The 115,343-nt window shown below is 35.4% G+C and carries 102 protein-coding genes, 3 tRNA genes and 2 pseudogenes (1 of these 107 running past the window's edge); 64 read left to right on the top strand and 43 right to left on the bottom strand.

What is annotated here, in order from left to right; all coding sequences use genetic code 11:
• The 7 genes and pseudogenes from OA86_RS08155 to rpoN all read left to right on the top strand — a co-directional run.
• A protein-coding gene (locus OA86_RS08155) for an APC family permease (protein WP_039351567.1) crosses the window boundary here: on the top strand, positions 1-149 show its end. Its footprint begins 1,228 nt before the window's first position; only the last 149 of its 1,377 coding nucleotides appear in the window; its start codon lies off the left edge, out of view; the stop codon is at positions 147-149.
• Between the two features lie 153 nt (positions 150-302).
• Entirely contained in the window at positions 303-2,540 is a 2,238-nt protein-coding gene (locus OA86_RS08150) for a TonB-dependent siderophore receptor (protein WP_039351565.1), read from the top strand.
• 96 nt (positions 2,541-2,636) lie between these two features.
• A complete protein-coding gene (locus OA86_RS08145) occupies positions 2,637-3,155 on the top strand; it encodes a membrane protein (RefSeq protein WP_039351563.1) in 519 nt (172 codons plus the stop codon).
• Positions 3,156-3,548: 393 nt separating this feature from the next.
• Positions 3,549-4,112: pseudogene (locus tag OA86_RS08140) on the top strand (30S ribosomal protein S16); the annotation flags it as partial.
• 278 nt (positions 4,113-4,390) lie between these two features.
• The gene (gene rimM, locus OA86_RS08135) at positions 4,391-4,933 is read left to right on the top strand and encodes a ribosome maturation factor RimM (RefSeq protein ID WP_039351559.1); all 543 of its coding nucleotides are present in this window, start codon (positions 4,391-4,393) and stop codon (positions 4,931-4,933) included.
• A 267-nt stretch (positions 4,934-5,200) separates the two neighbouring features.
• Positions 5,201-6,646 (top strand): asparagine--tRNA ligase, encoded by a 1,446-nt coding sequence (asnS, locus tag OA86_RS08130; RefSeq protein WP_039351557.1) that lies wholly within the window; start codon positions 5,201-5,203, stop codon positions 6,644-6,646.
• Between the two features lie 69 nt (positions 6,647-6,715).
• Positions 6,716-8,191 (top strand): RNA polymerase factor sigma-54, encoded by a 1,476-nt coding sequence (gene rpoN, locus OA86_RS08125; RefSeq protein WP_039351555.1) that lies wholly within the window; start codon positions 6,716-6,718, stop codon positions 8,189-8,191.
• 30 nt (positions 8,192-8,221) lie between these two features.
• Here the strand turns inward: rpoN and OA86_RS08120 are convergent, their stop codons facing one another.
• Both OA86_RS08120 and OA86_RS08115 read right to left on the bottom strand, forming a co-directional pair.
• Entirely contained in the window at positions 8,222-8,896 is a 675-nt protein-coding gene (locus OA86_RS08120) for a DUF8845 family protein (protein WP_039351553.1), read from the bottom strand.
• A complete protein-coding gene (locus OA86_RS08115) occupies positions 8,889-9,383 on the bottom strand; it encodes an RNA polymerase sigma factor (protein ID WP_039351552.1) in 495 nt (164 codons plus the stop codon). Before OA86_RS08115 ends, OA86_RS08120 begins: the two co-directional genes overlap by 8 nt.
• Before the next feature lie 130 nt (positions 9,384-9,513).
• Here OA86_RS08115 and lptB point away from each other — a divergent pair.
• The 5 genes and pseudogenes from lptB to OA86_RS08090 form a co-directional block, all read left to right on the top strand.
• Positions 9,514-10,239: pseudogene (gene lptB / locus OA86_RS08110) on the top strand (LPS export ABC transporter ATP-binding protein); the annotation flags it as partial.
• Between the two features lie 465 nt (positions 10,240-10,704).
• Positions 10,705-12,432: an ABC transporter ATP-binding protein gene (locus OA86_RS08105; protein WP_082017313.1), complete on the top strand. Its 1,728-nt coding sequence runs from the start codon at positions 10,705-10,707 to the stop codon at positions 12,430-12,432.
• Positions 12,433-12,468: 36 nt separating this feature from the next.
• Positions 12,469-13,044, top strand: coding sequence for a hypothetical protein (locus OA86_RS08100; RefSeq protein WP_039351550.1), 576 nt, complete (start codon positions 12,469-12,471; stop codon positions 13,042-13,044).
• A 63-nt stretch (positions 13,045-13,107) separates the two neighbouring features.
• Positions 13,108-13,755: an HD domain-containing protein gene (locus tag OA86_RS08095; RefSeq protein ID WP_039351548.1), complete on the top strand. Its 648-nt coding sequence runs from the start codon at positions 13,108-13,110 to the stop codon at positions 13,753-13,755.
• A gap of 212 nt (positions 13,756-13,967) precedes the next feature.
• Positions 13,968-14,471, top strand: a complete 504-nt coding sequence (locus tag OA86_RS08090; protein ID WP_052257460.1) for a hypothetical protein — start codon at positions 13,968-13,970, stop codon at positions 14,469-14,471.
• Between the two features lie 51 nt (positions 14,472-14,522).
• Here the strand turns inward: OA86_RS08090 and OA86_RS08085 are convergent, their stop codons facing one another.
• The 5 genes from OA86_RS08085 to OA86_RS08065 form a co-directional block, all read right to left on the bottom strand.
• Positions 14,523-15,719: an efflux RND transporter periplasmic adaptor subunit gene (locus tag OA86_RS08085; RefSeq protein ID WP_039351544.1), complete on the bottom strand. Its 1,197-nt coding sequence runs from the start codon at positions 15,717-15,719 to the stop codon at positions 14,523-14,525.
• Between the two features lie 117 nt (positions 15,720-15,836).
• Positions 15,837-17,108 carry an ABC transporter permease gene (locus OA86_RS08080; RefSeq protein WP_039351542.1) on the bottom strand — a complete coding sequence of 424 codons (1,272 nt, stop codon included), beginning with the start codon at positions 17,106-17,108 and terminating at the stop codon, positions 15,837-15,839.
• A 114-nt stretch (positions 17,109-17,222) separates the two neighbouring features.
• Positions 17,223-17,585, bottom strand: coding sequence for a four helix bundle protein (locus OA86_RS08075; RefSeq protein WP_039351539.1), 363 nt, complete (start codon positions 17,583-17,585; stop codon positions 17,223-17,225).
• 92 nt (positions 17,586-17,677) lie between these two features.
• Positions 17,678-18,907: an ABC transporter permease gene (locus OA86_RS08070; protein ID WP_039351537.1), complete on the bottom strand. Its 1,230-nt coding sequence runs from the start codon at positions 18,905-18,907 to the stop codon at positions 17,678-17,680.
• Positions 18,908-18,944: 37 nt separating this feature from the next.
• Positions 18,945-19,637: an ABC transporter ATP-binding protein gene (locus tag OA86_RS08065; RefSeq protein WP_039351535.1), complete on the bottom strand. Its 693-nt coding sequence runs from the start codon at positions 19,635-19,637 to the stop codon at positions 18,945-18,947.
• A gap of 423 nt (positions 19,638-20,060) precedes the next feature.
• Here OA86_RS08065 and OA86_RS08060 point away from each other — a divergent pair, with 423 nt between their 5' ends.
• The 4 genes from OA86_RS08060 (at position 20,061) to OA86_RS08045 (ending at position 24,298) form a co-directional block, all read left to right on the top strand.
• Positions 20,061-21,035 (top strand): ribonucleotide-diphosphate reductase subunit beta, encoded by a 975-nt coding sequence (locus OA86_RS08060; RefSeq protein WP_039351533.1) that lies wholly within the window; start codon positions 20,061-20,063, stop codon positions 21,033-21,035.
• 271 nt (positions 21,036-21,306) lie between these two features.
• Entirely contained in the window at positions 21,307-21,564 is a 258-nt protein-coding gene (locus OA86_RS08055; protein ID WP_039351530.1) for a hypothetical protein, read from the top strand.
• A 377-nt stretch (positions 21,565-21,941) separates the two neighbouring features.
• Entirely contained in the window at positions 21,942-23,597 is a 1,656-nt protein-coding gene (locus OA86_RS08050; protein WP_039351527.1) for a ribonucleoside-diphosphate reductase subunit alpha, read from the top strand.
• 92 nt (positions 23,598-23,689) lie between these two features.
• A complete protein-coding gene (locus OA86_RS08045; RefSeq protein ID WP_039351526.1) occupies positions 23,690-24,298 on the top strand; it encodes a hypothetical protein in 609 nt (202 codons plus the stop codon).
• 147 nt (positions 24,299-24,445) lie between these two features.
• Here the strand turns inward: OA86_RS08045 and OA86_RS08040 are convergent, their stop codons facing one another.
• The 7 genes from OA86_RS08040 to OA86_RS08010 form a co-directional block, all read right to left on the bottom strand.
• Positions 24,446-24,859 carry a hypothetical protein gene (locus tag OA86_RS08040; RefSeq protein ID WP_039351523.1) on the bottom strand — a complete coding sequence of 138 codons (414 nt, stop codon included), beginning with the start codon at positions 24,857-24,859 and terminating at the stop codon, positions 24,446-24,448.
• Positions 24,860-24,869: 10 nt separating this feature from the next.
• Positions 24,870-25,130 carry a hypothetical protein gene (locus OA86_RS08035; protein WP_039351521.1) on the bottom strand — a complete coding sequence of 87 codons (261 nt, stop codon included), beginning with the start codon at positions 25,128-25,130 and terminating at the stop codon, positions 24,870-24,872.
• A gap of 17 nt (positions 25,131-25,147) precedes the next feature.
• Positions 25,148-26,137, bottom strand: a complete 990-nt coding sequence (locus OA86_RS08030) for a cbb3-type cytochrome c oxidase subunit II (protein WP_039351518.1) — start codon at positions 26,135-26,137, stop codon at positions 25,148-25,150.
• A gap of 6 nt (positions 26,138-26,143) precedes the next feature.
• Complete coding sequence (locus tag OA86_RS08025) at positions 26,144-27,895, bottom strand: cbb3-type cytochrome c oxidase subunit I (RefSeq protein ID WP_039351515.1); 1,752 nt, start codon at positions 27,893-27,895, stop codon at positions 26,144-26,146.
• 50 nt (positions 27,896-27,945) lie between these two features.
• Positions 27,946-28,380 carry an RrF2 family transcriptional regulator gene (locus OA86_RS08020; protein WP_039351513.1) on the bottom strand — a complete coding sequence of 145 codons (435 nt, stop codon included), beginning with the start codon at positions 28,378-28,380 and terminating at the stop codon, positions 27,946-27,948.
• An 87-nt stretch (positions 28,381-28,467) separates the two neighbouring features.
• Entirely contained in the window at positions 28,468-29,352 is an 885-nt protein-coding gene (locus OA86_RS08015) for a DUF72 domain-containing protein (protein WP_039351511.1), read from the bottom strand.
• A gap of 91 nt (positions 29,353-29,443) precedes the next feature.
• Positions 29,444-29,740 (bottom strand): hypothetical protein, encoded by a 297-nt coding sequence (locus OA86_RS08010; RefSeq protein ID WP_039351507.1) that lies wholly within the window; start codon positions 29,738-29,740, stop codon positions 29,444-29,446.
• 126 nt (positions 29,741-29,866) lie between these two features.
• On the opposite strand from OA86_RS08010, the gene OA86_RS08005 reads away from it, so the two are divergent.
• The 3 genes from OA86_RS08005 to OA86_RS07995 all read left to right on the top strand — a co-directional run bounded on the left by OA86_RS08005 (position 29,867) and on the right by OA86_RS07995 (position 32,244).
• Entirely contained in the window at positions 29,867-30,424 is a 558-nt protein-coding gene (locus OA86_RS08005; protein ID WP_039351798.1) for an RNA polymerase sigma factor, read from the top strand.
• A gap of 45 nt (positions 30,425-30,469) precedes the next feature.
• Positions 30,470-31,336 carry a lipoyl synthase gene (gene lipA / locus OA86_RS08000; protein WP_039351503.1) on the top strand — a complete coding sequence of 289 codons (867 nt, stop codon included), beginning with the start codon at positions 30,470-30,472 and terminating at the stop codon, positions 31,334-31,336.
• 86 nt (positions 31,337-31,422) lie between these two features.
• Positions 31,423-32,244: a dienelactone hydrolase family protein gene (locus OA86_RS07995; protein ID WP_052257450.1), complete on the top strand. Its 822-nt coding sequence runs from the start codon at positions 31,423-31,425 to the stop codon at positions 32,242-32,244.
• Between the two features lie 92 nt (positions 32,245-32,336).
• Here the strand turns inward: OA86_RS07995 and OA86_RS07990 are convergent, their stop codons facing one another.
• Positions 32,337-32,816: a Dps family protein gene (locus OA86_RS07990; protein ID WP_039351497.1), complete on the bottom strand. Its 480-nt coding sequence runs from the start codon at positions 32,814-32,816 to the stop codon at positions 32,337-32,339.
• 54 nt (positions 32,817-32,870) lie between these two features.
• The gene (locus OA86_RS07985) at positions 32,871-33,251 is read right to left on the bottom strand and encodes a SpoIIAA family protein (RefSeq protein ID WP_039351494.1); all 381 of its coding nucleotides are present in this window, start codon (positions 33,249-33,251) and stop codon (positions 32,871-32,873) included.
• Between the two features lie 311 nt (positions 33,252-33,562).
• Here OA86_RS07985 and OA86_RS07980 point away from each other — a divergent pair, with 311 nt between their 5' ends.
• The 10 genes from OA86_RS07980 to OA86_RS07935 all read left to right on the top strand — a co-directional run bounded on the left by OA86_RS07980 (position 33,563) and on the right by OA86_RS07935 (position 45,213).
• A complete protein-coding gene (locus OA86_RS07980) occupies positions 33,563-34,816 on the top strand; it encodes a CinA family nicotinamide mononucleotide deamidase-related protein (protein WP_039351491.1) in 1,254 nt (417 codons plus the stop codon).
• A 1-nt stretch (position 34,817) separates the two neighbouring features.
• Positions 34,818-35,192 (top strand): YkvA family protein, encoded by a 375-nt coding sequence (locus tag OA86_RS07975; protein ID WP_039351488.1) that lies wholly within the window; start codon positions 34,818-34,820, stop codon positions 35,190-35,192.
• Positions 35,189-35,785: a DUF2238 domain-containing protein gene (locus OA86_RS07970; protein ID WP_039351486.1), complete on the top strand. Its 597-nt coding sequence runs from the start codon at positions 35,189-35,191 to the stop codon at positions 35,783-35,785. The genes OA86_RS07975 and OA86_RS07970 overlap by 4 nt, the downstream gene beginning before the upstream one ends.
• 152 nt (positions 35,786-35,937) lie before the next feature.
• A complete protein-coding gene (locus OA86_RS07965; RefSeq protein WP_039351483.1) occupies positions 35,938-36,600 on the top strand; it encodes a head GIN domain-containing protein in 663 nt (220 codons plus the stop codon).
• A 95-nt stretch (positions 36,601-36,695) separates the two neighbouring features.
• Complete coding sequence (locus OA86_RS07960) at positions 36,696-38,789, top strand: M13 family metallopeptidase (RefSeq protein WP_039351480.1); 2,094 nt, start codon at positions 36,696-36,698, stop codon at positions 38,787-38,789.
• 255 nt (positions 38,790-39,044) lie between these two features.
• Complete coding sequence (locus OA86_RS07955; RefSeq protein WP_039351476.1) at positions 39,045-41,123, top strand: M13 family metallopeptidase; 2,079 nt, start codon at positions 39,045-39,047, stop codon at positions 41,121-41,123.
• A gap of 148 nt (positions 41,124-41,271) precedes the next feature.
• Positions 41,272-41,841, top strand: a complete 570-nt coding sequence (locus tag OA86_RS07950; protein ID WP_039351474.1) for a hypothetical protein — start codon at positions 41,272-41,274, stop codon at positions 41,839-41,841.
• 18 nt (positions 41,842-41,859) lie between these two features.
• Complete coding sequence (locus tag OA86_RS07945) at positions 41,860-43,452, top strand: flotillin family protein (protein ID WP_082017307.1); 1,593 nt, start codon at positions 41,860-41,862, stop codon at positions 43,450-43,452.
• Positions 43,453-43,463: 11 nt separating this feature from the next.
• Complete coding sequence (locus tag OA86_RS07940) at positions 43,464-44,312, top strand: alpha/beta hydrolase family protein (RefSeq protein ID WP_052257448.1); 849 nt, start codon at positions 43,464-43,466, stop codon at positions 44,310-44,312.
• Positions 44,313-44,388: 76 nt separating this feature from the next.
• Positions 44,389-45,213, top strand: coding sequence for a TerC family protein (locus OA86_RS07935; protein ID WP_039351469.1), 825 nt, complete (start codon positions 44,389-44,391; stop codon positions 45,211-45,213).
• A 19-nt stretch (positions 45,214-45,232) separates the two neighbouring features.
• Here the strand turns inward: OA86_RS07935 and OA86_RS15310 are convergent, their stop codons facing one another.
• Positions 45,233-45,928 carry a TMEM175 family protein gene (locus OA86_RS15310; RefSeq protein WP_052257447.1) on the bottom strand — a complete coding sequence of 232 codons (696 nt, stop codon included), beginning with the start codon at positions 45,926-45,928 and terminating at the stop codon, positions 45,233-45,235.
• A gap of 207 nt (positions 45,929-46,135) precedes the next feature.
• Between OA86_RS15310 and OA86_RS07925 the strand changes: the two genes are divergently transcribed.
• The gene (locus tag OA86_RS07925) at positions 46,136-46,957 is read left to right on the top strand and encodes a T9SS-dependent choice-of-anchor J family protein (RefSeq protein WP_039351466.1); all 822 of its coding nucleotides are present in this window, start codon (positions 46,136-46,138) and stop codon (positions 46,955-46,957) included.
• Positions 46,958-47,030: 73 nt separating this feature from the next.
• On the opposite strand, the gene OA86_RS07920 is transcribed toward OA86_RS07925, so the two are convergent.
• From OA86_RS07920 to OA86_RS07860, 13 genes are all read right to left on the bottom strand, one after another.
• Positions 47,031-47,852 carry a flavin reductase family protein gene (locus OA86_RS07920; RefSeq protein ID WP_039351790.1) on the bottom strand — a complete coding sequence of 274 codons (822 nt, stop codon included), beginning with the start codon at positions 47,850-47,852 and terminating at the stop codon, positions 47,031-47,033.
• 52 nt (positions 47,853-47,904) lie between these two features.
• Positions 47,905-49,152, bottom strand: coding sequence for a fumarylacetoacetase (fahA, locus tag OA86_RS07915; RefSeq protein ID WP_039351788.1), 1,248 nt, complete (start codon positions 49,150-49,152; stop codon positions 47,905-47,907).
• A 78-nt stretch (positions 49,153-49,230) separates the two neighbouring features.
• Positions 49,231-49,692, bottom strand: a complete 462-nt coding sequence (locus OA86_RS07910) for a hypothetical protein (protein WP_039351462.1) — start codon at positions 49,690-49,692, stop codon at positions 49,231-49,233.
• A 69-nt stretch (positions 49,693-49,761) separates the two neighbouring features.
• Positions 49,762-50,892, bottom strand: a complete 1,131-nt coding sequence (gene hppD, locus OA86_RS07905) for a 4-hydroxyphenylpyruvate dioxygenase (RefSeq protein ID WP_039351458.1) — start codon at positions 50,890-50,892, stop codon at positions 49,762-49,764.
• A 210-nt stretch (positions 50,893-51,102) separates the two neighbouring features.
• The gene (locus OA86_RS07900) at positions 51,103-51,891 is read right to left on the bottom strand and encodes a hypothetical protein (protein ID WP_039351455.1); all 789 of its coding nucleotides are present in this window, start codon (positions 51,889-51,891) and stop codon (positions 51,103-51,105) included.
• 110 nt (positions 51,892-52,001) lie between these two features.
• Positions 52,002-53,285 carry an acetyl-CoA hydrolase/transferase family protein gene (locus OA86_RS07895; RefSeq protein ID WP_039351452.1) on the bottom strand — a complete coding sequence of 428 codons (1,284 nt, stop codon included), beginning with the start codon at positions 53,283-53,285 and terminating at the stop codon, positions 52,002-52,004.
• A gap of 691 nt (positions 53,286-53,976) precedes the next feature.
• The gene (locus tag OA86_RS07890; RefSeq protein WP_039351449.1) at positions 53,977-55,164 is read right to left on the bottom strand and encodes a homogentisate 1,2-dioxygenase; all 1,188 of its coding nucleotides are present in this window, start codon (positions 55,162-55,164) and stop codon (positions 53,977-53,979) included.
• A 100-nt stretch (positions 55,165-55,264) separates the two neighbouring features.
• Positions 55,265-55,810: a hypothetical protein gene (locus tag OA86_RS07885; RefSeq protein ID WP_039351446.1), complete on the bottom strand. Its 546-nt coding sequence runs from the start codon at positions 55,808-55,810 to the stop codon at positions 55,265-55,267.
• Positions 55,811-55,819: 9 nt separating this feature from the next.
• Positions 55,820-56,266 carry a hypothetical protein gene (locus OA86_RS07880; RefSeq protein ID WP_039351443.1) on the bottom strand — a complete coding sequence of 149 codons (447 nt, stop codon included), beginning with the start codon at positions 56,264-56,266 and terminating at the stop codon, positions 55,820-55,822.
• A gap of 17 nt (positions 56,267-56,283) precedes the next feature.
• Entirely contained in the window at positions 56,284-57,081 is a 798-nt protein-coding gene (locus tag OA86_RS07875; protein ID WP_039351440.1) for a lysophospholipid acyltransferase family protein, read from the bottom strand.
• A gap of 25 nt (positions 57,082-57,106) precedes the next feature.
• Entirely contained in the window at positions 57,107-57,736 is a 630-nt protein-coding gene (locus tag OA86_RS07870; RefSeq protein ID WP_039351437.1) for an NUDIX hydrolase, read from the bottom strand.
• Positions 57,737-57,926: 190 nt separating this feature from the next.
• A complete protein-coding gene (locus OA86_RS07865) occupies positions 57,927-59,486 on the bottom strand; it encodes an Rne/Rng family ribonuclease (protein ID WP_039351435.1) in 1,560 nt (519 codons plus the stop codon).
• Positions 59,487-59,863: 377 nt separating this feature from the next.
• Complete coding sequence (locus OA86_RS07860; RefSeq protein WP_039351432.1) at positions 59,864-60,154, bottom strand: HU family DNA-binding protein; 291 nt, start codon at positions 60,152-60,154, stop codon at positions 59,864-59,866.
• A 47-nt stretch (positions 60,155-60,201) separates the two neighbouring features.
• Between OA86_RS07860 and mutY the strand changes: the two genes are divergently transcribed.
• The 11 genes from mutY (at position 60,202) to OA86_RS07805 (ending at position 73,027) form a co-directional block, all read left to right on the top strand.
• Entirely contained in the window at positions 60,202-61,242 is a 1,041-nt protein-coding gene (gene mutY / locus OA86_RS07855; protein WP_039351429.1) for an A/G-specific adenine glycosylase, read from the top strand.
• 74 nt (positions 61,243-61,316) lie between these two features.
• The gene (gene gldD / locus OA86_RS07850) at positions 61,317-61,871 is read left to right on the top strand and encodes a gliding motility lipoprotein GldD (RefSeq protein WP_039351425.1); all 555 of its coding nucleotides are present in this window, start codon (positions 61,317-61,319) and stop codon (positions 61,869-61,871) included.
• Between the two features lie 52 nt (positions 61,872-61,923).
• The gene (locus tag OA86_RS07845) at positions 61,924-62,844 is read left to right on the top strand and encodes a PfkB family carbohydrate kinase (RefSeq protein WP_039351422.1); all 921 of its coding nucleotides are present in this window, start codon (positions 61,924-61,926) and stop codon (positions 62,842-62,844) included.
• 70 nt (positions 62,845-62,914) lie between these two features.
• On the top strand, positions 62,915-64,744 hold the full coding sequence (locus OA86_RS07840; protein ID WP_039351418.1) for a hypothetical protein: 1,830 nt from the start codon (positions 62,915-62,917) through the stop codon (positions 64,742-64,744).
• A 65-nt stretch (positions 64,745-64,809) separates the two neighbouring features.
• Entirely contained in the window at positions 64,810-66,177 is a 1,368-nt protein-coding gene (locus OA86_RS07835) for a peptidylprolyl isomerase (RefSeq protein WP_039351786.1), read from the top strand.
• A 299-nt stretch (positions 66,178-66,476) separates the two neighbouring features.
• The gene (locus tag OA86_RS07830; protein ID WP_039351415.1) at positions 66,477-67,190 is read left to right on the top strand and encodes a hypothetical protein; all 714 of its coding nucleotides are present in this window, start codon (positions 66,477-66,479) and stop codon (positions 67,188-67,190) included.
• 53 nt (positions 67,191-67,243) lie between these two features.
• On the top strand, positions 67,244-68,656 hold the full coding sequence (locus OA86_RS07825; protein ID WP_039351412.1) for an ankyrin repeat domain-containing protein: 1,413 nt from the start codon (positions 67,244-67,246) through the stop codon (positions 68,654-68,656).
• Between the two features lie 35 nt (positions 68,657-68,691).
• The gene (locus tag OA86_RS07820; protein ID WP_039351409.1) at positions 68,692-69,033 is read left to right on the top strand and encodes a hypothetical protein; all 342 of its coding nucleotides are present in this window, start codon (positions 68,692-68,694) and stop codon (positions 69,031-69,033) included.
• Positions 69,034-69,147: 114 nt separating this feature from the next.
• Positions 69,148-70,137: an NAD(P)H-dependent flavin oxidoreductase gene (locus tag OA86_RS07815; protein ID WP_246008043.1), complete on the top strand. Its 990-nt coding sequence runs from the start codon at positions 69,148-69,150 to the stop codon at positions 70,135-70,137.
• 287 nt (positions 70,138-70,424) lie between these two features.
• A complete protein-coding gene (locus OA86_RS07810) occupies positions 70,425-71,801 on the top strand; it encodes a DUF1800 domain-containing protein (protein ID WP_039351406.1) in 1,377 nt (458 codons plus the stop codon).
• 38 nt (positions 71,802-71,839) lie between these two features.
• A complete protein-coding gene (locus tag OA86_RS07805) occupies positions 71,840-73,027 on the top strand; it encodes a DUF1501 domain-containing protein (RefSeq protein ID WP_039351403.1) in 1,188 nt (395 codons plus the stop codon).
• Between the two features lie 340 nt (positions 73,028-73,367).
• On the opposite strand, the gene OA86_RS07795 is transcribed toward OA86_RS07805, so the two are convergent.
• From OA86_RS07795 to OA86_RS07785, 3 genes are all read right to left on the bottom strand, one after another.
• The gene (locus OA86_RS07795; protein WP_039351397.1) at positions 73,368-73,700 is read right to left on the bottom strand and encodes a HopJ type III effector protein; all 333 of its coding nucleotides are present in this window, start codon (positions 73,698-73,700) and stop codon (positions 73,368-73,370) included.
• Entirely contained in the window at positions 73,697-77,713 is a 4,017-nt protein-coding gene (locus OA86_RS07790; protein WP_039351394.1) for an AAA domain-containing protein, read from the bottom strand. The genes OA86_RS07795 and OA86_RS07790 overlap by 4 nt, the downstream gene beginning before the upstream one ends.
• A 125-nt stretch (positions 77,714-77,838) precedes the next feature.
• The gene (locus OA86_RS07785) at positions 77,839-79,176 is read right to left on the bottom strand and encodes a cytochrome P450 (protein WP_052257445.1); all 1,338 of its coding nucleotides are present in this window, start codon (positions 79,174-79,176) and stop codon (positions 77,839-77,841) included.
• Positions 79,177-79,521: 345 nt separating this feature from the next.
• Between OA86_RS07785 and OA86_RS07780 the strand changes: the two genes are divergently transcribed.
• Positions 79,522-82,260, top strand: coding sequence for a COR domain-containing protein (locus OA86_RS07780; RefSeq protein ID WP_039351391.1), 2,739 nt, complete (start codon positions 79,522-79,524; stop codon positions 82,258-82,260).
• A gap of 394 nt (positions 82,261-82,654) precedes the next feature.
• Here OA86_RS07780 and OA86_RS07775 read toward each other — a convergent pair whose 3' ends face one another.
• On the bottom strand, positions 82,655-83,134 hold the full coding sequence (locus OA86_RS07775; RefSeq protein ID WP_039351388.1) for a hypothetical protein: 480 nt from the start codon (positions 83,132-83,134) through the stop codon (positions 82,655-82,657).
• A gap of 182 nt (positions 83,135-83,316) precedes the next feature.
• Here OA86_RS07775 and OA86_RS07770 point away from each other — a divergent pair, with 182 nt between their 5' ends.
• Entirely contained in the window at positions 83,317-83,832 is a 516-nt protein-coding gene (locus tag OA86_RS07770; RefSeq protein ID WP_039351385.1) for a hypothetical protein, read from the top strand.
• 49 nt (positions 83,833-83,881) lie between these two features.
• Here the strand turns inward: OA86_RS07770 and OA86_RS07765 are convergent, their stop codons facing one another.
• Positions 83,882-86,176 (bottom strand): polyribonucleotide nucleotidyltransferase, encoded by a 2,295-nt coding sequence (locus OA86_RS07765; RefSeq protein WP_052257444.1) that lies wholly within the window; start codon positions 86,174-86,176, stop codon positions 83,882-83,884.
• A gap of 359 nt (positions 86,177-86,535) precedes the next feature.
• Between OA86_RS07765 and OA86_RS07760 the strand changes: the two genes are divergently transcribed.
• Complete coding sequence (locus tag OA86_RS07760; RefSeq protein ID WP_039351382.1) at positions 86,536-86,778, top strand: GlsB/YeaQ/YmgE family stress response membrane protein; 243 nt, start codon at positions 86,536-86,538, stop codon at positions 86,776-86,778.
• Between the two features lie 75 nt (positions 86,779-86,853).
• On the opposite strand, the gene rpsO is transcribed toward OA86_RS07760, so the two are convergent.
• A complete protein-coding gene (rpsO, locus tag OA86_RS07755) occupies positions 86,854-87,123 on the bottom strand; it encodes a 30S ribosomal protein S15 (protein ID WP_039351379.1) in 270 nt (89 codons plus the stop codon).
• 175 nt (positions 87,124-87,298) lie between these two features.
• On the opposite strand from rpsO, the gene OA86_RS07750 reads away from it, so the two are divergent.
• From OA86_RS07750 to OA86_RS07740, 3 genes are all read left to right on the top strand, one after another.
• A complete protein-coding gene (locus OA86_RS07750) occupies positions 87,299-87,856 on the top strand; it encodes a hypothetical protein (RefSeq protein WP_039351374.1) in 558 nt (185 codons plus the stop codon).
• A gap of 100 nt (positions 87,857-87,956) precedes the next feature.
• A complete protein-coding gene (mgtE, locus tag OA86_RS07745) occupies positions 87,957-89,276 on the top strand; it encodes a magnesium transporter (RefSeq protein WP_039351371.1) in 1,320 nt (439 codons plus the stop codon).
• Between the two features lie 45 nt (positions 89,277-89,321).
• Positions 89,322-90,047: an ABC transporter substrate-binding protein gene (locus tag OA86_RS07740; protein WP_039351367.1), complete on the top strand. Its 726-nt coding sequence runs from the start codon at positions 89,322-89,324 to the stop codon at positions 90,045-90,047.
• A gap of 54 nt (positions 90,048-90,101) precedes the next feature.
• Here OA86_RS07740 and dapA read toward each other — a convergent pair whose 3' ends face one another.
• On the bottom strand, positions 90,102-90,974 hold the full coding sequence (gene dapA / locus OA86_RS07735) for a 4-hydroxy-tetrahydrodipicolinate synthase (protein WP_039351364.1): 873 nt from the start codon (positions 90,972-90,974) through the stop codon (positions 90,102-90,104).
• Positions 90,975-91,083: 109 nt separating this feature from the next.
• Between dapA and OA86_RS07730 the strand changes: the two genes are divergently transcribed.
• Genes OA86_RS07730 through recO form a run of 4 tightly spaced genes read left to right on the top strand, consistent with a single transcriptional unit; the run spans position 91,084 to position 95,722 of the window.
• Positions 91,084-91,854: a 5'-nucleotidase C-terminal domain-containing protein gene (locus tag OA86_RS07730; protein WP_039351361.1), complete on the top strand. Its 771-nt coding sequence runs from the start codon at positions 91,084-91,086 to the stop codon at positions 91,852-91,854.
• Positions 91,847-92,797 (top strand): bifunctional metallophosphatase/5'-nucleotidase, encoded by a 951-nt coding sequence (locus OA86_RS07725; RefSeq protein WP_039351358.1) that lies wholly within the window; start codon positions 91,847-91,849, stop codon positions 92,795-92,797. The genes OA86_RS07730 and OA86_RS07725 overlap by 8 nt, the downstream gene beginning before the upstream one ends.
• A gap of 1 nt (position 92,798) precedes the next feature.
• On the top strand, positions 92,799-95,036 hold the full coding sequence (porZ, locus tag OA86_RS07720; RefSeq protein ID WP_039351355.1) for a type IX secretion system anionic LPS delivery protein PorZ: 2,238 nt from the start codon (positions 92,799-92,801) through the stop codon (positions 95,034-95,036).
• Positions 95,036-95,722 carry a DNA repair protein RecO gene (recO, locus tag OA86_RS07715; RefSeq protein WP_039351352.1) on the top strand — a complete coding sequence of 229 codons (687 nt, stop codon included), beginning with the start codon at positions 95,036-95,038 and terminating at the stop codon, positions 95,720-95,722. The genes porZ and recO overlap by 1 nt, the downstream gene beginning before the upstream one ends.
• A gap of 84 nt (positions 95,723-95,806) precedes the next feature.
• Here recO and OA86_RS07710 read toward each other — a convergent pair whose 3' ends face one another.
• A complete protein-coding gene (locus OA86_RS07710) occupies positions 95,807-96,505 on the bottom strand; it encodes a hypothetical protein (RefSeq protein WP_246008044.1) in 699 nt (232 codons plus the stop codon).
• Between the two features lie 74 nt (positions 96,506-96,579).
• On the opposite strand from OA86_RS07710, the gene OA86_RS07705 reads away from it, so the two are divergent.
• Entirely contained in the window at positions 96,580-97,005 is a 426-nt protein-coding gene (locus tag OA86_RS07705; RefSeq protein ID WP_039351344.1) for an Hsp15 family ribosome-associated heat shock protein, read from the top strand.
• An 8-nt stretch (positions 97,006-97,013) separates the two neighbouring features.
• Here the strand turns inward: OA86_RS07705 and OA86_RS07700 are convergent, their stop codons facing one another.
• Positions 97,014-97,523 carry a shikimate kinase gene (locus OA86_RS07700; protein WP_039351778.1) on the bottom strand — a complete coding sequence of 170 codons (510 nt, stop codon included), beginning with the start codon at positions 97,521-97,523 and terminating at the stop codon, positions 97,014-97,016.
• 107 nt (positions 97,524-97,630) lie between these two features.
• On the opposite strand from OA86_RS07700, the gene OA86_RS07695 reads away from it, so the two are divergent.
• The 3 genes from OA86_RS07695 (at position 97,631) to OA86_RS07685 (ending at position 97,988) form a co-directional block, all read left to right on the top strand.
• Positions 97,631-97,703: transfer RNA gene (locus OA86_RS07695), tRNA-Lys, on the top strand.
• 50 nt (positions 97,704-97,753) lie between these two features.
• Positions 97,754-97,836 (top strand) — tRNA-Leu (locus OA86_RS07690).
• Between the two features lie 79 nt (positions 97,837-97,915).
• Positions 97,916-97,988: transfer RNA gene (locus OA86_RS07685), tRNA-Lys, on the top strand.
• 217 nt (positions 97,989-98,205) lie between these two features.
• Here the strand turns inward: OA86_RS07685 and panC are convergent.
• Positions 98,206-99,054 carry a pantoate--beta-alanine ligase gene (gene panC, locus OA86_RS07680; RefSeq protein ID WP_039351342.1) on the bottom strand — a complete coding sequence of 283 codons (849 nt, stop codon included), beginning with the start codon at positions 99,052-99,054 and terminating at the stop codon, positions 98,206-98,208.
• Between the two features lie 194 nt (positions 99,055-99,248).
• On the opposite strand from panC, the gene OA86_RS07675 reads away from it, so the two are divergent.
• From OA86_RS07675 to OA86_RS07635, 9 genes are all read left to right on the top strand, one after another.
• The gene (locus OA86_RS07675; RefSeq protein ID WP_039351340.1) at positions 99,249-100,019 is read left to right on the top strand and encodes a glycogen/starch synthase; all 771 of its coding nucleotides are present in this window, start codon (positions 99,249-99,251) and stop codon (positions 100,017-100,019) included.
• A 14-nt stretch (positions 100,020-100,033) separates the two neighbouring features.
• Complete coding sequence (locus OA86_RS07670; RefSeq protein ID WP_039351337.1) at positions 100,034-101,611, top strand: DUF4270 family protein; 1,578 nt, start codon at positions 100,034-100,036, stop codon at positions 101,609-101,611.
• Positions 101,612-101,636: 25 nt separating this feature from the next.
• On the top strand, positions 101,637-103,487 hold the full coding sequence (glmS, locus tag OA86_RS07665; protein WP_039351334.1) for a glutamine--fructose-6-phosphate transaminase (isomerizing): 1,851 nt from the start codon (positions 101,637-101,639) through the stop codon (positions 103,485-103,487).
• 111 nt (positions 103,488-103,598) lie between these two features.
• On the top strand, positions 103,599-105,014 hold the full coding sequence (gene porK, locus OA86_RS07660; RefSeq protein ID WP_039351332.1) for a T9SS ring complex lipoprotein PorK/GldK: 1,416 nt from the start codon (positions 103,599-103,601) through the stop codon (positions 105,012-105,014).
• Between the two features lie 51 nt (positions 105,015-105,065).
• Entirely contained in the window at positions 105,066-105,749 is a 684-nt protein-coding gene (gene porL, locus OA86_RS07655; protein ID WP_039351329.1) for a type IX secretion system motor protein PorL/GldL, read from the top strand.
• A gap of 53 nt (positions 105,750-105,802) precedes the next feature.
• Entirely contained in the window at positions 105,803-107,365 is a 1,563-nt protein-coding gene (gene porM, locus OA86_RS07650) for a type IX secretion system motor protein PorM/GldM (RefSeq protein ID WP_039351326.1), read from the top strand.
• 250 nt (positions 107,366-107,615) lie between these two features.
• Positions 107,616-108,497 (top strand): type IX secretion system ring subunit PorN/GldN, encoded by an 882-nt coding sequence (porN, locus tag OA86_RS07645; RefSeq protein WP_052257459.1) that lies wholly within the window; start codon positions 107,616-107,618, stop codon positions 108,495-108,497.
• A gap of 75 nt (positions 108,498-108,572) precedes the next feature.
• Positions 108,573-109,607 (top strand): NAD(P)/FAD-dependent oxidoreductase, encoded by a 1,035-nt coding sequence (locus tag OA86_RS07640; protein WP_039351774.1) that lies wholly within the window; start codon positions 108,573-108,575, stop codon positions 109,605-109,607.
• 469 nt (positions 109,608-110,076) lie between these two features.
• The gene (locus tag OA86_RS07635) at positions 110,077-111,540 is read left to right on the top strand and encodes a glycoside hydrolase family 130 protein (protein ID WP_039351323.1); all 1,464 of its coding nucleotides are present in this window, start codon (positions 110,077-110,079) and stop codon (positions 111,538-111,540) included.
• 76 nt (positions 111,541-111,616) lie between these two features.
• On the opposite strand, the gene OA86_RS07630 is transcribed toward OA86_RS07635, so the two are convergent.
• From OA86_RS07630 to OA86_RS07620, 3 genes are all read right to left on the bottom strand, one after another.
• A complete protein-coding gene (locus OA86_RS07630; protein ID WP_039351320.1) occupies positions 111,617-113,881 on the bottom strand; it encodes a glycosyltransferase family 4 protein in 2,265 nt (754 codons plus the stop codon).
• A gap of 254 nt (positions 113,882-114,135) precedes the next feature.
• Entirely contained in the window at positions 114,136-114,786 is a 651-nt protein-coding gene (locus OA86_RS07625) for an SPFH domain-containing protein (RefSeq protein WP_052257443.1), read from the bottom strand.
• Between the two features lie 87 nt (positions 114,787-114,873).
• Entirely contained in the window at positions 114,874-115,158 is a 285-nt protein-coding gene (locus OA86_RS07620; protein ID WP_246008046.1) for a cupin domain-containing protein, read from the bottom strand.
• Positions 115,159-115,343 lie beyond the last annotated feature (185 nt).

The following is a 115,343-nucleotide window of genomic DNA, read 5'->3' as shown; positions in this document are numbered from 1 at the left end:
GGTTTTTCAAAGCGACAATGGCTACGATTGCCGTTTTAGGAAACTTGGTTGTTCTCTTCGGAACTGCGACTGCACCGAATGGAATTATTTATTTTGTGATCAATATTCTTTTTATCCTGGTTGGATTTCTACTGATGAAAAAAAACTGATAAAAATCAGTTTATATCAATTAATCTCATTATCAGCAATTTAGATATTTGTCACTAATTTTATTTAGAATAATTCAAAATAGGCTTGTCTGTTTGTAAAGTCTTTTTTACTTTTGCGCTGTTATTTTAATTCAGTCTAAATAAAAACGTCCTATGAAAAAACAGATCATTTCCCTTGGAACCTTATTAATCGTCTCGACAATTGGTGCACAGATGAAGTTTGAGCAGATAAGTGATACGCTTCGCGTGCAGCAAATTGAGGATATCAATATGCATAAAACAGGAAATCCCAATACAGCAAGACCACTTTCCTCAAAGTCGAATTTATCGATAATGGAAAATCCACAACCGATTGCAATTGTTACTCATGAGATTATTGAGCAGCAACAGGCAAAACAATTGAGTGATGTTTTACAAAATGTAAACGGACTTTATATCACTTCTTCCCGCGGAAATTCTCAAGACAGTTTTGGTGCAAGAGGATTTAATTTTGGGAATGATAATATTTTTAAAAACGGTGCAAGGGTAAATAGTGGTGTTTTCCCCGAAGTTTCCGGATTAGAGAGAGTAGAAGTTTTAAAAGGTGGAAACGCAATGTTATACGGAAATGTCTCTGCAGGTGGCGTTGTAAATTTAATTACAAAAAAACCCAGATTTAATTTCGGTGGAAGTGTAGGATTCAGCGCCGGAAGTTGGGATTCTTATAAACCAACGGTAGATTTTTACGGACCACTTTCGAAAAGTGTCGCTTTCCGGGTAAATGGTGCTTTTGAAACTGCTGACAGTTTTCGGGATGTTGTAAAATCTCAGAAATATTATTTCAACCCTTCCTTTATCTTTAATATTGGGGAACATTCTCAACTAATTGTTGAGGCAGATTACTTGAAAAATGATTTCACACCTGACTTTGGGATTGGATCGATCACCAATAATGATCAATCTTACAGTTTAAATAAATTCTTACCAAGAAACGCATTTGTAGGTACAGATTGGCAATATCAAAATGTGCAGCAAGCGACGACTGGTATAACTTTCAATCATCAGTTTAATGATTTCTGGACTTTGAATGCAGTCGCTTCTTATCAAAATTATACCAAAGATTATTTTTCTACAGAAAGAGTACAATGGAGTTACGACGCGGCAAACAGACTAAACTGGAAACGACCGCTCAATAAAACCTATGCAGAACAAAATTACACCTCTTTACAAATTAATGTAAACGGCGAATTTAAAACCGGAAATGTAAATCATAAAATTCTGATCGGAACCGATGGCGATTATGCGACCGATGCCTCTTTCACTTATTTTAATCCCACGAATAATAAAGCATTTGGCACTTCTTATTTTTATGGAACCAATGGCGCATCGAATGGCACTATATATTTACATGATGATTCTACTTGGGCTTCAGGGGCAATACCGGAATCATCGACGAGAAGTATTCTTCGAATTCCGACTCAAAGATTTGGAATTTATGCGCAGGATTTTATTGAACTTACAGACAAATTTAAAGTCTTGGCTGGCCTAAGATGGTCTTATATTGAAAATGTTGCAGCAGAGGGACAAATTTTCACAAATGATAAAGCTCCTTCTTCTGCAGGAACTTCTGATCAGGCACTTTCCCCAAAAGCAGGTTTGGTTTATATGCCGAATGATAATTTATCTATTTTCGGAACTTACACCAACTCTTTCTCTGCAAATACAGGAAGAGACGTTAACAATAATGCATTGAAACCTTCAGTAATCGATCAGTTTGAAGTAGGCTTAAAACATAATTTCTGGAATAAAGCAGTAGCTCTGAATTTATCAGTATATCAAATTGAAAATAGAAATTTTTATCAAACTGCAGATTTTAAAGCAGATGGAAGTGTAAATTCAGATTCTACCATCAAAGATTTCGCCGGTAAAATGCGAAGTCGGGGCGTAGAATTAGACATCACCGGAAATCCTTACCCGAACTTGTCGATCATTGCAGGAGCTTCTTATAATCATTCTGTTTATTTAGAGACTCCCGATAATTTTGGGTATGTCGAAAATCAAAGATTGGTGAGAACTCCCGCAACTACTGCAAATGCATCTGTTTTTTATACGTTCAATCAATATGTGAAAGGTTTGCAGTTGGGAGCAAGTATATATTATGTAGGCGACAGACTCGCTGGTTGGAATGATACCAAAGCAACTTTAAATACAAGAAATGGCGTTTCAAGATTTTTAGAAGTTGATGATTATTTTACGACAAGTTTATCTGCGGGATATGATTGGGAGAAATTCTCTGTCATGGCGAAAGTGGGGAACTTATTTGATACCGTTAATTATACCTACCACGAAAATTACTCTGTAAACCCTATTACACCGCGAAATTATTATTTGACATTAACCTACAAACTTTAACGGGACCCTTCATCATATTATTTAAATTCAGTTCAAAAAACAGTGGAAATTTCGGTTTCCGCTGTTCTTATTTAAAAAAAGAAAAAAACAGAAACTATGGCAGCAATTAAGGATACCAAATCATTCATGCGAATCACTCACCGATATTTAGGTTATTTCGCAGCAGGAATTATGGCAGTGTATGCAATCAGCGGCGTTTTGCTCATTTATCGCGATACCAATCTTTTAAAGAAAGAAAATAAAACCGAGATCGTTCTAAAACCCAATATGACCGAGAAGGAACTGGCGAAAGAAATCAAAATGCGGAATGTAGAATTTAAAGAAGGTGAAGGTGATCTGAAAACCTTTGAAAACGGAACCTACAACGTAAAAACAGGGGAAGCGAAATATTCTAAAATGAAATTGCCTTTTGTCCTGGAAAAATTTAATGAATTGCATAAATCCACATCAACTCATCGATATGCTTCACTAAATACCATTTTCGGAGTGGTTTTGTTTTTCTTCGTGATCTCTTCTTTCTGGATGTTTAATTTCAGATCAAAAGCCTTTCGTCGGGGAATGATTTACGCCGGAATTGGATTTATTTTGGCTGTGATCATGGTGTTTTTCCAATAATTAAATTGCAATTTTTTACCACAAAACTCACAATTTTTTTTAACATAAGTTGAGCTTGAAATTTTTGCGTGTAAAGTTCACATAAGTTAAAACGCGGTGTAATTTCCAAAGGAAATCTTAATAACTTCACAAACCTTAATGTTAAAATGTAAAATCTAGAATTTAAAATCTAGAATTAGTTACGAAGCGTGATTTTTAGCCCTGATCAAAACGGCATCCTTTTATGGAACTTCAGTGGAATAAAAGATAGAGTGGAGAGCAGGTTCCCGGCTCCTAAAAAATTAATAAAGTCAAACGATAAATTACGTTTCTATCGATTGCCAAACTGGAAAAATTTTATATCTTTGCACCCTTATAAATAATCGGGACGAGTTCCCACAAAATCAAACATTTATGTCAGTAAAAATTAGATTACAAAGACACGGTAAAAAAGGAAAACCTTTTTTCCACATCGTAGTTGCCGATGCAAGAGCAAGTAGAGATGGTAAATTCATCGAAAAAATTGGTACTTACAATCCTGTAGTTAACCCAGCTGTTATCGAACTTAACGTAGATGCTGCTGTAAAATGGTTAGACAATGGAGCACAACCAACCGACACCGCTCGTGCAATTCTTTCTTACAAAGGAGTTCTTTACAAAAGACACTTACAAGGTGGAGTAGCGAAAGGTGCTTTCGATCAAGAAGCAGCTGATAGCAAATTTGCAGCTTGGTTAGAAGGAAAAGAACAACAAGTTGTTGGTAAAAAAGACGGTTTGAGCAAAGCAAAAGATGATGCTAAAAAAGCAGCATTCGATGCTGAAACTAAAGTAAACCAAGCAAGATTAGATGCTGCTGCAAAAGTAGAAGCTGATGCGAAAGCAGAAGCAGATGCACAAAAAGCAGAAGCTAAAGCTGCTGCAGATGCAAAAGCCGCTGAAGCTGCTGAGGCAAAAGCTGCTGAAGAAGCTGCAAACGCACCTGTTGCTGAAGTTACTGAAGAGCCAAAAGAAGAAAAATCAACTGTTGAAGCAGTTGCTGAAAAAGTAGGTGAAGCTGCTGCTGCTGTTGAAGGAGCTGTAGATTCTGTAAAAGAAACAGTAGCAAACGTTACTGAGAAATTAACAGGAAAAGAAGAAGCTGCTACAGAAGAAGGAACTGACGAAGCTAAAGCTTAATCAAACTTCTTATTAGATAAAAGTTATAGAGACGTCATTTTTGGCGTCTCTATTATTTTAAAACAACTTATATTTGCATCATGAAAAAAGAAGATTGCTATTTTTTAGGCAAAATCACTCGTACTCACGGATTACACGGAAATGTATTCCTGAAACTCGATACCGATCAACCTGAAATGTACAATAAATTAGACACTATATTCGTTGACGTTAACGGATTATTGGTTCCTTTTTTTATTGCAAGACAATCCTGGAGCAAAGGCGAAACGCTGATTGTTTCTTTCAAAAATTCCTCTGAAGCGCTTGTCAATCAAGCCGTCGGGAAAGATGTTTATCTTCCGCTTTCTACGTTGCCTGTTCTTACCGGAAACAAATTCTATTATCACGATGTTATCGGCTACGAGATCCGGGAAGAAGACGGCAAATCTTGTGGAATTATCGAGACGATTAATGATCAAACTGGTCAGCATTATTTTGTGCTTACTTTGGCGGGCAAACAGATCGTTATTCCGATCATTAAAGACTGGATCATCGAACTGAACCGTGAAGAAAAATTTATTAGAATGTCTTTACCAGAAGGTTTAATGGATGTTTTCTTGATTCCTTCCAAGAAAGACGAGTAATTTTCTAATTTTTTTTTTGGCGACAATTTCCGTCTTCCATTCCCGCTTTTTTATTCCACTTCGTTTCATAAAAAGAGCTCCATTCAAGCCGGGTCGCAGATCTTCTTATATTGCGATAACTCCAATAATTTATACCGAATTCTTTTCTAAAATTTTTTTTCCCTGCATCAAAAATTACGCCAATTTTTAGTAAGTTTGCATCTATTGATTATGGAAAAATTTTGACCATAATTCTACATTTTACATTAAAAAAAGCACTGTCAGGAAATGAGAACAACCATTAAAGAATTACTTTCAGATTATAAAAAAATACTTCATCACGACATTACCGTTCAAGGTTGGGTTAGAGCATTTCGTTCCAATCGTTTTATCGCTTTGAATGACGGCTCAACCATCAATAATTTACAAATCGTGGTCGATTTTGAACAATTTGATGAAAATATTATTAAGAATATCAGCAATGCGGCCTCTCTGAAAATAGTAGGTGAAGTTGTAGAAAGTCAGGGAGCTGGACAAAGCATCGAAATTATTGCGAAAAAAATAATCATCTTAGGAGATAACTTTACGGAAGAAAGAGACAAAACGATCCTTCAACCAAAGAAACATTCCTTGGAACTTTTACGCGAACAGGCGCATTTGCGTTTCCGTACGAATTTATTTAGTGCTGTTTTTAGAGTGCGAAGTTCTGTGAGTTTTGCGATTCACCAGTTCTTTAATCAAAACCAATTCTTCTACATGAATACGCCGATAATTACCGGTGCAGATGCAGAAGGAGCCGGAGAAATGTTTGGCGTGACAAACTTCGATCTCAATAATATTCCGCGTGATGAAAACGGGGACATCGATTTTGAGCAGGATTTTTTTGGTAAGAAAACCAACTTAACTGTTTCCGGACAGCTCAACGTAGAAACTGCAATGATGGGATTGGGAAGAGTTTATACTTTCGGACCAACTTTCCGTGCAGAAAATTCGAATACAACACGTCACCTCGCAGAATTCTGGATGGTAGAACCTGAAGTTGCCTTCAATAATTTAGAAGACAATATCGATCTGGCCGAAGATTTCTTAAAATACGTCATCAATTATGTTTTAGAAAACTGCAAAGATGATCTGGACTTTCTGGACAAAAGATTTGCAGAAGAACAAAAACAAAAACCTGAAAAAGACAGAGCTTCTGAAGGTTTGATAGAGAAATTACAGAATGTTCTCGAGAAAAGATTCAAAAGAGTTTCTTACACGGAAGCGATTGATATCTTGAAAAATTCAAAAGAAAATAAAAAAGGAAAATTCCAGTTTCCAATCGAAGAATGGGGTGCAGATCTGCAAAGTGAGCACGAACGTTTCTTGGTAGAAAAGCATTTTGAATGTCCGGTTGTTCTTTTTGATTATCCAAAAGAGATCAAAGCTTTTTATATGAAACTGAATGAAGATGGTAAAACGGTTGCCGCAATGGATGTTTTATTCCCGGGAATCGGTGAGATCATCGGTGGTTCACAAAGAGAAGATAAGTTTGATGTTCTTACTGCCAAAATGAAAGCGATGAATGTTGATGAACACGAGCTTTGGTGGTATTTAGATACGCGAAAATTTGGTTCAGTTCCTCATGCTGGTTTCGGTCTCGGTTTAGAAAGATTGGTGCTTTTTGTAACAGGAATGACGAATATTCGAGATGTAATTCCTTTCCCAAGAACGCCTCATACTGCGGAGTTTTAATAAAAATTCAGTACTTTTAGATTTTAGAAACAATATTTTTTCCATTAAAAATAGAGATAGCATCAAAATATGTTAAAACAAAACCTTCAAATGCGACTCGGCCAGAAATTGGCACCGCAACAAATTCAGTTGATGAAGTTGATCCAGCTTCACACCTTAGAATTTGAGGAAGAATTAGAACGCGAATTAGAAGAAAATCCGGCCTTGGAAAAAGCGGAAGAATCAAAAGAAGAAGAATATTCCTCTCTTGATGAAACGTATGAAGATGAAGGTACAGACAGCATCAACACAGATTTCGATGTAAATGAATATATTTTTGATGATGAACCGGCTTATAAAACCAGTTCTAACAATTATTCGGCAGACGATGAAGAATTTGACAATCAGTCGCTCTTAACAGAAGGACAATCGCTCTACGATTACCTTTTGGAGCAGATCCGTTTGATCAATATTGATGGTGATGATCTGAAAATTGCAGAATATATCATCGGAAACCTTGATAACGACGGATATCTTCGAAGAGAAGTGAAACAGATCGTTGACGATTTGGCGTTTTCTCTGGGAGTTTACACCACGAAAGAAAAAGCGGAAGATATATTGGAGAATTACGTTCAAAAACTGGATCCTTCAGGAGTTGGCGCAAGAGGTTTACAGGAATGTCTTCTGTTGCAAATAGAGAAAAAAGTAAGTGCTGATAAAGCCGTTATTTTAGCTGCAAATATCCTCAGAAATCAATTCGATGCATTGACAAATAAGCATTACAATAAAATCATCCAGAAATACGATATCGAGGAAGAAGATCTGAAAGATGCTTTGGAAGTGATTTCAAAACTATCCCCAAAAGTTGGTGGAAATTTCGATACTCAGACGATCACCATTAACCAGGAAATCATACCGGATTTTGTAATTCATGTAAAAGATAATGGTGAAAAAGGAGTAGATGTTCATCCAACTTTGAATAGCAAAAACGCACCGTCTTTGCGTGTTTCAGATGAGTACAAAGATATCTTGACCACTTATTCTCACGATAAAAAATCTGCAGAACATAAACAGGCAGCGCTTTTCATCAAGCAAAAATTAGATGCTGCAAAATGGTATATCGATGCGATTAACCAAAGACAGAATACTTTGCTTCAAACGATTTCTGCCATCGTGAAACTACAGAAAAATTATTTCATTACAGGTGATGAAAAATCGCTAAAACCAATGATTTTAAAGGATGTTGCCGATATTACGGGTTTTGATATCTCTACAATTTCTCGAGTAGTAAAAAGCAAATATGCAGATACTCCAAATGGGATCGTTTATTTAAAAAATCTCTTCTCAGATTCATTGACCAATGATGATGGTGAAGAAGTTTCTACGAAAGAAATTAAGAATCATTTGATGGATATCATCAATGCAGAAAATAAGAGAAAGCCTTTAACAGATGACGCTTTGGTTGTTTTGTTGAAAGAAAAAGGATATAACATTGCAAGACGAACCATTGCAAAATATCGGGAACAGCTCAGTATTCCGGTTGCAAGATTACGAAAAGAACTCTAACGAAAAAGGTCACCGAAAAGTGACCTTTTTTTATGCTTGTTCGATTTCTATTTTCTGCAGTTCTTCCAAGTTTTTACCTAATTTTTTAAGAATTATTCCGTACACAATTCTGTAGTAAATCCAGATCAACACTACACTCAAAACCATCATCAGAAGAAGACCAACATAGAATCCGATCAAGGTTGGATGAGTAAGTTCAATATTTTGGTTTGATAATGCCCAGGATGTAAAGATTCCCAGAACAATGGTGTACAAAACGATCAAAAATACGTTCGCAAGAATAAAATAGTTGACCGTGTTTTTGAATTTAATGATCTGAAGAATCAATTTTGTCAGGTTCGATTCAATTTTGATATGCTTATAATTTTGATAAAATTTAATAACGAAAAATGCCGTCAAAGCCAGACTGATCACCTTTAACCCAAAATAAAGATGGGACAAATTAGCAACCAGATTCTCATTGTTTTTCACACCGAGTTTTTCTAAAATATTCAGGTAACTGTTGGTGTCATCGCCCAGAAAAAGATAGTAAAAATTCATACCCAAAATGACCAAAAATTCGGCAATACTTATGGCCAGAATATATTTCACATAATTTCGTGAAGATTTATTCAGCATCGACCGTATTTCATCGCTGTTGTATTTTGGCTGAATTTCGTGTTCCTGCCAGGTTTTTTTGAAATTATCGATATCAAATTTAGGCATGCTTTTCCATTAGTTCTTTTAGTGTTTTTTTTAGCCGGTTCATTTTCACCCGCGCATTTACTTCTGTAATCCCTAAATTTTCTGAAATATCGCGGTAAGGCAGATCATCTAAATACATCATTACAATTGCTCTTTCTACGTTCGGTAGCATTTTCACCACTTTATAGAGTAAGGAAATCTGCAACTGCTTTTCATCGTCATCTTCTATAAAATCCGCATAATGAAAATCCATCAATTCATCAGTTTGCGGTGATTTGGTTTTTTTTCGGAAAAGGGTAATGGCAGTATTTAATGCAACTCTGTACATCCACGTTGAGATCTTGGAGTTTCCTTTGAATGTGTCGTAAGAACGCCAAAGTTGTAACACGATTTCCTGAAATAAATCCTGCTCATCTTCCAGCGAATTTGTATAAAGCCGGGAAACCTTGATAATCAGACCTTGATTATCTTTAATAAGTTGTGAAAAAACTTTTTCTTTAAGGCTCAAAATTGATAGAAATTTACAGAAGCGAAGATAAGATTTTTTGTGGGAAATGACCTATCGAAAGAATGGAACAGCTTTGGATAAGACATCATCAATCAATCGAACTTTCGAACAAAAATGATATATTTGCCACATGATTCTACGCGGAGAAAATTTAATTAAAGAGTACGGACCGAAAAAAGTTGTAAAAGGCGTGACAATCGAAGTCAGACAAGGAGAAATCGTAGGACTTCTGGGTCCAAACGGTGCCGGAAAAACTACTTGTTTCTACATGATTGTTGGCTTGGTAAAACCAACTTCTGGTAAAATTTTTCTCGATGACAAAGAGATTACAAACGATGCAATGTATCGTCGTGCGCAGAAAGGAATCGGTTATCTGGCGCAGGAAGCATCAGTTTTTCGCAAGCTTTCGGTAGAAGATAATATTTTGGGCGTTCTACAATTGACTAAGCTTACCAAACATGAACAGGAAAGAAAGCGAGATGAACTTATCGAAGAATTTTCTTTGGAGCATGTTCGTAAAAATCGTGGAGATTTACTTTCTGGTGGGGAAAGGAGAAGAACTGAGATCGCACGTTGTCTCGCTACAAGTCCGAATTTTATTTTGTTAGATGAGCCTTTTGCGGGAGTAGATCCAATCGCAGTAGAAGATATTCAGAAAATTGTAAGAAGTTTGGTCGATAAGAATATTGGGATTTTAATTACCGATCACAATGTTCAGCAAACTTTGGCAATCACTCATAAAACTTATATCATGTTCGAAGGAAGAATTCTAAAAGAGGGACTTCCACATGATCTGGCAAATGATCCACAGGTTCGTGACGCCTATTTGGGAGAAAATTTTGTGTATCAGGATATTTTAAATAAACCTAAAAAGAAATCTTTAGTCTATAATATCTGGGCCGGAAATTTTGATTCTAAACTTCAGTTTCAGGATTATGTAGACCGCAATTTTGCAGGCGTTGACAATTTGAGACTTCTTTATGGTTTCGAAGATATCAGTTTTGCCTCCTTATCAAATTCAGAAATTGAACATATCTTCAGAGAAGTGGTTGATAAAACAGCCAATAATTCTTTTCTGTTTCAAAAACAGGAGTTGGGAGAATATTATAGTAAAGGCACCGCTGAATCTGAGGCAAATATGCGAAACAGTTCAGACCTTCGTTATCTGACCACGTTCCCTTTTGAGGGATCAATTTAATTGAAATTTACAGGGTTTTGAACCTTGATCGATCGATAAAATATGCCAAAACCATTTAACAGAACCATCACGCTTTATCATATTTATCAGCAGTTGATACCGTTTATAAAGCCGTATCGCGTGATGATTTATGGGACTTTGTTTCTGACATTTATTGGGGCTTTATTGGCGCAGGTGAATCCGCTGGTTTTAAAATATACGGTAGATGAAGTAACCAAATTAACGCAGTTGCCAGATCCTATGGCAGAAGGAATTCATGTTCTGATTCTTATTTCTGCGATTTTACTGGGGAAAGAATTGCTTAATATTTTCATTCAGTTTGGTCAGAAATTTTATGGCGAAAAAATTCGGATCAATACGAGTTCAGTTTTAGCACAATCAGCCATTGATAAAATTCTGACGTACAGAGTTGCCTATTTTAATGATGAAAACCACGAATCAGGCAAACTTCAGATTAGAATTGATCGTGGAATTGAAAGCCTGACAAAATTGGTTCAGAATTTCTTTATCGATATTTTACCATTGTTCTCCAATGCTTTTATCGCGTTGATTATCATGTATATGCAGAATGTATATGTGGGTTTGGTTTCTACCATTGTTGTTCCTATTTATTTTGTGATCAGTTCTCTGCAAGCCAAAAAATTATCTGGAGTTCGCCGAACTTTAAGAAATCAAAGAGAGCAAAAAACTTCGGGACTTTTAAATTTGATCAACTCAATCATGGTGATTAAAAGTTTTGTACGTGAAAAATTTGAAGGCAAAAAACAGTACGATTTGCAGATGCAATTGATGGACAGCCAAATGTTCACGCGAAGAACCAACTTTATTTATGATGGTTTGAAAACCTTTATTGAGCAGTTTGGTGTCGTGATGATTATTTTGCTAACCGTTTATCTGGTGCTTGATCAGAAAATGACGATCGGTGCGATCATGCTTCACATTCTTTTATTTAATAATGTTTCCTCGCCAATTCGGCAGTTGCACCGGATATATGACGATATGAATGATGCCATGATCTATGCAGAAGGATATTTCGATATTTTAAATGCAGACGAAGAAACCGAACCAAACGGAACTTTCATTGAAAAAAATATCAAAGGGAAATTTGAACTTAAAAATGTAAATTTCACTTATCCGAATGGTACAAAAGCTTTGAACAATGTTTCAATGACCATTGAGAACGGGAAAACCACAGCTTTGGTTGGATTAAGCGGCGCTGGAAAATCCACAGTTATTAATCTTTTATGTAAATTTTATCTGCCAGATTCAGGAGAAATTCTTTTGGATAATGTTGAACTAAATAATTTTGATAACACTTCACTTCGAAGCGATATTGGTTTGGTTTTACAAAAAAATCACATTTTCCAGGGAAGTATTGAAGATAATATTCGCTACGGAAATATGAGTGCGACTTTTGAAGAAATAGAAGTTGCCGCGAAGAAAGCTTATCTTCACGATCAGATCGTCGATTTGCCGCAACAATATAAACATGATGCTACGCAACTTTCCGGTGGTCAACAGCAGCGAATTGCAATTGCAAGATTATTTCTGAAGGATCCACCCATTATTTTTCTGGATGAACCGACTGCAAGTTTAGATGCGATCGCGACTGAACAAATCAAAAACTCTCTCGATGCCATAAAAGCAGGAAGAACAGTTGTCATCATTTCGCATTCTCTTTCGCAGATTTTAGATTCTGACATCATTTATGTTATGAAAAAAGGAGAAGTTGTAGAAAGCGGAACCCACGATCATCTCGTCAGTTTACAAGGAACTTATCGCGAAATTTTCGATGCTTCTGCAAGAAGTTTGAATTTAGATAAACTAATGAGTTCTTACCGCGAAAATTAATTTTAATATAAAATACCTTCAATAAAAATTTTAAAAATGAAAAATTTAATCATACTTTCCTTTATTGCCGTTGCCGTAATTTCTTGCGATAAAATAGAAGAAAAAATATCTTCCGTTGTTACTGAAACTACTGAAAAAGCGCAACAAAAAGCCAAAGAAACCATCCAGGAATCAGTAACGGAACAAATAGGTAAAATTGTCAACTCTGAAAATATTCAGTTTGATCAAATTTTTCCGCATCAAAATAATTTATCACTTGAAAATATTGTTGGTAAAAAAGTAGCTTTCCCAAATGGAACTCCATTTTATGTTTTTAAATATAAAGCTGCTGATAAAAATTTGTTGCTGAGTACTTTGGTAGAGCAACATACATCCAATGAAGCGCAATCGAAGAAAGAATTTCAAAAAGTTGATGGTACGTCGATTATTGAAAAAATTACTTTTTTTGAAAAATTTCTTCCACCAAATTCTATCGATTTGAGTTTTTTAGATGACATTAAAAATGATAAAAACATCGAGTATTACAAAGTAAAACGTTTCCCGAATGCAAGTACGATCATTTATAATCCGAAAAATGAAATGGTGTATCAGTTTGTAGAAGTGAAGAAATAATCTGTTAGATGCTTGATGATGGGTATTTGATGGCATTTTATAAAAATAAATAATGATTTTTTTATGACCGAAAATTTAATTCAAGATACAGTTGATTTCGTAAAAGAAAAATTGGAAGGTGCAGAAGCTGGACATGATTGGTTTCATATCGAGAGGGTTTGGAAGCTTTCAAAAAAAATCGCTGCAACGGAAAATGGCAATCTTGAAGTGATAGAACTTTCTGCATTGCTTCATGATATTGCAGATCCCAAATTTCATGATGGCGACGAAACTTTAGCTTTAAAAATATCGAAGGAATTTCTGCAAAGTCAACATGTTTCTACTGAAATAATCGAGCAGGTTTTATTTATCATCAAAAACATTTCCTTTAAAAATAGGGGAGAAGTTCCTCAGAATTTACCCATCGAACTTCAAATTGTGCAGGATGCAGATCGTCTCGATGCCATTGGAGCCATAGGTATTGCGAGAACTTTTAATTTCGGCGGTTTCAAAAATAATTTAATGTATCATCCGGACATTCAGCCAAAGTTGGATATGACGAAAGAGGAATACAAAAAAAGTCAGGGTACGACGATCAATCATTTTTACGAAAAACTGCTGCTCCTAAAAGATATGATGAACACAGAAAAAGGAAAAGAGATCGCGTTGGAAAGACATCAATTTATGCTTCAGTTTTTAGAGGAATTCGACAAAGAATGGAATGTGAATTAGGGATTTTAACATTATTGGAAAAGTCTTTTTTCAGCTTAAGTATTTTTCAGTACTAAGAATACAAAATCCAACACCCAACATTTAAGTCGTTCTCTCCAATATTATTTTATCTTTACACCATGTTTTACCTGTTTTTTCTCCTTTTTCTATTCCTCTGCTTTGGTCTTTTTATTTCCATTTTTAAAAACGGAAAATTAAAGATCTGGGTAAAAATGATCCGAATTGCGATTGTGACTTTTGGAGTTGCCCTTTTTACGTATTATTTTGTAACCAAAAGTTTGACTCAATTTCGTGCTGATTCTTTAACAGTGCAGGTCATTAATAATTTACCGCTTCCTTTAGATTTTTATCTTGTCAAAGTAAACACTGATAAACAGGCAGATGTAAAATACGAAACGCGCCATGTTGGAACGATCAGAACCAATTTTTTTCGGATTGATCATTTAGATATGAAATTTTCTGATGAGTTCTGGATCGCAGGTTTTATGGGTAAAAAAAATATGGTTTATTTCTCCCAGCATTCCGTTCCTAACAAGAATGAAGACCAGATCATTGAAATTCACAACTACATCAATCAAAGCGTAAAACTCTCAGAAATCTCGAAAACGCTGGTCGCAGATCTAAAATTTGAAAATATGAAAACTGCGATCTGGATCACTCTAGATCTGCTATTGCTTTTTCTTAATGTGACTTTGCTCTTTAAGAAATTTAAATAAAAAATCCCGAAAAATTTCGGGATGATCTATATTGTAAAGCGTGATAATTTCTTATTTGCCTTTCTTTTCCTTCAAAGCTTCTTTATCTTTATCAGACGGATTCCAGACTTTCACTTCAGAATCTTTCGTGATTCCGGAAAGGATCTGAACGTTAATACCATCAGAAGCTCCTAATTTCACATACGTTTTTTTGAAACTTCCATCGGGTTGTTTCACTTCTACGAAAGGTTTGTCTTCTCCTTTTACTTTTTCATACTGAATCAAAGCTTCATCCAAAAGAAGCGCATTTTTCTGAGAACTCAAGATGATTTCTCCATTTGCAGAAAATCCTGCTCTGATATATTCATGAGTTTCATTGAAAACATCTCCTTCAATCGGGAATTTAATTGTTCCACTTTCATCTTTTCCTTTCGGCGCGATCATGGTAACACGTCCGCGGAAACTTTTGTTTTGCAAAGCTCCGATGACCACGTTCATATCCATTCCTTCTTTCAGTTTTCCCGCTTGAGCTTCGTCAATAGTCCCTTGAAAAATTAAAGAATTTAGATCTGCGATGGAGCAAATGGTGGTTCCTGCATTAAAGGAGTTGGCTTCAATAACCTGGCTTCCAACTTTTACAGGAACTTCTAAAACGGTTCCTGTCGCTTTCGAACGAATCTGAGTCGTTGCCAAACTTGCCAGTTCTGGTGTTGTTCCAGTTTTTGCAATTTGAAGATTTTTTTGAGCGGTTTGCAATTGTTGCGTGGAGTTTCTCAAAACCTGCTGCGTCGATTGCAAAGATTGTTGTGCAGAAATATATTCCTGTTTAGAAATCACACCTTGCGTATATAAACGCTGTTGCATCGCGAATTGCTTCTGTTGCGTATCAACGTTTATTTTTGAATTGCTGATTTGCAAATTAGCATTGTTAATGTCCTGTTGTGCAGCGTTGATATTTTGAACAGTTGGTACAATTCTAATGGTCGCCACAAGTTGTCCTGCAGTAACATGATCCCCTTCTTTTACCAAAATTTTATCGATGATCCCAGAGATATTGGGTTTGATCTCGATTTCTTCCCGCGGTACAATTTTTCCGGTCGCCAGAACTTTATCGTCCATATTTTGAACAACGCCTTTTTTCGTCAGAAACAGGTCGCTTTTCTTGGAATTTGAATTGATGAGATATCTAACTCCCATCACTAGTCCTACTAAAAAGACGAGTCCTAAGATGATATAAATAACTTTTTTTACGGTGAATTTCTTTTTCATAATTAGTTTTTAATCTTTTTGATGCTTTTATGTTATCGCCAATCTTCATCTCAGTTTCCTGTCGAGATTTTTGAAATGCGATTTCATATCAATTTTTTCTATCGTTTTTTTCTAAATTTATTCTGTTCTCAAAGCTTCGATCGGTCGAATGGATACGGCTCTTTGTGCGGGAATCATTCCAATTAAGAGGCCCAAGAAAACCATCACGCCCATCGCGGCAAATACTTCTCCGTAATTCACGGTCGGGTTATAAAATGGAAATGCATCTTGCCCTTCCGTTAAAGCATTCAAAATCATGAGCAGAAAGATCCCAAAAATAAATCCGAGAAGTCCTGATGTTATCGTGATGACGACGCTTTCTAATAAGATCTGATTGCGGACTTCTGCAGGTTTCGCACCTAAAGCCCGTCGAATTCCTATTTCATTTGTCCGCTCTTTTACGGTGATCAGGAGGATATTTGAGATGGCAATAACTCCGGCCAAAATGGTTAATGTTCCAACGACAATCGTTAAAAGTTGCATGCCGGTCAAAAAGCCGGTGAGTTTGCCAAACAGTTTTCCTAAGTTGAAGCTTCCAAAAGCATTGGTATCATCTGGAGAAACGTTGTATTTTGCTTTGAGTTCGGTCTTTACCGTATTTTCCAGAACATTTAAATCTACATCATTTTTACCAACAATTGCAAAAAATCCAACCTTGTCGCCGTCGTTGTACATTTTGGTAAAAGTGCTGAACGGAATATACGCTGAGTTATCGCTTCCCATATTTCCACCTTGCTGCTGAACGCGGAAAACACCAATAACATTGAAAAACAGACCTTTTACAGTTACCGATTTTCCAAGAGGATTTTCATTTTTCTTTGCATCGAAAAAGTTTTTATAAATTTCTTCACCGATGACGATCACATTTTTATTCCCACTGATGTCTGCATCGTTAATGTACCTTCCGAAAATTAATTTTTTTTCTGAGATTTTATTTCCTACAGGAAAATCTCCATTTAAAGTGTAAGTTTCATTTTTGCCGTTTCGAGAAAAAAGTTCGCCCGGACTTCCAAAATTTCCACGCGTAGATTGAGGAGAAATGTAATCTATTTGAGGTATTTTTTTCTGTAAAACCTGAATGTCGGGTAAATGTAAAGCCATCTTTCTTCCTTTCGGAAAACCATCATAAGGAATCGTAGTATTTTGTGCCCAAAGGAAAATAGAATTCGTCGCAAAACCTGCAAACGCTTTATCAAAACCGTTTTCCATTCCTTTTGCTGCACCAAGAAGTGCTACAAAAAGAAACATGCCCCATCCAACACCGATCATGGTGAGAAAAGTTCGAAGTTTATTATTCTGTAAAGAATGATAAATTTCTTGCCAGGTATCGAGTTTGAATATAATGTTCATAATTTTTTAAGTCAATTTTTTCAAGTCAAGTCGGCTACGCCGGTTAATTTCTTCGAGTCAATTTTGCTTTGCTGGTTAATTTCTTTTTGTGGATTATTCACTATTCACTATTCCTTATAGTTTTCCCGCATTAATCAACTTTGATAATAATATAAATGTCGTTTTTAATGGTTTTCCAACTTGCTCTAATTCCTCCATAGTGAGCCAGTTTTCTTCAAAAATAATATCTAAGCACGAAACAATTTCAATAATTGAACCTCTGGAAATTTCATAATAACGATTTCGTTCAAATTGCGATTTTCTTGAGGATCCTTCAGATAAATTTAATAAAACTGAAGTTGAAGCTCTTCTTATCTGATCAATCAAATTATACTTTTCGCTCGCCGGAAGTTTCAGAATTAATTGATAACAAGCTTTCCAAAATTTCTTTGCTTCTTTATAAACTTCTAAATTGTAATGATTAAGATTTAAAAACATATTTCATTATTTTAAAATTCACCATTCACCATTCACCATTCACCATTCACCATTCACCAATCACCAATCACTCATTCACTATTCAAACTTGACTAGTCGCTTCTCAATGCTTCAATCGGTTTTATTTTACTGGCTCTGTACGCAGGGACAAATCCGGAAATTAATCCGGCAATGACCAAACATACAAAAGCGACAGCGATTAGACCCCAACCAACTGATGGAGCCATTATAAAATATTTTTCTAAACTATCTCCTATTAATGTCAAAGTTAGAACTCCCAATGCGACACCGATAATTCCGGAAATAACTGTAATAACAACACTTTCCTGAATAATTAAGGCTACGATCGCGTTGGGTTTTGCACCAATTGCTTTTCTAACGCCGATTTCTCGCGTTCTTTCTTTCACAATGTAAACCATGATATTGCTGATCCCAATGATCCCGGCTAATAAAGTTCCCAAACCAATGAAACCAACAATCAGTGTAATGATGAGCAGAAACTGAAAAGTCTTTTCCATGTTTTTCGCATTATTATTTACACGAACTGCATTTTCATCATCCGGAGAAACCTGAAGATTTTTTTTTAGATCTTTTTCTAATTTGTCACTGTATTTAATTGCTTCAGCTGGAGTTAAATTCTGGTTGTAGGTGATGAAAATTCTACTTAGTGTATCAGAACCTTTTTTTAACTGCTGCAACGTAGAAATAGGCACGCTTATCATTCTTTCATCCTGATCGCCGCCATCATCAGAAAAAACACCGATCACTTTAAACATTGTTCCATTCAGGTCTAAGTCTTTTCCGACCGCACTTCCGTTTTTGATGAGATCGCGTTGAACCATTCTACCAATTACTGCAACATTTTGCTTCTTGTCGATATCTGCATTATTGATATATCGACCATCTAAAACAGTTCTGCTTTCAATGTAAGGTTCGGCAGGATCTGCGCCATTTACCTGATAAGATCCACTTTCCTTACCGTATTTTACGAGCATATTTGAAGTATATCTGCCGGAAGAATATTCTATTTTGTCGGGATCTTCTTTTTTTATGTTGTCAAAATCTTTATTCTGTAAGGTAACTTTTCGGTCGGTTTGCAATCCATTAAATGCGATGGTCGTTTTCCCGGTAGAAATGGAGATTAAATTGGAGGCATCTCTCGCAAAACCTTCTGTAAATGCATTTTTTAACCCATTTCCAATGCCAAATAAAACTATAAAAATGTAAAGACCTAAAGCCACAGTGAAACCCGAAAGCACTGTTCGCAATATATTACTGCGAATAGACTCAAAAATTTCTCTCCAACGGTCAAGATCAAACATATTTTTTTATTGATTTCTAATTCTTATTAAAGGCCTTTTAAGCTAAAATTCTTTGGGTGATAAATTCATCACTTTCTATAATTCCATCTTTTAAAATGACATTTCTTTTGGTTTCTGCAGCGACATCAGGTTCATGAGTTACAACGATGATCGTTTTTCCGTTGTTATTAATTTCCTGCAGCAATTTCATAATATCGTACGTTGTTTTTGAATCTAACGCTCCGGTCGGCTCATCGGCAAGAATAACTTTCGGATCTGTAATTAATGCTCTCGCAATCGCAACTCTTTGTTTTTGTCCACCTGAAAGTTCATTCGGCATGTGGGTCGCCCAATCTGCAAGTCCAACTTTGTCAAGATATTCCATTGCTCTTTTGTTCCGTTCTTTTCGGGGAACATCCTGGTAATAAAGTGGAAGTGCAACATTTTCCAAAGCATTTTTGTAGCCGATCAAATTAAATGACTGAAAAATAAATCCTAAAAATTTACTTCTGTATTCTGCAGCTTTGATTTCTGATAAATGCTCGATCGGAATCCCATCAAGATCGTAAACTCCGGAATCTTTTTCATCTAAAATACCAATGATATTCAGCAATGTAGATTTCCCAGAACCCGAACTTCCCATGATGGAAACAAACTCACCTTCGCCAATAGTAAGGTTTATTCCTTTCAGAACATGAAGCTTGCTTTTTCCGGTGTCGTATGATTTATTAAGGTCCTTAATTACTAACATGCAGTGGTAGAATTGATTTAAAATATAAGTATCAAAATAACGGTGTTTGTTACAATCTGCTTTTTCTTTTTCAGTAAACTTTTGTTTAACTGTTGAGCCTAATAATAGAAAGGTTTTTTTGAGATTTGTTTAAGAGAAATTGGCGTAAACAACACTGTTTGCATTTTTGTACTTGGCAAATGTAGTAACAGAGCAAGGTGTGTGTCTTTGTGGAAAACTTTTGAGGTTCAAAGTCAGACTTTTAGTATTTAGCCCTTTCTTTATAGACATCAATTTTCTATTTTTGTGATTCACACGTCTGAAGAAATCTTCAGAAAATTGTGGATAAAAAATTATTTTAAAATTCAGAAAATCAGCGTTTTAACCAATTCGTTAATTTTGTCCACAAAGATCACTAACATCTAATTTGTAAACCAATCGAGCATGGGAATTTTTGACAAAAGAGTAAGCTATAAACCTTTCGAATATCCGGAAATTCTACAGTTCGTAGAAGCCATCAACAAATCATTTTGGGTACATTCCGAGGTTGATTTCACCGCAGACGTTCAGGATTTTCAGTCTCAACTGGAACCTCACGAAAAAAATGCGATTAAAAATGCTCTTTTAGCCATTGCTCAGATCGAAGTTTCTGTAAAAACTTTTTGGGGTAATTTATACAATCACATGCCGAAACCGGAATTGAATGGTTTAGGTTCAACTTTCGCGGAGTGTGAATTTCGTCATTCCGAAGCATATTCAAGATTGTTGGAGGTTTTAGGATATAACGATTCTTTTAATCAGGTTGTAGAAATTCCGGCGATCAAGAAAAGAATTGATTTCCTTTCCAATGTTTTGAAACACGCGAATTCGACAACGCCGAAAGAATATGTTTCTTCCCTTTTGCTGTTCAGTATTCTGATTGAAAACGTTTCCTTATTTTCTCAGTTTGCGATTATTTTGTCATTTACAAGATTCAAAGGTTACATGAAAAATGTTTCCAATATTATCGCCTGGACTTCCGTTGATGAGCAGATTCACGCCAACGCAGGAATGTATCTGATCAACAAGATCCGCGAAGAGCAACCAGATCTGTTAACCGATTCTGACATTCAAGATATTTATACTTTGGTTGATCATTCTATCGAATTGGAAGAAGAAATTCTGGACTGGATCTTCGAAATGGGAGAAATTGACAATGTTAGTAAAGATGATTTGTTGAACTTCATGAAATATCGAGTTGATGATAGCTTGAAAAATATTGGTATGAAAAAGCGTTACAATATTTCCCCGGAACAATATCGACCAATGGTTTGGTTTGAAGAAGAAGTTTTCGCCAATTCAATGGATGATTTCTTTGCAAAAAGACCGGTTGATTATACGAAACACGATAAGAGTATTACGGAGAACGATTTGTTCTAGTTTTATTTGGGCGCCTTTTCCACCTTCCACTCCCAATCTTTTTGTCACGCGTTGCTCCACTAAAAGGATTTCCGTTCAAGTCGGGGCGCAGTTGGCATTATAGAATAAAAGTGGCGCGAGCGAAGCGAGCGTCGATAAGTTTTAAAGTAAAAAAGAATTTGTGAATTGAAATTTGGGTCATCTAAATTGAAAGAATCTTACTAAAACTAAAATCGTAACTTATCGGTTAGTAGAGAATAATTCTCTAAATTAATTCACAAAAATTATTATTATGAAAACAGCCTCCACAAGCCAGATCGATCAATTAGAAATTTTAAATAAAAAAATTCAATTATCAAAAGATAGTGCTGCGATAAGCGAAATGTTACTTCAGATCGAAGATCTTCTGAAGGATATTGACTTTATGAGTCCTTTCTATACTAATTTTGCTAATGATATGAGAATTTATAAATCACAAAAAGTAACGACTGTCCAAAGTTCTTTATTGAAAATCCTGGATGACGCCATTAAATCTTATAAACAAAAATAGTTGGTAATTTAGTCTGCAGAGTTGAAAGTCTATGATAGACTTAACGAAAAATAAGAAACTTGTACAAGTCGCCGCAGAGCGGCGAACCCTTTGTAGATTAAAAAAGACCATTTTAATTGAGCCGCATCGCGGCGACCTCTTTGTGGAATTAGAAATCTTCGAAAGAAAAAAGACAGAAATTTATAGCCCCGATTGAAACGGCATCCTTTTTTGTTATTGCGATTGCAAAAATCTCCTTAGGGATTGCTTCACTTTTTTCGCAATGACAAAAAAGATACAGTGAAAAGCGGGTACAATTTAAATAAAAAGCAAGCATTTAATGCTTCAAAAAAAATAAAAAACACAATGTATCTCGATGCATTTTAGAGAAAAAAACTATGGAAGAACAATCGAAAATCTGGTGGCTGAACGAAGAATCGGAGCAAATGCTGAACCGTGGCTATTTATTGAAAGGCGAAACTGTAGATGGTGCGATCCTGAGAATTACGTCAGCCGCTGCGAAAAGATTATATAAACCCGAATTGCAACCGGCTTTCGAAGAGATGATCAGAAAAGGGTGGATCAGTTTTTCTTCTCCAGTTTGGGCAAATATGGGAACAGAGAGAGGACTTCCGATTTCATGCTTCAATGTTCACGTTCCGGATAATATTGAAGGAATTACGCACAAATTGGGCGAGGTTATTATGCAGACAAAAATCGGTGGTGGAACTTCGGGTTATTTTGGAGAATTGAGGAATCGTGGAACAGCGGTGACCGACAACGGAAAATCTTCGGGTGCAGTTTCGTTCATGAAATTATATGATACCGCAATGGATGTGGTTTCGCAAGGTGGCGTTCGTCGTGGTGCTTTTGCCGCGTATCTGGATGTTGACCACGGTGATATTGAAGAATTTTTATCGATTAAGGATATTGGAAGTCCGATTCAGAATTTGTTCACAGGAATTTGCGTTCCCGATTACTGGATGCAGGATATGATCGATGGCGATATGGACAAACGTAAGATCTGGGCGCGAGTTTTAGAGAGTCGTCAACAGAAAGGTTTGCCGTATATTTTGTTTACCGATAACGTGAACAGAAATAAACCACAGGTTTACAAAGATCTTGGAATGACGATCAACGCAAGTAATTTGTGTTCCGAAATTATGTTGCCTTCGAGCGCCGAAGAATCGTTTATCTGCTGTTTATCTTCCATGAATTTAGAATTGTATGATGAATGGAAAGATACTGATGCAGTGAAACTGGCGATCTATTTCTTAGACGCCGTTTTGTCTGAATTTATTGAAAAAACGAATGGTAATTATTATTTAACTGGTGCGAGAAACTTTGCTTTGCGTCACAGAGCGCTTGGTTTAGGGGTTTTGGGTTATCATTCTTATTTGCAGAAAAACATGATCCCGTTTGAAAGTTTTGAGGCGACTCAATTTAATGCAAAAGCTTTCCGTCAGATCAAGGAACAATCAATCCAAGCTTCACAAGAACTGGCAAATATTTACGGTGAACCGGAATTATTAAAAGGCTACGGAATGCGAAATACGACGACAATGGCGATTGCTCCGACCACTTCGAGTTCTGCAATCTTAGGACAGACTTCTCCTGGAATTGAACCGTTTGCTTCGAATTATTATAAAGCAGGTTTGGCGAAAGGAAACTTTATGCGAAAGAACAAATACCTCGCAACATTGCTTCAGGAAAAAGGTTTGGACAATGAAGATACGTGGAGAACGATCATGTTGAATCACGGTTCTGTACAAAATCTGAAAGAATTGAGTGAAGAGGAAAAAGCTGTTTTCAAAACGTTTAGAGAAATTTCTCCCATGGAAATTATTTCTCAGGCTGCACAAAGACAACAGTATATTGATCAAGCCCAATCATTAAATTTACAGATTCCTTCGACGATGCCGGTAAAAGATGTGAATTACCTTTATATCGAAGCCTGGAAGAAAGGAGTTAAAACTTTGTATTACCAAAGAAGTTCTTCTGTTTCGAAAGAAATGATGGTGAATTTTGTGAGCTGTTCAAGTTGTGAAGCTTAGACTTTACGATTCTTAAGATATTTAAAAACCACGGATTAATTTCTGTGGTTTTTCGTTTCATAAAGTTTAGTATATTTAATTAAAATAAGGCAATGAAAAATATTATTTTAGTTTATATCAGTTTTTTCTTGATATCCTGCAGCAGCAGGAGTGAAGATGTAATTAAAACGCTTGATGTTAATAAAACTGAGGTGACAGGAAAAGTATATGATTTCCAAAGAAATGTACCTGTTCCTAACTATTTGGTCAGTGTGAAAAGGGAATACCGCGATTACTGCGGTTACGCGAGTTGCATAAAAACAGAGCAGGTTGCAAGTGTTCGAAGTGATCAGAACGGGTTTTACCGCATTTCATTTGATTATGTTAAAGATCCTAACAAACAAGATCTAGTCTATTTTATTAAAGTTGAAAACAGCGATGGATATATCGCGGAACGGATCAACAATTCTATAATTGATCCTTTGAAAAATAATGTTCAGGACATTAATGCCTGGAAACCTATAACTGCAAAATTTAATTTAAAGGTAAGTAATAATGCTAATCCACCGCTTTATGTAGCAACACTTTTAACTCCTGAGAGCGGAACTTTTAATAGTGGTGATGTTGCAGGTAATGGCAATGTTTCAGTTGAATTATTAGCAAAACCATCGTCATTAATGTATGTGAATTCTATTACTTTATTGGTGGAAATTACAGTGTAATTCACAGCTTTACAAAACAGATAACAACTTCAAATGATGAGGTTCAAAATTTTAATTTTGATATTGACTGTGCAACGTTTTAAAATTGGGTCAAAAAAATCGGTCTCAAAAAATTTGAAACCGATATAAATATTGAAAAGTATAAAACTACATAGGAAATCCGTTGAAATAGGTGATGCCATAATAAGCACTCCAACCGGCGATCAAAATAATTAAAACCCACATCCAGACAGGAACGGTTTGTGGCGTTTCGCTTCCTTCGATGACAAAGCTTTTTAGATTTCCCTTGTCGTAAGCATTGATCATTAAGGGAAAAGTCCCTTCAACAATGTCATCATCCTGTAATCCTTCAATACTAATTGCAGGTCCATTCTTTACAATGAAATTTAATTTACGAATGCCTTCTCTGCCAGAAGGTGATCTGCTAACTATTTTCAAGGTATGGTCTCCATCGGTCAGTTTCGAAGTATCAAAGTCGAAAACAATCGGAGTCTCAAGATCAGCAATCGGTTGTTGATCTTCATCGATGAAAAGCAGGACGGTGGTTTTATCTTTGGTCATCTTTTTAAATTTAATTTAAAATAGAATTTTTGATGTGATCTCTATTTTTCTCGCCTGGTTTTACTAAATATTTTACAGAATAAAACAAAGTGTAAATCGTAATGATTGCGATCACTGCGACAATCATCCAGTCCCATTTACTGTCCGGTCCGCTTCCATGGGTGAAACTTTGGGTAATTTTTGGTTGCTGCAATTTGCACGCTTCACAAGCGAATGCAAAGTTTGCGGTAAGGATCAATATAAATGAAATGATTTTTTTATAATTTTTCATAATTCTATTTTAAAAGATTATTTGATCTCGTCATATATTTTTTTAACTTCTTCTAAAGTCACTGGTTTTGCGGCATTGCCCCAACTTGATCTTTCGTGATTCATCAAAGCGGTTACCATTTCTGGAGTGAAATTAGCAGTGGTACCTACAGGTGGCATTACGCCATATCCTGGTCTTCCATTATAGCCTTTCATAATAATGGTTACATATACCTTTAAATCGTCACCCAAAACTACAGGACTACCTTTTAATGGAGGGAACGCTCCTGGTAAACCTTCGCCAGTAGCTTGGTGACAAGCAACACAGTTACCATTATACAATTCTCCGCCATCTGGTAAAGCTCCTGCCGCCACTGTTGCTGCTGCTTTTTCTGTTTGTTTGTACAAGAATTCCGGCGCTAAAATACCATCTGGTAATTTGGTCTGTTTCAAAGATAACAGGTAAGCAACTAATTGAAGCGCTTCTTTTTTAGCCACAATTTTTTTGGATTTGTGAGAAAGAAATTTTTCGGGGACTTTTACTTCTACATCACCTTTCGCTAAATATTCTTTCTCCTCAAAAAGCCACTGAAAAGCCGGCATTATCGATTGAGCGACTACCGCTCTTGGTTGATAAAGGTGTAGCAATTGCCAGTCAATACTTGGTTGTCTTTCTCCAATATTTGTTAAATCCGGTCCTGTTCTTTCAGATCCTAATAAATTCGCGGTATTTCTCCATACATCAGTTCTTTGATTTCTGGCATAATCTGCAGGAATATTTGGTCTGCTACCGAATACTTTATCCATCTCAACACTTCTGACCTGTTGGGTGTGACAAGCGATACAGCCGTTTGCAACATACAGGGCTTTTCCTGCCAATTCATCTTTAGTTAATGGTTTTGAATTGGGCAAAGGTTTATAGACCTGCTGATTTTGGATCGCAGGCAAAATAGCAATATTTAAAGTCAAAAATAGGAAAAATACAATTGCAGACCCAAATAGCAGTTTATGATTACTATAAAAATTCATGTGTAATTATTTAATTGGGATAAATTCAGTGTTTTGAAGTTTTTTCTTTGCTGCCAAAACTTCAGCTGGTGTAGTCGGAATTTTAATTTCATCTCTTCCATTCACCATTTTATAAAAATTATAAGCAAAAATAAAGTGAGAGATCCACATCATGGTTCCGCCAATTGCTCGCCACAACCAGAACGGCGCCATTAATACTACACTTTCTATAAAAGGTTTCTTCGCCATCCAAAGCAATCCTTTTTCGGTAGATCCTATCATTAAAGAAATAATGTAAAACATTAAGCCGATCAAAGCGAGCCAAAAGTGGATTCCGACCCAGATTTTTGGTGGTTCTTTCCCTGTTAATCTTGGAACGAGCGTGTAGATAAATGCCCACAACATAAAGGTAATAATTCCGTACATCGTCATGTGTGAATGCGCAACGGTAAAATCGGTAAAGTGCCAAACCAGATTGGTATATCGAAATGCCTCAACAGTTCCCTGCATTGAGCCGGTAAAATAGAAAATAATTCCGATAAGATAAAAAGGAAGCGTATAACTTGATTTCAGTTGATACCAGTTTCCTTTGAAGGTTAACAGAAAATTCGTAGTTCCTGCAACAACCGGAATTACCATTCCAACACTTGCTACAATAGCTACAGTTTGCATCCACCAAGGAATAGCACTGAAAATAAAGTGGTGGCTACCTATTAAAGTATAGAATAAAATCTGTGTCCAGAATGCTAGAATTCCTAAACTGTAGGAGTAAATAGGTCTGTTCAGTTGTTGTGGAAGGAAATAGTACATCAAACCTAGTGTCAGAAACATAAACCACATCCCAACTCCTTGGTGCATATAATATCCTTGGATAATTGTTTCGCCGAGTCCATGCTGCCAAAAAGGTAAATAAGCAACGACTAAAATCACCACGACATACATCATCGCAGCAACAATATACCAGTTAGAAACATAAATTTCTTCAGTTTTTCGCCGCGCGATCGTCATTAAATAATTGTAAAGTGACAGTATAATTCCCGCTGCAAATAATCCCATGATCGGCCAAATATATTCGCGGTATTCACCACCGGCATTATTCATTCCCGCCATTAAAGCAATTGATCCTGAAATCACGGCTATATTCATTAGTATTAAAGAGTAATAGCCAAATTTCAAGTTGAAAATTTCGACATTACTTACTCGTGGAATAACATAATAGGATAAACCGACCATTGCAAAGGAGGACCAACCCCAAAAAACCAGGTTGGTGTGAACCGGACGAAGTCGCCCAAAACTTAGCCAGCTTTGATGATCAACGTCGGGAGCAACAAATTTAATCCCAAGATATTCGCCGACAGATGTTCCTACTAAAAGCCAAAGGACAGAAAATCCCAGAAAATATAGAATTAATTTTGAAAGTTCGGGTGAGATATAATTTTGAGCAAGCGGACTTCTTTTGTGAGGAATTACCCGTATCTCATCAATTTTGTTAATATTATTGATAATTCCCTTTGCATCTGAAGCGGCAAGGTTTCCTGATAATTCGTTCTGCGGAAGTTGATATTCGAGTTCTTTTCTTCTCTGCTCATATTGATCAATTTCCTCCGGAGACATCGTTGCCATTTTCTTTTCAAATTCGTGCAGCTTCCTTCTGCCAATCAAATTTTTATAAGTTCCGTAGGTTTTTACAATCGCAATTACCAAACCCGCGAGAATTGGAACCAAAACAAGCAAGATGGTCATCTGTACTCCCGATTCTCCAAATATTGAATTATTCATAAAAAATAAAGTTAGAAGACAAATCTGTCTTTTATTATGAGAAAAAATTTTTACCTCTTCAAAAATGAAATTCCGTCAGAAACTTCCTCTGCTAAAAAACGAAGCGATGTGCCTTCTAGAGTTTCTCTGATTTCTGCTCTGATTTTAACAAAACTATTATGCAAAGGGCACGGTTTGAAAGTATTACATTTCCGAAGTCCCAACATACAATCCTCTAGTAATCCATCACCATCTATTGCAACAATAACATCCCACAACTTAACATCATCCAAATCTTTTTGATCTAAAAAAAAACCACCATTTGGTCCTTTATTCGAGCGTAAAACATTTGTTTTCGTCAGCTTCTGCAAAATTTTAGCAGTAAATGCTACCGGCGATGCAATTGCATTGGCAATTTCCATTTGGCTTACTTTCCGCTCTTTTAAAGATTGTTTAGCAATATAAATAGAAGCTCGTATTCCGTACTCGCATGATTTTGAAAACATTATTTCGCTAATTTAGTACAGAAAAAAATAATAAAAGACAAATGTATCTTTTATTTTATCTATTTAATTTATTTATAAAACAAATAATTAAAACTTCGTCTTAATATCTGCCATTTCAGGAATATGAATTTCAGTTCCAAATTCCTTGTTGAGGTTTTCAATAAAGTAAGAAGAGAGTAGTGGAGAGGCTTTTTCGATATTTTGATGCACAAAAAAATAGAGTTTTTCTAAACCTTCATTTTTCCAGATTTTAATTCTTTCCAACCAGTCATCTAATCTCGTATAATCGCTTTCGGCATTCGCACCGACATACCGTATAAAAGCAACAGAAGTTGTGAGTCGCATGTGAAGCATATCTCTTCTTCCAGCGGTATCTACAAGGATATTGGTGATTTTGAATTTCTCGAAAAGTTCACAGGTTTTGTTAAAGATTTCCTCATCAGAAAACCATTCTTCGTTGCGAAGTTCTACTGCAAGAGGAACTTCTTTCGGCCAATCCTGAATAAATTTTTCTAATCTTTCAAAATCTTTCGGTTTGAAGTTATCATGAAGCTGAAGAAAAACCATTCCTAGTTTCTCATCAAATTTGAGAACCGCTGTTGCAAATTTGGTCACAACATCTGTAATATTTAGGAGACGGCGAAAATGCGAAACAGTATTGGTAATTTTCGGAAAAAATTTAAAATCTGCGGGTGTTTTATCTTTCCATATTTCCACCTGCTCTTCACTCGGCATGCCGTAAAAAGTAGCATTTAACTCGATGGAATTAAATTGAGTTGCGTAATAGGTCAGTTCGTCTTTCGTTCCTTTTGGATAAAATCCTTTTAAATCGGTTTTATTCCATTTTGCACAGCCGATGCACATTTCGAGGTTTCTTGCTTTCGATTTTTTTAGAATTTTGGCAGTGCTCTTGTGATCTTTTGGTAAGGTAAAGTCAACTTGCGACGGGTCTTCAACTTGTCCGAATTTCATTTTATAAGTAAATTAAAAAATAAAGATAATGAAATTTTGAAAAATCATTATCTTTATTTTAAATAAAATCGGGGATTTCGAAAATTAAATTTTAAGCTAGAAATTCAATTTCTTTGTCTTTTAATTTATTTTTATCAACCAGTTTCAACATCACTTTCAGCATTTTTTTTCGAAGTTTGGAGATTCTTCGGATGTTTTTATCTTCACTGTAATCGAAAATATTATCTTCAAAAGAGAAGGTGTCTCCTTTTTTAAAGGTTATATTATTTTCTTTCAATTCCTTTAATAACATTAAATTAGTCATCGTTTCGAGCAATACATTTTCTGAAATTGAAAGCTCTTTTAATGATTTTAGGATCTGTTTTTTATATTTTTTCTTTGGATTCATTCTGTATGATTTTATAACTATGCAATAGTAAGGAATTTAAATTAATTTTAAAATGAAGTGTAGCTAAATATGTTTATTTTCTAAATGTTGATCTCCGCTTTAAATTTGGTTATATTTGTTTTCGCAATGAAAAATACAGATCTTATAACGCTTATTTCACTCGCTAAGAATAAAAATCAAAAGGCTCAAACGCAACTGATCAATCTTTTTTGGGTTGATGTTTTCAGTTTTGTGATGAAGAAAGTGCAGAACGATAATGTAGCGGATGAAATTACGGTTTCTGTTTTTTCTAAAGTTTTAGCAAAACTCGATCTCTACGATCCAAATTTTCAGTTTAAAACCTGGATTCTAACCATTGCACAAAATTCAGTTATCGATTACTGGCGAAAGAAAAGTCGCGAAAACGAAGATTCTACCGATAACTTCGATGATTTTAAAAACCATTTTGCTTTATCTCCGGAAGAACTCTTAATTTCAGCTGAAGATCAGAAACAAATTGTGACCATAATTGAAAGTTTAGACTCTAAATATCAGGATATTCTTCGGTTGCGTTTTTTTGAAGAGAAAAGCATCAAAGAAATCGCGGAAGAACTTAATATTACCGTTGCCAATACGAAGGTGAGAATCATGCGCGCCAAAAAAGTCCTCTCAGAATTATTGAAAACAAAGGAGTTCGAAGATTGATGAAAACAATTCCAAATTCCCTAAATTTGTAACTTACTTTTAAAGATGAACGAAACGCTTCTCGATACACCACTTCAAAAACCAAAATGGATCCGCGTAAAACTTCCGACAGGAAAAAATTACCGTGAACTTCGAACTTTGGTCGATAAATATAAACTCAACACGATTTGCCAAAGCGGAAGTTGTCCGAATATGGGTGAATGTTGGGGTGAAGGAACAGCAACTTTTATGATCCTCGGAAATATCTGCACCAGAAGTTGCGGATTTTGTGGCGTGAAAACCGGAAAACCTTTGGATGTAAACTGGGACGAACCTGAAAAAGTAGCGCGGTCTATTAAACTCATGAAAATAAAACATGCGGTTTTAACTTCTGTCGATCGTGATGATTTAAAAGATATGGGTTCCATTTTATGGACAGAAACTATAAATGCCGTTCGTAGGATTTCACCTGGAACGACCATGGAAACATTAATTCCAGACTTTCAGGGAATTACAAAACATATCGACCGATTAATTTCTGTAAACCCCGAAGTTATTTCCCACAACATTGAAACTGTAAAACGTTTAACCCGAGAAGTACGGATTCAGGCAAAATACGAAAGAAGTTTAGAAGTTCTCCGATACTTAAAAGAAGCCGGGCAAAATCGTACAAAAACAGGATTAATGCTTGGTTTGGGCGAGACAAAAGACGAAGTGATGCAAACCATTGAAGATATTAGAAATGCAAATGTTGATGTGATTACAATCGGACAATATTTGCAACCCAGCAAAAAACATTTGCCCGTAAAACGTTTCGTTGATCTTGAAGAATTTGAAGAGTACAGAATCTTCGCAAAAGATTTAGGTTTCCGACATGTTGAAAGTTCGCCTTTGGTCAGAAGCTCTTATCACGCAGAAAAACATATTCATTAAAGAATTGAAAATACAGAATCGGAAAAATCGTTATCAAGTTTGATAGCGATTTTTTCGTTACTTTTAATAAATCAAAATCTATAACAATGAATATTCTGAAAATTTCTAAACTGTTTCTCTTTTTTCTGGCAGTTTCCTGTAAAGAGAAATCAACTTCAAATGATATGACAACATCATCCTCAAATAAATTGAAAACAGAAGATATTTCCTACAACGTCGACGGGAAAAATTATAAATCCTTTGTCGCATACAAAGAAGGTTCGAATGAAGCAAAACCTGTCGTGATGATCTTGCCAGAATGGTGGGGTTTAAGGGATTACGCAAAAGACCGCGCGAAACAATTGGCTGAGTTAGGCTATTTTGCAATGGCGGTAGATTTGTACGGCGATGCAAAAGTAGTCGATAATCCGACCGATGCTCAAAAATTGACCGAACCTTTTTATAAAATTCCAGTGAATGCAAAAATGATTTTTGATGGTGCAAAAGCGAGAATTCTAAAATTTGATAACGCCGATTATAATAAAATTGCCGTCATTGGATACTGTTTTGGTGGCGCACAAGCTTTGAATATGGCAAGACAAGAAAGTGATTTGAAAGGAGTTGTAAGTTTTCACGGTAATTTAATGACAGGCATCAAACCAAAAAATAATAAAGTCCCGATTTTGGTTTGCAATGGTGCGGCAGATTCTTTTGTTTCGCCAGAAGAAATTGCGGCTTTTAAAAAACAAATGGACTCTTCTCACGTAAAATATACCTTCATCGATTATCCGAATGCGGTTCATTCTTTCACCAATCCTGCTTCAACAGAAATAGGTAAAAAATTTAATCTAAAGGTTGCTTATAATAAAGAAGCCGATGAAAAATCCTGGAATGATATGAAAGTTTTCCTGAAAGATATTTTTAAATAAAAACAAAATTTAATCTAACAAAAAAGTCCCTCTTCTTAGGAGAGGGATTTAAGTTGAGGACTTTAAAAACAGAGATTTTATTTTTTCGCAGATTAAGATTCCTTGAAATATTTTCTCAGTTTCCAAGCCATTTTTTCGTGTTCCTGCATCAAACCATTTAAGAAGTCTGAAGTTCCCGCATCGCCATATTTATCTTCAACGACATCTAAATTTTTACGCAGCGATTTTACGATCGTTTCGTGATCGCCAACTAATTCGCGCAACATTTCCTGAACCATCGGTATTTTTCCCGGTTTTTCTTTAAGCAGAGACATTTTTGCAAATTCAGAAGTCGTTCCAATTGCAACTCCGCCCAAAGTGCTGATTCTTTCCGCAACTTCGTCAATCGCTTCTGCAACCGCAGTATATTGATCTTCAAAAAGAAGGTGAAGTTCCATGAAATTATCTCCCGAAAGATTCCAGTGAAATTTTCTTAGTTTAATATAAAGTACATTTCCATCGGCTAAAACATTGTTAAGTACGCCATTTACTGATTCTAAATTCTTCGCTGTAATTCCTAAGTTTGGTTTCATAATAATTTATTATTTGATTTAAGTTAAATATTGAATTGTTTATTAATGAATTCTTTAATCATTCACTTCGTTCCCGTTTGCACACCAGAAAACTGCATTCTCTAAATCGTCTGTTGGAAAAAATTCAACTTCTCCCGGCATGATCACACTGAAAATTGCCGTGAAATTCTGAACACTATTATTATCCGTTACGATCGCTGCACGGTTCCATTTGGTTATGTTTTTCAGACCCAAAAGAGCGTCCTGAAACCATGCTCCTGCAGTAAACTGATCCAAATCTGTATCCAAAAAAAACAGATAATTGAGTTCGTCAAAAGTATTTACTTTCGCTTGTACGTGAGGGAAAACAAGGTTTTCAAAATCTTCTTTTGAAACTTCTCCGGTCGCTTTAAATGCAGCAACATTATCGGGCACATCAGGAATAACTGTAATCATATTTTAAGTTTTTAATTTTTATTTAGGAGCATGAAGATTAATTTGTTGTAAAAAAGATTAACCCGCTTTCACTACTCGCTTCCCATTGCATCGGGAGAGCTCAAACATGCCGTTCAATCGGGGCTAAAATTTAATCTACTTCTTCTCCCGAAAGATTTTCCCTCTATTATTAACAAGAATTGAACCATCTTCAGATTAATCATTTTGAAAAAACAAGATTTATGAAATCTATCATGAACAAGGCAAAATAACTTTCAAATACATAAAATCCCTTTCCTAAATTCCGTAATTTTATCATCTTAAATTTAAAAATGAAAGCAGTTCTCATCACCATCGGCGACGAAATTTTATCTGGAAATACCGTTGATACGAATTCTAACTTTATTGCAAATCACCTCAAAGATATTGGAATTCCGGTTGTGCAGATTTTTACCATTTCCGATACGCTCGATACGATTAAAAAAACATTACAAACCGCTTTTGAAATCGGCGACATCATTATAACAACCGGTGGTTTAGGACCAACGAAAGATGACAAGACTAAAATTGCTTTTGCTGAGTTTTTTAATGATGAACTGGTGTTAGATGACGGAACTTTTGACCACTTGAGAAAACTTTTCATCAAAAGAAATCGCGAACATTTACTGGAGATCAATAGAAATCAAGCGGTTGTTTTATCAAAAGCCATAATTTTTCAGAACGAAAATGGTTCTGCACCTTGTCAGATGATTGAAGAGAATGGCAAAGTTACCATTTGTCTTCCCGGAGTTCCGTACGAAGTAAAACCTTTGATAAAAGATAAAATAATTCCTTTTCTGAAAAATAAATTCTCTTTGAATCATATTGAATCTCAAATTATTTCTGTCGTTAATTTTCCTGAAAGTTTATTGGCGTTAACCATTGAAGACTGGGAATTGGCGTTACCGAATAATATTTCTCTTTCTTATTTGCCCATCGGAAATCGCGTAAAACTTAGGTTAACTGCAACCGGTAATGATTTAAAGGAATTAAAAAATCAACTCCAACAAGAATCTGAAAAACTGAAACCATTAATAGGAGAAAAAGTAATTTCCTGGAATGGCAACGAAATTCAGGAGATTCTGAAAGAACTGCTGATCGAAAAAAAACTCACGCTTTCCACCGCAGAAAGCTGCACCGGCGGAGAATTAACCCGATTGATCACTTCGGTTTCCGGAAGTTCCAGCTATTTTCTGGGCGGAATAATTCCGTACGATTACCATAAAAAAATAGAAATTTTAGGTGTTTCAGAAAAAACCATTTCAGAAAAAACTGCGGTTTCAGCGGAAGTTGCTCAGGAAATGAGTTTAGGTTCTCTGAAATTATTTCACACCGACATTTCTCTTTCTACGACAGGAGTTTCAGGACCCAATTCTGATGAATTTAATAATGAGATCGGAACCGTTTTTTATTCCATTCGTGTGAAAGATTTCGAGAAAACAAACCGACTGTTTCTTCCGCATTTGGAAAGAAATGATTTTGCCAATTTTGTTTCTCAAAGAGTTTTGCAGGATCTCATCGAGATTTTAATCCAGGAAAAATTCTAATTTGAACTTTAAACAACTTCAACAAAAATTAAAAGATCTCAAGCAGGAAAGTATCACGATTTACTATGCGTTGCGGGATAAAAGAACGCCTTTGATCGCTAAAATCTTTGCGGGAATTACGATTGCTTATTTGTTAAGCCCGATTGATTTGATTCCAGATTTTATTCCTGTGTTGGGAATTTTGGATGATTTAATTTTAGTTCCGATCCTTATCAAAATCACGGTCTCTTTAATACCAGATGATCTTTATGCAGAAATTAAAGAAAACGTAAATGCAGATGAAAAGCTTCAAAAGCGATGGTATCTGGCAATTCTTGTAATTGCGATCTATGTTGCTCTTCTCATTTTTCTCTATTTAAAATTTTTTAAAAAATGAAACTCAAATATATTTTATTGATTTTGACATTGGTTGCCGCAGTATTTTCTTTTGTTGGAGCAAAGGAAAATTTCACCTGGTGGCTCGAAGCTTTTCCCGTAATTCTGGGAATTTTAGCATTAATTATTTTCCGCAAATTTCAGTTTACCAATTTAGTTTACACCGTAATTTTCATCCATTTTTTAGTTTTGCTTTTGGGAGCACATTACACTTATGCCGAAGTTCCCGGTTTTAAGTGGATGAATGATCTATTTGGCGGAACAAGAAATAACTATGATAAGATCGGTCATTTTATTCAGGGATTTTCTCCAGCTTTAATTGCGAGGGAAATTTTAATTAGAAAAGATGTTCTTCATAAAAAATCCTGGCTTTTTTTTATTGTGATTTCTATTGTTCTGGCAATCAGTGCTTTTTATGAAATGATAGAATGGTGGGTTTCTTTGTTTTCCGGAGAATCAGGCGACAGTTTTTTAGGGACGCAAGGTTATATTTGGGATACTCAAACCGATATGTTCATGGCACTTATAGGTGGAATTTTTGCATTGTTGCTCTTTTCTAAAATTCACGACAAAAAAATTCAGGAATTGCAGTAAATTAATTGCTATTGACTTTAGTAAAAATGTTTTTACCTAAATTCTATAAGACCAATTAATTAAAATTCTTTGTAGAAAAAGTGCAAATCTTTTTTTTAAATTTGAAATAATTGAGCATTGAAAACGTTTATAAACTATAAATCAATTTAAATATGAACAAATTTTTCGGAAGTTTTTTAATCGTCGCTTCTCAATTTTATTTCGCACAATCGACCCGAAATGTAGGCGATTTTTCCTCTTTGAAAGTCTACGATAAAATCACAGTCGTACTCATTCATGCCGACGAAAACAAAGTCGAAACAGCAGGCGACAACGCCGATCTGGAAACAGTGAACAAAAATGGAGAACTTAAAATTCGAATGGCGCCCACCAAAATCATGCAGGGAGATCAAGTTTCTGTAAAAGTTTTCTACAAAAATCTAAATGATATTCAGGCAAGTCAGGGTTCAATGATCTCTTCTAAAGATGAAGTAGAAGGGACAATGCTTTCGCTCACCTCTAACGAAGGTTCTAAAGTAAATTTAGCAGTGAATGCAAAAACACTGAACGCGAAAATGAATTCTGGGGGTGAAATTACAGTTTCCGGGAATGCAGATCATCAGGATATTTTGGTGAATTCCGGTGCAAAATATTTAGGTAAAAATTTAGAATCTCAAAGTGCTTCCGTAACCACAAACGCGGGAGGAATTGCAGAAGTTAATGTTTCTGATTCCGTAAATGCAACAACCAGAGCAGGCGGAGTTATCGATGTTTACGGTGATCCAAATGACAGACAAGTGAAAAATGTCATCGGTGGAAAAATAAACTTTAAATAAATTACAACAAAGTCATTCGGAAAGAATGACTTTTTTATTTGCTATGCTGTAACAAATAAAAAATATTATAGACTAAACTATAAATAGCTTTTTTAATGAAAAATATAAATATAGGTATTTTGGCTTTTGCTGGAATAATCGCCCTTAATTCATGTGCTACAAAAGCGGTAGCGACACCAGAAACTCCTTCTACGCCAATGGAAACACCTAAAGAAGTGGTAAAAGAAACTCCAGAAAAAGGTTTAGATTTTACAACCTTTGATAAATCGGTTCGTCCGCAAGATGATTTCTATGATTTCGTGAACGGAAGCTGGATGAAAACTGCAAAAATTCCTTCAGATAAATCATCTTGGGGAAGTTTTAATAAACTGGCAGAAGATACGGACAACAATTCCATGAAAATTCTTAACACGCTGTTGAACGATAAGTTTGCAGACGGAAGTGAAGGTAAGAAAATCCAGGATTTGTACGGAACGTATATGAATTTGCAGAAGAGAAATGCTGATGGCATCGCTCCGATCAAAGGTGATTTAGCGAAAATTGACGCTATAAAAAATGTTTCTGATTTACAGAAATATTTGATCGAAGCGACCAGAAATGGTGAAAACCCTTTCTACGGTTGGAATGTTGATGCTGACATGAAAAACTCTCAAATGAACGCGGTTTATTTAAGCGATGCCTCGCTTGGAATGGGACGTGATTATTACCAGAAAGTAAATGCGAAAAATACGGAAGCTTTAGCAGAATATGCGAAATATATCGCTTCAATGCTCGATGTTCTAGGTTATAAAAATTCTTCAGTTGCTGCGAATAATATCGTTGCTTTTGAGAAAAGTATCGCGCAGTCTTATTTAACCAATGAGCAAATTCGTGATGCAACTTTACAGTACAATCCAGAAACGATGGCGCAACTTTCGGCAATGGTTAAAAATGTAAATCTGCCAAAATATTTAGCTGCTGTTGGCGTAAACACCGACAAAGTAATCGTTGGAGAATTAGAATATTACAAGAATTTAGATAAATTCATCAATGCTAAAAATATTCCTTTGATCAAAGATTATATGAAATTTCATATGATTTCGGGGAATGCAAGTCATCTTTCTGCAGATCTTGATCAGAAGAAATTCGAGTTTTATGGTAAATATTTAAGAGGACAACAGGAGCAAAGAGCACAAAACAAACGTGGTTTCGAAATGATCAATGGCGTTTTGGGTGAAGCTTTTGGTAAATTATATGTAGAGAAATATTTCCCTGCTGCAGCGAAAACTCAAATGATCGAATTGATCGATTATCTGAAAAAAAGTTTTGCTTCCCATATCACCAATTTAGCTTGGATGTCGCCTGTAACGAAAGAAAAAGCCTTAAAGAAACTGAACAAGTTTACCGTAAAAGTAGCGTATCCTGATAAATGGAAAGATTATTCGAAACTCACCATTAATTCAGAAAAAAATGGCGGGACTTTATACAAGAATCTTCAAAATGTTACCGCTTGGCAATATCAAAAAGATTTAGACAAGATCGGTAAACCGGTTGACCGTACAGAATGGGGAATGTCGCCACAAACCGTGAACGCCTATTACAATCCTTTGAACAACGAAATCGTTTTCCCGGCTGCGATTTTACAGCCGCCGTTCTTTAATCCAGATGCAGATGCAGCCATTAATTTTGGTGGAATTGGTGCCGTAATTGGTCACGAAATGACACATGGTTTCGATGATGCAGGCGCACAGTTTGATGCCGATGGAAATTTAGTTGACTGGTGGACTGCAGAAGATAAAGCCAACTTCGAAAAAGCGACGAAAGCTCTCGCAGCGCAGTACAGTACTTACGAACCTGTGAAAGGAACCTTCGTCAATGGTACTTTTACCAACGGTGAAAATATTGCAGATTTAGGTGGAGTTAATATTTCTTACGATGCTCTTCAAATGTATTTAAAAGACCACGGAAACCCAGGAATGATAAGTGGTTACACGCAGGATCAAAGATTCTTTATGAGTTGGGCAACCGTTTGGAGAACTCTTCAAAAAGAAGCTGCCGTCTTAAATCAAGTGAAAACCGATGAGCATTCACCCGGTTTATACAGAGCATTTGGTCCCTTAGTTAACACAGATGCATTCTACAAAGCGTTCGATGTAAAAGATGGTGACAAACTTTATAAAAAACCAGAGGAAAGAATTAAAATCTGGTAATCATTTAAGATTAAATATTTAGAAAGTCACTTCATTAATTTGGAGTGATTTTTTTAGAGCGTAACCCTCGCCAAAGCTTTCCCGACACTCGGGTCGCGCTTTCCGCTAAATCTTTTTTATACCGTTCTTTGAACGGCACAAAAAAGGATACCGCTGCAATCGCTTACGCAAGAAAAAAGCCATTAATAAAAGCTATTTTAAAACGATAAAATAATTACTATCTTTGAAATATATCAAAAAATCATTTACGATCTTATGAAAAAAATCACAATTACTGTACTTGCTTTTTCAGGTATTATAGCCCTGAATTCGTGTTCAACCACAAAGACCGCAAAAACTGAAACTCAACAAATGTCGGTAGAAACAAAGGTAATTCCCGAAGAAGGTCTCAATCTTTCTTATATGGACACTTCTGTTCGTCCACAAGATGACTTCTTTAATTATGTCAACGGAAACTGGATGAAAACTGCCGAGATTCCTGCTGACAAAACAAGTTGGGGAAGTTTCAACGCGTTGAGAGAAGATGTTGATAATTCATCTTTAGAGATCCTTAATAAAATCCTTACCGATAAATTCTCCGCCAATTCTGAAGGAGAGAAAATCCAGAATTTATACGGAACTTACATGGATTGGAATAAAAGAAATGCAGATGGAATCAATCCCATCAAAAATGATCTGAATAAAATCGATGCTATTAAATCTGTTGCAGATCTGCAAAAATATTTAACCGATGCAACCAAAACTGGCGACAATCCTTTTTACGCTTGGAGAGTAAGTGCAGACATGAAAAATTCTGTAATGAATGCAGTTTATTTCGGTGGCGCTTCACTTGGTTTAGGCCGTGATTATTATCAAAAAGATAACGAGGCAAATACTAAAACTTTAGCAGAATATAAAAATTATCTGGCGCAGCTTTTCGGCGTTCTTGGAAATAAAAATGCGGATCAAACTGCGCAAAGAGTTGTTGCTTTTGAAAAACAACTGGCTGGAGATTTATTGACTAACGAGCAAAATCGCGACGCTAATCTTCGTTACAATCCAAAAACATTACCTGAACTTTCTAAATTGGTAACCCATATCGATTTACCGAAATATTTGAGCGATGCCGGAGTTAAAACCGATAAAGTAATCGTAAGTGAATTGAAATATTATCAAAATATGGATTCATGGATGAACGAAAGAACACTTCCGTTGATCAAAGATTACATGAAAGCAAGATTGGTTTCTTCCAACGCTGGAAATTTAGACAAGCAGTTAGACGATATTAATTTCAACTTTTATTCTAAATTTTTGCAGGGACAACAGGAACAGCGAGCAATGAATAAAAGAGGTTTGGGCGTTATTAATGGTGTTTTAGGAGAAGCATTTGGTAAATTGTATGTAGAAAAATATTTTCCTGCAGGCGCAAAAGAACAAATGGAAACTTATATTGGTTACATCAAAAAATCTTTCCAGCAGCATATCGCAGATAACGACTGGATGTCTCCGGAAACTAAAGTGAAAGCGCAGGAAAAATTAGCGAAATTTGCTGTGAAAATTGCATATCCAGACACCTGGAAAGATTATTCAAGATTACAATTAGAAGGACCACAAGATGGCGGAACTTATTACAAAAATCTTCAAAATATCACCGCTTGGCAATATGCGAAGAATTTAGCTAAAGTTGGAAAACCGGTAGATAAAACCGAATGGGGAATGTCGCCGCAAACTGTAAATGCGTATTACAGCGGTTCTAACAACGAGATCGTTTTCCCGGCTGCAATTCTTCAACCGCCGTTCTATAATTTCAAAGCAGATCCTGCAGTGAATTTTGGTGGAATTGGTGCCGTGATCGGTCACGAAATCTCGCACGGTTTCGATGATTCAGGTTCTAGGTTCGACGGTGATGGAAACCTTAATAATTGGTGGACTGATGCCGACCGAAAAAATTTCGATGCGAAGGTAGGCGAACTGGCAAATCAGTATAATGGTTACGAACCAGTGAAAGGAAGTTTCGTCAACGGAAAATTCACCAGTGGAGAAAACATCGGTGATTTAGGTGGAGTAGCAGTTGCTTACACTGCGCTTCAAATGTATTTGAAGGATCACGGAAATCCAGGGTTAATTAGTAACATGACGCAAGATCAAAGATTCTTCATGAGTTGGGCAACCGTTTGGAGAACCAAGTCAACAGAGAAATATATGGTGAATCAGGTGAAAACAGATCCACATTCCCCAGGATTTTTCCGGGCATTTGGACCATTAGTGAATCAAGATTCATTTTACCAGGCATTCGATGTAAAGCCAGGCGATAAATTATACAAAGCACCGGCAGAAAGAATAAAAATCTGGTAAAATAATAAGTTTTTATTAATCACAACCCTTTCAGCCTTTCAAAGGCTGAAAGGGTTTTTTATTTTCAAAATGATCAATATTTTCGGGAAAGTAGCGCATAATTAATCTTAAAATCAAGCACAAAATCCTATATTTGTAAAAAACCACCATGTTAGATTTTCTTGAGGGAATGGATCAGCTCCAAAAAATATTTTGGTATATCGCATTGATTACAAGTCTTATTTTTTTGGTTCAAACTGTTCTCACTTTTACTGGCAGTCATTCCGCAGATGTAGCAAACACCGATTTTGATGGAGATCTAAATCATGCAGATGCGCCATTCCAATTATTTTCATTAAGGAATCTGATCAACTTTCTACTCGGATTTGGTTGGACAGGAGTTGCGTTCTTCGAAACGATCCCAAACAAAATGATTTTGGTCGCACTTGCTTTTGCTGTCGGAGTTGCTTTCGTTTTTATCTTTTTTATTCTCATCGTGCAGATCATGAAACTCACCGAAGATAATACGTTCAACATCCAAAATTTGGCTGGTAAAAGTGGCGAAGTCTATCTGAATATTCCCGCAGAAATGTCCGGAAGAGGAAAAGTTTTAATCTCCGTGAAAGGTTCTAATCACGAACTTCAAGCGATGACTCGGTCCGAAATTTCCTTGCTTTCCAGTCGATTGGTGAAAGTGGTCGAGATTTTAGACGGTGTTTTAATAGTATCTCCAGTATAAATTCAAATTAAATAAATTATGTATATGTCCGGAACAATTATTCTTATTTTAGTAGCGGTATTCGTATTCTTCGTTACTTTTTTAGCACTTATTTCGCGTTATAAAAGATGTCCATCCGACAAGATCTTGGTAATTTATGGTAGAACAGGAGGAACTTCTGCAAAATGTATTCATGGTGGTGGAGCTTTTGTTTGGCCGGTAATTCAGGATTACGCTTATCTTGATTTAAAACCGATTTCCATCGACACCAATTTAACAAATGCCCTTTCAAAACAAAACATTAGAATTGATGTTCCGTGTCGTTTTACAATTGCCATTTCTACAGAACCTGATACCATGGGAAATGCAGCAGAAAGATTGCTGGGTTTAGCGCCGGAACAGATTCAGGAATTGTCGAAAGATATTTTATTCGGACAGTTGCGTTTGGTGATTGCGACCATGACCATTGAAGAAATTAATACCGATCGTGATAAATTTTTAGATAACATTTCTAAGAACGTCGATACTGAATTGAAGAAAATCGGACTGAAACTTATCAATGTAAACGTTACCGATATTAGAGATGAATCAGGTTATATCGAGGCTTTAGGAAAAGAAGCTGCTGCAAAAGCGATCAACGAAGCGAAAATTTCTGTTGCAGAACAGGAAAAGATCGGGGAAACCGGAAAAGCTTCCGCAGACCGTTCGAAAGATATTGAGATTGCTGAAACAAATCGTGACCGTGATGTTCGAATTGCGGTAACTCAAAAAGACAGAGAAGTAAGTATTGCTGCTGCAGAAAAAGATGAATCCATCGGAAAAGCTGAAGCGATGCGGGAATCCAGAATTGCAACTTCTCTTGCGAATTCAATTGCAGTTGAAGGAGAAAATCACGCAAAAATCACCATTGCAAATTCTGATGCACAAAGAAGAGAAAAAGAAGCAGAAGCTTTAAAACTGGCGATGACGGCTGAAAAAGTTCAGGCTGCTGAAGCTTTAGAAGAATCTTATTTAGCAGAACAAAAAGCAGAAACAGCAAGAGCTGAAAGAGAACGATCCACCCAATTGGCAAACGTCGTAGTTCCTGCTCAAATTTCAAAACAGAAAATAATTATCGACGCAGAAGCTGATGCAGAAAGAATTCGTTTGAATGCAAAAGGAGAAGCAGATGCCATTTTCTTAAAAATGGAAGCTGAAGCGAAAGGTCTTTATGAAATTTTGACGAAGCAGGCAGAAGGTTACGATCGAGTTGTAAAAGCTGCAGGTGGTGATGCTAAAAATGCCTTCCAGTTGTTATTAATCGAGAAACTTCCGGAATTGGTGAGAACTCAGGTTGAAGCAGTGAAAAATATTAAAATTGATAAAATCACCGTTTGGGACAGTGGAAATAATGCAGACGGAAATGGTTCTACAGCAAACTTTGTATCAGGAATGATGAAAACGGTACCTCCTTTAAACGATCTTTTCAATATGGCCGGATTGAATCTTCCGGATTATTTGAAAGGAAAATCTGAAGCAGAAACGAAGCACGAAATTTCAAAAACTGTAGAAAAAGTGAAGAAAGAAATCAGACCTGAAGTTAAACCGGAAATAAAACCTGATTTGCCAGAAAACGATACGAATCCGACTTAAATTAAAATATTATGAGTAATACAATTACTACTCAGAAAAATATCATAATCAAAAATCCCGAAACCCGGGATTTTTTGGCAGATGCATTTTATCCTGAAAACGGAACAAATTTACCGCTCGTAATTTTTGCCCACGGTTACAAAGGGTACAAAGATTGGGGCGCCTGGAATTTAATGGCCGAAGAATTTGCAAAAGTGGGTTTCTTTTTTGTGAAATTTAATTTTTCCCATAATGGAACAACGGTAGAACAACCTAATAATTTCGCCGATTTAGAAGCTTTTGGAAATAACAATTTCTCCAAAGAAATGTCTGATTACGATGAGGTTTTGAATTATTTTCAGGAAGATCCTCACGTGGACAAAGAAAAGATCGCCATTATCGGTCACAGTCGAGGAGGCGGAATTACGGTCATCAAAGGTTTTGAAGACGAGCGCGTAAAACTAATCGTTTCTTTAGCGGGAGTCAGCAATTTTAAATACCGTTTTCCAAATCAGCAACGCTTCGGAGACTGGAAAACTTCCGGCGTCATGTATTCGGAAAATAAAAGAACGCATCAAGAAATGCCTCATTATTTTCAGTTTTTTGAGGATTTTGAAAGGAACGAAGAGCGATTTGATATTCAGTACGCCGCGCAACATTTGGTAAAACCGCTCTTGATCATTCAGGGAACGAATGATGACGCGGTTAAAGACAAGGAAGCTTTTCTTTTAAATGAATGGTGCAAAACTTCTGAATTGGTTCTTCTTGAAAATGCAAATCATACTTTTGGAGCGAAAGAACCCTGGATGGAAAAGCAACTTTCGGAGGATTTAGAGAAAGCAACTTCTGCGATGATCAGGTTTATTAAGGAGCATTTTTAAGGCGCAATATTAATAAAACTTAATATTTAAGTCTTGTAAAATTTTGGTAGTTTTATCGGCCAAAATTTAAATTAAAATGTTTCTATCCATTCTTGAATTTCCAGATTTTGCGCAACCGCAGATTTGGATCAGCTTACTCACACTTACTTTTCTGGAGATTATTCTGGGGGTTGATAATATTATTTTCATTTCCATCATTTCAGATAAATTACCCAAAGAAAAACAGAAATTCGCCCGAAATTTGGGATTGACTTTTGCGATGGTTTTCCGGATAGTTTTACTCTTAATGATCAGCTGGATCATCGGCTTGAAAGAACCTGTTATAACGCTGCCATTTATCGAAGAACCGGGAAGTGATCTACCTTTAGCTTTAAGCTGGAAAGACTTGATCCTTTTTGTCGGTGGATTATTTTTGATCCTTAAAAGTACCTTCGAAATTCACGGAAAAATGCAGGGACACGATGAAAATCACAAACCAAAATCTACAGGATCTTCTTTAATGACGATGGTTATTATTCAGATTATTTTGGTCGATATGGTTTTCTCCCTTGATTCAATTCTTACCGCGATCGGTTTGGTTGATAATGTAGTTTTGATGATCATTGCGGTCGTAATTTCAATTGGAATGATGATGGCTTTTGCGGGACCAATTTCCAGTATCATTAATAAATATCCGAGTTTACAGATGCTTGCACTGTCTTTCCTCGTTGTGATCGGGGTCATGTTAGTTGCTGAAGGAATTCACCAGCATGTGAGTAAAAATATCATTTATTCTTGTCTTGCTTTCAGTCTTTTAGTTGAGGTTTTGAACATTAAATTCAGAAATAATCAACAGAAAAAATATTTGAAATTAAACCCTGATCTGAATAAAGATTTAAGCATCAAAGAAGATAACGATTAAAATAAAAGAGTGAATTTTTTCACTCTTTTTTCTGCTTTTTTGTTGAAATTGTTGTTGCAATTAAATTTGATTTTCTAATCTTCCTGCCGATATAGGCCATCGCGAAAGGAATTATAAATAAGATCATGCGACCAATTCCGGGATCTAAAAGACAAACCAGTAAAGAAATCAGAAAAATGACCGGCGTAACGAGAGATCGTATTTTTCCATATTTAATGTAATTTTCCGGAACGAATTCGGTGATTTTATTTTTAGGATTAGTGATATATGTCAATAGAATATAATTCATAATTCCCGTGAAGCAGATATTAAAAACATAAATCGCGTAAGGTGAGATTAATTTCAAATGTCCTTCCGTCACCGAATACTCGCTATAAATTGCGGTCGTAAAAGGCATTATAACAATCGTAAAAAGAAAAACCAAGTTGATCCAAAGAAGTTTTTTGGTGTAATTTATCACGTAACCAAACATGTTGTGATGAGCAGTCCAGTAAACTCCGATCAGGAAGAAACTTAGAACAAAACCTATAACTTGTGGAATCTGTTTCGCGAATTCATTTAAGAAATCCTTTTCAGTGGCATTTTCCGGAACGATAGGAACTTTCAGTTCGATCACTAAAATCGTGATGGCGATCGCAAAAACTGCATCACTAAAAAATATTAAACGTTCGACCTGAAAGTCTAGTTTATGAGGGTGATGTTGCAGTTGATTCATCGGTAAATTTTTATAAATTTAATACAAAAACCTGTTCTATTAATTTTTAAGAACATTTATTTTTCGCGTAAACTTTCTTTCATTGTCTATATTATAAAGCAAATCAAAAATTTTAACACAGATCTTTTTGGATGGGAAAGGCTTAGCTTAATTTAGGTTGCTCAAATTTGTTTCATTATATTTGGGTACATAAAAAAAATTATAATTATGAAGAAAAATCTACTTTTTGGTATTTCTCTGCTTTTAGGATCTTTTCTAATGGCTCAGAATACGCACAGCAATCGTGCAAGTTCAAGTGTAAATCTTCCGTATTCGTATGGTTTTGAAACTGCAGATTTAGATGAATGGATCGTTACGAACGAAGGTCAGGGTAATATTTGGACTCGTGCACAAGCTTCATCTATAACTCCAGACCCGTCGGAAGGAACTTTTTACATGCTCTATGAATACAATGATACTTTTGCGGCGAATACTTATCTGTATTCCCGTGGTCTCAATTTAAAAGCTGGGAAAAACCTCACTTTAAAATTTGATTATCAGGGAATCAATCCTATTTTTACGGAAAAGATGGAGGTAAAAATTGGAACTTCAAAATCGGTGGCGGGACAGACGACGCAGTTGTGGATCAATGAGGCGATCAATAATTATCCTTATCAAACGGCGACTGTTAATTTTACCGTTCCAGCTGACGGTATTTATTATATTTCATTCCGGGCTTTTTCTGATCCGGATGAGTTTTATTTGGCATTAGATAATGTAAAGGTTTTTGAAACTGACTTGGCTACTGAAAATGTAAGTACTTCAACCTTAAAATTTTATCCTAATCCAGTAGTTGATGTATTAACGATCTCAGATTCGAAAGATCTTGCAGTAATAGAGATTTACGATCTATCCGGGAAGAAGGTAATGTCACAAGAATCTAAATCTTCCAAAGTAGAATTAAATGTATCTCATTTACAACCTGGAATGTATATTGGTAAAGCAAATTCTGACGGAAAATTGAAAACTTTTAAATTTATTAAGAAATAAAATTTTTTTAAAATATACTGAAATATCCCGATTTTTAGTCGGGATATTTTTGTTTAAAAAGTGATGTTAAATTTTATTTTCGTAAAATTTTCCAGGCTTCTGCAATATTGTTTTCTGAAAGATGCTTTTGCGCTTCCAGATGTTTGCTCTCGTCGTCGTGGAAACTCCCGCTTGGGAGATCCTCTGTATTGGCAAGCATTCCTAAGTCATTACCTGTGAGGATTTTACTTAGTTTAACTTCCTCGGGTAATAAGTCAAAGCCAATTCCTTTTGTTACTAATGGTTTTGGAACCTCAAATAAATTATGTTCATTATTCCGGGAATACCAGTTTCCACCTAATCTTGCAACAAGATCTAGTTTTTTCTGGTCTAAATTTCCGTCCTCATTTAAATATTCTTCGCGAACATGAATTTTAATGATTTCACAAATAACTAAATTTCCGGCGCCACCTTCAGTTCCCAAATGTTTTACTTCTAAAACTTTACATTCTAAATTGACTGGGCAATCTTCGATCAGTTTCGGTTGAACCAAATCAGCATCTTTCATGGTTAAACCAGATTTTACAAACTCGTTGATTTCCTTCTCATATTCCGTAGAAGCCAAAGAAATCTGTTGTACAATTTTGTAATTTACAATTCCGATCACGACTTCGGGAACTTCTAAAACATTTTCTAAAGTATGTTTCGTCGTATTGTCGCGAACTCTTCTGGCTGGAGAAAAAATCACAACAGGCGGATTAGAACTGAACATATTGAAAAAACTGAAGGGACTTAAATTCACATTTCCATTTTTATCAATCGTTGAAGCCAAAGCGATCGGTCGTGGTGCAATTGCAGTCTGCAAAAGAGTTTGCAACTGGAAATTATTTAGATCTTGAGGAGAAATTGTTTTCATATCGTTCGAAAATAGTGTCGTTTTTAACACATTAGTCACATTAGTATTTAAATTAATTCGCCGGCAAAATTTTACCCGAAACCTCACCAAAACCAACTCTAATTCCGTCTTTTTCAGCAAAACCTTTCATGATCACCGTATCATTATCATCGATAAATTTGCGTTCTTCTCCGTCTTTTAATTTTAAAGGATTCGTTCCTCTCCAGGTTAATTCGAGCATCGACCCAAAAGAGTTTGGATTTTCCCCGGAAATAGTTCCCGATGCATATAGGTCGCCAACTTCAACATTACAGCCATTGATGGTATGATGCGCCAACTGTTGCGTCATATTCCAGTACATGAATTTATAGTTGCTTTCTGAAATTAAATTTTCAGTACCATTTTCAGGTTTGATATAAACTTCAAGATTAATGTCAAAATTTTTGTCGCCTTCAAATTTTAAATAATCTAAAACTTCAGGTTCTTGTTTTGGCGATTCTGTTCTGAAAGGCATTAAAGCTTCCAAAGTTACAACCCAAGGTGAAATTGAACTTCCAAAGTTTTTCCCTAAAAATGGTCCAAGGGGAACATATTCCCAGCTTTGAATATCTCGAGCCGACCAGTCATTAAAAATCACCATTCCGAAAATTGCATCTTCAGCTTCTGCAGTAGAAATACTTTCACCCATTTCGGTGTTTTTATTGACGATGAAAGCCATTTCCAGTTCGAAATCGAGTTGCTTACAAGGTCCAAAAATAGGCGATTCAACATCCGCAGGTTTCGTTTGACCTTTCGGACGAATAATATCGGTTCCTGAAACGACGATCGAAGAAGCACGGCCATGATAACCTACCGGAAGATGTTTCCAGTTTGGAAGCAAAGCATTTGCAGGATCACGAAACATTTTGCCAACGTTGGTCGCATGTTCGATGCTGCTGTAAAAATCGGTATAATTTGGAATATGAACTGGCATCATCAGTCGGACTTGATTCGCGTTAAAGAAACATTCTTCAATCGTTTTTTCGTCATTTGCCAATTTAGAATTTTCCTCTAAAAGTTCCTGAATTTTTAGCCGAACAGCATTGGTAACAGGTTTTTCTAATTCTATAAATTCATTTAAGGTATAAGCTTCGAAAACATTTTCGTTGATACCTTCGATTTCATCGAAAAATCCGTAATCGTAAAGCGTTGCTAAATCTATTACCATATCACCGATTCTGGTGCAGCATGCAATATATTCGTTTGAAAAAACACCGACACCAAATGGAATATTATGAATAGAAAAATCTGAATTTTGATCGTAGTTTATAAAAGATTTTATCATTTTTTAGAATTTAAAGTAAAGGTTCAAAGTGTAAATGGGATTTAAACTTTGAACCTTTTTATTATTTATTGAGATCTATTTTTTATTGATCGCACCTTCTTCAATCCAGCGTTCTCTGGTATTGATATCAACGAGATAAAGGATATTTTTTTGTTTCGTCATGAGAAAAGTTTTTGCGACAGGTATCGCAATTTTTGTTCCTTCCAGTTTATCAGCTCTTACCGATACGACATTGTGATTTGTTCTCACCACATCTCCTGAAAAAACATTGGAAGAAGTTTCGCCATTTTTTTTATCATCAAACATTTCTACGTAGGTTGCCAATTTACCTTTGATGATGATAAAACTTCTTTCGGTATGATCATCAAAATCTTTGATCAAAACAAATTTGGTGTCATCAATATTGACGTCTTTTAGGTTTTGATTAATTCCTCTTTTCTCCTCTAATCGCTCTAAAATTGCGTTGAGAGAACCATATTGAGCCTTCATCACCATCGAACCCACTACAAGTAAGACGAAAGAAAATATTTTTGTCATTTTGAACTGATGATTTTGTTAAAGAAAATTTTGCACGGTCTTAGAGCGTTCGATTTTGAAAACTTTATTTTAAAGATTTCCTCTTTTTTCCTGCTCTTTTTCTAAGGCTTCGAATAATGCTTTGAAATTTCCTGCTCCAAAACTTTGTGCGCCGTGTCTTTCAATGATTTCGAAGAAAAGAGTAGGGCGGTCTTCCACAGGTCTTGTGAAAATTTGCAAAAGATAACCTTCTTCATCACAATCAATTAAGATTCCTAAGTCAGAAAGTTTTCTAAGGTCTTCGTCGATCGTTCCAACACGTTCGGGAACCATCTCGTAATAAGTATTCGGAGGAGCCGGTAAAAATTCAATTCCTCTCGCTTTTAATTCTGTAACTGTTTTAATGATGTCTCTTGTTGCAACTGCGATGTGCTGAACACCTTCACCTTCGTAAAAATCTAAATATTCTTCTACCTGAGATTTTCTTTTTCCTTCCGCAGGTTCATTGATCGGGAATTTTGCGAAACCATTACCGTTACTCATCACTTTAGACATCAAAGCGGAATATTCAGTGTTGATCTGTTTATCGTCGAAACTTAAAATATTGACAAATCCCATCACGTCTTCATACCACTTCACAACAGGGATCATTCTGTTCCAATCTACGTTTCCTACGCAGTGATCAACATATAAAAGTCCGACATCACTTGGATTATAAACGCTTTCCCACTTCTGATAACCTGGCATAAAATCACCTTTGTAATTTTTTCTTTCAATAAACATATGAATCGTTTCGCCATATGTATAAATTCCAGACATACGAACTTCACCGTTCTCATCGGTTAAAGTTGTTGGTTCTAAATAAGGTTTTGCACCTCTTTTCGTCGTTTCTTCAAAAGCCGAATAAGCATCATCAACCCAAAGTGCTAAAATTTTTACACCGTCGCCATGTTTTTTTTGATGTTCACAAATCGGAGAATCAGAATTTAATCCAGATGTTAAAACCAATCGGATTTTTCCCTGCTGAACGACGTAAGATGATCGATCACGAACTCCAGTTTCGGGTCCCGCATAAGCAATGGACTGGAAACCGAAAGCAGTTTTGTAGAAATGGGCTGCTTGCTTCGCATTTCCCACATAAAATTCAATATAATCTGTTCCGTTAATGGGTAAAAAATTCTCTGCCTGTGCTATTTTTTCCGCAAATGTAAGTGTTGACATTTTTCTTTTATTTAGTAATGCCAAATTACGATAATTTTAGGTTTTACGAAAATGCATCCTTCAAATTAGAAAACGAAGGTAAGTGCTTATAAGTATTTTTAAGTATTTTTAAGTTTGAAGGGAGGATGTTACTTCTTTTATATTTGCAGCATAGAAATATTTAGATATTCTAGAAACACAAATGATGTAAACTAAGCCCTATTTTGTGGCTTAGTTTATTTTTAGGATCTGTCCGTAATCGGGATTAAAATTATCCCAGATCTTCCATTCTTCTCCGAATTTTTTTATAAAATAAAACTGAGTATTGAGGTGATTCGCAATGTATGTATTCTGATCACCATCCATAAATAACAAATTCCAAAATTCTTGGGTCTTAATGACTTTAAGTTTTCCATCATCGCTGATCTTAGTCATTCCAAATATTTCATAATTAGATCGGTTATTCTCGGTAATAATAACTAAATTATTTTTTCTTTTTTCCTCCATTGCAACCCGGATTCTTTCAGTTAATGGAGATTCTACGTAAACAAATCTTGAAATCTTGTTTATACTAATTTTGGGTAAATCCATTAACGCGTCAAACTGTGATTTACAAAAATTAATAATCAAATCTTTTTCAATAGATTCAACTTTTAGGTCATTATGGGTTTCTATTTCTTCTGTCAGATTGACTCGGTCGTGGATATAATTGTTCAGATCATGCTTTCCTAAAAATAGGCAGAGTTTATCTAAAGTCTTTATAAAGCGCAGATCGTTATGGGTTTTTACCTGATAATCATTTTCAAAAAAACGCTGTAAAGTAATGGCTGAAATTGTAACTCCAAGATTAAGTTTTCGGTCACTTGTCAATAATACACAAGTTGATAAATATTCGGAAATAATATCAGATAAAATAACAAACTGACTTCTTTTCCATTCCCGAACCTGACCCAAAATCGATAATGTAACATTTGGATGAGATTTAATATCATTTTTTATGGCATTGTAAATATTTTCCAAATTTTTATCTTTTTTTCAGAACAAAGATAACATTTCTTTAAAAGTTAAATAATAAAATGTGTAACAAAAGATAAATTCCCAATTTTCACTGGGAATTTAGTCGAATTCTTTTATTTTAAATATAATTTGAATCGCTCAAAAGTTGCTTGATCCAACATTTCCCGATCATCTGGATGAGAAATTTCAATGAGTGCTTTTGCTCTTTGTTTCAAACTTTTCCCATAAAGATAAGCAGTTCCGTATTCGGTCACAACGTAATGAATATGTCCTCTCGTCGTAACAACTCCAGCTCCCTGTTTCAAATAGGGAACAATTCTCGGAACGCCTTTTTTTGTTCTGGAGGAAATGGCAATAATAGGTTTTCCACCCTCAGAAAGTGCAGCACCACGCATAAAATCCATTTGTCCACCAATTCCACTGAACTGATAGGTCCCGATGGAATCTGCACAAACCTGACCTGTTAAATCAATTTCAATCGCAGAATTAATCGCCACCATTTTTTTGTTTTTCATAATGTTGATGGGATAATTCACGTGTTCAACATCCATAAAAGCGAACGAAGGATTGTCATGAATATAATCGTATAATTTTCGGGTACCAAAAGCAAAACTTGTAATGGTCCGATTCAAATGTGTTCCTTTAAATTTATTATTGACGATATCATTCTTTATCAGATCTACAATTCCGTCGCTGATCATTTCGGTATGAACTCCAAGATCTTTGTGATTGTGAAGACACTTTAAAACCGCATCTGGAATGGTTCCGATTCCCATCTGCAATGTTGATTTGTCATCAATTAATTCTGCGACATTTTTACCGATCAACAGTTCGCAATCCGTCACTTTTGCGCCGTAATCTACTGTTAAAAGTTCCTCTTCATTCCACACCATTTTATCAATTTTGGAAACATGAATCATTCCGTCACCATGAGTTCTGGGCATTCTTGGATTTACCTGTGCAATAATAATTTTTGCGTGATCCACGGCACTTCTCGCGACATCAACGGAAGTTCCCAAAGTGCAATAACCGTGTTTATCGGGAGGAGTTATGGTAACAATTGCAACATCGAGTGGCAATATTCCATTTTTGAAAAGCAAAGGAATTTCACTTAGAAATATAGGAACAAAATCGCCACGTTCTGAATTTACAGCCTCACGAACGGGTGTAGAAACAAATAGAGAATTAATGTAAAAACTGTCTTTGTACTGAGGTTTTGCGATTTCGACATTTCCTTGTTGCGTGATCGAAACAAACTCTACGTCTCGAAGTCGGGAAGATTGTCTCGCCAATTCATCAATCAAAAAATTTGGCGTACAAGCGCTTCCGTGTGAAAAAATTCGATCACCGCTTTTGATTAATGATACCGCTTCTTCGGCACTTACATATTGACTCATGCTTTTTTATTTTCGTTTAATTTTATTTCTAATTTCTTTTTCAAATTTACTTATTTCGATTCATATTTAGAATGAATAAAATCAGTTTTATAGAAATGTCTTAATTTCTCCGGATTAAATTTTATTAATAATAATATCTCGCAGATGTAGCACATTATTTACCATCAAAAGTTTCATATTCAAAAAAATCTAGTGAAAGATTGAGTCATTAGAGTTAAAAATAAGAATTTAGACCCCTTCTTAATGCAGTAAAAATTAGTAGATTCCTCAAATTAATTCAAGGTTTTGTATTAATAATTAACGCAAAACCCCATTGTCCTCTAGAAATAAGGGGTATTTTCATCCGAAAAGTTGTCGCACCCTTGTAACAGTCTTTCGGACTCTCCCGAAAAGTTGTCGCACCCTAGAAACGACCTTTCGGGTTCTGCGGAAAAGTAGTCGCACCCTTGAAACAAACTTTCCGGGTCTTCCGAAAGCTTGTCGCACCCCTGAAAGTGACTTTCGGAAAAAAAAAAGAGACCACAACCTAAACATCATTTCAAAATTGCCGAAATTTTGCGCTACAGCAGATTGGGTGATGTTTGCAAAGCTGCGTATTTACCTGAGTTATTTCTAAATTTTATCAAGAAAATATGGTTTCGTAATCATAAAAAAAGCGGACTCTATTGAATCAGCTCTTTTATATTAAAAATTATTCCTGCGACCGGTCTTTTAAAGTATGATCTTCGCTTTCTAACCAGGAAGTTTTGTAAGTCGGATCTTCTACTTTCATAGCTTCTTCCGTAATTTTAAACGGCCGGAAAGGATCGACCATCACTGCAAACTCTTCTGTAAATTTTTTACCGATCGATCTTTCCATCGCTCCAGGATGAGGGCCATGAACGATTCCACCAGGATGAAGCGTGAAATCCATTAAATCGATATGATTTCGGCTCATAAAATCTCCTTCTGTGTAAAATAAAACCTCGTCTGAATCGATATTCGAGTGGTTGTAAGGCGCCGGAATTGCTTGCGGATGATAATCATACATTCTCGCAACAAAAGAACAAACCACGAAATTATGCGCTTCGAAAGTTTGATGAATTGGTGGCGGTTGATGAATTCTTCCCGTAATCGGTTCAAAATTTTTGATATTGAATTTGAAAGGGTAAAAATATCCGTCCCAACCCACAACATCAAAAGGATGAGTTGCGTAAACGAAATCCCAGATCTGGTTTTCCTTTTTAACTTTGATTAGAAAATCACCTTTTTGATCAATTGGTTCTACGTAAGTCGGGGTGATAATATCTCTTTCACAAAATGGGGAGTGTTCCAGAAGTTGACCGAACTCATTTCGATATCGCTTCGGAGTGTAAATTGGCGAATGACTTTCTACAATTAAGAATACATTTTCTTCTGTATTAAATTCCATTTGATAGATCGTACCGCGGGGAACAATTAAATAATCACCTACAGAAAATTCCAGATTTCCTACGAATGTTTTCATGGTTCCGCTTCCTTCATGCACGAAAAGAAGTTCATCACATTCTGCATTTTTATAGAAATATTCGGTTGATTTTCGCGGCTTTGCCAAGCCCATTTTGAGGTCATTGTTGAGCATCAAAATTTTTCGACTATCCAGAAAATCGTCTTCTGGGGTAACATTCACTCCTTTAAACATTCTTGGAGTTACGTTTTTATCTACTGCAATTTTTGGCGTGACATCTTTCGGTTCGCTGATCGATTTTATTTGTGTTGGGCGGTGAATGTGATAAAGTAAGGAGGAAATTCCATGGAAACCTTCCGTCCCGAAAAGTTGCTCATAATAAAATTTATCGTCTTCTGATTTGAAAACAGTGTGTCTTTTTTGAGGAATTTTCCCGGAATGATGGTATCTCATTTTTTTACTTTTTGGAGTTATGTAAAATTAATGAAATTTTCAGACTTTCAAAAAATGATTTTTTTAGAGGAAAATCAGAAATTAATTTTATAAGTAAATGCTATTCAAAGCTCATCATGGGTTCATAGAATTCTTCTTCCATAACGCCAAATTGCTGGCAAAGTAATTTAATTCCTTCTAAATTTTTTATCAAATGTTCATCCCTTGAAATCACTGGAATCGGACCCATTTCTGTACTAAGAACGAATTGATCAGTATTTTTTTGAAAGACAGAAGATTGAAAAGGAAGTTTTCTGAAATAATGTGGGCATTCTTCAACGATCGTTTCCAATTCACTTGGATAAATTAAAATCCCACCCGGAGTAATATTTCTTAAAGCTGGATCTATATTTTCGCTGTTAATTTCCTTTGAAATAAAGAATATAGTAGGTTTAAACTGAGAAGCTTTTTCTATATCAGAAGTTTCAAAAATAACAAAATCATTGTCATCATTTTTAGTCAAACCATCTTCAAGAAAAAAGTCAAATTCCTTACAGGAAAAATTCAAAACTTCTACAACTAATTTCGCAATCGAAGGATTTGAAGTGTAGATCAGAACGCGGGTTTTCTCTTTAGAATAATCGAGTAGAGCAGGAAAAGAAATCATTAAAGGAAATTATTTTTTAGAATCGACGGCTTTCGTATTCGAGGAAATGATTTGCTGAAAGACATTTGTTACTGCTTCCCAACGTTTGTTATCTTTCTTCATGATAGATGCAGCATTAGATTTTCTTCCGGAATTTGCACCATTTGTTACATTAATGGAGGTTGAAATGTGGTCATAGATCTTTTTATAATCTTCCTGAATGCTTCGGAAATTATTTTGGGTAAGAACCGATTCGATATTTTTCAACTCTTCATTTGAAATTTGAAAATCTTTTTTTACTTTTTTTTCCTGTGCTTCAAAAGAATAATGAGCGTTGTTTCCTTTGATCAAAAGATTTTCATAAATCGGTGAGAAACCGCCGCTTCTTGAATAACTGTAATCAAAATCCGAATATTTATTTTGGGTTTTGCAACCGGCTAATATCAATAATAAGAATACAAAAATGAGGTTTTTCATTAATCAATATTTGTCTGTTAATTCTCTGTCTCTGTTTTTTGAGCTTTTAATTCTTTGTCGTATTCGTGTAAAACGTTGAACTCTTCAGATTGTTCGATGGCAACCATAATTTTATCCATAATAACTTGTGCATTGTCTTTGTCATAATCGATGTCGATTGGTTTTTTGAATTCCATCGTAGGTTTTACACCGGTAACTTTTACACGCAGACCTTTTTTATCGAAAGCTCTTCGAAAACCATTTATTTTTATAGGGATTACAATCGGTCTTTGATTTTTTACCAATTTTGCTGTTCCTTTTCTTCCTTGTGCAAAAGCAGATGTCGTTCCTTGTGGAAAAGTAATCACCCAACCATTATCGAGTGCTTTCATAATGTTTTCAACTTCCGACAGATCCACCATTCTGTTCACGTTGTGCCCTTCAGCACGCCAAGTTCTTTTTACAGTGACTGCTCCTGCAAGTTTGAAAATTTTGGTCATGAAACCTTTGTTCATCGTTTCTTCCGCAGCAACATAATAAAAATCTACTTTCGGATTCAGTAAATAGATCGGATTTTTGATAGAGTTCAGATAGCCATTATTAACCGCACAAAATGCGTGATACATCGCCGCAACATCTGCAAAGTAAGTTTGATGATTAGATACAAATAAAACGTTGGAATCAGGTAAATCAACCAGATTTTCAGTACCGCTGATTTTAAGTTTGTTAAAACCGTTGAACCTCCTGTAAGATACCATTCCCAGAATAAAAATAATGAGTCTTTTCAGGAAATAGAGGTTACCGAATGCATCGGTAAAAATATTTTTCTTCGCCATTGTCAAATTTACATAATCCGCGAATTTACAAATTTTTCAGCAAGTGGCTAAATTCACTTAAAATCATAGAAGTTGCTCCCCAAATAATATAATTATTGAAATTAATCACCGGAACTTCCACGCCGCGGGAACTTGGTAAAATCATCATTTCAGGTTTTTCTGAAAGGCTTAAAAGCGTAGTTACAGGAAATTCAATTAACTCTACCGCTTCGGTTTTTTGCAATATAAATTGAGGATTTTTTTTGGTGTAGGAAACGAAGGCTCTCACGTAAAAATTACTCGGTGGAATGTAAATCGGCGACATTTCTCTGATGATTCTGTTATAATGAATGTCAATTCCCATTTCTTCGGAAGTTTCTCTTTTTGCAGTTTGCGCAAAATCCTCGTCGTATTCTTCTTTTTTTCCGCCGGGAAGAGAAATTTGTCCGCTGTGACGATCTCTTTCGTTGGTTGTTCTCACCATAAGCGGAAAATACCATTCATTGTCTTTCAGATAAAGGAGAATATTTACGGCCGCGAATTTTGGATCTTTAGTTAGAATCTCTTCATAAGAAAATAGCGGTCTGTAAGGTGGAGAATAAATTTGATGCGCATTTTCACCTTCTAACTGTGCGTTTTGTATTTGCTTGAGTAAATCTCTACCGAAAATTTCCATATCACAAATTTAGGGAAAGAGTTTATAAATCTGTTTTAAGGAAAGGTTAAAATTGAGAATGTTCTTGAAAAAAAACTTGCTAATTGAAGTAGCTTTTTAAATCAAAAAAGCTCCCGAATTTTCGGGAGTTATAATTTTTATTAAAAAGATCATTTATTTTTAATGGCTCTTTTTAAATTTACCTTGATTCTTAATTGGAATAACTCATCAATTCTTCTTTTTTAGAATTGATCAGTTTATACTCCAAATATTTGAACGAATCTCTTGGAATAATGGTTACCCATTTTTTGTACTTCAAAAACCATTTAACCTGAATACTCATAAAACCTTTCGTTAAATAAGCTTCTACAAAAGGATGAACATGTAAAAATATCTTGCCTTTTTCGATTTGAATAATGTTTCGAATCACTTCTTCCATTCTTTCAACTACGACAATTGGTGCAAGAATTTCACCGTCAATATTCGGATTTTCTTCTTTTGTTTCTATTTGATTTTCAGGCCGCGTTCTTTGTCGCGTCATCTGGATGAGACCAAATTTGCTCGGTGGTAAAATTTTGTGCCGTGCTTTATCACGTGCCATTTCTTCTTTCAAATGTTCAAACAGATCTCTGCGGTGGTCCGCACTGATCATATCGATGAAATCTACAACAATAATTCCGCCCATATCTCGAAGTCTGAGTTGACGTGCAATTTCGGTAGCCGCCATTTTGTTCACACTCAGAGCATGTTCGTTTTTTGCTGCATTTCCAGAGGAAATATTATTTCCGGAGTTGACATCAACTACGTGAAGTGCTTCTGTATGTTCAATGACAAGATAAGCTCCTTTAGAACTTGGGATATTGACGTGTTTTCCGAAACTTTGTTTCAGTTGTTTTTCGACGTTATAATATTCCATCAAAGGAATAGGTTTGTCGTAGAACTGTACAATATTCTTTCTTTCCGGCGCAATCACTTCAATATAATTCCGCATTTCATCTACCATTTGCTCATCATCACAGATAATCGAAACGAAATCTGCATTGAAATTATCGCGTAAAATAGAAGATGCTTTGTCCTGTTCACTTAGAACTTTGCTCGGAACCTTATTTTTCTGAAGATTTTTGAACGTATTCTCCCATTTTTGAATCAGTTGATTCATGTCGTTATGAAGTTCAGCTACTTTTTTTCCTTCAGCAACTGTCCTTATAATAACACCAAAACCTTCTGGTTTAATGCTTTCAATTAATGTTCGTAAACGCTCTCTTTCTTCAGCATTGCCAATCTTTTTGGAGATCGAAACACTTTTGTCAAAGGGAATCAATACCAGAAATCTTCCTGTTAAAGAGATTTGTGTAGAAATTCTTGGACCTTTAGTAGAAATGGGTTCTTTTGTAATCTGCAAAATAACGCTGTCGTCTTTTGCGAGAACTTTTTCGATATTTCCGTTTTTGTCGATTTCTTTTTGAACCTCAAAACTTTTCAGAGAAGAGTTTTGTTGCTTTTTAGAAATAGTGTCTTGCAGAAATTTTTTGTACGTGAGAAATTGCGGACCCAAATCCTGGTAATGCAAGAATGCATCTTTTTCATAACCGATGCTTACAAACGCAGCATTAAGATTGGGTGCCAGTTTTTTTACCTTTCCGATAAATAGATCACCAACAACGAAATCGCTTTTGTCCTCCTGTTCGTGGAGTTCAAAAAGACGTCCGTCTTCGAGCAGCGCAATTTTAGAATGCGCAGCTTCATGTGAAATTATCAGTTCTTTCTTCATTATAATAATAGGAAATTAAAAGATTTAAAGCTCGAATAAAGTAGAAATAAATTCTAGAACTCAAGTTCAAAAATTTTAATTAGTCTTTTTTAGAGGTGTTTAACTTAAAAAAATCAGAAGAAAAAATGATCATTTTGATCTAATTTTCTGTTTCTGACTTTGGGGTAAAACAAAAATATAGTCGGTGAGATTTTAATCATATAAAAACACCAACTATATTGTTATATTGTAAATCGCGAATGGATTATTTTTTCTTGTGTCTATTCGCTCTTCTTCTTTTCTTTCTTTTGTGAGTTGCAACCTTGTGTCTCTTTCTTTTCTTTCCGCTTGGCATAATTTAAATTTTTTTGTTTGTAACGTATATTTTCTTTAGTTAATTATTTTACTAAAACTTTGGTTTTTACTTTCTCTACAAATGTTTTCGAAGGTTTGAAAGCTGGGATATTGTGAGCTGGGATCTCAATTGCTGTGTTTTTAGAAATATTTCTTCCCGTTTTTGCCGCTCTAGTCTTGATTATAAATGAACCGAAGCCTCTTAAATAAACATTCTCACCGCCGTACATTGAAGTTCTGATTTCCTGCATGAATGCTTCCACAACTTTCTGAGTTTCATTCTTTTCAGTTCCCAATTTGTTTGAGATAGTATTTACCAATTCTGCCTTTGTCATTTCCTTTTTTTATTTATATTTTTGGTGTGCAAATATAATAAGAATTTTTGAAAACAAAAAAACAAAATGCTGATTTTCTTCATGTTGGTAGGAAATTGCTCGATTGGTACGAAATCAACGGCCGAGATTTACCCTTTCGCAAAACCAGCGATCCATATAAAATTTGGATCTGCGAAATCATTTTTCAGCAAACAAGAATTGAACAGGGCTTAAATCATTACCGAAATTTTATAGAAAGATTTCCCGATGTTCAAACTTTAGCCACGGCAGAAACTGATGAAGTTTTACTCTATTGGAAAGGTTTGGGATATTATTCCCGCGCTCTGAATCTGCATAAAGCGGCATTGCAGATCATGAATGATTTTAATGGAACTTTTCCTTCTGATCATGTTGATATTTTACAGTTAAAAGGAGTCGGTAAATATACCGCTGCAGCAATTTCGAGCATTTGCTTCGGTAAAAAAATCGCGGCAGTTGACGGTAATTTCTACCGCGTGTTATCCAGGGTTTTTGCCGATGATTTCGATATTTCTCATTCAAAAGCTTTTGATTATTTCTCTGAACTGGCTCTAAAGATGATGCCGGAAAATGAAGCCGGTCATTTCAATGAAGCGATGATGGATCTGGGTTCAGAAATATGTAAACCGAAAAATCCAGTCTGTTTATATTGTCCTTTAAACGAAGATTGTGTCGCTTTTAATTTGGGTATAATTCCATTGTTTCCGGTAAAGACTAAGAAAGTAAAACCCACTGATCTTGAACTCACCTACTATTTTGTAGAGTTTAAAGATCAATTCCTGATCAAACAGCGAAAAGAAGATTTTATCTGGAAAAAACTCTACGAATTTCCGATTCAAATTCCGGAAAGTTTTGAGAAGTTTATCACTGGACAAAAGAAAGTTTTGCATAAACTCACGCATAAAAATCTCACCATTCATATTTTTAAAGTGACTTTAACTTCAAAAAAAATATTCGATCAATTTTCTTTTGATGAAGGGTTTTCTGCAATTACCTTTGAAGATTCTCATCAGAAATCTTTTCCCAAACCTTTGGAAAATTACCTTTCTTCCCGGTTTAAAGGCGAATAATTGAGATTGATTCCATTAAACAAGTCTCAATAATGAAAAATTTGAAATCTAAAACTAATTCGTATTTTTGCAAAATGTTTAAAAAACTCCTGTTCACTTTTTTAGGGTTTGCTTTGATTTCCTGTGCGAAAGAAACGCAGCCGAAACCATCGGGTGAACTGCGGTTAGAATATCCGGAGGCGAAATATCAAAAATTCACTTCGCCCTGTAATTTCGATTTTGAATATTCAAGTTTCGCGAAGATCGAAAATGCTAAAAATCCTTGCTGGTATTATATCGATTACCCGAAAATGAAGGCTAAAGTCTTTATTACTTATTTTCCGGTAAAAAATGATCTGGATGTTCACGTGAAAGAATCTGAGAAGATGGTTTATGAACATACGATCAAAGCAAGTTCTATTGATACCAAATCCTTTAATTATCCGGAACGTCGTGTTTTTGGTAATTTCTATGAATTAAAAGGACCAACTGCTTCTAATCTGCAATTTTTTGTCACCGATTCTACAAGACATTATGTGACGGCGAATCTCTACTTCAACACGAGACCAAAACCCGATTCTTTGGCTCCCGCAATCGATTATATCAAAAAAGATCTGCTCCATTTAATAGACACTTTTAATTGGAAATAATTCGAATATTAAATAAAAAATTTACTCAATAACACTTTAAATTAAATTATAAATGAAATTATTAGTCGTTGGTTCAGTCGCTTTTGACGCCATAGAAACTCCGTTCGGAAAAACAGATAAGATCTTAGGTGGCGCGGCAACTTACATTACTTTGGCTTCTTCGGTTCTTAAAGTGGAATCAGGAATTGTATCAATTGTAGGTGGCGATTTCCCACAATCTGATCTGGATATGCTTTCTAACAGAGGCGTAAATATTGAAGGAATCGAAATTGTAAAAGACGGTAAAACTTTTTTCTGGAGTGGTAAATATCACAACGATTTGAATTCCAGAGATACTTTGGTCACTGAAGTGAATGTTTTGGAACATTTCGATCCAAAAATCCCGGAATCGATGCAAGATGCAGAGATTTTATTATTGGGAAATCTTCATCCAGGCGTACAACTTTCTGTTTTAGAGAAAATGAATAACCGTCCGAAACTGGTGATTCTCGATACCATGAATTTCTGGATGGATTCTGCGATGGATATTTTATTGCAAATGATCGCAAAAACAGATGTTATCAGTATTAATGACGAAGAAGCAAGACAACTTTCCGGCGAATATTCTTTGGTAAAAGCTGCGAAAAAAATCCATGAAATGGGTCCTAAATTTGTCATCATTAAAAAAGGAGAACACGGCGCATTGCTTTTCCACGACGGAAAAATATTTGCAATTCCTGCTCTTCCTTTAGAAGATGTTTTCGATCCAACCGGAGCGGGTGATACTTTCGCAGGTGGTTTTGCAGCGTACTTGGCAAAAAAAGAAAATTTTAGTTTTGAAACTATGAAATCGGCATTGATCGTTGGTTCAGCAATGGCATCTTTTACTGTAGAGAAATTCGGAACCGAAAAATTACAGGAAGTTACAGAAGCTGAAATTATCGCAAGAATTAAAAACTTCAAAGATTTAACCACTTTTGAAGTGGAAGTTTAACTTTTATACTTTGCTACAATCTCACTATTTCAACTTTAAAAATTAATCTTCATCTGAAGAAGACTGAATTATGAAAAAATTATTTGTTATCATCTTGATGGCTGGTTTAGGCGGTAAAATGGCTGCGCAATATATGATCATCGGTAAAGACAGCATTTCTCTTGCAGATTTTAAAAAGGAATATCAGTACGGTTTGCAGAACACCGGTGTTGATAAAACGATCAGCACAACACAGGATTTTATTTTGCTGCAACAGTTTGCACAGCAGAAAAAAGCAGATACCACCGCTGCATTCCGGGAAAAAATGAGCGAAAAAGAAGATGGTTTACGTGCTAAATATTTTTATCCTGCCAATGTCATCGATCCGGTTTTGAATGCTTACATGAAAGACAATCAAACGGAAAAAGAGGTGCAGATCTTTATGGTTCAGAAATCAGCAGAGGATAAAAATGATTATCAGCAGATCTATAATGACGTGAAATCCGGGAAGATCACCATGGATGAAGCGATTACCAAATATACAAAAGGAAGCGCGAAAGCGGTTTACGTAAAACCTGGTAGTGTAGATAATGACTTGTATTCGGAGCTTAAAGTATTACCAAATAATTCGTACACAAAATTCTTCAATAATTCGGGATTTGTTGCTTTTGGAAAAGTTTTAAACTCTCGTCCGACTTTGGGATATGTGATTTTTGGAACCATTTCTTATCCGAAAGATGCGAATTCAGAAGCGATGAAAACCAAAATTTATGCAGATCTAAAAGCTGGAAAAAGTTTTCAGGATGTCGCAAAATTATACGGCGCCAATGATCACGAAAAACAGAATGGTGGAGTAGTAATGGGTTCTCCCACACTTCCTGATGAAGTTTATGAACTGTTTAAAGGAAAAAAAGCAGCTTATTTCACGCCAGAACCTTTGCTTTTCGGGGAAAGTTATTTTGTATTTAATATTTATAATGCAGAACCTTATGCTTTGACGGATAAGAATCGCGATTTTTTCCTGCGCGAAATGAACAGCTCTTTATATGCAGAAACGCTTCAGGATAAAATGATCGCTTATTTGAAAGCTGATCCATCCTATAAAGAATTCCCGGAATTTGCGAACGTAAAAAAATCGTATTTAAATTTTAATGCTGCCAAAGATAATTCGGTGCTATATCAATATAAAAACCATAAAACTACGGTTGGAGATCTTAAGAAAATCATTGGTGACAAAAAGGAAGAAGCTGAGAAATTAAGTCCAGCGCTTTGGAGTGATGCGATATCCGGCGTGAATACTCAAGATCTCTTGAAATTTTACAGCCAGGATTTTACAGATCAACCCAACATTAAAAAAGATTTAGCCGAATTCAAAAAAGGGCTTTATTCAGATTATATTTTCTCCAAATATCTCACGGAAGAAGTTGCAAAACATCCGGAATGGGCGACCGAATATTACAATAAAAACAAATCGAAATTTTTCTGGGGAAACAGAGCCGATGGAAGAGTTGCAATTATCGCTGACGACAAATTGAACAGCGAGATCGAAAAAGCCATTAAAGATCCTAAAAACTGGGAAACTTTGAAAGCCAAATATTACGGTAAACTGAACGATAAAAAACAGATCCTCATCAATTTCGAGAAAGGAGAAATGTCGGAAGATGCTGATGTGTTCACGAAATACAAAGTACCTTTCAAAACCGGTGTTCATCAAACCAAAATGAAACAGCGTTCTTTGGTTATTGCAATTGACCAGATTTTGCCTCCAGCACAAATGACGCAAGCTGAAGCTGCAGACCTTTTGAAAGATGCAGTAACTGAGCAAAAACTTCAGGAGATCATCGATGAGCAAAAAGCAAAAACTAAAATCGTGGTTCAGCCCGAATTTAAGAAAGATCTTGACAAGAATTTTAAGAAATAATTATAATAAATAATGCATGTTATATCACTGAGAATGATAATTTTGCAAATCGTTAAAAAATGAATATGAATAAGAATATAAAATTTGCCTTAGTTTTTACTTTTCTTTTAGCTTTTTTTGGAGTTAAAATGAATGCACAGCTGAAATCAGGAGATTTGATCGATGGAATTGCAGTTGTAGTAGGAAACGAAATTATCCTGGAATCAGATATCGAGGATCAGGCGAATTATTCGAAACAGCAGGGTGCAAATGTGGCCAATAAATGCGAGTTTGTAGAAGGGATCATCAGTAACAAGCTTTTGATCTATGAAGCTAAGAGAGATACGCTGATTGAAAACCGTTCTGCGGTGCTCAAAGAAAACGCCAATCAAAAATATACACAGATTCTTGGTCAGTTTCCTGATGAGAAAACAATGCTTACAACGTACAAATTCCGTACTTCGTTTGAGATGAAAAACGCCATCGAAAAAATTGACTCCGATAATTATTACGGACAGATGAAATATGGCAGAATCACCGATAAAGCCGATGTAACTCCAAATGAAGTGACCGATTTCTTCACGACATACCAATTTCAACTTCCGGAAGTAAAGGATGAAGTAAGCTTATCGCAGATCTCCATGTTCCCGAAATTAACGGATGCGCACAAGGATGAAATTATCGCGCGACTCAACAAAATAAAACAGGCAATTCTTGGCGGCGAAACTTTCGAAAGTCAGGCAAGAATTTATTCCGAAGATCCAGGCTCCGCTTCAAATGGTGGATTGTACAAAGCGATTTCTAAAGGGAAAATGGTAAAACCCTTCGAAGCTGCAGCCCTTAATTTGCAGGAAGGCGAAATGTCAGATCCTGTAGAATCAGACTTTGGATATCACTTGATTCAACTCGTGAAAAAAAGCGGTAAAAACTACGACGCAAGACATATTCTTTTAAAAGCCGAACCAAACGCGGCTGAAATTGCAACTGCAAAAAAAGAACTCGACAGCATCAGAACTTTAATTCACGATGGCAAGATGACTTTTAAAGACGCAGCTTTCAGATTTTCAGACGATAAGAAAAGCAAATTCAATGCAGGCGTTTTAACGTCAGAAGATGGAAGTGACAAACTAGAAAAACTCAATCTTTCTCCCACGATTGCCTATCAAATTGCAGGTTTAAACAAAGGAGACATGACCGAAGTTTTTCAGGACAAAGTTCAACAGGATCGCAAAATCGTAACTTTAATCAAAATTAATGATGTTATTGCAGCACATAAATTAGACATTGCGACCGATTACGACCGCATCAAGCAAATGGCACTGACCAAAAAGAAAAATGAAATGGTAGAAAAATGGGTCAAAGAAAAACTACCCAATATATTTATCTCCATCAATGACCGCTACAAAGACTGTACTTTCAAAACCGACTGGCGAAAAAATACCGAAAAGAAATAAATGAAGATCTCTGCTAATTTGCAGAGATTTTTTTTTGCCCTTCATCGCGAGGTAAAAAGCAATCCTTAAGATAATTAGACTTTCTTTTAGGAGCAACAAGATTTCCGCTTCTCCAAAAATATTAACCTGCTTTCCGCTCTATCTTTTTCTCGTCGTTCCTCCTCAAAAAAGGATGCCGCTTCAATCAGGGCTATAATATAAAGATTGTTTCTTTCAGAAGGAAAAATTAAAGTTTTGAAGCAACAAATTTTTTATATATTTAACCTTTAACCATCACGTCAAAATTAAAAACCACGATATTGAGAATATTGCAACTCTTTTTACTTACCATCTTTTTATCCTGTGCAAAACCGGCTGAAAAAACACCAGTTTCCTCAGAAAAAAAACTAAAAACGGTTGTAATTCTCGAAAAAAAAGAAAAGTTGAACATACAGAAGGATACTTTGAATTTTGTAGACTACAATGATGATGGAGATTATATGTTGTTGAACGCTAAAAAAGATCAGTCAGACTTCTCTTTTATCAATGATAAAAATGAAGACCGAACTTTGCTCAAAGGTGACCTCATCGAAATCACCTGGAAAAAAGATACCATTTACATTTCCGGTGATGGCGAAACTCCTGAACTTGCGGAGTGGGTCATTTCTGTTGAAAAGCTGAAAGACGGTAAAGTTTCTGTCTTCCGAAAAAATTATCAAAAGAAACTCAAATACAACTGGTCAAGTGAAGAAAGCTTCAGTAAAGATTATTTAGATAAACTGTATTTGATCGTGGAATATTACATTGCAAACACCAAAAATGTAATGATAAAAGATGCCGTTTCAAAGAAAGAACAATTAGAATATTCCATCGAAGAACAAACCAGAGACGGTAAAAAATATACGGTAGTTGGGATCTCGATTGTTTTTGAACATCGAGTAAATACCTTGAAATGGTTATATTTAGACCAAGATAATGGAAACAAACTATACGGATATGATTTGCCGAATGACCAACTGGTTAATTTTGAATAAAAAAGATTGGGAAAAACTTACATTATTTTAGGTCTGATTTTGTGAAATTAAACTTGGACAAACATTATATTAATGTCATCATGAAAAATCCTGTAAAAATATTTTTAATTTTTGGACTCGCTCTTCTAAGCATTATTTCCTGTTCCGAAAAAAAGGAAGTCTTTAAACTCGCACCTGCAAAAGAAATAACAAAATCTTTTTCTCCAAAAAAAACAGCCTCAAAAGAAATAGTAGAAGCAGTTAAAAAGGATCATATAAATCTTGTTCGGAAATTGCTTGAAGGTGGCGAAGACGCAAATGGGATTACTTCGGGATATTTTAGGGGTGGTAGAGAAAAAAGTGCTTCTGATCGTTCAAATGAAGACTGGACTTTGCTGATGCACGCTGCTTTTCAACATAATATAAAAATGGTAAAGCTTCTTTTAAGTAAAAAAGCAGATATCAATGCTGTAAATGCTGCGGGACATTCCGCCCTGTTTTTAGCCTGTGCAAACCGAAGTGAAGAGATGGCGAAATTTTTACTGCAAAATAATGCGGATGTTAAAAACGCAGGACTTGATGAAAGTGGAACATCGGCATTACAGTGGGCTTTAACTTACGGTTGGAATGAAGTAGCTGCGAAAATGATACAGTTGGGCGCTGATTTAAATACGCGATCTTCTGAAACGGGAACAACCGTTTTGCTGGAGGCGATGGATGAAGAGAGCATAAAACCGGAAACAATTCATTTACTCATCGATTCCGGCGCAGATGTAAGCATCGTGAATTCTAAATATAAAACTTCACCATTAATGATTTCCGCGCAGCGAAATGATCTCATCAGTGTTAAAAAAATAATTGCGAAGAAGGTCAACATTAACCAGGAAGATGAAAATGGAAATACCGCTTTATGTTATGCTTCAGGAAATGATGCGGATGATACCGAAATTCTGAAACTTCTAATTAACGCAGGTGCGAAAGTAAATATAAAAAATGGTTATGGCAGAAATGCATTGATAGAAGCAGTAAGCAGCAAAAGCTTAAATAAAGTAAATTTCCTCCTGAAAAATGGTGCTTTGATCAACAGAAGAAGCGAAGGTTTTGGCGGAGTCAGTCCGATCAGTGTTGCGGCTTTCGATGTAAATTTGGAAATGGTTCAGCTCCTGATCGACAATGGCGCCGATGTCTCAATTACAGATTCTACCGGAGATACCGTGCTTTTGAAAGCGATATTGTCTGAAAAAAGTTATGATATTGTTAAACTGCTCATTAAAAATGGAGCAGACGTAAACAAAGCAAATAATGATAAAGGCACACCGCTTATGAAAGCTGCTCAATATAATTTACCCGAAATCGTGAAGCTTCTTTTAGATTCAGGCGCTAAAAATGAAGGCCGTGATTTTTTTGGTAAAACCGCCCTTAATTATGCCGAAGAAACCGCAGAAAGAACGGGCGATAAGCAAGCTTTAAATTTGCTTCGAAATTAAAATAACATCTGCAAAAGTAAAAATACATCCAAAAAATGGAACAAATCAACGATCTTGAAACAACGCTTTTAAACGGTTTAATCGAAAAATATCCTACTTTGAAATCACATCTACCATTTTTGAAAGTGAAAAACAGAGAAATCACTAAAGTCGGAATGACGGTGAATTTTGAATACACAAATACCGAAGAAGAACTTAATTTTGAAGATATCAACGCCTTATTTAGCGGCGGCGAAAATATCGAGATCAAAGGTTTAAAAGAAGGTTTAGGTTATGTAATTGACGTTACTGACGGTCAAATTCTATACATCGAATTCACAACTTATGGTGAAAACTGGAACGGAAAATTCGGTGATTACAAAATTGTTAAAGAATAATTTTTCTTAAGGATCTAAAAAATTTTACACAGAATGTTCGTTGCAAACTGCCTTTAATTCTAAAATTTCACCGGAACATTTTTTCTTTGTCCTCGAAATAATTAAATTTACCCCATGAGTAATTTTATAGATTTCGGCGCTGCGAAAAAATTAAAGGAGATGAATGAGAACCAGAACAGGATCACGCAATTATTTCAGATCAAATATCCCATCATACAGGGTGGAATGATCTGGCATTCCGGGTGGCGATTAGCTTCTGCCGTGTCCAATAACGGTGGTTTAGGTTTGATCGGTTCTGCAAGTATGTATCCTGATGTTTTGCGGGAAAATATACAGAAATGCAAAGCCGCCACCGATAAACCTTTCGGCGTAAATATCGCTTTGCTTTATCCAAACTTAGAAGAGATCATCAATATTATTCTCGAAGAAAAAGTGAAAATTGTTTTCACTTCTGCAGGAAGTCCTAAAGCCTACACCGAAACTCTACAAAAGGGAGGAATAAAAGTCGCTCACGTCGTTTCTTCTACCAAATTTGCCATGAAATGTGAAGATGCCGGAGTTGATGCCATTGTCGCCGAAGGTTTTGAAGCTGGCGGTCATAACGGACGCGATGAAACGACCACTTTTTGTTTAATTCCAAATGTAAAACAACATATCTCAAAACCTTTGATCGCCGCTGGTGGAATCGCTTTAGGTTCGCAGATGAAAGCTGCCATGATTCTTGGTGCAGACGGCGTTCAGATCGGTTCCCGCTTTGCCGCAACGGGCGAAGCAAGCTCGCACGAGAACTGGAAAAATAAACTCATCAGTCTCAATGAAGGCGACACGCATTTAACGTTGAAAGAATTAGCACCCGTTCGTATGGTGAAAAATAAATTCTTCCACGATCTGGAAAAACTGTACGATCAAGGCAGAGATGCCGAAGTTTTAAAAGAAACCCTCGGAAGAGCCAGAGCAAAACGCGGAATGTTCGAAGGCGATCTGGAAGAAGGCGAGCTCGAGATCGGGCAGGTTTCCGCTTTAATTCACGAAATATTGCCCGTCGAGAAAGTCTTTGAAAATTTATTAAAAGAGTTTCGGGACGCTTCAGTAAGGGAATTATAAAGAATAGTCAGCATCCTCAGAATCTACAAAGAGAAACGTGTTTCTCAAACTCTAAAGATTCCCCAGATTAATATTTTAAAAATATAAAAATTAAATTTCCAAAAGAATTAAAATATCAATAGGAACGGGCTTTAGCTCGTTTTTTCATTAAGTTGATCGCATTGGCTTTAGCCAAAACCTAAAAAATCTACGCAATCCGCGTAATCTCGGGAAATATAAACTCAAACAAAACTCCCTCCTCATTTTAACCATTTGCAAATCTTTACATCAAAGGTGCAAATATCTCCATGAGCGTTTCCCAACTTCAGAAAAATAAACACCTGCTTTTACGCGCAGGTTTTGGTTTTAACCTTTCTCAAACCAAAGATTTAGAACAGCTTCCTCTCACCGATATCTGGAAGAAATTATCGGCGACCTATACTTTTCAACCTCTTGCATTAAAAGAAGTTCCGGAGAATCTAGACTATCAGAAAGTTTCAAAATTAGATGCAGATGGCAAGAAAGAAATCCAGAAAAGAAACCGTAGAGAAAATATTGAGATCAATCTCAAATTTCTAAACTTCATGGTTCAGTCCGAAGATCAGCTGCGGGAAAAGATGGCTTTTTTCTGGAATGGTCATTTCGCCACCAGAGTCGTAAGTTCTAAATTTAATTTGCAACTTTTAAATACCATTCGCGAAAAATCACTGGGTAATTTTGGAGATTTATTAAAGGCGGTTTCGCAAAGTCCTTCGATGTTGCAGTTCCTCAATAATCAACAGAATAAAAAAGACCATCCTAACGAAAATTTTGCGCGCGAAGTCATGGAACTTTTTACTTTGGGACGTAGAAATTACACCGAAAAAGATATCAAAGAAGGTGCTCGAGCTTTTACAGGCTGGAGTTTTCAAGCCGATGGAAGTTTTTTTGAAAGACCAAAACAACATGATTTTGGTACCAAAACTTTCCTTGGTAAAACAGGTAATTTTGATGGAAATGATATTCTAAATATAATTTTAGATCAGAAAGCAACTTCAAAATTCATCGTCACAAAAATTTACAGATTCTTTGTGAATGAAAAAGCAAATCCAAGTATTATTGAGCATTTGAGCGATCAGTTTTATGAGTCGAAATACGATATTAAAAAATTAATGACGGAGATTTTCACTGCGAAATGGTTTTATAGCGAAGAAAATATTGGAGCTAAAATAAAATCTCCTGTAGAACTGATGGCGGGAATAATGCGTATTCTACCCATGGAAATTGCGAAACCTGAAAACTTAATTGTTTATCAAAAGTTACTTGGACAAATGCTGCTTTATCCGCCAAATGTGGCTGGTTGGCCTTCAGGAAATTCCTGGATCGACAGTTCCACTTTGATGTTGCGTTTGCAAATTCCACAGATCTGGTCCGGTTTAAGACCTTTGGAATTGAAACCAAAATCAGATGATGATATTGAAATGGGATTGAAAAATTCTCAAAATACGTACGCCAGTTTTAAAAATCCAACGATTACCATCGACTGGAATTTGGTTGAAGAAGCTTTTAAAAATAAAAATATAAGTGATTATCTGCTTCAAAATAAATCCTCCCTTGATGAAAAAACGGTACAGCAATTCTCAGAATCGTCGGTCAAACAAAGAATCGTCAACACGATGTCAACGCCGGAATTTCAACTTTGTTAATTGCTCCTCACTAATTACTCACTGCTAATTTTAAAAATATGTTAATCAAAAGACGTGAATTTCTAACGATATCTTCTTTAGCAACTGCTTCGTTGATGGTTCCAAATTTCCTTAAATCGATGACTTTCCCCGAAGCATTAGATAAAGAAAACAGAATTTTGGTAGTTCTCCAACTCAGTGGTGGAAACGATGGACTCAACACGATTATTCCGACTCGAAATGATATTTATTTTCGGGAGAGAGAAATGATTTCCATCAAAGATGCTTTAAAATTAGCCGATGAAGCAGGGATCAATCCTAGTTTGAGTTATTTTAAAGAACTCTTTGATAATGGAGAATTGGCGGTTTTAAATAATGTGGGATATCCAAATCCCGACAAATCGCATTTCCGAAGCATGGATATTTGGCAGTCTGCGAGTAAAAGCGATGAGTTTTTATATACAGGTTGGGTCGGAAGATATTTAGATGAAGCCTGCTATAACTGCGATCATCCAACTCAAGCGCTGGAAATTGATGATATGTTGAGTTTGGCTTTAAAGGGGAAAGAGAAGAAAGCTTTTGCCTTCAAAGATCCTAAAAGACTGAATCAGACTTCGCAGGAAAAATATTTTAAATCGCTCTATGAAAACCATCATCACGAAGATGAAACCGTAGAATATTTGTATCAAACGATGGGTTCAACCATTAATAATGCGGGTTATATTTTCGAGAAAAGCAAAGCAAAAGCGAGCACTGCAGTTTATCCAAATACCGCGCTGGGAAAGGATTTTAAAAATATTGCCTCGCTTATTAATTCAGATATCAATACGAAAGTTTATTATCTTTCAGTGGGAAGTTTTGATACGCATGTGAATCAAAATCAAAGACAGGCGCAACTTTTTACCGAAATTAATGACGCGGTGAAAGCTTTTGTGGAAGATCTAAAATCCTCCGGAAGATACAAAGATACTTTGTTGATGACTTTTTCCGAATTCGGAAGACGGGTTTCTCAAAATGCAAGCAAAGGAACAGACCACGGAACGGCGAATCAAATGTTTTTTGTTTCCGGTGGCTTAAAAAAGAAGGGAATTCTTAATCAATTGCCCGATCTGGAAAAACTCAACGATGGCGATTTAATTTACACCGAAGATTTCCGGAAAGTCTATGCAACCGTTTTGAAAAACTGGCTTAATGCAGACTCCTCAAAAATCCTCGGCTGGAAAAACGGAATTTATGACTTTGTTTAAAATAAAAAAACCTCATTTTAAGATGAGGTTTTGTGTTTTAAGCTTTTCTTGTTGGAAGAGTAGCCTGTTTTTTACTTTGCAATTTTTTCATTACATAACCGATTGCAAGTGGCGCAACCCAGATCAGGATTTTTTTAAATAGGGAAGATCTCATATTGTTTATTTTTATTTGAAAATTTATTTGCAATAATTTTGCCAAAGCGGATTCGTGTAATTTTCTTAATAATAAAATTTATTTGGGCAGACTTTTCCGCCTTCCACTCCCGCTTTTTTGTTTCTCTTCGTTCCACAAAAAGAGCTCCGTTCAAGTCGGGCTGCAAAGTGGATTGTCAAATTAAAACTATATTTTAACCAGCGCTTGTCCTTCAAACGAAATTCCTTCCCACCCAAATTCCATAAAGTTTCGGATATTCTGATGATCATTTCCCTCAGGATTTCCCAGAACATCTTCTCTGTAAAAAGCTCCAAAAAGAAATAAAGTTTCCTCTTTTGATAAATGATTCAACTTCGCAAAACTGAAAATTTTACAGGAACCATTATTTTCGTTCGCTTCATTTACAATATTCCCGTTTTTAAATTTTGTTGGGATGAAATCGAAGTGTTCATCGATGTAAGCAATGACTTCTTTGAAATCAATATCTTCTAGTTTGTTTCTTAACTGTTCTAAGATCATCCTAATTTCTTTACTATTTTTTGTATTTCCGAATCTAAATTCAGCCAGCAATTCTGACTCCAGATCCGCACATATTTAAAGCCGGAATTCTGCAGGATTTTTGCCTTGTGAAGATCTTCCAGGTAACCGAGCTCGCCATCATATTTTTCCTTACTCATGCATTCCACAATAATTGATGGGTGATCAGGTTTTTCAATAAGCAGATCTAAAACATAGCCGCCAAAGTGATGGTTTTTAGCAATTTTCAGGTCAGGAAATTTCTCCTTTAAATGTTCCTCAATCTGATTGATGAATGAAGTGGTTTCCGCATCTTTTTCCGTTGAAGCTTTATGTCCGTAAACATCCAGAACATTTAAAACTTCAGTTCTTTGAATTTCATTTTGGTCACTTACCGCTTTGCAATACGCCAGATACGAATAGAAAACTGCCTTTCTATTATTGGCGCCTTCCTGTTCGATCGCATCTTTATAGTTCATAAAAAATTCTTCGGGAATGGAATTGCAGATGTAAATTTTCTCTTTCGCTCTCGTAATGATCACATTCAATAATTTATAACCTTTGGAATGATTCACGGGACCAAAACTTTGCACAAATTTACCGCTTGGTTTCCGTCCGTAGGTGGTAGAAATAATGATGATGTCTCTTTCATCTCCCTGAATATTTTCCAGATTTTTAATGAAAAGTCCGGCTTCTTCCAAACCTTGAATTTTCTCTTTAAATAGTTCATTTTCCGGCAGATTAATTTGATGAACAATTTTTCGTTTGATGTAATTCCGCTGCGTAATATTAAAAGTGGCAATTCCGACGGAGGGATATTTTCCCTCTTTATCAGGTTCAATCTTTGCCAAAATTTCAAGCACTTTATCTGCCTCTTCTGTGTTGATATGATCATTGAAAATACCATCAACCTGGAAAAATTCAATCGGTTTATTTTCAGTTTGCGCCGGAAGCGGTTTTAATCTTGAATTGTAAAAAGCATGGTTAGAAAAATCAATGAGATAAGGATGTCTGGAGCGGTAATGGAAATCGAGATGGTTTTTTTCAAAATTATTTTCCATGGCGAAATCCAGCAAAGACTCGATATTGAGCATGGCGTTTTTGTAGGTGATGACTTCGTTCTCACCTTCCAATTCATATTCATCATCGGTGGAACCGTCAAAAACTTTACTGAAATAATTCGACGGTGGCATTTGATGTTCGTCTCCCGCGATGATGATGTTTTTTCCTTTCAACAAAGCCGGCAGATTATCTTCCAGTTTCAGCTGACTCGCTTCATCAAAAACAACGTAATCGAAGTATAGATTTTTATTCTGAAAAAGATTGCTGCAAACATCCGGCGTCGTCAAAATGATAGGGAAAAAAGTCGTGAAAAGATCGGTGTCTTTTTGGGCAATTTGTCGCAATGTTAATCGGGTGTGATTGATGCTGCTTCGTTTGTTGTAAAGATTCGCGACCGTAATATCTTTATTGTCTTTCTCGAAATTTTTCACGGCTTCCTGTTGCGCAGTATTCCAGAATTGTTCAATGAAACTTTTCTGTGTGAAACCGAATACTTTTAATTTTTTAATGATTTCTGCATATTGCTGCTCATTGAAATTGAGTTTCTCATCACTGTGATATTTTAGCAAAAGAGAAAAATAAGCCGAAAGAAAAGAAGATTTCCAGTTTTGAAGTGGATATAATTTCTCCAGCAAACCTTTCTGGAAAACCGACAAATTTTGATGAAATGAAAACCAATTGTATTCAGCCAATAAAGGATTCGACGAATCATTGCGAAGTCCTGAATACTTTGAAAAGACAGCGTTTAACCGTTCTTTAGTTTGCAGATAGGTATTTCCGAAATCAGTATTGTTGGTCCAGCGGTCATTCAAAATGGACTTTTTCAAATTCTGAATTTTTTGTGAAATCGTTTCCGTTTCTCGTCCCGAAATAGCTGGATCGAAAAGGTTCAGGAAATCCAGCGACTCGTAATTAACTTCGATATTGGAAGAGAATTCCGTTTGCGCCGATTCCGTTTTTTGCCTATAATTGAGGATCTCATTTTTATTATTCCAAAGATTCCCGGAAATCTCAATCGTAGGAAAAAGTGGATTCAAGCTGATCTCTTTAATGGAAGAAGAAATGGCGGTTAATCTTTTCTGATTCTGAATTTTCCTTTTTTTCGTGGAGGAAAATAAAGCGCCCAATTTGTAAAAGAAACCTTCCGTGACTTCCGGTAAAAACTCCTCAGAATTAGAGTTCAAGGTCGAAGTCATAATTTCTGTTTCATTAATTAAAGACGTCAGTTTCTGCAAATTTTGCCCAAATTCCTGCTTTTTCTTTTCAATATAAATGGGTTCAAAATCGCGAATCAAGTTTTGGATTTCCTCCCAGGATTTTTGATAGCCGTGAAACGTTTGATCTAAATTTTGCAAACTGCTGAGAAAGTTTTCCTGGACTAATTTCTCCGTGTTCAGAAAAGAGGATTCAATGAAAGGTTCGTATTCTCTATAAATCGATTCTCCTGCATTCCGCAAAGTTTCAATCTCAGTAAACTCTTCTTTCGAAAATGAAAAAATAGAATCTTGCAGATCAAGTGTTTCCTTCGACTCTTTAAATTCCAGAAGATTTCCCACAATTTCTGACCAGTTTTTCTCCGGCAACAATTCTGTATTGAGTAAATGATGAACCGTGTTTACGTTGTTTTGATGACCTGTTATTTCCGTAATCTGATCACTTAAAGATTGTGCAGAATAAAGTTGCATGGGTTTTTTAAAATCTGCGGGATCGATGAGATTTCGCACAGAATTTACAATGAGTTTACGATCGGAGATACTGTCTTTGATCATCGTGCAATATCGAGCATAACCCATTTTATGAAGCGCGTTGTAGAGAACTTCCAGAGCAGTTTGTTTCTCGCAAACCACGATCGTCTTTTGTTTGTTTTCTAAAGCATTCACCAAAACCGCCGTCAAAGTCTGACTTTTCCCGGTTCCGGGCGGACCTTGGATCAGAATTTTGTTTTGAGATTTCAACGCTTGCAGAATTCCCTGTTGCGAAGGATCGGTTTCGATGGAAGTGATGGATTGAAAAGGAAGTTTTGCAGAATCTTCCAAAGGTTTAAAGCTGCTTTTTAAAACCTCATAATCATTAATAATATTTTGTTTCTGAACTTCAAAAATGGAAAAGATGCCGGATTTTATAATGAAAGCGTCGCCTTTCTTCGGCAGCAAAGTTTCGTAAACCGCTTTCGTTTTAATGGCCGCGATTTCAGCATAATTATTCATGATGAAATCCAGATTCTGCTTGACTTTCAGCTGACTTAAAATAGTTTCGCAAATATTGAACAGTTCGGGTTTATCGATCTTTCCGTCCGACAGCATTTCTTCTGAAAGCTGATCTAAAATAACGCCGGAATCACTTTGCAAATGGTTGATGAGAACTTCATTCAGATAAATGGGATCATCTTCCGCACGACTGATTTCCCAAGTATTCATTTCGTTCGTCGGCTTGATGTTGATTGACCAGATCAAAAGGGGAGACGCCGAAATCTGTCCATCGGAAACATCTTTCCGGATCAATATTGGAAAACCAAATCCCAAGGAATTCACGCCTTTTTCGGAGTAAATGACTTCATTCTGAAAAATCAGATTTTCTAAACTTCGAGAAAGTTTTTCCTTGTTCTTGTCCTTTGTTTCGTCTTTTGAAAGTGCAGCCGATGCAGGATTTTCTTCATTTTCAATTGCTTCCGTTTCCTCCTTATCTTCTTCAAAAGAAAGCGTCCTGCGTGATGAAGCAGCGGAATCTTCCTCCACAATTTGATCATGGATCGAAAATTTAAAAGAAACATTTTTCTGCGTTAAAAGATCCACAATAAAATGTTCGGGCAAGCTTTTATGAATTTCCGAAAGCTGTGCGAGATCCAGTTTATACCGAGAATTCCCGGGAATGGCATTGAGATGAACGCCGCGACGGTTTCCGGTTTTCAGTTTATTTTGAAAAGCTTCGAAGATTTCTGGGGAGAGGTTGAGCATTGTATTTTGTAGGAAAATTGTTGTGGATTAAAAGTAGGAAATTTTAGCTGGAATGCAATGAAATTAATAGTATGCAGCAAGCTTTATTTTAGTGCACTTCCTTCGTCACTTTTTTTTTCATCAATTTAATTACCCACAGAATTCGAAATGATTGTTCCTCTCAATTCTACCGGTCGCAAGGTTATTAAGGCGATGGTTTTCATTTCTTTCGTCTCCAGTTCTAGGTGGTATTTTTTATAGAACAATCGTAAAAATAAAATCATTTCCATGTAGGCAAAATGTTCGCCGATACAGTGTCTCGCGCCACTTCCGAATGGAAAATAAGGTTTACTTTTGATGTCACTTTCGTTAAATCTCTCGGGAAGAAAAGAATTGGGTTGCTCCCAAAAAACAGGATTTCTGTGCATATCATAAAGCAAAAATTCTACGATCGTGCCTTTTCCCCAGGAAAAGTCTTTAAAAGTATCATCTTCCAAAGCCACTCTGTCGATGATCCACGCGGGTGGATACAGTCGCAAAGATTCTTTAATGATGGTCATTGTTTTAGAATTCCCGAAAAGTGTTTTTAAAGATAAAAAATCTTCGCCCAGATCGTTGATTTCCTTTACTAATAATTGTTTTTCACTGTCATTGTTTTCAATTAAAAACAAGGTAAAAGCCAGCGCATTGGCAGAAGTTTCGTGTCCGGCAACGAAGAGGATGATGATTTCGTCGATCAACTGATCCATTGTCATGGGTTCGCCGGTGTCTTCATATCTGGACTCCAGTAGATTTTGCAGAATATCGTTATAGTCTCCCGTTTCACTTTGTCTTTTCAGAATAATTTCCCGGAAAACGTCACGCATTTCATCCGACAGTTGAAGGTGTTTTTTCAATTGTCCGGAGACTTTATACCACCACATCAAATAGGGTTTCCGCACTTCTTTGATGAACATTTTTTGAATCTCCGTAATAGAACCCGAAATTCTCAGGATTTGATTATAGTCGATTGAGGTACCGAACAAAGTTTTCGCGATGATATTAAAAGTGAGCGTATTGGTCATCTTATAAAGATCGATCGTTTCATTTTTGATTTGATCTTCGATCACGGCGTTTATTTCATCCACCATCGTTTGATGCAGCAGTTCTATATTTTTATTGCTGAAATTGGGTTGAATGAGCCGGCGTTGTTTCAGCCAATCTTTTCCTGTATTCGTTAGTAAACCTTTACCCAAATATTTGCCCAAAACATGCGTTTGAATCGCAGATTTCTCATAATTTTTTTGATTTTTTCGCAACACATAATCAAAAAGTTCGGGATCGCGGCTAAAGACAAACCGCTTTTTCACTAAAAAAGAACTTAAGGTGTAGGTATTTCCCAGTTCCTGAAAATTTTGAGAAATAATGGCAATTGGATCGCTGTTCAACTTCAGTAAAGTTTTCCAGATACTTTTTTCGCTGACTTTTGGTGGGTAATTGTACACAGTTTTGTTTTGTATTTGTAGCGAAATTACGGGAAAAGTTTTTGGGAGAATGGGTATCGAAATTTATTGTAAATGGACCTTTGACTTTAATAAGGTTTTATTAATTGGAGGTTTTCACTTTATTTTCAAAAGCTTGGAATAGGTAGAGGGGGTTAAGTTCATGGTTAAATTTTATTAGGAGATTATTCGAGAAAATTAAAAATTTTAGGAACGTGTTAATAAAATATAGTTAAACAAAATAAATATTTTTATTAAAATCTAGAATAATTAAAGGATTAGAAAAATCTAAAGTTAAATAAAAGTCATATTTTTGATTAGGCCTAAGATAGGTTTTTAAATACATAAATGATGAAAAATAATCTCGTAAACAAAAAAATAAAAAAATCTGTTAAAATTGATAAACCTGATGAGATATTACATTTAGAAAAAATATTTGAAACTACTATTAATGAAGTTGATGAACATTACTTTAATACTGATGCAAACTTAGATTTAAGTAATTATTTTTTAGTAGATGTAAATAATGAAATTACTGCCTTAAGTATTGTTAACAGAGGTCATTCCGAAAAGATTTTTGATTTTAGTTCTATTAGTAAATTTGATAAATTAAATAGTCTTAATCTTACAAATAACGGTATCGAGGATATCTCAGTAATATTTCCAAAACCAGAATTAAAATATTTATATATCGGAGGAAATAAATTAAAAGATATTAGTTCATTAGCACAATGTCCACTATTAGAAATATTGACAATTTGGGAAAATCCAATTAAAAATTTAGATCAATTACAATTCCTAAATAATCTTACCTCAATTTATTGTCAAGACACTTTAATTGAAGATATGAATTTCATTCTTCCGCTGAAAAACTTGAATTATTTAAATGCAACTGGTTGCAGAATTACAAACTTAGATATATTATTAAAAAGTGACAGTTTAAATATAATTAATTTAAGCTCAAATAAGATTAAAAAAGTTCCAGTAGAAGTTGCTAAAAAATTTAATTGGTTCGATAGGAACTTAGGCATAATAGAACCTTCAAGAAGGCAGAGAAAAACGTTGAGTATTCGTAACAATCCCTTAGAATATCCTCCAAATTCTGTTATTGAGTTAGGCAAAGAAACTACAAGAAATTACTATGAAACGGCTGAAAAATTCGGTTACGAACCGCTTTCAGAAGGCAGGATAATTTTTATTGGTGATGGAAGTGCTGGCAAATCAAGTTTAATTGAAAGAATCTTAAATGACACCTTTGAACAAGGAAAATGTCAAACAAACGGGATTTTTATTGATCATTGGGAATTATTAAATGAAGATCAGAGAAAGCTAACATTTCATATTTGGGATTTTGGTGGTCAAGAAATACAACACGCTGTGCATAAGTTTTTCTTTACAGAAGGTTGTTTGTATGTTTTGGTCCTAGATAATCGTAAAGAAGAAGAACCTGAATATTGGTTGCAACAAATAGAAAGTCTTGGTGGTAATGCCTCTGTTTTGGTAGTTTTTAATAAACAAGATGATAATGTTACAGAGATTGCTGATAGAAAATTTTTAAAAGAAAAGTATCCTAATATTGTTGGATTTTATAATACAAGTTGTAAAACTGGTTTAGGAATAGAAGACTTTAAAAGAGATTTAGAAGAAAATGCAATGAAATTACTAACAGTAGATGAATTGTTTCCAAATAACTGGTTTGATATAAAAAAAAATATCGAAGAATGTACATCTGGAGAACAACATTATTTAGATTATAAAAGATTTAGTGAGATATGTAGAAATAACAATGCTGGTAATGAAAAAACTCAAAAATTACTATTGAAGTATTTTACTACAATTGGTGCTGTAACTTGGTTTGGAGATACATATTTAAATTTTCTTCATGTGTTAAGTCCGAAATGGATTTCACAAGGTGTCTACAAGATTATTACATCAAAAAAAACTGCAAAACTCTTCGGAATTATTAATATTAAGGATTTTAATGAATTATTAAAACCATTAAATGACAAAGATTATACGTACGATGAAACTCATTATGGATATATATTGAGCATGATGAAAAAATTTGATCTTTGCTACACTCCAGATGATAAAAACTTACTAATCCCTTCAGCATTTGGGAAAGTACCAAAAGTTGAGTACAGTGAATTCCGTGGTGAACATGTTCGAACTTATATTTTACAATTTAAAGATTATATGCCTTTGGCGTTGATCCATCGATTTACAGCAAAGAAGTTATCTGATGCATACGATAATAATTATTGGTATTCAGGTATAGTTATTTTAGATAAAAAAAGTGATAGTCTTGCTATGGTTCACGCAGATAAAGAAGCTAAACGTATTTATGTCCGTATAAAAGGAGAAGGGAAATTAGGTATGTGGGAACATATTCGAAGAGAGTTTCAAGATATCACATCTAGTTATGCACAAATTTCTTATACTGAATTAATGTCATTGGATGATAAATCTGAAAACACTGTTGGTTATGAAGATTTAATAAGCCACATTAAAGCAGGAAAAGCAACGTACTTTCATTCTAAGTTAAGTAGAGATTTTAATGTAGGTTATTTAATTGGAATGTTTGAAGATAGAGAAAGTACACTTGAAAGATTTAAAAGAGTAGAATTGTTTGAGGGAAAACTTGATCTTCAAAAGCAAACAGTACCACAAATAGTTTTGAATATATTAAATACTAACAGTCCTACTGTAAATACACAAATAAACAATTCTATTACTATTGATATTGATATAAAAGTTGTTAATAATATAAGCAGTAATTTAAAGGGTGAGGCAGATTATTTAATACAGGAACTTGGAGCATCAAATAAAGAAGTAACGGATGCACTAAGAAAAGTGCAAGAATTTGCAAGTGATGCAAAAGTTGCGCAGAACAGCGGAGATGTAATTGAAAAAGGTTGGGGTAGAAAATTGAAATCTATATTAAAAACCTTGAGCAGTGCTGGTGAACAAATCAAAAAAGTTAATGATGGTGGAGAAGCCTTAAAGTCTGTTTTTAAAGGAATTAGTGGTTTAGCACATCAATTTAACTTACAAGATATCAAAAATATGGTTGAACAGTTTTTGTAAAGTATAGATTACCAATCATTCCATAAAAAAAACCTACATTCGGAAAAAAAAATTAGAATTCCTTCTTTCGATGGCGCGGATTTAAAATTCCTTCCTTTTCAACCTTATCAAAAAAACCACGCTCCAAAGTCTCCCCACTTTGGAGTTTTTCTTTTCAATCACTAAACAAAAAAATTACCCTCCCTTTTCAATAGGCGCGCCTACCGAAAACATTGGCGCGCGTACCAAAAAATTGGCGCACTTACCTAAAACATACGTGTGCCTACCAAAATCATACGCGAGCCTACCAAAATGATAGGCGTACTTACGAAAAATACAGGCCTGCCTTCTAAAAAAGAAGGCGCGCCACTCGTAAAGATTGGCGCGCCTTTGTTGAAAATAGCAGTAGTAATAATTAGGTAGTTGGTGGGGCAGGTTTTTCATTTTTATTTGCAAACCGTTGGTTCCAGCCATCTACATCCTGCATCGCAAGATCCAGAGATCCCTCGTTGGTGCGGGAAATTTGCAGGTTTGCCGTATAGCGGTCTACCATTGTCATAATATCTGCGGCGGCTCCCAGTTGTATTTCCTGTATGCTTTCTAGTGATTGCAGCAAAGCCAGTTTGTTCGCCTCCAGACGCGTATTGTACTCCAATAATGCGGTCAGTTCTGCCGGATCATCGGCGCGGCTAAGCGAGTTGGGAAATTGTGTGGCGATGCGGGAAATAAGACGTGCATAACCTTCACGTCCTTCCGCCATGGTGCGCAAACCCAATTTTTCCTCATCGGTAAGATTTAAAATGTAGGGTTGCAATGGCACAAGTGCCGCATTTACATCTGTTGTGAATGTTTCATTGATTAATGAAGCGGGAATGTTTGTAATAAATTTTCTCATGGTAAGTGTTTTTAAATTAATATTTTAATTAACCATAACAAATATAATGAATTATGCAAATTAAGAGAAAAAATTTTTAGGATTTTATTGGTATCCAATTTTAACCGATAAAAATAATAAATACCCTGAATTGGGTAGATTACGTGGGTGATTTTCTTATAATTTTACCAAAAATAACCCACATGAAAAAAATAACGCTCGCTGCTTCGATTTTGTTATTCGGAGTAATCGCTATCAAGGCGCAATACGGTGATGCCTACCACAAACCCAATCAAGAGGAGATCCGTAAAGCCACTCAGCAAAGGCAACAGGCACAAAGTGATCAGCATTTTAAGAATATTGCTCCCTCAACCACTAAGTCGTCCAACACTACGGTCTTACCAACCTCATCATCTAATTACAGCCCTTACGCTGCGGAGCATCAGGCTAAAATGGAAGCTTATGATCGCAAAGAGAAAGCGAGGTCTGATGCCTGGGAGGAAAAAGAAAGAAAGTTTGCAGCTCTAAGTGCAAACGTGCCGAAGAATGAGGAAAATTACCGGAAACTTGTTGCACTTGCAGAGGAGGCCGGATTCGATTATAGTTATGCATTACGCATGAATAGTGCATATAAACCAAAAGAGGACTCGAAGTCAGCCCTGACTGAAAAAGAAAAATATAATGAATTGCACAAACGGTTGATGGAGCTTAATAAGTAACATTTTATTTTATAAAAAAAACCACCTCAAATCGAGGTGGTTTCTATTTTTATCCGTTATTTTCAGGATTCTGACCTTCGTTATTTTGAGGTCGGTCTTCTCTATTTTCTTGACGGTCGTTTCCGTGCTGTGGACGATCATCTCTTCTCTGAGGTCTGTCGCCTTGTGGACGATCTTCTCTCGGTCTGTCATTGTTATATTGAGGACGATCACCTTGCGGTCTTTCTTCACGAGCTGGTCTGTCTAAAAGAACTTTACGCGAAAGCTTCATTTTCTTACGATCATCGTAACCCATGAATTTCACTTCTACCATATCGCCTTCGTTGTAAGGAACTTTGTCCAAACGCGCCCATTCGATTTCTGAGATGTGAAGTAAACCTTCAACGCCTTTTCCAATCGCTACGAACGCTCCGAAATCCATTACTTTTACAACTTTACCATTATAAACTTCGCCTACAGTTGGTACGAAACAGATTTCGTTAATCGCTGCAATCGTTGCGTTAATGTTTTCTCTAGAAATTCCAGAAATTTCGATTCTTCCGATATTGCCAATTTCTTCAATCGCGATAACCGTTTCGAAATCTTTCTGCATTTGCTGAATGATTTTTCCACCAGGTCCGATGATCGCTCCGATGAAGTCTTTGGAGATCTCCAATACTTCCATTTTCGGTGCGTGAGGTTTCACGTCTGTTCTTGGTGCATCCAAAGTTTTCATCATTTCTCCAAGAATATGCAATCTTCCTTCTTTTGATTGAAGTAAAGCTGATTCCATAATATCCATGGTTAAACCTTCTACTTTAATGTCCATTTGACAAGCAGTGATTCCTCTTTCAGTTCCTGTTACTTTGAAATCCATATCACCTAAGTGATCTTCGTCTCCTAAGATATCAGAAAGAACGGTGAATTTACCGGATTTTGGATCGGTAATTAATCCCATTGCAATCCCTGAAACCGGTCTTGTAATTTGAACTCCTGCATCCATCAAAGCTAAGGTTCCGGCGCAAACCGTTGCCATAGAAGATGAACCGTTTGATTCTAAAATATCAGAAACGATACGGATCGTGTAAGGATTTTCTGTTGGGATCATATTTGCCAAAGCTCTTTGCGCTAAGTTTCCGTGACCAACTTCTCTTCTTGAAGTTCCTCTCAAAGGTCTTGCTTCACCTGTAGAGAATGGTGGGAAATTATAGTGTAAAAAGAATTTTTGATCGTAATTGATTGCAACGGTATCGACCATGTTTGCATCTTTTACAGAACCTAAAGTTACTGCGGTCAACGATTGAGTTTCCCCTCTTGTAAACACTGCAGAACCGTGAGCTCCCGGAAGATAATCAACTTCTGACCAGATCGGACGGATCGTAGAAGGAGTTCTTCCATCTAAACGTACGCCTTCATTTAAAACCATTTGACGCATTGCTTCTTTCTCTACATCATGGTAGTAAACTTTTGCAAAAGGTTTTACTGTTTCTAATTCTTCTTCAGAATATTGTGCTAAAAAGTCAACCAGAACGGCTTTGAAGTTTTCGCTTCTTTCTTCTTTTGCAGAAGGCGAAGTTGCTACTGCATATACTTTATCATAAGTTTCTTCCCAAACTTTCTTACGAATATCTTCGTCGTGATTTTCGTGGGAGTATTCTCTTTTAATTTTGCTGGCTTCAATTCTTGCTGCTAAGCGTTCCTGAGCTTCAACCTGAACTTTAATTTCTTCGTGCGCATATTTAATGGCTTCGATCATTTCCTGCTCAGAAATTTCTTTCATCTCGCCTTCTACCATTACGATAGAATCTTTTGTTCCTCCAACCATCATGTCAAGATCAGCTTTCCCTGCATTTTCCATGCTTGGATTGGTAGATAATTGTCCGTCGATTCTTACGACTCTTACTTCCGACATTGGTCCGTTAAAAGGAATATCTGAAATTGCGATCGCTGCAGATGCTGCTAAACCTGCAAGAGTTTCCGGCATTACTTCTTTATCATAAGAGATCAAAGAAATCATTACCTGAACTTCTGCGTGGAAATCTGAAGGGAAAAGTGGACGCAAAACGCGGTCAACCAATCTCATTGTTAAGATCTCTTCATCTGAAGGTCTTGCTTCTCTTCTAAAAAAGTTTCCAGGGATTTTTCCACCTGCGTAGAATTTTTCTCTGTAATCTACCGTTAAGGGTAAAAAATCTACACCTTCTTTGGCTTCTTTGCTGGCTACAACGGTTGCTAAAAGCATTGTTCCGCCACATGTTACTACTACAGAACCATCGGCTTGTTTCGCTAATTTCCCTGTTTCAAGCGTGATTTCACGCCCGTCTTTTAATTGAAATTTTTCAATAATTGCTTGTGGAGCATTCATAAAATTTGTTCGTCTTTGGCACTCCGTATTGAGTGCGTTATTATTTAATTTATTTAAATTTTCGTGTGCAAAGATACGGAATTTTTCAAGAGTACGATTGGCCTAAAATAGGGGAGTTGCTTCATTTAAAGCACGGTATTTTAAGTTTAACGATTTAAATGATAAGACTCAAATGAACTTGGATCAAATTCCAATACCAAAAAATATTTAAACATTATTCAATCAGTAATTACGGAATCTGCGAAAAATTGCATTGGCAGAAAATTTTATGATTTTTTATCATAATTTTGACAATTTCGGCACAAATTTGGATAATATTGTAAACGTAACAAAATTATAAACATTAAAAATTTAACATTATGGGAATTTTATGGACACTTATTATTGGTGCAATTGCAGGATGGTTAGGATCACAAATCTTTAAAGGCGGAAGTCTTGGATTAATCGGAAATATCGTAGTTGGTATTGTCGGTGGTTTTATCGGATATTGGTTATTAGGAGGCAGACTGGGCGAAGGTGTAGTCGGTGAAATTTTAACCGGAACGATTGGTGCGATTGTATTATTAGCAATTGTAAACCTATTTACGAGAGGAAGGGTATAACCTAAAATTTATCCTCTAATCAAAAAAAAAGCAACTTATTTCTAAGTTGCTCTTTTTTTGTTATTGCGAAAAAGATTATTTTCTTAATCCTAATTCAGCAATAATAGCTCTGTATCGAAGTACATCTTTTTTCTTAAGATAATCCAAAAGGGCTTTTCTTTTTCCTACCAAAAGTACCAATGATCTCTCAGTTGCGTAATCTTTGTGGTTTTTTTTCAGGTGACCTGAAAGGTGATTAATTCTGAAAGTAAAAAGGGCTACTTGTCCTTCTGCGCTTCCTGTGTCTGCGTCAGACTTTCCGTGTTTTGCGAAGATCTCTTTCTTCGTGTCAGTTGTTAGGTACATTCCAATATTATTTTAATGATTATTATGTAATGGGTGCAAAAGTACAACTATTTTCTGAATCTCTAAAACGTTATGCAGACTTTGAATTAAAAGGAAATTTATAAGTGTTAAAAATTTCTTAAAATTCTTGTTATTAATCCATCAAATGGCAGTATTTTTGCAACAACACCATGTAATGAAAAATCTTTATTTCTTAACCTTTTCTGTATTGACTTTTATTTCTTTAACTTCCTGTAAATCATTGAATTCTCCAAGTATTATTTCAGGTAAAGAATCGAAAAGTCAAAATATTTTATATTTCAATCCGGAGGTTTTTCCTGATCTGGAAGAAATTAAAGAACCTACATATTCAGCCTTCTACGCTGCAGTTTCTGGTAAGATAAATGATTATCGTAATTACAAAATGCTTCGGGTAGATTCGCACATTCCTTTTGATTCCGTAGATGTAGAATCGATTAAAGAATTTTGTCGAAATAATAATGCGCAGTTCGCCATTATACCCAAAGTCAAATATTTTAAAGTCGGTCTTGGAAAATATGTTTTTTCAAACCAGGTGATTGTGAGTATGAAATTGTACGACGCTACCGGAAAGTTTTTGACAGAAGCAGATTATGATACTTACAAAAAAAATGCAAGAATCCTCGGTTCTGCAGAAAATTCTATAAAAATTGGTACAGAAGGTGCAATGAACTTTATTGCAAAAGATCTCACCAAAAATAAGAAAGCATTATAAAAGAATTTTAAAAACAAGATTAATTTTAATTTAAAATTAATACGTTTATTCGTTCCTCTTAACTATTTGGGCTAATTTTGCAATTCTTAAAATCGAGGCAGTGAACATCAATCAACTTGTTTTTAATCCCGCAGATATTGCAGAAACGCTTAGTGAACTTCACGCTGATGAGCGGCTTTTAGCATTTTTGAAAGTTCCGAAAGAGTACAAAGCTGATGTTTTCTCCCATCTTGACCCCGATTTTCAGGAAGAAACAATTAGAAGTATCGCAAGCGAAGACGTTGCTGAAATTCTAAATGCAATGACTCCGGATGATAGAACTGCGCTATTTGAGGATTTCCCCGATGAGCTCATAAAATCTTCCATCAATCTTCTAAATCCGCAGGAACGGCGAATCGCTCTAAAACTTTTGGGGTATGATTCCGATTCGATTGCGCGTTTGATGACTCCTTATTACATCCAGATTCGAAAAGAATGGACGGTAAAGAAATGTCTGCAACAGATTAAAAAAGTCGGAAAAAAGATGGAGACGATGAACCATCTTTATGTGGTCGATGAAAGAAATAAACTCATCGATGATATTGCGCTTGGTTCTTTGCTATTAGCCGAAGAAGATACCTTGATCTCCGAGATCACCGATAATCATTTTGTGGCGATTACAACGACTACATCCAAGGAAGATGCAGTGCAGTATTTTGAAAAATATGACAGAACTGCAATTCCAATTGTTACAGAGTCCGGTGTTTTAGTCGGTATCGTAACGATTGATGATATTTTGGATCAGATTGAAGCACAAAATACTGAAGATATTCAAAAATTCGGTGGTTTGGATGCACTAGATTTACCTTATATTCAAACTTCCTGGACGGAAATGATTAAAAAGCGCGCGACATGGCTCGTTATTTTATTCTTTTCTGAGATGTTGACGGCTTCTGCAATGGGTTATTTCGAACATGAAATTGAAAAAGCAGTAGTTCTGGCATTATTCGTTCCCTTAATTATTTCCAGTGGAGGAAATTCTGGTTCTCAGGCAGCTACATTGATCATTCGTGCGATGGCATTGCAGGAAATTACACTCAAAGACTGGTGGTATGTGATGCGAAAAGAAATTGTTTCCGGAATTTGTCTGGGTGGAATTTTAGGTGCAATCGGCTTTATCAGAATTATGATCTGGCAAAAAACAGGATTGTTTAATTACGGTGAATACTGGGTTTATGTAGCGTTGAGTATCTCATTTTCTTTAGTGTTAATAGTGCTTTGGGGAACACTTTCAGGTTCAATGATCCCGTTTGTACTGAAACGTTTAAAACTGGATCCTGCAACTTCGTCAGCACCGTTCGTTGCGACGTTGGTCGATGTTACAGGTTTGATCATTTACTTCACGATTGCAGGCTTTTTCCTGAGTGGAAAGATGCTTTAATTTGAAGTTTCTTCCTTAATGATTTTTGAAAAATAACAGCAGATCGTGAAAATTATTTCTCTCGTTCCCAGTATTACAGAAGCGCTTTTTGATTTTGGTTTGACGGATCAAGAAGTTATTGGGAGGACAAAATTCTGTATCCATCCAAAAAAATTAGTGAAAAATGTGGAAGTTATTGGTGGTACAAAAAACCTTAATATTTCTAAAATTAAATCGCTTAAACCTGATTTAATTATTGCCAACAAAGAAGAGAACGATAAAGTTCAAGTGGAGGAGTTGATGAATGATTTTAAAGTTTGGGTAACAGATATTGAAACTTTAGAATACAACAAAAATTTCCTTAATCAGCTTGGAACCCTTTTAAATAAAGAAAATATTGCTGAAAGTTTCAACCAAAAGATCACTTCAGTATTCAACTTAAAAAAAGCATCAGAATCTAAAAAAGTAGCCTATCTAATCTGGAAAAATCCCTACATGACGGTAGGTTCAGATACTTTTATTCATGAAATTATAGAGAGTTTAGGTTTTGAAAATTTATTTAAAGATCAAAATAGATATCCAGAAATTTCTATAGATCAAATGAAAGAAGCAGAAATTATCTTTTTATCAACCGAACCTTTTCCTTTTCAACAAAAACATATTGAGGAATTTCAAAAAGAACTTCCACATCAAAAAATAATTTTAGTTGACGGTGAAGCTTTTTCCTGGTACGGAACGCATCTCGCAAAATGTTCTGACTATTTTCAGACTTTAATTTCTGAAAATCTTTAATAAAAAAAGACTCTCTTTCGAAAGCCTTTGATATAAATAGGTGTTGAGTGAAAATCAGATTTTTTTCATCTCTGCTTTAATTTTATCCTGTAAACCTGAACTTGCAGCTACTAAAGGCAAACGTAAGTAATTTTTCAAAATTCCTTTTTCAGCCAAAATCGTTTTAATTCCGGCCGGATTTCCTTCTGCGAAAATCATTCTCGTGATCTCAACTAATTTATTGTGAATTTCGTAGGCTTCTTTTACCTTTCCGTCAAAAGCCAATTGTACCATGGTAGAAAATTCTTTCGGATAACCTTGTCCGATCACCGAAATAACGCCATCTCCACCCGCTAAAGTTACGGGAAGTGTATATTCATCATCACCAGAAACCAAACTAAAGTTAGCGGGTTTTTGTCTTAAAATATCGAAATATTGTGCGATGTTTGGTCCTGCTTCTTTGATCATGATCAGGTTCGGGAAATCATTTGCCAATCTTAAAGTCGTTGCAGCTTCCACATTTTGCCCGGTTCGGGAAGGAACATTGTAAATTATAATTTTTTTGCCTGTTCCTGCTAAGACTTTATAATGTTGGTAAAGCCCTTCCTGATTGGGTCTGTTGTAATAAGGCGATACAGAAAGTATAGCTTCGAAAGCAGAAAGATCAGCTTCTTCTAGTTGTTTTTTCACTTCCATCGTGTCATTTCCACCAATTCCTAAAACCAAAGGAAGACGCCCGTTATTTGCCTTTATGATATGATTGATGACTTGCGATTTTTCCTCTTTTGAAAGGGTTGCAGCTTCTGCGGTAGTTCCCAAAACCACCAAATAATTAGTGCCGTTTTGGATATTGTAATCTACGAGTTTCGTCAATGAATCAAAATCTACAGATAAATCTTCATTAAACGGCGTTACCAAAGCAACACCAAGTCCTTTTAAATTGCTCATTCTTATAAAATTAATATTTCAAAATTACAAATTTAATGTAAGAATTTATGAAAAATAAACCTAAGTTTATATTCATATCTTTATATTTGCAACACTAGATTTTACCTCTATGAAAATTAAATTTCTATTATTCGGTTTCACAGCTTTAGCTTTAACGTCGTGTAAGACGCCTCTGAATGTTGCGAAGATCCATACCGAAAAAAACATTTCTATTTCGAAAGATCTACCTGATGATCAAACTTTCAATACGATCATAGCACCGTATAAACATGAACTGGAAGGGAAAATGAACAAGAAAATTTCCTACACGTCCGTTGACTTAAATAAATCGGGCGATAACAGCAATTTAGGAAATCTCCTGGCAGATTATACTTTCGATGGTGCCGATGAATGGGCGAAAAAAAATGGCATTCCGGGTGGAGTTGATTGCGCTTTGATTAATGTCGGAGGCATTCGTTCAACCATTGGAGCGGGCGATATTTTGACGAAAAGTATTTATGAAGTGATGCCTTTTGAAAATGAAGTGCTGATCGTAAAAATGAAAGGTTCTGATTTGAAGGGACTTTTTGATTATTATTTAACGACACAAAAAAATAATCCTGTTTCGCATTTATACATCGAAACCGATAATGGAATGACGATCAAAGAATTAGTGAACGGCAAAGAAGTAGAGCCTAATAAAGATTATTATATTGCGACTTCGGATTATTTGGCAATGGGAGGTGACAACATGACTTTTTTCGGAAAAGGAAAGATGATTTCTACAGGCATTAAATTGCGGGATCTGTTTCTAGAAAAATTCCAGGCAAATCCGCAGATTGTAGCACCGACCGATATTCGTTTAAATTTTAAAAATAAAAAAAATAAAACCAATGAATAGAATACAATTTCTAAAAACAATTGGTGGTGGGACTTTAGCAATGACTTTAGCTCCCAATTTACTCCTTGCAGAGAATTTTAAATTTCTAAATTCCAATTCTGAATATAAATTAACGATTCTTCATACCAACGATCAACACAGTAGAATTGAACCTTTCGAAGAAAGTTATACCCGAAATCCGAATCAGGGCGGTTTTGCGAGAAGAGCTGCTTTAATTGAAAAAATTAGAAAAGAAAACAGCAATGTTCTGTTGCTCGATTCTGGTGACACTTTTCAGGGAACACCTTACTTTAATTTTTTTGGAGGTGAACTCGAATTTAAACTAATGTCGATGATGGGTTATGATGCTTCTACAATGGGGAATCATGATTTTGATAATGGTTTAGCAGGATTCAAAAAAGTGCAGCCGAATGCGAAATTTCCGTTCATCTGTTCCAATTATGATTTTAAAAATACCATTCTTGATGGACAAACAATTCCGTACAAAGTTTTTGATAAAAATGGAATAAAAGTAGGGATTTTTGCAGTTGGAATTGAATTGGCCGGTTTAGTTGGGAAGAAAGAATATGGCGAAACACTTTACCAGGATCCGGTAGAAGTCGCTCAACATTATTCTGAATTTTTGAGAATAGAAAAAAAATGTGATCTTGTCATTTGCCTTTCTCATATTGGTTATGATTACAAAGATAATCCGGATAAAATTTCAGATAAAATTTTGGCAGCAAAAACGGATGGTATCGATTTAATTCTGGGAGGTCACACGCATACTTTTTTACCGGAGCCACAATCATTTATGAACAGAAAAGGGAAGAATGTTTTGGTCAATCAAGTTGGTTGGGCTGGATTACTTTTGGGTAAACTCGACTTTTATTTCGATAAAAATAAAATGGTGAAAAATATTTCATGGAACAATCAAGTTATAGATGATACAATTCTAGTTTAAAATGATGAAAAAACTACTACCGCTTTTATTTCTTTTATTTTCCGGAAGCATTTTTTCGCAGGTCATTTCCTCGAGTAAATGGACCGATTTATTTTCTTATAATAACGTTTTGGCCGTTCGTGAGGACAATGGTAAACTCATTGCAGCAACCGAGAACGGAATCTTTTTTTATACACCAGCTTCGGGAGAAATTACCAAACTTTCTAAAGCAAACGGCTTGCATGAAGTGAAAATTTCTGCCTTCGATTACAATCCTATGACCAAAATTGGTTTAGTCGGCTACAAAAATGGGTCGATGGATGTTATTACTCCAGACGGAATTACTTACGTTGTAGATATTCCGATCGCATCAGGTTTTAACGGTGACAAAAAAATAAATCATATTTCGATTACAGGAAATTTAGCGGTGATTTCTGTAGGTTATGGGGTTTCTATTTTTAAGTTAGACAGAAAGGAATTTGGAGATTCTTCCTTTTTTACCAATGCAGGAACTTTTGAAGCTGCAAAAGAAGCGGTCATCAAAGATAATTTTGTCTATGTAGTAACCGCGACAGGTCTGAAATCGCACCAAATGAATGTTACATTTCCTATTTACTCAAGTTGGAATACAATTGCAGGCGGAAATTTTAATCAAATTGCAGGCAATGATGTAATAGCTTATGCCAATGCTAATACTGTGAAATACGGTAATGGAACCACGTTTTCTACCATTCCGCAGAGTTTTTCGAATATTCAGGATGTCACAGTAACTAACCAAAATATTGTAGTAACTGATACGAATTCAGTTTCGGTTTTCAGTACTACAGGTGCTTTTGTGAAATCTTATGATGCAAGTGAGCAACTTAATACAGGTTATTATTCTGCCTCAAAAATTTATGCCGGAACAAAAGTTTCAGGAATTAAAAACGAAACAGGAGATATTTTAAAACCTGATGGGCCATACAGCAATATTTCTTATAAAATTAACATTGTCGGTCAACAAATTGTGATTTCTTCAGGTAGCAGAGATGCGTTTCTAACACCCAGCGAAGTATCATCTAATTTAGGGTATTATCATTTCGACGGTTCTAAATGGAATCACCCAGATCTTTTTAAAAATACTACAACAAAGTATAATGTAATGGATGCAGTTATAAATCCATTAAAATCCACAGAAATTTTCTTTACATCATACTACGACCCTGAAGGTTTAAAAGCACTTTACAAAATGGATCATGATATTTTAGTTAAGAATTATGGGGAGGGATCTTCAATAGTAGGTTATGTCAATGGTTTGACCTATGACGAAAATAATCAATTATTTGTTGCAACATCTCATTTAACAGGTAATAAAATAGGCTTTTATTATTATAATCCGTCCTCAGATAATTTTAATTTAGTAAGTGTCGTAAATGCCGGGGGTGTTCAGAAACCATTTTCGAAATCTGGAATACTATATATTCCGGCTCCGTTTTTTACAGGAGGCGGATTATTAATTTACGACTATAACAATACACCAGCTTCTACGGGGGATGACCGATTTACTATATTGCGTAAAATTAATAATTTGCCCTCAGATGGAGTAGTTTCTGCTACCATCGACAAGAATGATGATATATGGATAGGAACTCGAATAGGTTTAAGAATTATCAGCAATCCCTCTTCAATTATTACCGAAGATAATCCCCAAACTCAACCGGTCATTATTGAAGAAAACGGATTAGGTGAAGAACTTTTCCGAGATAGTAATGTTTTGCAGATTGAAGTAGATGCAGGTAACCAAAAATGGATCTCGATTGATGATGGTGGAGTTTTTTATTTAAGTTCGACTGGCGAGAAAACCATTAAACATTTCACTACAGAAAATTCACCTTTGCCGAGCAATAGTGTCACCGATATCAAAGTAGACAATAAAAGCGGAAAAGTATACTTTGTAACTTTAGATGGAGTTATGGTTTATCAAGGAGATGTGCTGGATGTTACCTCAAATTTTGGTGATGTTCTGGTTTATCCGAATCCTGTGGTATATTCTAAATTTAAAGGGAATGTGAGTATTCGTGGTTTAGCGGAGAAAACAAATATCCGTATCACCGATGCGGCGGGAAATCTAGTTCATCAAGCCGTTTCCAGAGGAGGTTACTATGAATGGAATCTCAACAATCACCGCGGTGTTCGGGTTGCATCTGGAATTTATTTTGTTTTGATGACCAATGCTGATGGAACAGATACAGCAACCGCTAAAATCGCAGTTGTGAATTGATGCAGAATCAAACTTGCTTTCTTCTTTCCTACAACAAATATGGCGATAATGATGCTTTTCTGCACTGTTTTTCTGCCGAAGAAGGATATCAAAGTTTTTTTGCTAAAGGCATTTATTCTTCCCGAAATAAAAAGAAACCTTATTTGTTCCCACTGAATTTATTGAATATTTCGGTGATTAGCAGAGGGAATAGTAAACCAGTTTCTACAGTTTCGAAGTTAGAATTGGCTGGTGAATTCTATGATTTTAATGATGTTAAGATCAATTCGATCTTATTTTTTGTTGCAGAATTTTTGCATCAGATCTTGAGAAATGAAGATCAAAACAAATTTTCATTCGCTGCGATACATGATTTTCGGGAAAAAATTAAAGTTACCAATTATGATTCTCATATTGAATTACTCTTTCGATTTTTAGAAATTTCCGGTATTGCGCCACTTTCAAACGAAAAAAAGTATCTCGATCCGGAATCGGGGACTTTTAATGATGAAATTTCAAACGCTGTTTTTAATGAAGAAATGTCTGATATCTGGAAAAGTTTTTTAACGACTGACGACGCAGAGATCCATTTAAAAAGGAGTCAAAGAAATGCTGTTGTAGATTCATTAATGATTTATTACCACTATCATTTCACGGGTTTCTATACCCCTAATTCTTTAGCAATATTAAGACAGATTTTCGAATAAAATAATGAAAAGTCTTTCCATTAAAAACAAAAAAAGTTCCTTTTAACGGGAACTTTTCATTTATAGTAAAGTCGTAATTCAATTTTATCTTGCTGTAGTTTTATATACTTGAAAATTAAATACGAAACTTCTGTTCCTGTAAGAAATATTAGAATAATTAAAGTAAGGATCTCTAGCGAAAGCCGCTCTGGAAGGGACAATAATCACTCCCTGAAGATTATAATTGCTCTCATCTGGAATGTCAAAAGATTTAAAAAGTTGAAGTGCTTCTCCGAAACCTTCGATTTCATAATAACTTCTTTGTTTTGCTTCTGGCGTAGTAGCATTAGTTAAAGTTTCATCCTTAACATGAAAATAAGTGGGATCTACTTCTGGAACACCAGTGCCATTAACCGTATTTCTTAAAGGATATCCAGAGACAAATGAAGTTTTTCCGTCTGCATTTATTGCTATATAACTGTTGGTAATACTCATGAGTCTGATGATGTCTGTTGCACCAATCGTTTTTCCTGGATCTGGTTGAGCACCTTGTCTTTTAATATAGATCACACCTGATGGTAAAGTTACAGGAGCCGGGATAAGATCAGCTAATTTCTTATTGATAGTATCTGTTGCTACATAATTTTTTATGTTCCCTTTAGTATCCAAATAATGGGTTTGCAAAAAGTTCAGAGCTGCCTGATCATCATAACTATTTTGGGTTTCTATACTTACTTCTGGCTCTACTACTGGTTGATCTGTTCTACAAGAAGACAACGCAATAGAAGCTAGAGCAAGGAACAAAAATGCTTTTTTCATATTTAATAATATCTGTAAATTGCTAAAATTTTTTAATCCTGCAAAAGTATAAATAAAATATGAGAATAGATAAGTTTTTATGGTGTGTTCGATTTTATAAAACCAGAAGCATTGCAACCGATGAAATTAAGAAGAACCGAGTTTCACTTGGACAAAATCCTGTAAAAAGTTCCAAAGAGATAAAAGAGGGCGATCTTATAAAAATTAGAAAGAATCAAATTGATTACATCATAAAAATTTTGCAAGTTCCAAAAAGTAGAGTAGGTGCTAAACTGGTTCCTCTGCATATTGAAGACAAAACTGACAAGGAGCAACATGAAATTTTGAAACAAAGAAAACTGGCGCAAGATTATTACCGCATAAAGGGAGAAGGACGACCTACGAAAAAAGACCGGCGGGAACTTGATGATTACATTGAAAGCGAACCCTCTTCAGAAATGGAAAACGGAGAATGGGATTTATTTTTCAGCGATGTCGACGAATAAGCAGATGATTAAAAGAGTTTTTTAATTTCACGTACAATTTCCTCAACTTCTTTACCATCTGTATCAACGGTATATTTCGCTTTGGAATAAAACACATTCCTTTCAAATAAATGTTTTGCGATAAATTCGGGCAGATCTTCATCATTAATTTTTGCGATCAAAGGTCTTTTTTGTTTCTGCTTTAAAAGTCGTTCTGCGAGATTTTTTACAGATGTTCGTAGGAAGATATTTTCGGTATGCTGATTGATGAGATCCATGTTATTGTAGTAAGCAGGTGTTCCGCCACCAACGCTTAAAATAATATTTTCCTCGGTTGCCAAAATTTCTTCCAAAATCTCTCTTTCTTGTTTTCGAAAGAAGATTTCACCTCTTTTTTCGAAGATTTCGGCAATAGTCATTTTATTTTTCAAAGAAATTTGATGATCCAGATCAATTAATTTTAGGGGCAATTCTTGACTCAAAACTTTGGAAATGTGAGATTTGCCACTTCCCATATAACCGACTAGTGAAATTATCATGTTTTTATTTTTCACAAAGTACCAAAAAAATTTTGAGATTTTAAAAAAAGACTTATCTTTGCACCACTTTAAAACGAGAACATAATTCTGCAGATTTAATGGTGACCGACTCGGTAGCTCAGCTGGTAGAGCAATACACTTTTAATGTATGGGTCCTGGGTTCGAATCCCAGCCGGGTCACAAGTAAAAAATTTCCGTCTCGTTCTTTTACGACGAGACGGATTTTTTTTGCCTGCGTGGTGAAATTGGTAGACACGCCATCTTGAGGGGGTGGTTTCCTATGGATGTGCTGGTTCGAGTCCAGTCGCAGGCACAACAACGCATAAGCAGTGAGTAATAGTTTGTAAGTAGTTTTAGATTACTAATTACCCATAACTTATTTTAAAAAGACCGACTCGGTAGCTCAGCTGGTAGAGCAATACACTTTTAATGTATGGGTCCTGGGTTCGAATCCCAGCCGGGTCACTAAATTACTTCTTCGGAAGTAATTTTTTTTTTCATATTAATATTTTGTGATTTGGTTTTCAAAAGTCTTCCCACTAGGAAGACTTTTGATGTTTTGTGGATAATTGTATGTTTTATTTGAAAACAGATTTTCATTTTAGAAAATCGCTGTAAGCCAAGGATTAGGTTCTAAGTATTTTTAAAGAAATAGAACATTATTTCTTTAAAATATTTGAATTTACTCCAAATGCATATTATCAATCAACCGCACCTCATTTACAAAAACAACTATAAACGCACGATAATTATGTCCTTTGTAAAAGAAATCGGTTTCTTTCAAGGTTTGTTCGTCGGAGATTTCAAAATATTCCAAAACCATTCCTCTCTGGTCTTCGAAAATATCTTTTACCCGTTGGTTGATTTCTGGAACAGTGATAATTCGAAACCAGTCATTTACTTTTAATAAAGTTTCGTAGATGATTTTAGAAGCTTCCCGCTGTTCTGCGCTTAGTCTTTCATTGCGGGAACTCATCGCCAATCCGTTTTTCTCCCGATAAATCGCAACACCATGAATTTTTACAGGCAGTTTTAATTTTTCTACTAATTTTTCTATAATCACCAGTTGCTGAAAATCTTTTTCACCGAAATATGCATTGTCGGGTTGTACCTGCAGCAACAATTCTTCAACCACCGTTCCGACGCCATCAAAATGTCCCGGACGAAATTTTCCCTCCATTTCATTTTCCAAACCATCGAAATCATAAGATTTGCTTTTTAATCCATCCGGATATAAATCGGAAACTTCTGGAATATAAACAGCATCTACATAATCTGAATTTTCTAAGATTTTAAGGTCATTTTCAATATTTCGGGGATATTTTTCTAAATCTGCAGCATTATTAAATTGAGTAGGATTTACAAAAATGGAGGAGAAGACCAAGTCATTTTCTTTGCTCGCAGCTTCATATAGAGAAATATGTCCTTGGTGAAGCGCACCCATTGTAGGAGCAAAACCAATTTTCTTACCCATTTCCCGTTGTCTTTCAATATAATCGTGGAAGGTCTTCTTCGATTTAAAAATTTTCATAGTGTTATAATATCAATGTAAAAATAGGAATTTCTGCTAAAAAATTACTTAAATAAAATAAAATATTTTGCAGAAAAACCAAGTGGCTGAAATTATAATTATTAAAATATATTAATTAAAAAATATTCGTTTAAAATTTCGTAATTTTGCGCTGTAGAATATTCTGCTTAATCATAAGAAGAACGATAGAATTTATGCCGAACCAAAAAGTATTATACGTCACCACAGAACTGTATCCTTATCAGGAAGACAGTAACATAGCAACAATGGTGAGTAAAATGGCACTCAAAATGCACCAAGGAGGGAATGACGTTAGAGTTTTCATGCCAAGATTTGGCCAAATTAGCGAACGCAAGTTTCAGCTTCACGAAGTAATTCGCCTTTCGGGGATGAATATTATTATTAATGATCTCGATCAACCCTTAATCATTAAAGTAGCTTCTCTTCCGGGAGAAAGACTTCAGGTTTATTTCATAGACAATGAAGAGTATTTCAAAAGAAAACAATTTTATATCGATGATGAGGGAAAACCTTTTGACGATAATGATGAGCGAGCTATTTTCTTTGCAAGAGGAGTTATAGAAACTATTAAAAAGCTTAACTGGGTTCCAGATGTTATTCATTTAAATGGTTGGATGTCCTCTTTTATTCCAGTTTATCTAAAAACTTTTTACAAAAACGATTCTTATTTTAAAGATTCAAAAATTGTTCTATCTGTTTATAATGAGGAAGATTTAGCCCTTCCTGCAACGATAGAAGAAAAAATGAAATTTGACAATATTACTGCACTAAAAGCGTTTAAAAAACCGAGTTTTCAACAATTCGTTATCGACAGTATGGATTTGGTAGATGTAGTTTTAAAAGGCGATGAGTTCTTACAAGATGAACTCAAAGAAGCTTTTGACAAAACCGAGACTACAAAATCTGAGTACATCGACGCTGCTTCCATCAATAATTTATACTAAACAATTTTTTTTTAATGATAAATAATATTCAAAAATTATTCAAAATTACCGCAACATTGGTGATTGGGAGTTTAATTTTGTGGAATTGTGAACCTGATCCAGATCAACTTGGTTCACAATTTTTTCAGAACGGTGCACAAGGAACAGAAACTTTGTATCCTGTTATTGCTTATAATGCAAAGAACGGTGATACGATCCGAACTGATGCTGTTCGTCTTAATAGTGCTACTCTTGGTGCTTTTAGCGAATCACAGTTTGGGTTGCAGAAATCAGCTTTTGTTACGCAGGTTCGTTTAAGTTCTTATGCACCAAATTTTGGGGTAAATCCGATTATAGATTCTGCAGTTTTGGTCATAAAACCATTATATGCAGCAGATTCAATAACGACAACCACTGATGAAACCTATATTTATCCAATAGGAGCGGTTGAGGCAAAAAAAGTGGTCAATAATTATCCGGTAACCAAATACGGTAAAGCTAAGCTTGGTGGTACTAAAACTACTTTTAATATAAAAGTGCGTGAAGTAACAGATTTTCTTGGCGGGAATACTGATCAAATTAGATCAAACAAAATCGTTGGTACAGGTAGTGTTATTGGTTCCAAGGTTTTCAAAGGAGATGTTAATTCGATAGTAATTACAAAAAAAACAGATAACAGTGTTCTTTTTCAAAGAGATGCCACAATAAGAATCCCAATGGATTCTGCATTTTTTCAGAATAAAATCATTACTAAAGGTACTGCGCCAGAACTTACTGATGCAGCTTCATTTATAAGATATTTTAAAGGTTTGAAAATTTCTGTTGATGAAAACGATGGGTATATTTTCAATTTCGACCCCAATTCAATGGTCATTAATCTGTACTACAAAAAGGATAAAGTTGATGGTACAACAACAACTCGTGAGCAGATGGTTTATCCGATGGATGTAGGTTCATCGAATACTCATTTTAGTCAAATCGATTTCGTAAGAGCGGGAACGCCTTCTGAAACTGCTTTGGCTTCATCGAATGAAGTGACTGGAGATTCAAGAATTTACGCACAGGGAATGGGTGGTCCAGGAATAGGTCTTCGAGTTCCTCTTGCAACTGTAGATGCGATCAAAGCGATGTATAAAAACGATAAGATTGGAATTATTTCAGCAAAAATCAGGATTTATACGGATGCAGTTAATTGGAACAACTCTTACAGAAAACCGATTACTTTCGTTGTGAGACAGCGAGATTTAAGTCTTACTGGGGAAGCTCAGTACCTTAAAGATTTCCTTACAGACATTAGCGCTTTGGCATATACTGGAAATTATAATCTGGTTAAAGCTTATGACTTAGACAAAAATCCTGCGTATTATGACATAGGAATTACACAAACGTTCAAGAATATTATTGAAACCGAATCGAAGAATAATGACCTTATCTTAAATGTTGGTAATTATACGACAGATGCAAACGGTAATTTGTTAGGAATACAGTATAAATCATTAGGTCAGCAGAATTTTAATTCAAGATCTTTTACCCCATTTAGAGCAGTGTTTATAGGAACAGAAGCCAATAACGTTCAAAGTCCTAAGTTGATTTTGACCTACGGTAAAAAGTAATAGTAATAATTAAAGAATAAAATTTATGTGTGGTATTGTAGGATATACTGGATTTCAGGATGCATATGAAGTAGTTATAAACGGACTTCGGAGATTAGAATATAGAGGTTATGACAGTGCAGGTATAGTTTTAGAACAAGGATCAAACTTTGACGTAGCGAAAACCAAGGGAAAAGTTGAAGATTTAGTAGCGATATCAAAAAATCTTATAGGCAAATCGCATGTTGGAATGGGTCATACAAGATGGGCAACTCATGGCGTTCCCAGCGATCGAAATTCTCACCCACATCTTTCAAACAATGGTAAAATTGCCATAGTTCACAACGGGATTATCGAAAATTACGATACGATTAAAATTATGCTTACTGAGAAAGGTTTCGTTTTTCATTCAGAAACCGATACCGAAGTTTTGGTAAATCTTATTCAGTATTTTATGGACATTAATACCGATATTGATTTCCCTACTGCAGTGAGATATGCTTTAAATGAAGTATATGGAGCTTACGCGATTACGGTAATGCACGAAGATTTTCCGGGCGTATTAGTGGTTGCGAGATTAGGTTCTCCATTGGCAATTGGTTTAGGAAATAGCGAATATTTTATTGCTTCAGATGCTTCTCCTTTTGTAGAGTTTACTAAGGAAGCTGTTTATTTAGAAGAAGGTCACATGGCGACTATTTCCCTGAAAAATGGCGTTGATATTCGAAATATTAAAGACAATGTGAAGATTACTCCAGAAGTTCAGCAATTAAAACTGAGTTTGGAGCAAATTGAAAAAGGAGGTTACGAACATTTTATGCTGAAAGAAATTTTCGAACAGCCAAAATCGATTCATGATACTTTAAGAGGAAGATTACTGGTAGAGGAAGGCATCATCAAAATGGCCGGAATCTGGGATCACCTCGAAAGATTAAATCAGGCACAGAAAATTACGATAATTGCTTGTGGAACTTCCTGGCATGCCGGTTTAATCGGCGAATATTTAATCGAAGAATTTGCGAGAATTCCTGTTGAGGTTGAATATGCTTCAGAATTCCGTTACAGAAACCCGATTATTACTGATAAGGACATTGTAATTGCAATTTCCCAGTCTGGAGAAACTGCAGATACAATGGCTGCAATAAAAATGGCCAAAGAAAAAGGTGCATTTGTTTATGGGATTTGTAACGTTGTAGATTCTTCAATTTCTCGAATTACAGATGCAGGTTCTTATACCCATGCAGGACCGGAGATCGGCGTAGCTTCTACAAAAGCATTTACTTCCCAGTTGACTGTCCTTTCTTTAATTGCATTAAAATTAGGAAAGCACAACGGTCATTTGAGCAATCAGGAATTCATGAAATTGATTACTGAGCTTGATGCCCTTCCGAAAAAAGTGGAAGAAGTATTAGAAAGTACTCACGAACATGTTAAAGAAATTGCAAAACATTTTATTGGCGCTCAAAATTTCCTTTATTTAGGAAGAGGTTATAATTTCCCTGCAGCTTTGGAAGGTGCTCTTAAATTAAAAGAGATCTCATACATCCACGCAGAAGGATATCCTGCAGCAGAAATGAAGCATGGTCCAATTGCGTTGATCGACGAAAATATGCCAATTGTAATCATTGCACCGAAGCAGGGTCACTATGATAAAATCGTGAGCAATGTGCAGGAAATTAAGGCTAGAAAAGGAAGAATTATCGCATTGGTGAACAAGGGTGATACACAAGTAGCATCTGTTGCAGATTTTGTGATTGAGTTCCCAGAAACTTCAGAATGTTTTTCTCCAATTATTGCTTCTATACCGTTGCAGTTATTGGCTTATTACATTGCAGTTTACAGAGGTGCAAATGTGGATCAACCTAGAAATCTCGCAAAATCTGTTACCGTAGAATAAAAATAATGTTAATTTTTATAAAATAATTCAAACATTTTTTCGTTTTGGAAAAAAAATCATAATTGTTTTTCCAAAAAATTATATATTTACCGCTTAATTTCAATAAATAGAATGAAAAGAATATTTCTTATATTACTATCCGCATCTTTTATCATCTCTTGTTCCAAAGGTGGCAAGTCTACCGCTGGAAAACCAGGTATTAAAGGAGAATTAGTGCCAAGAAGCAAATCAAAATCTTTTGTTGCAGAACGTCCGTACGGAATGGTCGCAATTCCTGCCGGATCTTATGTAATGGGTCTTGCTGATCAGGATTTCACCAACCAGGCAGAAAAAGCCAGCCTTAAAACGGTAACTGTTTCTTCCTTCTTTATGGATGAAACTGAGATTACCAATGCAGAATACCGCGTTTTTATCAATTATGTTCGTGACTCTATAGTACGTTCTTTGCTAGCGGAAGCTGCCGGTGATGGTGGATCAGCTGGAGACGGAGGTTCTATTGGAGATTTTGCCTATTTATCAAAAAAAGCTGGAGAAAATAAAACCCCTTACCAAGAATTTATGGAGGGTCAAGGTGGAAGAGATGGTTATAACGAATCTAAAAAATTGGATTGGAGTGTTCCATTACGTTGGAAAACTTCAGAATATCCCGATGCTCAATATGCTGAAATTTTAGAATCAGTTTATATTCCACCTGCGGAAAGAATTAATAATGAAAGAATTATTGACGCTAGAAAATTGAAATATGCTTACAATTGGGAAGATATAGAATCTGCCATTAAAGATAAATCAAGAGGTGCAAAATATTTAAAAAAAGAAAGTATCGCTGTTTATCCTGATACCACGGTTTGGATCAAAGATTTTAACTATGCGTATAACGAACCTCTTTACGATGGTTATTTTTGGCACAGTGCTTATAAAAACTATCCTGTTGTTGGCGTAACTTGGGATCAAGCGAGAGCATATTGTAATTTTAAATCAAAATTGAAATCAGATTATAACGACTCTCTTAAAAAGAAGAAACAAAAAGCGATGGCTTTCCGTCTTCCAACGGAAGCTGAGTGGGAATATGCTGCACGTGGTGGAAAAGAAAATGCAACTTATCCTTGGGGTGGACCATATTTAATGGATGATAGAGGCTGTTATTTAGCCAACTTCAAACCAAAAAGAGGTAATTACATCGAAGACGAAAAAAAAGGAACTTATACATATACTGCTCCAGTGAAACAGTTTGGGAAAAACGGTTTCGGATTATTTGATATGGCAGGAAATGTAGCAGAGTGGACAGAATCTCCTTATAATAATTCTACTTACGAATTTGCTTCTACATTAAATCCATATCTATCAAACCAAGCTTACAGAGAAGTAAGAAAAACGGTAAGAGGTGGTTCTTGGAAAGATGTAGGATATTTATTAATGAACGGAGCTAGAGATTACGAAAGAAAAGATTCTGCCAGAAGTTATATCGGTTTCAGAACCGTACAAGACATTCCTGAAGGAACAGCGAAATTCAAAAAAAGAACAAACTAGAAAGCATTTAAAAACAAATAATAATTATTAACTAAAACAAATTTATAACACATGTTTAAAACTAAAGAAGGAGTTTACAACTTTATCTACTCAATTGGAGCTGCAATCGTAATTTTAGGAGCCCTATTCAAAATGACTCACTGGCATTTAGGTCCTCTTACTGGAAATGTAACCTTAGCAATAGGTTTGATTACGGAGGCGATCATTTTCACCATCTTCGCATTCGATGCACCAAAATCGGAAGAATCTTATGCTTGGGAAAATGTTTACCCAGAATTGTTAGATTCTCATGCAGCAAGTACTAAGCATTCTACAGTAGGCTTTCAATCAGCAGAAGTTAAAGAATTGGAAAATTCTTTGTCTGATAAATTAGATAAAATGTTGGCAGATGCTAAACTAGATGTAAGCCTTTTTGATAGATTAAGAACAGGAATTGATAAATTTTCAACTTCAGTTGATCAGATTAACCAAACTGTAGATGTTACAGGTTCCACTCAAAAATATAACGACCAGTTAATGCTCGCTGCAAGTCATCTTGAAAGTATGAATGCATTATATGCACTTCAATTAGAGCATGGTAAAACACAAACTGAATACAGCAAGAAGTATGTAGAAGATATGCAGAAATCTGCTGCTCATTCAGAAAAATTCAACGATGAATTATCTGGATTAACTTCTAACCTTAACAGTCTTAATAGAGTTTACGGCGGAATGCTTAGCGCGATGAAATCATAGTTTTCTAACCATTTATATTTAAAATTTAATTATTAACAAAATTTACTAAAGAAATGGCACAAGGAAAACAGACGCCTCGTCAGAAGATGATCAACTTGATGTATCTGGTTTTCATTGCAATGCTTGCAATGCAGATTGACCAAGAAATCATCAGGTCTTACAAAGATACCACCGGTTCTTTGGAAGAAACAAGAGCACTAACAGAGAATAATAATTCAATATTCAAGCAGACTTTAATAGCAAAAGCGGCGAATACTCCCGATAGTTTTGCGGCTCCTTTAAATAATTATAAAGGTTTAGAAGCAAAAGCTGATGATTTGGTTCAAAGTATAGAAACTTTGAAAACTGAGTTGAGTAAAGGCGCTGAATACGACAAAAATCAGCAAGATATTCAGGAAAGTTTCGCAGCATTAAATAATACAGAACCTTCTACCAACGTTTTTTTTATATCGGGTGACGAAAATAAACCTTCGAAAAAAACTGCAGATTTAAAAACGAAAATCGAAGCTTTTAAAAGTTATATCAACCAGACTTTTGGTTCGAATAATTTGATGAAAGCGATGGTTGCAAGAACTAACAAACAAATGGTTACCGAATACAAGCAATTGCGAAATGGTAAAAATTGGGTGCAATATAAGTTCTATAATCAGCCGTTAATTGCTGCATTGTCTAATTTAGAAGTAATTCAATCTTCTGCCAGAGGAATTCAAGGTGATGCATTATCAATAATGCTTCAGGAAAAAATTGATGCAGACATCAAATTTGATGCTTATCAAGCAATTGTTTCTGCGCCAACAATCGTAATTCAAGGTGAAGCTGCGCAAGGTAAAGTTGCAATTGGAAATTATTCCAGCAACGTACCTGGTTTAACAATGCCTGGTTTAACAGTTGAAAATGGTCAGGGAAGCCGTAATTTAGATACAGGTTCTTTGGGTGATAAAACCTTTGCAGGAACTATTTCTTTCAAGGATGTCAACGGAAAAGAAATTCCTTTAACATATAATCATACCTACAAAGTAATTGCAGGAGCACAGGAATTGAAAGCTCAAAAAGGAGCGATCGTAACTGCTGATAAAATGAATGTTTTATACCGAGGTTTACCAAATCCAATTTCAGGATCTATTTTAGGAGCAGATATGTCAGGAATTTCCTTATCAGCAGCAGGAGCTTCTGTTAGTGGAAGTGGAGGAAAATGGACCGTAACTCCAGGAGCAGGTTCTACGGTAAAATTAACGATTTCTGGAAAAGATCCAAAAGGAGGTACAATTTCACAAGCATTTGATTTCAGAATCAAAAACGTTCCACCACCTGTTGGTCAAATTCAGGGAAGTTTTGTGGTTTCGATGCCTGCAAGTTCAATTCCAAACCAAAAGGTTTCGGTTGTAATGCCAGATTTCGATTTCCCGGTAAGCTTCACAGTAAACAGTTTTATGTTTAAAGTTCCAGGAAAAGCTGGAATGTTAATCAACGGAAATTCATTAAATTCAGTTGGTAATTTAACAAAAGGATTGCGTAACGGTGATATTGCTTATGTATTTAATATTAATGCAACAGCAACTGGTTTAGGTAATCAAGCATTAAAACAAATTCCGCCTGTTGTAATAAACGTACAATAATTACGTTTAAAAATCATATATATAATTTTCCAGAAAGATGAGAAAGATACTATTTCTGTTATTAGCTTTAAGTTTTCTAGGGTTAAATGCCCAAAAGAAAAAGAAGACGGTTAAGAAAAAGAAAGCAAGAACGACAAAGACTGTTGCGGCAAAACCTGATGCAGGACAAAATATGGGTAACATTGATTCGTTAGTTAACGCTTACGCAACTCCCGCTATTCCTGAGGTACCAGAAGAGCCTATTAATTCGATGTCTATTTTAAATGCGAAATCTCCGGAGTCTTTCAGAAAATTCAGAGAACTCGGTATGATAAAGCAAGGTGATTCTATGGTTTCTACCAAAGTTACGCCGCTTAAATATGGTTTTATCGAAGATAAAGACATCTTAAAAAGTATGGTGGTTTGGGAAATTATTGATATGAACGATAAAATCAATCAGCCGTATTACCATAATGAAGATGGAATTGTTTCGCAGAATAAATCGCTTTATCAAATTTTATTTGATGCCATTAATAATGGTAAAATTAAAGAAGTGTATGATGACGAGCTTTTCACTGTAAGATTAAGTCCGGAAGCGATTCAGGCTAGAATCAAGAATGAAGTGATGAGTAATGCCGGAACTGATGCCATGAATGCTAATAACGGAGTGTTGACGGAGGAACAAAAGAAAGAATTCATCAACGTATACGAAACCAAAACCGAAACTGTAAAAGTTTTGAAGATTAAAGGAATGTGGTACATCGATCGCAGAGACAGTCAGATGAAATACAGATTGTTAGGAATAGCTGCAATGGGTCCAGATCCATCTACTATGGGTCAATTTGGGCCAGACGGAAGACCTTTGGCTTCAAAAGATGAATTGATCGATTTGTTCTGGGTTTATTATCCGGATGCGAGAGAAGTCTTAGCAAATTCGATTGCTTTCAATAATAAAAATCTTTCTTCAGATATTTCTTTTGATGATTTATTGAACGCCAGACGATTTTCTACCATTATTTATAAATCAGACAATGGTTTAGGAAACGGTGTTATCAAGGATTATATTCCGAAAGATGCCGATGGTCAATTAGAGGAAAGTGAAGCGATCAAAGCACAGATTCTTCAAATGGAAAATGACATGTGGAATTACTAAATTTCACTTGAAAATATCACAAAACCTGAGTATTTTTACTCAGGTTTTTTTGTCTTAAATTTTAGAATAATGAAAATGAAAAATGTTGATTATATAATTGTTGGTGGTGGTTACGCAGGAATCTTTTTTGCGCATCAGTTGATTGCTCATAACAAATCTTTTGTTCTATTTTCCGGAGATCGAAAAGGAGCTTCCAAAGTTTCCGCAGGAGTTATAAATCCTGTGGTTTTAAAAAAGTTTACTACTTTTTGGCTCGCTGAAGAGCAGATTGATTTTCTCGCAAAAACAATGTCGGAAATTGAAACTTATACAAGAAAAAATTATTTGATCAATGAAAATATTCATCGTATTTTTCATGATGAAAAGGAAAAAGAGTTATGGTTGAGCAAAACCGAAACTGATGAATTAGGGCCATTTCTAAATTCTTATTTTGAAACTTTAGAAACTATAAAAAATCCGTTCGGAACTGGTTCTGTAAAAAAATCGGCGCGTTTAGATGTAGATGCTTTTTTTAAGGATTTTTTCGATTACTTTAAAGTGAATAATCAGCTCATTCAAGAACAATTTGATTATTCACAGCTTTCTGAAAATACCTACAAAGATTTTACTTTTAAAAATCTTGTTTTCTGCGAAGGAATGGGAGTGAGAGCGAATCCTTATTTTAATGATATTCAGGTAATTCCAAACAAGGGACATCATTTAAAAGTAAGACTTTCTGTGAAATTAGATCATCAATATACTTTAAAGAAAAAACATTTTCTGTTTCCTTTAAATGAAGACGTTTATTATTATGGCGGAACTTATGATCCTAACGAAAGAGAAGATGAGATTGATGAATTCAAACGGGAAGAACTCATTGTTGGATTACAGGAATTTTATCCTCACGATTTCGAGGTTGAAGAAATCAATTATGGTTTTCGACCAACGGTGAAAGATCGTCGTCCGATTTTAGGAAATCATCCAGAACACGAAAATTATTTTATTTACAACGGTTTAGGAGCACGCGGAATTTTGAATGGATGTTATTTTTCCCGAGAACTTTACGAGCATATTGAAAATGGAAAAAAATTGATACCAGAAGTAGATTTAAAACGATTTATTAAAAAATAGCACTTCCCGCCTATTTGAAAATGAGCATATTATATGAAATGGCAGTAAACTAAGCAGAAATGCGTTCTTCAATTAAAAAAATTTATCATCATTTGTGTTAATAAAATAATTTTTTTTAATTCAACAAGCAAGGCTTAATTTGTGTGTTTTTAGAACCTATAAAATATGAAATATATAAACTTTGTTTGGAGAAGAAGTGGTAAATAATCCAAATTTTATCTGTGCAAAAGTCGATATGAATTTAGTAGTACACAATACGTAAAACTACGTATTTTTTCAAAAATTTATTTTTCTGGTAAGATGTTTTGCGCTAAAACTTTACTGATAATCATTATATAATTTAGTGATTTATTTAAGTTTAATTTAGTGATTTATTGCTTTTTTTTCTTTAAAGTTTAACATAATTTTATCGTTAAACTTTATTATTTTTTTTTTCTTCGTTGTACCTTACATATTCAAATTCAATGAAATGAGAGTTCCCGTAACACGAAAAAAATTACATTTTCTACCTGATTCCAGCAGGGTAATTGCACGCTATTTTATGAATGGTGAAGCCGAAACTAAAGATACGATAGCATTGGTTTTTGCGATGAGCGAAAATGAAGTTCATGTCGCTTTAAACCAGACATTACGGGAGTTTGCTTATCGTCATCGTCATATTACTCGCCTTTTTATGAATCATTATCATAACGCCAAAGGAATTATTGATCAAATGCAGATCAATGTTGATGGAATATCAGAAGAGCGTAAACTGCTTATCGGCTCTTATCTTACCATGGAATATTCTCTTGAATCAACGGCTTTTTTTAATCCTTCAATCATTCCAGATGTTGATCAAACTTATTTGGAGGAAGGAGAAATGCGCGTAATTATTTCATTTAGAGCCACAGGTGAAGGACATATTTCATCTATTGTGTTTAGAAGAGCGATACTCGATAAAAACAATGATCTTCACATGATGAGTATTGGAAAATCAATGGATATTGCTGAAGTATTGCAAAAAACATCTTACCACAAAGGAAGATTTATAAAAAAAATGCAGGAGATGAATATTTCCGATAAGTATTTCGGTGCTATTGTAGAAAATCTCCCAGATCATTTTGAATATTTAGTTTTAAAGGAGGCTGTAGATAATACCTTGAAAGATCCTAGTATCAGTACTGACAGAAGAATTGCTTTCGAAGAAATTGCCTGGTTATTAGAGTCTTACTACGATATTGAGTTTCATAAAGATTCAGACATCAGTGAACGCGTAATTTTCCCCATTTCAGAATCAGAAAGTAATGGAATAGAAGATGCCCGTTTTGTTCGCTTTACCGACGATGATGGCACCGTGAAGTTTTATGCAACCTATACTGCTTATAACGGTCATACGATTTTACCAAAGTTTCTTTCGACGGAAGATTTTTGCACATTCCGAATTATGCCTTTGAGAGGAAAAGGTGCAATGGGTAAAAATCTGGCATTTTTCCCTAAAAAAATTAAAGGTCAATATGCCATGCTTTCTAGAATAGATGGAGTTAATAACTATATCATGTTCTCTGATAGAAATACCCTTTGGGATAATCCTATTCTTCTTCAGAAACCAAAATATCCTTGGGAATTTTCGAAAATAGGAAATTGTGGATCGCCGATATGGACCGAAGAAGGATGGTTGATCATCACACACGGAGTAGGTCCGATGCGACGTTATTGCATTGGTGCATCGCTATTGGATCTGGATGATCCGACCAAAGTAATTGGGCGATTAAAAGAACCGCTTCTCATGCCTTTAGAAAATGAGAGGGAAGGATATGTTCCAAATGTAGTGTATTCCTGTGGTTCCATTATTCACAACAACCATCTGATTTTGCCTTATGCGGTTTCTGATTATTCTACCACTTATGCAGTAGTGGAGATGGCGGCACTATTTGAAGGTTTGAAGAATAATTAAATAGCCACAAAAATACTTTAGATAATTAACTGGGTCTTCATCAATTATTTTGTGATGATCTCCACTTCAATTTATATTAACACGTTTTGTCGCTTAAATCGCTTAATTTATTTAGATTGCGGAAATGGTAAGATTCTTCGTAAGCACATAATACCGTGAGATGCGAAATAAGGTAAGCCAAAGAACTTTCAGCTCCTTGATTTCGATTGATGCCATAATCTTCAAAACCGTCGCAGCACCCTTTAGTTTCGAAATCATATAAACTTAAACGAAGATCATTTTCGCCCAAAAACCACATGTAGGAAGTGAAAAGTTTTTCTAAATATTCTCTTTTTGCTGTGAGTACAAAAGCTTGGTGGTACATCAGCACCATTGCCATTGCATCAATCGGCTGTTGAGCATAAATAGATCTTTCTTGATCTTTTACGAACCACTGTTTGTTTCCGATTACCGACAAGTATCCATCTTTCAGAGTATGTGAAGTTAAAAAATTCATCGATTCGATTGCAATATCTTCTACTTTCTTATTTTCTAAAATGTGGGAAGCGTGAAGCAAAGCCAATGGTAAAATACCATTGTCATAAGCTAAAAGTGATTCAAACCAATCCCAGTTCTCTGATTTGTTTTGCTCGAAATGTAAAACGAGAATTTCCGTCATTCTTTGTAAAATCATTTTTACATCTAGATCATCAGGATTTATTTTAAGATAATAGCTTATCCCAATCATTGTATTGGCAATACCTCTGATTGATTTCATTTTTTCAAAATTGGGTAAAGCCTCAAAAAAAACCAATCTTGCCATTTGGTAATATGCATCGTTTGGAGCGTTTTGCATCAAATAACCAAGACTCCAGATGGTTCTTCCAAAAGAATCTTCAGAGCCAACCTCATCGAGAAAATTGCGGTTGAAACTCAGAAAATTCCGGAAAGTCCCATCCTTATTTTGCATATAATGAATGTAACTCAGGTAAACAGGCATTAACTCTAAAGCAACTGCATTTTTTTTCTGTTTATAAGCCATAGAAACCATAAGCAGTGCTCTTGCATTATCATCCAAACAATACCCTTCTTTTAAATTAGGAATTCCAAATTTTGCGTGCTGAATAATTCCGGTATCATCAGTCAATCTTTTAATATGCGTCAATGAAAACGGGGGCAACAACAAAGGGTCGATATCGGTTTCCTTTTTAGGTTCTGGTTTTGCAGGAGCAGATACGAGTTTTTCAGCAAGTTCTAAGTATCTCTCCCCAATCTTTGGCCAGATAATATCTTGACCATATTCCTCCGCTTTTTGCTGAATAGTCTTCATCAAATCCGGATGATCAAATAATTCATTTAGGACTTTTGCCAATCCATTTTCATCTTTAAAATCAAACAGGCATCCTCTATTTTCTGTGAGTAATTCTGCTGCATGCCAATATGGAGTGGAAACGACAACACAACCAGAACCCATCGCATAAGTTAGAGTTCCGCTTGTAATTTGAGCTTCATTGATGTAGGGTGTAATATAAATATCAGACGCGGAAAGGTATTTAAAAAGTTCTCTTTCTTCCACAAATTCATTGAGGAGAAGAACGTGATCGTTTAATTTTAATTTTTTGATAAGAACTTGAAGATAATTTCGGTATTCTTCTCCCGCTGATCTAAGCACATTTGGATGCGTTTTTCCTGCAACCACATAAAAAACATCAGGATGCTTTTCTATAATTTGAGGTAAGGCTTTGATCACCGTTTCAATTCCTTTGTTGCGACCAACGAAGCCAAAGGTTAAAAGCAGTTTTTTATCACCGAATTTTAATTCAGTTCTCGACTGCTCTTTATCAAAATGAATATCGGGAACTCCATGTTCTATGCGAACAATTTTTTCTGGCGGAACATCGTAGATATTTTCAAGAAATTGAACTGCTTTGTTACTCATCACGACCAATTTATCAGACAATGCAGCTATCTTTTTCAGAACAGCTTTTTCGGTATAAGAGGGGTTTTCGAGAATGGTGTGCAAAGTTGTAATCAAAGGAATATGCAACCGATGCAAAAGTGGCAAAATATATACACCACTGTGTCCGCCGAAAATTCCAAATTCGTGTTCGACAATACAGATATCGGCGCCGCTTCTATTAATAAAATCCGCAGCTTTCAGATAATCAGTTTGTCGCTCCTGATGGATTGTTAATTTTACTTCAGGGGGAAATGCATAGGTTTCCTGGTCGTCATGCATTGCGATAACAATGATTTCATTATCTTCATTACCATTTTTCTCCATGGCTTGAGCAAGACTATGCGTAAAAGTACCAATTCCGCATTCTCTTGGTGGATAAGTAGCTACAAAAGCGATTTTCATTTTTTAATTTCTTTATTATGTTTTGTAGCATTTATTTATGCACCAAAAAACGATTAAAGTTATGCAAAATTTGAAAGAAAATATTGAATAGAAATACCTTATAATTACAGATTTCACAGATTCTTCTTAATATCGTTCATAGCATATCTACCATGATTATTCCGAAACAAAATCATTAAAAAAGTCATCTAATTTTTTGAAAATAAGTTGCGATGCCAATTAAATGAGCATTAATAATCTAATTAGTCATTCACTTAATCCATCTTTGATCTTTTACTAATAGGAACAAGTCCCGCCATTTCTCCAATAATATTAACCAGTTTACTACCGGTCGGAACTACGATCTTGGCGTTTGATTGCAGTGCATTTTCCACGGCTTCCAGTTTTCTGAGAGTTTGAGCGTTGCCCACAAAATATTTGTCCGCAGATTCATTGACCAACTTTATTGCCTCTGCTTCACCTTCAGCATGTAATATTTTGGCTTGTTTCACTCCTTCCGCCTCTTTTATCTTTGCTCGTTTTACACCATCTGCAACCGTTTCTGCAGCGGTCGCATAATCGATCGCTGCAATTTTTTCATTTTCGGCTTTCACGACTTTGTTCATGGTTTCCTGAACATCTTTTGGAGGATCAATTTCCTTTAACTCTGTTCTCACCACCTCAATTCCCCACTTCCTCGTTTCTGTAAGTAATGTTCTGTAGAGTTCTGCATTTATTTTACCACGTTCGCTGTTGGCAGATTTTAAGGTTAATGTACCGATAATATTTCTCAGGGTTGTTCGTGCCAAATTTACAATCTGATATTTATAATCGTTTATATTATAAATTGAACTCTTCACACTTTCTTCGTCGTTTTTAATTTCAAAATAAACCTGTGCATCAACTCTGGCGTTGTAATATTGAATTTTTTTTTAATTATTAATGTTTTTTAATAGTGTCATTCATAACCACTCTTAATGATGGTAGAAATCATTTTAAATCGCTCATTTGCTTTAATAGAATTTTTTGGAATGAGCCGGAATAATAATAGATTGACCGCTTTTCACCATGTATGGGTGATCGTCAATCATAATATCTGCCTGTTCTTCGATGATCTGAATAAAGGTATCAAAAGGTGAAATTAAATTTGATAAGATTTCACCCGCATCAACGGAAATAGCGGTCACACTACCCGTCGTTTTCTTTATGATTGTTTTTGCAACCACTGCATTGGGAATATAGTCTATAATCTCTGCGATAAAAAAAGCTTTTGATTTTTCAACTTCTATATTTTTCATCGTTAATTTTTTTAGAATTAAATGATAGATATAATACCCTTGAAAATCTAGACCACTATTTAAGTTGAAATTATTAACTTTAAATAGTCGGAAAAAACATGAGAAAAATTAGAAGGAAATTTGATGGTAGTTTTAAAGCCAAGGTAGTAATTGAGGCTTTAAAAGAAAGAGAAACACTGCAGCAA

The organism is Kaistella jeonii (genome assembly GCF_000812865.1).
GTDB lineage: Bacteria > Bacteroidota > Bacteroidia > Flavobacteriales > Weeksellaceae > Kaistella > Kaistella jeonii.
Note: the sequence above shows the minus strand (reverse complement) of the source record. Positions and strands in the feature narration are given on the sequence as shown.

Coding starts and splice junctions, on each gene's coding strand:
- OA86_RS07750 (WP_039351374.1), top strand. CDS start 87,299: ATGAAAAATCTTTATTTCTTAACCTTTTCTGTATTGACTTTTATTTCT.
- OA86_RS08105 (WP_082017313.1), top strand. CDS start 10,705: ATGATTTATGGGACTTTGTTTCTGACATTTATTGGGGCTTTATTGGCG.
- porK (WP_039351332.1), top strand. CDS start 103,599: ATGAAAAGAATATTTCTTATATTACTATCCGCATCTTTTATCATCTCT.
- OA86_RS07840 (WP_039351418.1), top strand. CDS start 62,915: ATGAAAAAATTATTTGTTATCATCTTGATGGCTGGTTTAGGCGGTAAA.
- OA86_RS08085 (WP_039351544.1), bottom strand. CDS start 15,719: ATGAAAAAGAAATTCACCGTAAAAAAAGTTATTTATATCATCTTAGGA.
- OA86_RS07860 (WP_039351432.1), bottom strand. CDS start 60,154: ATGACAAAGGCAGAATTGGTAAATACTATCTCAAACAAATTGGGAACT.
- recO (WP_039351352.1), top strand. CDS start 95,036: ATGCAGAATCAAACTTGCTTTCTTCTTTCCTACAACAAATATGGCGAT.
- OA86_RS15310 (WP_052257447.1), bottom strand. CDS start 45,928: ATGAATCAACTGCAACATCACCCTCATAAACTAGACTTTCAGGTCGAA.
- OA86_RS08095 (WP_039351548.1), top strand. CDS start 13,108: ATGACCGAAAATTTAATTCAAGATACAGTTGATTTCGTAAAAGAAAAA.
- OA86_RS08055 (WP_039351530.1), top strand. CDS start 21,307: ATGAAAACAGCCTCCACAAGCCAGATCGATCAATTAGAAATTTTAAAT.
- OA86_RS08015 (WP_039351511.1), bottom strand. CDS start 29,352: ATGAAATTCGGACAAGTTGAAGACCCGTCGCAAGTTGACTTTACCTTA.
- OA86_RS08045 (WP_039351526.1), top strand. CDS start 23,690: ATGAAAAATATTATTTTAGTTTATATCAGTTTTTTCTTGATATCCTGC.
- OA86_RS08120 (WP_039351553.1), bottom strand. CDS start 8,896: ATGCCTAAATTTGATATCGATAATTTCAAAAAAACCTGGCAGGAACAC.
- OA86_RS07640 (WP_039351774.1), top strand. CDS start 108,573: ATGAAAAATGTTGATTATATAATTGTTGGTGGTGGTTACGCAGGAATC.
- OA86_RS07865 (WP_039351435.1), bottom strand. CDS start 59,486: ATGAAGAAAGAACTGATAATTTCACATGAAGCTGCGCATTCTAAAATT.
- OA86_RS08010 (WP_039351507.1), bottom strand. CDS start 29,740: ATGAATCCAAAGAAAAAATATAAAAAACAGATCCTAAAATCATTAAAA.
- gldD (WP_039351425.1), top strand. CDS start 61,317: ATGTTTAAAAAACTCCTGTTCACTTTTTTAGGGTTTGCTTTGATTTCC.
- OA86_RS08030 (WP_039351518.1), bottom strand. CDS start 26,137: ATGAATTTTTATAGTAATCATAAACTGCTATTTGGGTCTGCAATTGTA.
- OA86_RS08075 (WP_039351539.1), bottom strand. CDS start 17,585: ATGTTTTTAAATCTTAATCATTACAATTTAGAAGTTTATAAAGAAGCA.
- OA86_RS07960 (WP_039351480.1), top strand. CDS start 36,696: ATGAAAAATATAAATATAGGTATTTTGGCTTTTGCTGGAATAATCGCC.
- OA86_RS07890 (WP_039351449.1), bottom strand. CDS start 55,164: ATGAGATACCATCATTCCGGGAAAATTCCTCAAAAAAGACACACTGTT.
- OA86_RS08100 (WP_039351550.1), top strand. CDS start 12,469: ATGAAAAATTTAATCATACTTTCCTTTATTGCCGTTGCCGTAATTTCT.
- OA86_RS07620 (WP_246008046.1), bottom strand. CDS start 115,158: ATGAAAAATATAGAAGTTGAAAAATCAAAAGCTTTTTTTATCGCAGAG.
- OA86_RS07925 (WP_039351466.1), top strand. CDS start 46,136: ATGAAGAAAAATCTACTTTTTGGTATTTCTCTGCTTTTAGGATCTTTT.
- OA86_RS07970 (WP_039351486.1), top strand. CDS start 35,189: ATGAAACTCAAATATATTTTATTGATTTTGACATTGGTTGCCGCAGTA.
- rpoN (WP_039351555.1), top strand. CDS start 6,716: ATGTTAAAACAAAACCTTCAAATGCGACTCGGCCAGAAATTGGCACCG.
- OA86_RS08145 (WP_039351563.1), top strand. CDS start 2,637: ATGGCAGCAATTAAGGATACCAAATCATTCATGCGAATCACTCACCGA.
- OA86_RS07770 (WP_039351385.1), top strand. CDS start 83,317: ATGAAAAAAATAACGCTCGCTGCTTCGATTTTGTTATTCGGAGTAATC.
- OA86_RS08090 (WP_052257460.1), top strand. CDS start 13,968: ATGATCCGAATTGCGATTGTGACTTTTGGAGTTGCCCTTTTTACGTAT.
- porL (WP_039351329.1), top strand. CDS start 105,066: ATGTTTAAAACTAAAGAAGGAGTTTACAACTTTATCTACTCAATTGGA.
- OA86_RS07675 (WP_039351340.1), top strand. CDS start 99,249: ATGCCGAACCAAAAAGTATTATACGTCACCACAGAACTGTATCCTTAT.
- OA86_RS07950 (WP_039351474.1), top strand. CDS start 41,272: ATGTTAGATTTTCTTGAGGGAATGGATCAGCTCCAAAAAATATTTTGG.
- OA86_RS07630 (WP_039351320.1), bottom strand. CDS start 113,881: ATGAAAATCGCTTTTGTAGCTACTTATCCACCAAGAGAATGCGGAATT.
- OA86_RS07730 (WP_039351361.1), top strand. CDS start 91,084: ATGAAAATTAAATTTCTATTATTCGGTTTCACAGCTTTAGCTTTAACG.
- OA86_RS08070 (WP_039351537.1), bottom strand. CDS start 18,907: ATGTTTGATCTTGACCGTTGGAGAGAAATTTTTGAGTCTATTCGCAGT.
- OA86_RS07885 (WP_039351446.1), bottom strand. CDS start 55,810: ATGATTTCTTTTCCTGCTCTACTCGATTATTCTAAAGAGAAAACCCGC.
- OA86_RS07775 (WP_039351388.1), bottom strand. CDS start 83,134: ATGAGAAAATTTATTACAAACATTCCCGCTTCATTAATCAATGAAACA.
- OA86_RS07780 (WP_039351391.1), top strand. CDS start 79,522: ATGATGAAAAATAATCTCGTAAACAAAAAAATAAAAAAATCTGTTAAA.
- hppD (WP_039351458.1), bottom strand. CDS start 50,892: ATGTCAACACTTACATTTGCGGAAAAAATAGCACAGGCAGAGAATTTT.
- porM (WP_039351326.1), top strand. CDS start 105,803: ATGGCACAAGGAAAACAGACGCCTCGTCAGAAGATGATCAACTTGATG.
- OA86_RS07940 (WP_052257448.1), top strand. CDS start 43,464: ATGAGTAATACAATTACTACTCAGAAAAATATCATAATCAAAAATCCC.
- OA86_RS08040 (WP_039351523.1), bottom strand. CDS start 24,859: ATGACCAAAGATAAAACCACCGTCCTGCTTTTCATCGATGAAGATCAA.
- OA86_RS08005 (WP_039351798.1), top strand. CDS start 29,867: ATGAAAAATACAGATCTTATAACGCTTATTTCACTCGCTAAGAATAAA.
- OA86_RS08150 (WP_039351565.1), top strand. CDS start 303: ATGAAAAAACAGATCATTTCCCTTGGAACCTTATTAATCGTCTCGACA.
- OA86_RS07985 (WP_039351494.1), bottom strand. CDS start 33,251: ATGATTACAGTTATTCCTGATGTGCCCGATAATGTTGCTGCATTTAAA.
- OA86_RS07870 (WP_039351437.1), bottom strand. CDS start 57,736: ATGGAAATTTTCGGTAGAGATTTACTCAAGCAAATACAAAACGCACAG.
- OA86_RS07810 (WP_039351406.1), top strand. CDS start 70,425: ATGAGCGTTTCCCAACTTCAGAAAAATAAACACCTGCTTTTACGCGCA.
- OA86_RS07895 (WP_039351452.1), bottom strand. CDS start 53,285: ATGAGTCAATATGTAAGTGCCGAAGAAGCGGTATCATTAATCAAAAGC.
- OA86_RS07845 (WP_039351422.1), top strand. CDS start 61,924: ATGAAATTATTAGTCGTTGGTTCAGTCGCTTTTGACGCCATAGAAACT.
- OA86_RS08025 (WP_039351515.1), bottom strand. CDS start 27,895: ATGAATAATTCAATATTTGGAGAATCGGGAGTACAGATGACCATCTTG.
- porZ (WP_039351355.1), top strand. CDS start 92,799: ATGATGAAAAAACTACTACCGCTTTTATTTCTTTTATTTTCCGGAAGC.
- OA86_RS07995 (WP_052257450.1), top strand. CDS start 31,423: ATGAATATTCTGAAAATTTCTAAACTGTTTCTCTTTTTTCTGGCAGTT.
- lipA (WP_039351503.1), top strand. CDS start 30,470: ATGAACGAAACGCTTCTCGATACACCACTTCAAAAACCAAAATGGATC.
- OA86_RS07880 (WP_039351443.1), bottom strand. CDS start 56,266: ATGAAAAACCTCATTTTTGTATTCTTATTATTGATATTAGCCGGTTGC.
- OA86_RS07920 (WP_039351790.1), bottom strand. CDS start 47,852: ATGAAAACAATTTCTCCTCAAGATCTAAATAATTTCCAGTTGCAAACT.
- OA86_RS07955 (WP_039351476.1), top strand. CDS start 39,045: ATGAAAAAAATCACAATTACTGTACTTGCTTTTTCAGGTATTATAGCC.
- OA86_RS08065 (WP_039351535.1), bottom strand. CDS start 19,637: ATGTTAGTAATTAAGGACCTTAATAAATCATACGACACCGGAAAAAGC.
- OA86_RS08080 (WP_039351542.1), bottom strand. CDS start 17,108: ATGAACATTATATTCAAACTCGATACCTGGCAAGAAATTTATCATTCT.
- glmS (WP_039351334.1), top strand. CDS start 101,637: ATGTGTGGTATTGTAGGATATACTGGATTTCAGGATGCATATGAAGTA.
- OA86_RS07635 (WP_039351323.1), top strand. CDS start 110,077: ATGAGAGTTCCCGTAACACGAAAAAAATTACATTTTCTACCTGATTCC.
- OA86_RS07705 (WP_039351344.1), top strand. CDS start 96,580: ATGAGAATAGATAAGTTTTTATGGTGTGTTCGATTTTATAAAACCAGA.
- OA86_RS07990 (WP_039351497.1), bottom strand. CDS start 32,816: ATGAAACCAAACTTAGGAATTACAGCGAAGAATTTAGAATCAGTAAAT.
- OA86_RS07910 (WP_039351462.1), bottom strand. CDS start 49,692: ATGACAAAAATATTTTCTTTCGTCTTACTTGTAGTGGGTTCGATGGTG.
- OA86_RS07805 (WP_039351403.1), top strand. CDS start 71,840: ATGTTAATCAAAAGACGTGAATTTCTAACGATATCTTCTTTAGCAACT.
- OA86_RS08060 (WP_039351533.1), top strand. CDS start 20,061: ATGGGAATTTTTGACAAAAGAGTAAGCTATAAACCTTTCGAATATCCG.
- OA86_RS07875 (WP_039351440.1), bottom strand. CDS start 57,081: ATGGCGAAGAAAAATATTTTTACCGATGCATTCGGTAACCTCTATTTC.
- OA86_RS08035 (WP_039351521.1), bottom strand. CDS start 25,130: ATGAAAAATTATAAAAAAATCATTTCATTTATATTGATCCTTACCGCA.
- rimM (WP_039351559.1), top strand. CDS start 4,391: ATGAAAAAAGAAGATTGCTATTTTTTAGGCAAAATCACTCGTACTCAC.
- OA86_RS07980 (WP_039351491.1), top strand. CDS start 33,563: ATGAAAGCAGTTCTCATCACCATCGGCGACGAAATTTTATCTGGAAAT.
- porN (WP_052257459.1), top strand. CDS start 107,616: ATGTCTATTTTAAATGCGAAATCTCCGGAGTCTTTCAGAAAATTCAGA.
- dapA (WP_039351364.1), bottom strand. CDS start 90,974: ATGAGCAATTTAAAAGGACTTGGTGTTGCTTTGGTAACGCCGTTTAAT.
- OA86_RS07725 (WP_039351358.1), top strand. CDS start 91,847: ATGAATAGAATACAATTTCTAAAAACAATTGGTGGTGGGACTTTAGCA.
- OA86_RS07815 (WP_246008043.1), top strand. CDS start 69,148: ATGAGTAATTTTATAGATTTCGGCGCTGCGAAAAAATTAAAGGAGATG.
- OA86_RS08050 (WP_039351527.1), top strand. CDS start 21,942: ATGGAAGAACAATCGAAAATCTGGTGGCTGAACGAAGAATCGGAGCAA.
- OA86_RS07700 (WP_039351778.1), bottom strand. CDS start 97,523: ATGATAATTTCACTAGTCGGTTATATGGGAAGTGGCAAATCTCACATT.
- OA86_RS07670 (WP_039351337.1), top strand. CDS start 100,034: ATGATAAATAATATTCAAAAATTATTCAAAATTACCGCAACATTGGTG.
- OA86_RS07945 (WP_082017307.1), top strand. CDS start 41,860: ATGTATATGTCCGGAACAATTATTCTTATTTTAGTAGCGGTATTCGTA.
- OA86_RS07795 (WP_039351397.1), bottom strand. CDS start 73,700: ATGATCTTAGAACAGTTAAGAAACAAACTAGAAGATATTGATTTCAAA.
- OA86_RS07820 (WP_039351409.1), top strand. CDS start 68,692: ATGGAACAAATCAACGATCTTGAAACAACGCTTTTAAACGGTTTAATC.
- OA86_RS07965 (WP_039351483.1), top strand. CDS start 35,938: ATGAACAAATTTTTCGGAAGTTTTTTAATCGTCGCTTCTCAATTTTAT.
- OA86_RS07765 (WP_052257444.1), bottom strand. CDS start 86,176: ATGAATGCTCCACAAGCAATTATTGAAAAATTTCAATTAAAAGACGGG.
- OA86_RS08020 (WP_039351513.1), bottom strand. CDS start 28,380: ATGTTTTCAAAATCATGCGAGTACGGAATACGAGCTTCTATTTATATT.
- OA86_RS07790 (WP_039351394.1), bottom strand. CDS start 77,713: ATGCTCAACCTCTCCCCAGAAATCTTCGAAGCTTTTCAAAATAAACTG.
- rpsO (WP_039351379.1), bottom strand. CDS start 87,123: ATGTACCTAACAACTGACACGAAGAAAGAGATCTTCGCAAAACACGGA.
- OA86_RS07935 (WP_039351469.1), top strand. CDS start 44,389: ATGTTTCTATCCATTCTTGAATTTCCAGATTTTGCGCAACCGCAGATT.
- OA86_RS07835 (WP_039351786.1), top strand. CDS start 64,810: ATGAATAAGAATATAAAATTTGCCTTAGTTTTTACTTTTCTTTTAGCT.
- panC (WP_039351342.1), bottom strand. CDS start 99,054: ATGAAAATTTTTAAATCGAAGAAGACCTTCCACGATTATATTGAAAGA.
- asnS (WP_039351557.1), top strand. CDS start 5,201: ATGAGAACAACCATTAAAGAATTACTTTCAGATTATAAAAAAATACTT.
- OA86_RS07760 (WP_039351382.1), top strand. CDS start 86,536: ATGGGAATTTTATGGACACTTATTATTGGTGCAATTGCAGGATGGTTA.